The sequence below is a fragment of the Shewanella sp. A32 genome, assembly GCF_029167175.1.
Lineage (GTDB): Bacteria > Pseudomonadota > Gammaproteobacteria > Enterobacterales > Shewanellaceae > Shewanella > Shewanella yunxiaonensis.
In genome coordinates this window covers 57,672-173,014 of record NZ_JARFTS010000006.1, presented here as the reverse complement: position 1 = coordinate 173,014, position 115,343 = coordinate 57,672, and the positions used below count along the sequence as shown (strand labels likewise).

Annotated in this window: 101 protein-coding genes, 1 other RNA gene and 2 riboswitches (2 of these 104 cut by a window edge); of the genes, 37 read left to right on the top strand and 65 right to left on the bottom strand. The window is 49.4% G+C overall.

Translation table 11 applies throughout. The features are described from left to right. On the bottom strand, positions 1-199 hold the beginning of the coding sequence (locus PY479_RS07205) for a DUF3069 domain-containing protein (protein WP_275483342.1). The gene continues 239 nt to the left of window position 1, outside the view; the window shows 199 of its 438 coding nt (coding positions 1-199); the start codon lies at positions 197-199; its stop codon lies beyond the left edge, outside the window. A 125-nt stretch (positions 200-324) separates the two neighbouring features. Here PY479_RS07205 and queG point away from each other — a divergent pair, with 125 nt between their 5' ends. Further along, a complete protein-coding gene (queG, locus tag PY479_RS07200) occupies positions 325-1,497 on the top strand; it encodes a tRNA epoxyqueuosine(34) reductase QueG (protein WP_275483341.1) in 1,173 nt (390 codons plus the stop codon). Positions 1,498-1,508: 11 nt separating this feature from the next. On the opposite strand, the gene PY479_RS07195 is transcribed toward queG, so the two are convergent. Beyond that, the gene (locus tag PY479_RS07195; protein WP_212594184.1) at positions 1,509-1,721 is read right to left on the bottom strand and encodes a dodecin; all 213 of its coding nucleotides are present in this window, start codon (positions 1,719-1,721) and stop codon (positions 1,509-1,511) included. A 127-nt stretch (positions 1,722-1,848) separates the two neighbouring features. Here PY479_RS07195 and PY479_RS07190 point away from each other — a divergent pair, with 127 nt between their 5' ends. After that, positions 1,849-2,175 carry a hypothetical protein gene (locus tag PY479_RS07190; RefSeq protein ID WP_212594185.1) on the top strand — a complete coding sequence of 109 codons (327 nt, stop codon included), beginning with the start codon at positions 1,849-1,851 and terminating at the stop codon, positions 2,173-2,175. A gap of 25 nt (positions 2,176-2,200) precedes the next feature. On the opposite strand, the gene metE is transcribed toward PY479_RS07190, so the two are convergent. Then, entirely contained in the window at positions 2,201-4,468 is a 2,268-nt protein-coding gene (metE, locus tag PY479_RS07185) for a 5-methyltetrahydropteroyltriglutamate--homocysteine S-methyltransferase (RefSeq protein WP_275483340.1), read from the bottom strand. Between the two features lie 153 nt (positions 4,469-4,621). Between metE and PY479_RS07180 the strand changes: the two genes are divergently transcribed. Then, positions 4,622-5,524 carry a LysR family transcriptional regulator gene (locus PY479_RS07180; RefSeq protein WP_275483357.1) on the top strand — a complete coding sequence of 301 codons (903 nt, stop codon included), beginning with the start codon at positions 4,622-4,624 and terminating at the stop codon, positions 5,522-5,524. Positions 5,525-5,540: 16 nt separating this feature from the next. On the opposite strand, the gene PY479_RS07175 is transcribed toward PY479_RS07180, so the two are convergent. The 11 genes from PY479_RS07175 to PY479_RS07125 form a co-directional block, all read right to left on the bottom strand. After that, positions 5,541-6,263 (bottom strand): HDOD domain-containing protein, encoded by a 723-nt coding sequence (locus PY479_RS07175; RefSeq protein WP_212594187.1) that lies wholly within the window; start codon positions 6,261-6,263, stop codon positions 5,541-5,543. A 117-nt stretch (positions 6,264-6,380) separates the two neighbouring features. Beyond that, positions 6,381-7,004 carry a GDSL-type esterase/lipase family protein gene (locus PY479_RS07170; protein WP_275483339.1) on the bottom strand — a complete coding sequence of 208 codons (624 nt, stop codon included), beginning with the start codon at positions 7,002-7,004 and terminating at the stop codon, positions 6,381-6,383. An 80-nt stretch (positions 7,005-7,084) separates the two neighbouring features. Further along, positions 7,085-9,031 (bottom strand): TonB-dependent receptor, encoded by a 1,947-nt coding sequence (locus PY479_RS07165; protein ID WP_275483338.1) that lies wholly within the window; start codon positions 9,029-9,031, stop codon positions 7,085-7,087. Between the two features lie 85 nt (positions 9,032-9,116). Further along, positions 9,117-9,318: riboswitch (cobalamin riboswitch) on the bottom strand. Positions 9,319-9,439: 121 nt separating this feature from the next. Continuing rightward, positions 9,440-9,799 carry a DUF805 domain-containing protein gene (locus PY479_RS07160; RefSeq protein ID WP_212594190.1) on the bottom strand — a complete coding sequence of 120 codons (360 nt, stop codon included), beginning with the start codon at positions 9,797-9,799 and terminating at the stop codon, positions 9,440-9,442. A gap of 214 nt (positions 9,800-10,013) precedes the next feature. Beyond that, a complete protein-coding gene (locus PY479_RS07155) occupies positions 10,014-10,526 on the bottom strand; it encodes a DUF2059 domain-containing protein (protein WP_212594191.1) in 513 nt (170 codons plus the stop codon). Positions 10,527-10,604: 78 nt separating this feature from the next. After that, positions 10,605-12,584, bottom strand: coding sequence for an amylosucrase (locus tag PY479_RS07150; protein ID WP_275483337.1), 1,980 nt, complete (start codon positions 12,582-12,584; stop codon positions 10,605-10,607). Between the two features lie 21 nt (positions 12,585-12,605). Next, positions 12,606-13,517: a PfkB family carbohydrate kinase gene (locus tag PY479_RS07145; protein ID WP_275483336.1), complete on the bottom strand. Its 912-nt coding sequence runs from the start codon at positions 13,515-13,517 to the stop codon at positions 12,606-12,608. Then, the gene (locus PY479_RS07140) at positions 13,510-14,361 is read right to left on the bottom strand and encodes an HAD-IIB family hydrolase (RefSeq protein ID WP_275483334.1); all 852 of its coding nucleotides are present in this window, start codon (positions 14,359-14,361) and stop codon (positions 13,510-13,512) included. Before PY479_RS07140 ends, PY479_RS07145 begins: the two co-directional genes overlap by 8 nt. Next, positions 14,362-16,557 carry an HAD family hydrolase gene (locus PY479_RS07135; RefSeq protein WP_275483333.1) on the bottom strand — a complete coding sequence of 732 codons (2,196 nt, stop codon included), beginning with the start codon at positions 16,555-16,557 and terminating at the stop codon, positions 14,362-14,364. A gap of 447 nt (positions 16,558-17,004) precedes the next feature. Continuing rightward, on the bottom strand, positions 17,005-17,529 hold the full coding sequence (locus PY479_RS07130; protein WP_275483332.1) for a DUF4405 domain-containing protein: 525 nt from the start codon (positions 17,527-17,529) through the stop codon (positions 17,005-17,007). A gap of 145 nt (positions 17,530-17,674) precedes the next feature. Further along, complete coding sequence (locus tag PY479_RS07125) at positions 17,675-18,553, bottom strand: prohibitin family protein (RefSeq protein ID WP_275483331.1); 879 nt, start codon at positions 18,551-18,553, stop codon at positions 17,675-17,677. A 275-nt stretch (positions 18,554-18,828) separates the two neighbouring features. On the opposite strand from PY479_RS07125, the gene PY479_RS07120 reads away from it, so the two are divergent. After that, complete coding sequence (locus PY479_RS07120; RefSeq protein WP_275483330.1) at positions 18,829-19,695, top strand: AraC family transcriptional regulator; 867 nt, start codon at positions 18,829-18,831, stop codon at positions 19,693-19,695. 71 nt (positions 19,696-19,766) lie between these two features. On the opposite strand, the gene PY479_RS07115 is transcribed toward PY479_RS07120, so the two are convergent. After that, a complete protein-coding gene (locus PY479_RS07115; protein WP_275483329.1) occupies positions 19,767-20,006 on the bottom strand; it encodes a DUF3624 domain-containing protein in 240 nt (79 codons plus the stop codon). Positions 20,007-20,332: 326 nt separating this feature from the next. Between PY479_RS07115 and PY479_RS07110 the strand changes: the two genes are divergently transcribed. Continuing rightward, positions 20,333-21,259 carry a 2-dehydropantoate 2-reductase gene (locus PY479_RS07110; protein WP_275483328.1) on the top strand — a complete coding sequence of 309 codons (927 nt, stop codon included), beginning with the start codon at positions 20,333-20,335 and terminating at the stop codon, positions 21,257-21,259. 53 nt (positions 21,260-21,312) lie between these two features. On the opposite strand, the gene PY479_RS07105 is transcribed toward PY479_RS07110, so the two are convergent. Both PY479_RS07105 and PY479_RS07100 read right to left on the bottom strand, forming a co-directional pair. Next, the gene (locus tag PY479_RS07105) at positions 21,313-22,065 is read right to left on the bottom strand and encodes an acyl-CoA dehydratase activase (RefSeq protein ID WP_275483327.1); all 753 of its coding nucleotides are present in this window, start codon (positions 22,063-22,065) and stop codon (positions 21,313-21,315) included. Positions 22,066-22,076: 11 nt separating this feature from the next. Next, the gene (locus PY479_RS07100; protein WP_275483326.1) at positions 22,077-23,354 is read right to left on the bottom strand and encodes a double-cubane-cluster-containing anaerobic reductase; all 1,278 of its coding nucleotides are present in this window, start codon (positions 23,352-23,354) and stop codon (positions 22,077-22,079) included. 691 nt (positions 23,355-24,045) lie between these two features. Here PY479_RS07100 and PY479_RS07095 point away from each other — a divergent pair. Continuing rightward, positions 24,046-25,344, top strand: a complete 1,299-nt coding sequence (locus PY479_RS07095; RefSeq protein WP_212594203.1) for an L-serine ammonia-lyase, iron-sulfur-dependent, subunit alpha — start codon at positions 24,046-24,048, stop codon at positions 25,342-25,344. 3 nt (positions 25,345-25,347) lie between these two features. Here PY479_RS07095 and PY479_RS07090 read toward each other — a convergent pair whose 3' ends face one another. After that, positions 25,348-25,806 (bottom strand): Lrp/AsnC family transcriptional regulator, encoded by a 459-nt coding sequence (locus PY479_RS07090; RefSeq protein WP_212594204.1) that lies wholly within the window; start codon positions 25,804-25,806, stop codon positions 25,348-25,350. A gap of 233 nt (positions 25,807-26,039) precedes the next feature. Here PY479_RS07090 and trxC point away from each other — a divergent pair, with 233 nt between their 5' ends. Both trxC and PY479_RS07080 read left to right on the top strand, forming a co-directional pair. After that, positions 26,040-26,480 carry a thioredoxin TrxC gene (gene trxC / locus PY479_RS07085; RefSeq protein WP_275483325.1) on the top strand — a complete coding sequence of 147 codons (441 nt, stop codon included), beginning with the start codon at positions 26,040-26,042 and terminating at the stop codon, positions 26,478-26,480. 60 nt (positions 26,481-26,540) lie between these two features. Continuing rightward, positions 26,541-27,041: a YbaK/EbsC family protein gene (locus PY479_RS07080; RefSeq protein ID WP_275483324.1), complete on the top strand. Its 501-nt coding sequence runs from the start codon at positions 26,541-26,543 to the stop codon at positions 27,039-27,041. Positions 27,042-27,061: 20 nt separating this feature from the next. On the opposite strand, the gene PY479_RS07075 is transcribed toward PY479_RS07080, so the two are convergent. Then, positions 27,062-27,967, bottom strand: a complete 906-nt coding sequence (locus tag PY479_RS07075) for a LysR family transcriptional regulator (RefSeq protein WP_275483323.1) — start codon at positions 27,965-27,967, stop codon at positions 27,062-27,064. A gap of 106 nt (positions 27,968-28,073) precedes the next feature. Between PY479_RS07075 and PY479_RS07070 the strand changes: the two genes are divergently transcribed. Together PY479_RS07070 and PY479_RS07065 are read left to right on the top strand one after the other, a co-directional pair. Beyond that, positions 28,074-28,472 carry a cupin domain-containing protein gene (locus PY479_RS07070; protein ID WP_212594208.1) on the top strand — a complete coding sequence of 133 codons (399 nt, stop codon included), beginning with the start codon at positions 28,074-28,076 and terminating at the stop codon, positions 28,470-28,472. A gap of 65 nt (positions 28,473-28,537) precedes the next feature. Beyond that, a complete protein-coding gene (locus PY479_RS07065; protein ID WP_275483322.1) occupies positions 28,538-29,293 on the top strand; it encodes a carboxymuconolactone decarboxylase family protein in 756 nt (251 codons plus the stop codon). Between the two features lie 19 nt (positions 29,294-29,312). Here PY479_RS07065 and PY479_RS07060 read toward each other — a convergent pair whose 3' ends face one another. Both PY479_RS07060 and PY479_RS07055 read right to left on the bottom strand, forming a co-directional pair. Next, the gene (locus PY479_RS07060) at positions 29,313-30,500 is read right to left on the bottom strand and encodes a pyridoxal phosphate-dependent aminotransferase (protein WP_212594210.1); all 1,188 of its coding nucleotides are present in this window, start codon (positions 30,498-30,500) and stop codon (positions 29,313-29,315) included. Positions 30,501-30,755: 255 nt separating this feature from the next. After that, positions 30,756-32,864 carry a TonB-dependent siderophore receptor gene (locus PY479_RS07055; RefSeq protein WP_275483321.1) on the bottom strand — a complete coding sequence of 703 codons (2,109 nt, stop codon included), beginning with the start codon at positions 32,862-32,864 and terminating at the stop codon, positions 30,756-30,758. A 374-nt stretch (positions 32,865-33,238) separates the two neighbouring features. Between PY479_RS07055 and PY479_RS07050 the strand changes: the two genes are divergently transcribed. Continuing rightward, complete coding sequence (locus PY479_RS07050) at positions 33,239-34,195, top strand: diguanylate cyclase (protein ID WP_275483320.1); 957 nt, start codon at positions 33,239-33,241, stop codon at positions 34,193-34,195. A gap of 45 nt (positions 34,196-34,240) precedes the next feature. On the opposite strand, the gene PY479_RS07045 is transcribed toward PY479_RS07050, so the two are convergent. Beyond that, positions 34,241-34,930, bottom strand: a complete 690-nt coding sequence (locus PY479_RS07045) for a VIT family protein (RefSeq protein WP_275483319.1) — start codon at positions 34,928-34,930, stop codon at positions 34,241-34,243. Positions 34,931-35,128: 198 nt separating this feature from the next. On the opposite strand from PY479_RS07045, the gene PY479_RS07040 reads away from it, so the two are divergent. Together PY479_RS07040 and PY479_RS07035 are read left to right on the top strand one after the other, a co-directional pair. Continuing rightward, positions 35,129-35,323 (top strand): hypothetical protein, encoded by a 195-nt coding sequence (locus PY479_RS07040; RefSeq protein WP_212594214.1) that lies wholly within the window; start codon positions 35,129-35,131, stop codon positions 35,321-35,323. Positions 35,324-35,666: 343 nt separating this feature from the next. Beyond that, complete coding sequence (locus PY479_RS07035) at positions 35,667-37,481, top strand: sensor domain-containing diguanylate cyclase (protein WP_275483318.1); 1,815 nt, start codon at positions 35,667-35,669, stop codon at positions 37,479-37,481. A gap of 91 nt (positions 37,482-37,572) precedes the next feature. On the opposite strand, the gene PY479_RS07030 is transcribed toward PY479_RS07035, so the two are convergent. Together PY479_RS07030 and PY479_RS07025 are read right to left on the bottom strand one after the other, a co-directional pair. Then, a complete protein-coding gene (locus PY479_RS07030) occupies positions 37,573-37,911 on the bottom strand; it encodes a zinc ribbon domain-containing protein YjdM (RefSeq protein ID WP_212594216.1) in 339 nt (112 codons plus the stop codon). Between the two features lie 322 nt (positions 37,912-38,233). After that, complete coding sequence (locus tag PY479_RS07025; protein WP_275483317.1) at positions 38,234-39,157, bottom strand: carbon-nitrogen hydrolase family protein; 924 nt, start codon at positions 39,155-39,157, stop codon at positions 38,234-38,236. A gap of 85 nt (positions 39,158-39,242) precedes the next feature. Between PY479_RS07025 and PY479_RS07020 the strand changes: the two genes are divergently transcribed. Beyond that, complete coding sequence (locus tag PY479_RS07020) at positions 39,243-40,187, top strand: LysR family transcriptional regulator (RefSeq protein ID WP_275483316.1); 945 nt, start codon at positions 39,243-39,245, stop codon at positions 40,185-40,187. Positions 40,188-40,785: 598 nt separating this feature from the next. Then, positions 40,786-41,517, top strand: coding sequence for a DUF4197 domain-containing protein (locus PY479_RS07015; protein WP_212594219.1), 732 nt, complete (start codon positions 40,786-40,788; stop codon positions 41,515-41,517). Between the two features lie 173 nt (positions 41,518-41,690). Here PY479_RS07015 and gcvP read toward each other — a convergent pair whose 3' ends face one another. The 6 genes from gcvP to PY479_RS06985 form a co-directional block, all read right to left on the bottom strand. After that, positions 41,691-44,579, bottom strand: coding sequence for an aminomethyl-transferring glycine dehydrogenase (gene gcvP, locus PY479_RS07010; RefSeq protein WP_275483315.1), 2,889 nt, complete (start codon positions 44,577-44,579; stop codon positions 41,691-41,693). A 110-nt stretch (positions 44,580-44,689) separates the two neighbouring features. Then, positions 44,690-45,079 (bottom strand): glycine cleavage system protein GcvH, encoded by a 390-nt coding sequence (gcvH, locus tag PY479_RS07005; protein WP_212594221.1) that lies wholly within the window; start codon positions 45,077-45,079, stop codon positions 44,690-44,692. A gap of 23 nt (positions 45,080-45,102) precedes the next feature. Continuing rightward, positions 45,103-46,197: a glycine cleavage system aminomethyltransferase GcvT gene (gcvT, locus tag PY479_RS07000; protein ID WP_275483314.1), complete on the bottom strand. Its 1,095-nt coding sequence runs from the start codon at positions 46,195-46,197 to the stop codon at positions 45,103-45,105. 240 nt (positions 46,198-46,437) lie between these two features. Beyond that, entirely contained in the window at positions 46,438-47,661 is a 1,224-nt protein-coding gene (locus PY479_RS06995) for an FAD-dependent monooxygenase (protein WP_275483356.1), read from the bottom strand. Further along, a complete protein-coding gene (gene ubiH / locus PY479_RS06990) occupies positions 47,661-48,905 on the bottom strand; it encodes a 2-octaprenyl-6-methoxyphenyl hydroxylase (protein ID WP_275483313.1) in 1,245 nt (414 codons plus the stop codon). The genes PY479_RS06995 and ubiH overlap by 1 nt, the downstream gene beginning before the upstream one ends. A 34-nt stretch (positions 48,906-48,939) precedes the next feature. Then, the gene (locus tag PY479_RS06985; protein WP_212594224.1) at positions 48,940-49,515 is read right to left on the bottom strand and encodes a UPF0149 family protein; all 576 of its coding nucleotides are present in this window, start codon (positions 49,513-49,515) and stop codon (positions 48,940-48,942) included. Between the two features lie 226 nt (positions 49,516-49,741). On the opposite strand from PY479_RS06985, the gene zapA reads away from it, so the two are divergent. The 4 genes from zapA to sodC all read left to right on the top strand — a co-directional run bounded on the left by zapA (position 49,742) and on the right by sodC (position 51,589). Continuing rightward, positions 49,742-50,050: a cell division protein ZapA gene (gene zapA / locus PY479_RS06980; RefSeq protein WP_212594225.1), complete on the top strand. Its 309-nt coding sequence runs from the start codon at positions 49,742-49,744 to the stop codon at positions 50,048-50,050. A 32-nt stretch (positions 50,051-50,082) separates the two neighbouring features. Then, a non-coding RNA gene (gene ssrS, locus PY479_RS06975) (6S RNA) lies at positions 50,083-50,265 on the top strand. Positions 50,266-50,281: 16 nt separating this feature from the next. Beyond that, entirely contained in the window at positions 50,282-50,941 is a 660-nt protein-coding gene (locus PY479_RS06970; protein ID WP_275483312.1) for a 5-formyltetrahydrofolate cyclo-ligase, read from the top strand. 120 nt (positions 50,942-51,061) lie between these two features. Further along, a complete protein-coding gene (gene sodC, locus PY479_RS06965) occupies positions 51,062-51,589 on the top strand; it encodes a superoxide dismutase [Cu-Zn] SodC (RefSeq protein WP_275483311.1) in 528 nt (175 codons plus the stop codon). 61 nt (positions 51,590-51,650) lie between these two features. Here sodC and PY479_RS06960 read toward each other — a convergent pair whose 3' ends face one another. Next, positions 51,651-52,601: a DUF808 domain-containing protein gene (locus PY479_RS06960; protein ID WP_275483310.1), complete on the bottom strand. Its 951-nt coding sequence runs from the start codon at positions 52,599-52,601 to the stop codon at positions 51,651-51,653. A gap of 169 nt (positions 52,602-52,770) precedes the next feature. Between PY479_RS06960 and rpiA the strand changes: the two genes are divergently transcribed. Then, complete coding sequence (rpiA, locus tag PY479_RS06955; protein WP_212594229.1) at positions 52,771-53,427, top strand: ribose-5-phosphate isomerase RpiA; 657 nt, start codon at positions 52,771-52,773, stop codon at positions 53,425-53,427. A gap of 85 nt (positions 53,428-53,512) precedes the next feature. Here rpiA and PY479_RS06950 read toward each other — a convergent pair whose 3' ends face one another. The 6 genes from PY479_RS06950 to brnQ form a co-directional block, all read right to left on the bottom strand. Further along, on the bottom strand, positions 53,513-53,824 hold the full coding sequence (locus tag PY479_RS06950; protein ID WP_212594230.1) for a cupin domain-containing protein: 312 nt from the start codon (positions 53,822-53,824) through the stop codon (positions 53,513-53,515). Next, positions 53,821-54,366 (bottom strand): hypothetical protein, encoded by a 546-nt coding sequence (locus PY479_RS06945; RefSeq protein ID WP_212594231.1) that lies wholly within the window; start codon positions 54,364-54,366, stop codon positions 53,821-53,823. Before PY479_RS06945 ends, PY479_RS06950 begins: the two co-directional genes overlap by 4 nt. 206 nt (positions 54,367-54,572) lie before the next feature. Next, a complete protein-coding gene (gene recJ, locus PY479_RS06940; protein WP_275483309.1) occupies positions 54,573-56,297 on the bottom strand; it encodes a single-stranded-DNA-specific exonuclease RecJ in 1,725 nt (574 codons plus the stop codon). An 88-nt stretch (positions 56,298-56,385) separates the two neighbouring features. After that, positions 56,386-57,102: a bifunctional protein-disulfide isomerase/oxidoreductase DsbC gene (dsbC, locus tag PY479_RS06935; protein WP_212594233.1), complete on the bottom strand. Its 717-nt coding sequence runs from the start codon at positions 57,100-57,102 to the stop codon at positions 56,386-56,388. 97 nt (positions 57,103-57,199) lie between these two features. Then, positions 57,200-58,108: a site-specific tyrosine recombinase XerD gene (gene xerD, locus PY479_RS06930; RefSeq protein ID WP_275483308.1), complete on the bottom strand. Its 909-nt coding sequence runs from the start codon at positions 58,106-58,108 to the stop codon at positions 57,200-57,202. Between the two features lie 65 nt (positions 58,109-58,173). Beyond that, positions 58,174-59,568, bottom strand: coding sequence for a branched-chain amino acid transport system II carrier protein (brnQ, locus tag PY479_RS06925; protein WP_275483307.1), 1,395 nt, complete (start codon positions 59,566-59,568; stop codon positions 58,174-58,176). Between the two features lie 396 nt (positions 59,569-59,964). Here brnQ and PY479_RS06920 point away from each other — a divergent pair, with 396 nt between their 5' ends. The 7 genes from PY479_RS06920 to PY479_RS06890 all read left to right on the top strand — a co-directional run bounded on the left by PY479_RS06920 (position 59,965) and on the right by PY479_RS06890 (position 69,919). Continuing rightward, a complete protein-coding gene (locus tag PY479_RS06920) occupies positions 59,965-60,669 on the top strand; it encodes a methyltransferase (RefSeq protein WP_275483306.1) in 705 nt (234 codons plus the stop codon). 81 nt (positions 60,670-60,750) lie between these two features. Then, positions 60,751-61,977 (top strand): ATP-dependent RNA helicase SrmB, encoded by a 1,227-nt coding sequence (gene srmB, locus PY479_RS06915; protein ID WP_212594237.1) that lies wholly within the window; start codon positions 60,751-60,753, stop codon positions 61,975-61,977. Positions 61,978-62,151: 174 nt separating this feature from the next. Continuing rightward, positions 62,152-63,363, top strand: a complete 1,212-nt coding sequence (locus tag PY479_RS06910) for an efflux RND transporter periplasmic adaptor subunit (RefSeq protein WP_275483305.1) — start codon at positions 62,152-62,154, stop codon at positions 63,361-63,363. Further along, the gene (locus PY479_RS06905) at positions 63,363-66,509 is read left to right on the top strand and encodes an efflux RND transporter permease subunit (protein WP_212594239.1); all 3,147 of its coding nucleotides are present in this window, start codon (positions 63,363-63,365) and stop codon (positions 66,507-66,509) included. The genes PY479_RS06910 and PY479_RS06905 overlap by 1 nt, the downstream gene beginning before the upstream one ends. A gap of 56 nt (positions 66,510-66,565) precedes the next feature. Continuing rightward, positions 66,566-66,925 carry a VOC family protein gene (locus PY479_RS06900; protein WP_212594240.1) on the top strand — a complete coding sequence of 120 codons (360 nt, stop codon included), beginning with the start codon at positions 66,566-66,568 and terminating at the stop codon, positions 66,923-66,925. 88 nt (positions 66,926-67,013) lie between these two features. Further along, positions 67,014-67,628, top strand: a complete 615-nt coding sequence (locus tag PY479_RS06895) for a TatD family nuclease-associated radical SAM protein (RefSeq protein ID WP_275483304.1) — start codon at positions 67,014-67,016, stop codon at positions 67,626-67,628. 77 nt (positions 67,629-67,705) lie between these two features. Continuing rightward, positions 67,706-69,919 (top strand): PAS domain-containing protein, encoded by a 2,214-nt coding sequence (locus PY479_RS06890; protein ID WP_275483303.1) that lies wholly within the window; start codon positions 67,706-67,708, stop codon positions 69,917-69,919. A 26-nt stretch (positions 69,920-69,945) separates the two neighbouring features. Here the strand turns inward: PY479_RS06890 and PY479_RS06885 are convergent, their stop codons facing one another. The 8 genes from PY479_RS06885 to PY479_RS06850 form a co-directional block, all read right to left on the bottom strand. Beyond that, positions 69,946-71,406 (bottom strand): hypothetical protein, encoded by a 1,461-nt coding sequence (locus tag PY479_RS06885; RefSeq protein ID WP_275483302.1) that lies wholly within the window; start codon positions 71,404-71,406, stop codon positions 69,946-69,948. 93 nt (positions 71,407-71,499) lie between these two features. Beyond that, positions 71,500-72,000, bottom strand: coding sequence for a hypothetical protein (locus PY479_RS06880; RefSeq protein ID WP_212594242.1), 501 nt, complete (start codon positions 71,998-72,000; stop codon positions 71,500-71,502). Beyond that, positions 71,993-72,466, bottom strand: a complete 474-nt coding sequence (locus tag PY479_RS06875) for a hypothetical protein (protein ID WP_212594243.1) — start codon at positions 72,464-72,466, stop codon at positions 71,993-71,995. The genes PY479_RS06880 and PY479_RS06875 overlap by 8 nt, the downstream gene beginning before the upstream one ends. A 237-nt stretch (positions 72,467-72,703) precedes the next feature. Beyond that, positions 72,704-73,237 (bottom strand): winged helix-turn-helix domain-containing protein, encoded by a 534-nt coding sequence (locus tag PY479_RS06870; protein ID WP_275483301.1) that lies wholly within the window; start codon positions 73,235-73,237, stop codon positions 72,704-72,706. Positions 73,238-73,399: 162 nt separating this feature from the next. Then, a complete protein-coding gene (nhaD, locus tag PY479_RS06865; RefSeq protein ID WP_212594245.1) occupies positions 73,400-74,854 on the bottom strand; it encodes a sodium:proton antiporter NhaD in 1,455 nt (484 codons plus the stop codon). Between the two features lie 224 nt (positions 74,855-75,078). Then, positions 75,079-75,816, bottom strand: coding sequence for a DUF481 domain-containing protein (locus PY479_RS06860; RefSeq protein WP_212594246.1), 738 nt, complete (start codon positions 75,814-75,816; stop codon positions 75,079-75,081). Positions 75,817-76,154: 338 nt separating this feature from the next. Then, positions 76,155-78,311 carry a S46 family peptidase gene (locus PY479_RS06855; RefSeq protein WP_275483300.1) on the bottom strand — a complete coding sequence of 719 codons (2,157 nt, stop codon included), beginning with the start codon at positions 78,309-78,311 and terminating at the stop codon, positions 76,155-76,157. 163 nt (positions 78,312-78,474) lie between these two features. After that, positions 78,475-79,659 carry an aromatic amino acid transport family protein gene (locus tag PY479_RS06850; protein WP_275483299.1) on the bottom strand — a complete coding sequence of 395 codons (1,185 nt, stop codon included), beginning with the start codon at positions 79,657-79,659 and terminating at the stop codon, positions 78,475-78,477. 295 nt (positions 79,660-79,954) lie between these two features. Next, a riboswitch (yybP-ykoY riboswitch) is annotated at positions 79,955-80,052 on the top strand. 85 nt (positions 80,053-80,137) lie between these two features. Between PY479_RS06850 and PY479_RS06845 the strand changes: the two genes are divergently transcribed. Further along, on the top strand, positions 80,138-80,695 hold the full coding sequence (locus tag PY479_RS06845) for a TMEM165/GDT1 family protein (RefSeq protein WP_212596662.1): 558 nt from the start codon (positions 80,138-80,140) through the stop codon (positions 80,693-80,695). A 53-nt stretch (positions 80,696-80,748) separates the two neighbouring features. Here the strand turns inward: PY479_RS06845 and katB are convergent, their stop codons facing one another. The 3 genes from katB to PY479_RS06830 form a co-directional block, all read right to left on the bottom strand. Continuing rightward, the gene (katB, locus tag PY479_RS06840; protein ID WP_275483298.1) at positions 80,749-82,209 is read right to left on the bottom strand and encodes a catalase KatB; all 1,461 of its coding nucleotides are present in this window, start codon (positions 82,207-82,209) and stop codon (positions 80,749-80,751) included. A gap of 309 nt (positions 82,210-82,518) precedes the next feature. Further along, positions 82,519-82,977 (bottom strand): hotdog fold thioesterase, encoded by a 459-nt coding sequence (locus PY479_RS06835; RefSeq protein ID WP_212594250.1) that lies wholly within the window; start codon positions 82,975-82,977, stop codon positions 82,519-82,521. A 47-nt stretch (positions 82,978-83,024) separates the two neighbouring features. Further along, the gene (locus tag PY479_RS06830) at positions 83,025-83,600 is read right to left on the bottom strand and encodes a DUF2238 domain-containing protein (protein WP_275483354.1); all 576 of its coding nucleotides are present in this window, start codon (positions 83,598-83,600) and stop codon (positions 83,025-83,027) included. A gap of 202 nt (positions 83,601-83,802) precedes the next feature. Here PY479_RS06830 and serA point away from each other — a divergent pair, with 202 nt between their 5' ends. The 5 genes from serA to PY479_RS06805 all read left to right on the top strand — a co-directional run bounded on the left by serA (position 83,803) and on the right by PY479_RS06805 (position 90,644). Next, positions 83,803-85,032, top strand: a complete 1,230-nt coding sequence (gene serA, locus PY479_RS06825) for a phosphoglycerate dehydrogenase (RefSeq protein ID WP_275483297.1) — start codon at positions 83,803-83,805, stop codon at positions 85,030-85,032. Positions 85,033-85,143: 111 nt separating this feature from the next. Next, complete coding sequence (gene ygfZ / locus PY479_RS06820; RefSeq protein ID WP_275483296.1) at positions 85,144-86,103, top strand: tRNA-modifying protein YgfZ; 960 nt, start codon at positions 85,144-85,146, stop codon at positions 86,101-86,103. A 233-nt stretch (positions 86,104-86,336) separates the two neighbouring features. Further along, the gene (locus PY479_RS06815; RefSeq protein ID WP_212594253.1) at positions 86,337-87,017 is read left to right on the top strand and encodes an ABC transporter ATP-binding protein; all 681 of its coding nucleotides are present in this window, start codon (positions 86,337-86,339) and stop codon (positions 87,015-87,017) included. Beyond that, positions 87,010-89,538, top strand: coding sequence for an ABC transporter permease (locus tag PY479_RS06810; RefSeq protein ID WP_275483295.1), 2,529 nt, complete (start codon positions 87,010-87,012; stop codon positions 89,536-89,538). The genes PY479_RS06815 and PY479_RS06810 overlap by 8 nt, the downstream gene beginning before the upstream one ends. Continuing rightward, the gene (locus PY479_RS06805) at positions 89,535-90,644 is read left to right on the top strand and encodes a lipocalin-like domain-containing protein (RefSeq protein WP_275483294.1); all 1,110 of its coding nucleotides are present in this window, start codon (positions 89,535-89,537) and stop codon (positions 90,642-90,644) included. The genes PY479_RS06810 and PY479_RS06805 overlap by 4 nt, the downstream gene beginning before the upstream one ends. A 24-nt stretch (positions 90,645-90,668) precedes the next feature. On the opposite strand, the gene PY479_RS06800 is transcribed toward PY479_RS06805, so the two are convergent. The 4 genes from PY479_RS06800 to PY479_RS06785 all read right to left on the bottom strand — a co-directional run bounded on the left by PY479_RS06800 (position 90,669) and on the right by PY479_RS06785 (position 94,981). Next, on the bottom strand, positions 90,669-91,841 hold the full coding sequence (locus PY479_RS06800; protein ID WP_275483293.1) for a serine hydrolase domain-containing protein: 1,173 nt from the start codon (positions 91,839-91,841) through the stop codon (positions 90,669-90,671). Between the two features lie 161 nt (positions 91,842-92,002). After that, positions 92,003-92,878, bottom strand: a complete 876-nt coding sequence (locus tag PY479_RS06795) for an EAL domain-containing protein (RefSeq protein ID WP_275483292.1) — start codon at positions 92,876-92,878, stop codon at positions 92,003-92,005. A 100-nt stretch (positions 92,879-92,978) separates the two neighbouring features. Beyond that, a complete protein-coding gene (locus PY479_RS06790; protein WP_212594258.1) occupies positions 92,979-94,208 on the bottom strand; it encodes an MFS transporter in 1,230 nt (409 codons plus the stop codon). A gap of 170 nt (positions 94,209-94,378) precedes the next feature. Further along, positions 94,379-94,981, bottom strand: a complete 603-nt coding sequence (locus PY479_RS06785) for a hypothetical protein (protein WP_275483291.1) — start codon at positions 94,979-94,981, stop codon at positions 94,379-94,381. A gap of 399 nt (positions 94,982-95,380) precedes the next feature. Here PY479_RS06785 and PY479_RS06780 point away from each other — a divergent pair, with 399 nt between their 5' ends. Further along, positions 95,381-96,751 (top strand): diguanylate cyclase, encoded by a 1,371-nt coding sequence (locus tag PY479_RS06780; protein ID WP_275483290.1) that lies wholly within the window; start codon positions 95,381-95,383, stop codon positions 96,749-96,751. A gap of 169 nt (positions 96,752-96,920) precedes the next feature. Next, complete coding sequence (locus PY479_RS06775) at positions 96,921-98,135, top strand: phospholipase D-like domain-containing protein (protein WP_275483289.1); 1,215 nt, start codon at positions 96,921-96,923, stop codon at positions 98,133-98,135. A gap of 87 nt (positions 98,136-98,222) precedes the next feature. Here PY479_RS06775 and PY479_RS06770 read toward each other — a convergent pair whose 3' ends face one another. From PY479_RS06770 to PY479_RS06760, 3 genes are all read right to left on the bottom strand, one after another. Then, positions 98,223-100,121, bottom strand: coding sequence for a CocE/NonD family hydrolase (locus PY479_RS06770; RefSeq protein WP_275483288.1), 1,899 nt, complete (start codon positions 100,119-100,121; stop codon positions 98,223-98,225). Between the two features lie 206 nt (positions 100,122-100,327). Then, entirely contained in the window at positions 100,328-101,707 is a 1,380-nt protein-coding gene (gene dbpA, locus PY479_RS06765) for an ATP-dependent RNA helicase DbpA (protein WP_275483287.1), read from the bottom strand. Between the two features lie 188 nt (positions 101,708-101,895). Continuing rightward, complete coding sequence (locus PY479_RS06760) at positions 101,896-103,794, bottom strand: CocE/NonD family hydrolase (protein WP_275483286.1); 1,899 nt, start codon at positions 103,792-103,794, stop codon at positions 101,896-101,898. A 365-nt stretch (positions 103,795-104,159) separates the two neighbouring features. On the opposite strand from PY479_RS06760, the gene PY479_RS06755 reads away from it, so the two are divergent. Next, positions 104,160-104,822, top strand: coding sequence for a hypothetical protein (locus PY479_RS06755; RefSeq protein ID WP_275483285.1), 663 nt, complete (start codon positions 104,160-104,162; stop codon positions 104,820-104,822). 46 nt (positions 104,823-104,868) lie between these two features. Here the strand turns inward: PY479_RS06755 and PY479_RS06750 are convergent, their stop codons facing one another. Together PY479_RS06750 and PY479_RS06745 are read right to left on the bottom strand one after the other, a co-directional pair. Further along, positions 104,869-106,134 carry a glycerophosphodiester phosphodiesterase family protein gene (locus tag PY479_RS06750; protein ID WP_275483284.1) on the bottom strand — a complete coding sequence of 422 codons (1,266 nt, stop codon included), beginning with the start codon at positions 106,132-106,134 and terminating at the stop codon, positions 104,869-104,871. Between the two features lie 659 nt (positions 106,135-106,793). Next, positions 106,794-107,775, bottom strand: a protein-coding gene (locus tag PY479_RS06745; RefSeq protein WP_275483283.1) for an IS5 family transposase whose coding sequence is annotated in 2 segments (ribosomal slippage) — positions 106,794-107,303 and positions 107,305-107,775 — 981 coding nt in all. Because the reading frame shifts where the segments join, the coding sequence is not laid out codon by codon here. Positions 107,776-108,010: 235 nt separating this feature from the next. Between PY479_RS06745 and PY479_RS06740 the strand changes: the two genes are divergently transcribed. After that, on the top strand, positions 108,011-109,726 hold the full coding sequence (locus PY479_RS06740) for a glycosyltransferase (RefSeq protein ID WP_275483282.1): 1,716 nt from the start codon (positions 108,011-108,013) through the stop codon (positions 109,724-109,726). A gap of 235 nt (positions 109,727-109,961) precedes the next feature. On the opposite strand, the gene PY479_RS06735 is transcribed toward PY479_RS06740, so the two are convergent. From PY479_RS06735 to PY479_RS06700, 8 genes are all read right to left on the bottom strand, one after another. Further along, a complete protein-coding gene (locus PY479_RS06735) occupies positions 109,962-110,117 on the bottom strand; it encodes a hypothetical protein (protein ID WP_275483281.1) in 156 nt (51 codons plus the stop codon). 164 nt (positions 110,118-110,281) lie between these two features. Then, positions 110,282-111,088, bottom strand: coding sequence for a UDP-2,3-diacylglucosamine diphosphatase (locus PY479_RS06730; protein ID WP_275483280.1), 807 nt, complete (start codon positions 111,086-111,088; stop codon positions 110,282-110,284). Positions 111,089-111,235: 147 nt separating this feature from the next. Then, positions 111,236-111,493, bottom strand: a complete 258-nt coding sequence (locus PY479_RS06725) for a hypothetical protein (protein WP_275483279.1) — start codon at positions 111,491-111,493, stop codon at positions 111,236-111,238. A 44-nt stretch (positions 111,494-111,537) separates the two neighbouring features. Next, positions 111,538-112,755: an NADH:ubiquinone reductase (Na(+)-transporting) subunit F gene (gene nqrF, locus PY479_RS06720; RefSeq protein ID WP_275483278.1), complete on the bottom strand. Its 1,218-nt coding sequence runs from the start codon at positions 112,753-112,755 to the stop codon at positions 111,538-111,540. A gap of 18 nt (positions 112,756-112,773) precedes the next feature. Next, on the bottom strand, positions 112,774-113,382 hold the full coding sequence (gene nqrE, locus PY479_RS06715; RefSeq protein WP_275483277.1) for an NADH:ubiquinone reductase (Na(+)-transporting) subunit E: 609 nt from the start codon (positions 113,380-113,382) through the stop codon (positions 112,774-112,776). Between the two features lie 9 nt (positions 113,383-113,391). Next, positions 113,392-114,012 carry an NADH:ubiquinone reductase (Na(+)-transporting) subunit D gene (locus tag PY479_RS06710; protein WP_212594501.1) on the bottom strand — a complete coding sequence of 207 codons (621 nt, stop codon included), beginning with the start codon at positions 114,010-114,012 and terminating at the stop codon, positions 113,392-113,394. Then, positions 114,009-114,782, bottom strand: coding sequence for a Na(+)-translocating NADH-quinone reductase subunit C (locus PY479_RS06705; RefSeq protein WP_275483276.1), 774 nt, complete (start codon positions 114,780-114,782; stop codon positions 114,009-114,011). Before PY479_RS06705 ends, PY479_RS06710 begins: the two co-directional genes overlap by 4 nt. Continuing rightward, positions 114,769-115,343: the 3' end of an NADH:ubiquinone reductase (Na(+)-transporting) subunit B gene (locus tag PY479_RS06700; protein ID WP_275483275.1), read on the bottom strand. 637 nt of this gene lie beyond the right edge of the window; only the last 575 of its 1,212 coding nucleotides appear in the window; its start codon lies beyond the right edge, outside the window — the gene reads right to left on this strand; its stop codon occupies positions 114,769-114,771. The genes PY479_RS06705 and PY479_RS06700 overlap by 14 nt, the downstream gene beginning before the upstream one ends.

Here is a 115,343-nt window from a genome sequence, read left to right as displayed (position 1 = left end):
GTAGCTTGCTGGCACTGGCTGGCAGATTGGCCCAAGCTTCGGCAAACTGGGCATCACTGTCGGCCAACAGTTCTTCAAACAAACTGTCATAAGCTTCCTTTAAACCAGCAGGCAATTTAGCCATCGGCAATACAGTGGCGCAGATATTTACCGCTGCGGTGTGGGCCTGCTCCCGATAAAGCGCGTCAACTTGGCTCATAAAAACTCCAAAATGCAGAAAATGGGCGGCAGTATAGCACCCACAGCGAGACAAGGCAGCGTCTGACATTAGTCAGTCGCGCTGACTATTGTTATGATCGGACTTTCGGTTCACTCACTTGCGTTATGACAACAGTAAACCCGCCACCAAATGCTCAATGGTTAAGCCAACTCGCTCGGGATATTAAAGCCTGGGGCCAGGCACTGGGATTTGCCCAAGTGGGTATCAGCGATATTGATCTGACTGATGAAGAACCACGGCTGCAACAGTGGTTGGCACAAGGTTGTCATGGCGAAATGCAGTATATGGCACAGCATGGAATGATGCGTGCCAGACCTCAAGAATTGCATCCTGGCACTTTACGGGTGATCTCGGTGCGGATGGATTATCTACCGCCGAACGCTGGCTTTGCCAGCAATCTCAGTGATCCCAATCTGGCTTATATCTCCCGCTATGCAGGGGGCCGCGACTATCATAAGGTGCTGCGCAATCGCTTGAAAAAACTCGGCGAACAAATTGATGAAGCATTAAAACAGGCCGGATTAAGTGACAGTGGTTTTCGCCCTTTTGTTGATTCAGCACCACTACTGGAACGCCCATTGGCCGATAACGCTGGAATTGGCTGGACCGGCAAGCATTCACTGCTGTTAAACCATGATGCGGGCAGCTGGTTTTTCCTTGGTGAGCTATTGATTAATTTGCCATTACCGGTGGATATTCCGCTGACAGACGACTGCGGGAATTGTGTTGCCTGCATCACCAGTTGTCCGACCGGGGCCATTGTTGCCCCCTATACTGTAGATGCTCGTCGTTGTATCTCATATCTGACCATTGAACTGTCAGGTGCCATTCCGACACAACTCCGGCCATTAATCGGCAATCGCATTTACGGTTGCGATGACTGCCAGCTGGTGTGTCCAGTAAATCGTGAGGCCCCGCTGACTCAGGAAGCTGATTTCCACACCCGAGCAGCGCTGCAACAACCAACGTTACTAGCGTTATTTAATTGGGACGAAGCGACATTTCTGAAAAATACTGAAGGCAGTGCTATCCGCCGGATTGGCTATGAACGTTGGCAACGTAACCTTGCTGTTGCGTTAGGTAATGCCCCCGCCAGTGCCGAGATTCTACAAGCATTGCAGCAACGGCTAGGCATTGCCAACGAGCTGCTGGCGGAGCATATACAGTGGGCGCTTGAGCAACAGCAGTTAAAACTCACAGAAAGTGATACCACCATCCAACGAAAAACTGCCCGATTGATACGGGTGATCCGTAAGGGTCTACCACGGGATGCGTGAATCCGGCATGTTTAATTGTCAGCATCCAGCGTAAATCCCACTTTTATCGTCACCTGCCAATGTGCGATCAGTCCCGCTTCCAAATGCCCTCGGGTTTCCGTCACTTCAAACCAACGCAGATTGTGCAATGACTCGGCAGCTGCGGCGATGGCATTTTTGACAGCTTCATCGGAGCTGATGGGTGACGAGCCGGTGAGTTCAATGATCTTATAAACATGACTCATAACATTCTCCTGAGCAGAACAACCTGACCAACTTCTGACTTGAGTATAGTCACAAATAAACCGTGACAGCAGTTGTTAACTTTTTGTATATTTCTCAACAGGATAAATCTGTATGCAGGGAATATGCATGACACAGCAACACTCAGGACTCGGCATTAGTTCGTTTATTGTCAGTCTGGCAGCCGCCATCTTTATCTTCGCAACACTGATCATTGCCGGGAATCTCGCAAACTCCACCCCTGGCGGACTGTCTGAGGACAGCAATGAAGCGATGTTCATTGGCTTTGCCATTATCGGCTTAGTGTTGTTGTCGTTGATCGCTTTAGGACTCGGCATTGCTGGCCTGTTTCAGAAGGACCGGCTTAAAGTATTTCCCATTCTCGGCACCATATTTTCCAGTCTGACAATTTTGGGCACCGTAGCACTTATTTTACTGGGATTGTCGATGACCTAAACAAGGTCACCGACCGCCATTGCCATCAGCCGAGACGCCACCGAAGTTCCCGCGCCGCACTCACCATATTGCGTAACGCCGGTTCCACTTCGTCCCAACTCCGGGTTTTTAGGCCACAGTCCGGGTTGACCCAGAGTTGCCGCAACGGGATGCGCTTCGCCGCTTGCGCCATCAATGCCACTATCTCTTCAACCCCGGGAATATTTGGTGAATGAATATCGTACACACCGGGACCAATTTCGTTCGGATATTCATATACTTCAAACACATCCAGTAACGCCATATGGGAACGTGAGGTTTCGATAGTGATGACATCAGCGTCCAGCGCCGCAATCGCTGCAATGGTATCGTTGAATTCGCTGTAGCACATGTGAGTGTGGATCTGCGTGTCATCACGCGCCACTGAGGCACTGAGCCGGAATGCTGCGACGGCCCAACGCAGGTATTCCGTCCAATCACTTTGTTTAAGTGGCAACCCTTCGCGAAATGCAGGCTCATCAATCTGGATAATACTGATCCCGGCTTGCTGCAGATCAGCGACTTCATCACGAATGGCGAGCCCCAGCTGATAGGCGATAGTTTCCCGAGGTAAATCCTCCCGGACAAACGACCAATGTAGCAGCGTAACCGGGCCGGTCAGCATCCCTTTAACGGGCTTATCCGTAAGACTCTGGGCGTATTCAGCCCACGCCAGTGTCATCGGTGCAGGTCGACTCACATCGCCATAAATCAGTGGTGGTTTGACACAGCGGGAACCATAACTTTGTACCCAACCGTAACGTGTAAAACCAATGCCCTGAAGCTGTTCACCAAAATATTCCACCATGTCATTGCGTTCAGCTTCACCATGAACCAGCACATCCAGTCCCAATTTCAGTTGGCGCTCAATCGTGTCTTTGGTGATCTGTTGCAACAACCGGGTATAGTCTGCAGCAGGAAGCTCGCCGGAGCGCCAGCGATTGCGCAGCTGACGAATTGCCGCCGTTTGCGGGAAAGAACCAATCGTAGTTGTGGGCAATAAAGGCAAACGTAATCGTGCCTGTTGCAGTGGCTGGCGCTGACTAAAATCACGGTGACGATTGAAATCCTGTGCACCCAACGCTGCTAACCTTGCGGCAACGGCGGTATCGGCATCAGCCGCCTGCCTTGTCCGCCGCGCGCGACAGCGCTGAGTAATGACAGCGGCCACTTCGCTGTCTGGCTGCTGCAATAGCAGTTGTAATTCCCGCAGTTCGGTCAATTTCTGCCGGGCAAAGGCTAAGCGGGCTTTCAACGCAGCTGTCAGCTCAGTTTCTACCTCCAGATCTACCGGCGTGTGCAGCAACGAACAGGATGGCGCCAGCCACAAGCGCTCACCCAATTGCTGCGCGTATGGTGCCAGTGTTTGCGCTAACAGATCCAGATCGGCGGCCCAGACATTGCGACCATTGATGACGCCGGCAGACAGTATCTGCTCGCTGCGCAAAGCCGCGGCAAATGGTGCTAGCTGCTCCGGAGCACTCACCAGATCCAGATGCAATCCCGCCACGGGTAATGCCGAAATTAACTGCTGATGATGGGCAATGCTACCATAGTAACTGGCCAGCAACAGTTTTACCGGCGCCGTTTGCAACACCGCATACGCTTGCGCATATGCCTGTTGCCATAGAGGTGATAACTCCAGTGCCAGCGCAGGTTCATCCAATTGCACCCAACTGACACCCAGCTCGGCAAACTGAGTCAACAACTGCTGATAAGCCAGCAGCAACCGGGGCAGCAGTTGCAGCTTATCAAACGGCTCCCCCACAGTTTTGGCAAGATGCAGAAATGTTATCGGCCCGAGCAATACCGGTTTGACCTGATACCCCTGAGCCTGCGCTTCTTTCACTTCATCGAACCACTGTGACCAACAGAGACTAAACTGCTGTTCTGCCGTTAGTTCCGGCACCAGATAGTGGTAATTGGTGTTGAAATACTTGGTCATTTCTGCCGCGGCTGCCGCAGTCCCCGTTGGCGCCCGCCCTCTTGCCACCCGGAACAACGTGTCCAGATCGACCTCACCCTGACGGTGACGCGGCGGGATCACACCTAACGTTGCACTCAATGTCAGTACCTGATCGTAGTAAGCGAAATCACCTACGGGCAATAAATCAAGACCTGCCTCGGACTGCCACTGCCAGTGCGTACGTCGCAGCTCAGCGGCCTGCGCCAACAGCTGTGATTGGCTCAATTCGCCACGCCAGTACTGTTCCAGGGCAAATTTCAATTCGCGGCGACGGCCGATACGGGGAAACCCCAGATTATGTAATGTCATGCTCACACCTCACTCCGTTGGCTGGATAAATGACGCCTCGTTCAGCAATTCAATATAGGCGTCTAGACGTCTGGAAGTTTATTGTGATAGTCTCTGCCCAATCAAACGAAATGGCTTCAACACCAACATGAGCAGGATTCATCCGGGATGAGCATGATAGAACTCAGGCACTTGTGGACATTATTAGCCCTGAAAGAATGCGGTAGTTTAGCGGCGGCGGCCAAAAAGCGATTTGTCACCCAGTCGGCACTGTCACACCAAATTAAAGAATTGGAAACGCGGATCAACTCATCGGTGTTTATTCGCAAGAGCAAACCGCTGGCATTTACTGAAGAAGGCACACGGCTGTTATTGCTGGCTGAGGAAATCTTGCCAAAAGTACAGGAAACCGAAAACTTGCTGAAACAAGGCAGCAACCTGATACAAGGACCTCTGCGTGTCGGTATTGAATGTCACTCCTGTTTCCGTTGGTTAATGCCGGCCATGGAAGCGTTCAAACACAAATATCCGGAAGCCAGACTCGATCTCTCCAGCCGTTACCTGTTTGATTCGCTAAGTGCGCTGGAAAATGATGATTTGGACTTAGTCCTGACCTCGGATCCAGTTGCCAGCCATACCATTGCTTACCAACATCTCTTTGAATTTGAAGTTGACTTGGTCGTTAGCAAGGAGCACCCGTTAGCAAAATTTGATTATGTTTTGCCTCAGCAGTTAGCCAAGCAGCCGATCATCAGCTATCCGGTGCCCCTCGAACGACTAGACTTGTTTCGTTATTTTCTGGAACCCGCCGGCGTGGCACCCGGCCCTCAAAAAACCAGTGACCTCACTAACGTGTTATTACAACGGTTGGCCTGTAACGAAGGCGTCGCCGCCCTGCCCAACTGGTCAATGCGCGAAGCTCACGGCCTGAGTCTGAAAGCGTTAAAACTGGGAAAGGATGGCCTCAAACGGCCACTATTCGGCGCATATCGACGTAATGCTGCCAATAGTAACATGATTGAGCATTGGTTGACGCTGGTCGCTACAGAAGCTGTCGCCCAACAGGACACCCATTGATATTAACATCAACGGGTTACAGTGGATTTAACAGCAAGCCTCGCTGAGCTAAAATGCGTCGCAACACCAATCCTGGAGAGTTAGCATCACGGGTCTGCCGCAGATTATGCGCAATCATGAATTCATGTTGCAGCTCATCATCCAGCCCCAACGCCTCAAATGCGCCCAATGTCAGCGATTTTTGCTGAGTGTCGATCAAACTTTTGATGATACTCAGCGGGAAACACTGTTCCTGCTCGACATTAAGATAGGCAAATGCGGTTAACGCAATGATCTGCCCAAACACACTGAACAGCGCCAACGTCTGAACTTCATCGGCATCAATACTGACCCCCTGCATCTGGTGCAGACTATCTACAGCTTCTGTGGCAATAGATTCGGTCAACCGCCAGTATCCCTGTACCAACTTCCGATAAGGTTGTGGCAGCTCGTCCAACCGCTCTTTCAGATAAAAGGTGAAAGCATACCGATAGATATTGACTTGTCCTAACCGGACCAGAGCATCTTTCAGGCTACGATTGGGGTGCAGTGAAGGTGCTAGCGCGCAATTACTGCGCCACAGCAGGTGGGCGGCCAGAGCGGGATCAGTAGATACGATATCAATGACATTGCGGATATCACCGTCAGCAATAATGGCTTTCTTCAGCGGAACCAAGGTTGCTCGCCGACCGATAACCTGTTCCTCATTGGCGATAATTGCACGGACCTCTGAGAAAACTTGCTGCTCAAGATCTGTCATATATTAATTAACCTGTTCTTATTAGGACTTGCGCCCATTTTTTTTACAAAGGATTTACCCACAAATGCCACCTGAGGGTCAAGCGTAATCGAACGATTTTAGACATGACGCGACAGTTCAGAAAGCACCAGCATGTTTAAGCTTGTTATAGATCTCAGTCGCCAGGCGATGATATCCGGCGGCATTAAGATGTACCGCGTCTGATTTGAGCGATGGCGATGACAGCAACTCACTCAATGCATCATCCATTAACAGGCTATCATGCCGTTTTGCTAACGCCTTGTATAGCGGTGCTGACTGCAACAATACGCTTTTTTGCGGCACGGAAATCAGTAATACAGGAACCGCCATACTTTGTGCATCCAGCATCATCTGTTCCAGATTATCTTCTATCTGCTGCGGTGGCACGCCGCGCAAAATATCGTTACCGCCTTCAAGCAAAATCAGCAAATCCGGCTGCATCTCATTGAGCAATGATGGCAATCTCTTACGCCCTGTGGCCGTCACTTCCCCTGCAATACCAGCATTCACCACTTCGCACCCACACAGTGTAGCCAATTGTGCAGGATAATCCTCATTTGCGGGAGCACCGTTGCCGGCGGTCAAACTATCCCCAAAAGCAAGAATTCGAGCATCCGGTCCCAGATAGGACAACGTAGGGTCTGAGCAGGCACTCAGTCCCAGCAATAACGCTAAAGGAAATAATACTCGTGGTCGCATCAGCATCTCCGTTGCAATCATCGCCTGCCCCGTAACGCCATCATGCGCATAAAAAACCGGGCAATCAAGCCCGGTTCGTATTATCAATGTTAATGCGGTGGTCAGAAATGATAACTGACACTGGCATTAATGTTGCGGCCGTCACCGACGTAATAGCCATTACCCCAACTGCTGTAATAACCCGAGCTGACGTAATCTCGATCAAACAGGTTATCTACCCGTAAACTCGCTTGCCAAGCATTCAGCCGATAATTCAATGCCAGATTCGTCAACCAGTAACTGTCGATACGTTCTCCGTCGTTGGCATCGTCCCCTTCCATGTAACGTTTACCGAGATATTGCCCCTCTAGGTAAACCTGCCAGTTGTTGGTGATATCGACACTGCTAAATACACGCCCGGAATGCTTCGCGACCCAGGATAATTCCTTACCCTCATTAGCCCCTGCGGTAAATTCTGCATCGACATAGTGATACTCAGCCCCCAACTGCCATAGAGTAGCAGGTTGCCAGTTCCAGCTGACGTCTGCACCATAACGGCGCGACTTATCCGCATTGACGTTTGCGCCGATAAACAAGCCACCAGCAGGCTTTTCAGCACTCATGTCGTAAACAATTTCGTCTTCCAGTTTTAACCGATAAAGATTAAGCGCCACTGTCTGTGCGGTATTGTGCCAATCCCACCCGGCTTCAATAGAGGTGCCTTTTTGAGGTTTCAGACCATTCACGCCTGGCGAGGTGTACGCCTGTTCATCCACTTTGGCAAAACGGAAATTCTGATCGGCACGGACAAATACACGTTGCGCTGCGGTTGGCCGATAATTGACGCCGAACTCTAAGGCATGAGCATGCGCATCCAGCACTGTGCCAGCCGGATAAACCGTGGCATCCTGCAGTTCATCCTTCACTTTGGCATAGCGGCCGCCAACCACATAGTCTAACGTTGAGGTCAATGGCACGGTTGCCTGGGCATAAGCACTGGTCATAGTTTGGGTATTACTGCGGTCGGTGCCACTGAGATTAAAATCGGCATCTCCGCGATGTAAATCAGCCCCTAGCACCCATTTAAGCGCGCCTTTTTCAGAAGCGTAATTGGCTAAAAATTTAGGATTAAACTCCAGTAATGAACGGCTATTTTGTCCATAACTGCCGTAGCTAACACTGCTCACCAGAGAATCGCTGTAATTGAGATCGGCCACCATTTGCCAATGTTGATCCAGCTTCTGTTGCAACTGGGCACGCCATGCGTCGGTCATTTCATGGATGTAGTCATTTAACTGATACGCAGATGCCTGTCGTGGATTGGTTTGCAATTCAGCGTCGGACAGTGCACCTGGATTCTGCCGTTTGTTGTCGTAGTAACTCCCTTCCACAAAGAATTCACGAACATCGGTACGGTACTGCAACCGACCAAGTACCGAACCGGTGTTATTGGCATTGTGGTCACGATAGTTATCGCTGCGGTTGTAGTCACCGGATAGGTAATAACGCCAACTGTCACTGAGATTACCCGCGATATCGCCACGACCTTCAGCAGTGTTAAAACTCCCCGCCGCCAAGGATAAATTACCCCCGGCGGCATTTGGCGCCTTAGTGATGATGTTAATCACCCCACCGACCGCCTGATCGCCATACAGCACACCAGCACTGCCAGAAAGGATTTCTACTCGCTCAATCTGACTCAATGGAATGGCGCTGAGACTGGCGGCAGCAATATCCATATTGTTTAAGCGACGACCATCCAACAAGATCAAGGTATTGTTAGCCGCCTGACTGCCACTGAAGCCACGCATTGCGATGGTCGGCCCGGTGTTACTGTCAGATATTTGAATACCGCTGCGACCACGCAGCAGTTCAGTTAATGTGGTAACACCACTTTGCTCAATTTCCGCCGCGTCAATCACCGTCACACTGGCAGCAATATCCATTGGTGTTTCAGCTTGTCGACCAATCACGACAATGGTGTCATCAATTTTTTGGGGTTCGGCGTATGCCACGCCATAGACAGCCATGCTGCAAAGCACGGCCAAGGAAGAACGTTTGAATCCCATTTCCTTAGGCTCCTTAAGGGAACGGGGCAAAATGCCACGGCCAGGCTCTAAGCCATAGCCGCACTTCGCGATATGCCCACCGAAATCAGCGAAATCCCTTCAGGGCCGGTCTCCGGACTTTGGCTATGCAGCGCGTGGCTGCTCAACAAGCGACTTTTATAACGCCTTATCTATGAAGACGCGCCCTTGTCTCACCATTTACCGTTGCGGGGGCAGTGCTGGAATTACACCAGCTTCCCGATTATCCCAGTGCATCAACACCAGGCACCACAGAAGGTTGACAAAAAATTATCCCCCTCGGGATGAGGGGGTGCGGCATTATAGACATCTAGACGTATCAATGTCTAACTCTTAACCGCGATTGAGCATATAAAAAGCAGATACCATGCGACATCTTTTGGCAGCAATTTACTCGATACCCGCAAAATCTGCTTTGGGATTACGTCCATATTCATTATCACCGGGCTCGCTGTCCTGGCAGAGAAACACGAGTAACACAATCCAGCCCACCACGGGAATAAACCACATTAACTGCCACCAGCCACTGCGTCCGGTATCATGTAATCTGCGTGCAGTGACCGCCAGCGATGGCAGCAATAACACCAGACCATAAAGCCCGCCGAGCCATTTTGAATCGTTGCTGATTTCAATTGCAGAAATGATCAGTGAAATCACATTGTAGATCAGCACATACATCCAGAAATCGCGACGACGCGTCCGATCAGTGAAGTCGGCATAGCGACGGATCGGTTCCAAAAAATAATCCATGGTAACTCCTTGTAGTTATGAATACTGGCGGCAAAAAAAATCGCTACATCATCAATAAATATAAGAATATTCAAATAGATGAGTAGTCAAATTTTGTCTCACTTTACCATACTGTAAAATCTTTTAAATGTGTTCATTGGATTTTCACGCACAGTGCTCACTCGTAAAAAAGGCCGCTAACTAGCGACCTTCTGATGACACTGCGTGCTACCGGTTAATGTTCAGCCCTTTTTGCCTTGAGCTTTTCAGCAAACTCTTTTTGCAGGGCCTCGACTTTGGGGAGCAAGGTACCCAAAAAAGATTGTGATACCTGCATACTTTCCTGCATCACCTGCGGCATCTTGGCCACCATTGACCGGCCGCTTTCACTGGCATAAAAGGCCGACATATCGGCGATTTCTTTATCGGTATAGTGTTTGACGTAGATATCGATCAGCGGTTGTTTCAATTTATCCCAACTGAGTTCATCACGCATGATTTTACTGTAGTTATGCGCAAACGCTTCAAACAGTGGCTTCTCATCGTCCTTAAGATCCAACCCATTTTGCATGTTAACCAACAGCTGCTCCATCTGGTCATACATGGCGTTCATGGTGGTATCCATGTGCATTTCCAACAGTAGCTGTTCTACCTGAGCCCGGCGAGCCGATGCATCCGCGTGCACCAACGGCGCCAACAAAAAAGAGGTGCCCAGTAATGCGAATGCTATACACCTTGTCAATTTCATCAATTGTCTCCATGGCCTATTCAAAACTTCCGGCAATCTAGCACAGATTCCATTGGGAGCAGACAAATTCACACAAAATCAGCGTCCCGCAATGCCACGGTACGGACTCAGGACTAACCAGTAAAAGCGAAAACCGCTGAGCACCAGTTGATTTGAAAAAATCGAAGGAGGCCGTTCACTCCACAAATCTTCCAACATAGTGGGGTCGACATAAGCTTCCTGTCGCAGGATCTCCAAGTCGACTCGTTGCGGTTCTGCTGAAAGGTTAGCGATCACCACCACTTTATCTGATGGATTTGTATAGTTGTAACGGACATAAGCAAATACCGCATCATTACCTAAATCTAACAGGTCGCGATTATTGAAGTCGGAAAACGCATCGGTTTGCTGACGCAGACGAATTAATCGCTGCATATCCGCGAAGATGCGATTTTCGATAGTGCCCTGCTGATGACGCAGTTCCATGGTATCCCAGTCAAGAGAAGGACGGTGTAACCAGCGACTGTCGCTGGATTTATCAGTATCACGCTCATAGTTGTAATCATTAAGCGTGCCCACCTCATCACCGTAGTACAGCAACGGGATGCCGCCGAAGGACATGATCAGGCTGTGCAGCATAATGATATGTTTGTGACTGTTACGCACCAGTTGCATGTCACCGGATTCAATTCCCGCCTGCAAGCCCACCAAAGATGCCAACGATCCGGAAATACGCGCATCACCGGTTTTTTCATTTTTGCCAAACGGGCGGCCACGCGCGGAGCTGTGGTCAAATTCACCGGTAAAATAATCCACCAAGAATTTTCGGTGCATGACCGGATTGTAGCCAACGCTGGCTATATCACGATCATCAAAACCGAAGCCAATATCGTCGTGACAACGCAGATAATTCAGCCAGGTCGCACGTTCCAATTTCATTGGCAGGCTCTTAAGACCCTGATTCAGCAATTTGGCATTTTTGGTGGCAACAGTTTCCCATAACAACGCCATAAAGGTGGCGTTGTAGGCGATATCGCACTCCTTGGCGACTACCGCATCTTCGCCAAAGTATTTGATAATTTCTGACGGTGCGACTATCGCTTCGGCGATAAAAATCAGTCCAGGAGCAACCACCTGACAGCAGTCTTTAAACAGTTGCAGCACCTTATGGGCTTCGGCCTCATTCTGGCAGGCCGTGCCGATTTTCTTCCATAAAAAGGCTACCGCATCCAGCCGCAAAATATCGACACCATGGTTGGCCCAATAGAGGATCACGTCCAGCATCTCCATAAATACTTCCGGATTGCTGTAATTGAGATCCCATTGGTACTTGTGAAAGACCGTCATCACCCATTTCTGCGCCTGTTCATTCCAGGTGAAATTGCCCGGATCGGTCTCCGGAAAGATCTCCGGCATCGTTTGCTCAAACATATCCGGGATGGTGCGATCATCAAACATGTAGAAATAGTTCTGGTACTGAGGATCACCCGCAACCGCTTGCTTCACCCACGCATGCTGATCGGAGGTATGGTTAACCACAATATCGAGTGCGATTAGCGATTCCTGCGCATGTAATTTTTCAATAATTTTCTGCAATTGCGCGTTAGTCCCCATGCGAGAATCGACCTTGCGGAAATTACTGACCGCATAGCCGCCATCACTTTTCCCTAAGGGACATTCACAGATAGGTAAGATATGTACCAGGTTGACACCCAACTCGGCAAAGTAATCCACTTTGTCAGATAAATCGCTGAGATTTTTGGCAAAGCCATTGGCATATAACGCCATACCGACCCAGCGTTGATGCAAAAACCAGTTGTGGTCAGCTTCGCGCTGGCGGTCAACCTGTTTTAAGGCGGTGCTACGCTCGATGTAGTTACGCACCATCACTTCCACCAGCTTTCCCAGCTGCAGCTCAAAGTCGCGGCGGTTGCCGTACAAACGCAGAAATAACGAATAAATACCGTAAAAGTTGGCTCCGAGACGACTATAGAAAAACCGCAGATCTTTGGGTTCAATGGCCGGTTTGAGCTCGTCCAATATCCGGTTCAGCAGGGTATGAGAGACCTCTTCATACATAATCTTCCCCTCGTTGCTGGGTTAAATCAGGCCCCAAAGGCATTTGAAATCACGGTAAATGGCGGGATTATCGGAGAGCGCGCCCTGCTGTCCTACGATAAAACCGGCAAATTGTTGTGCCCGTTCCAGCGTGGTACGCCAATCCCACTGATGCAGCATGCCCACCAGCACCACCGCGGCAAAAGCATCGCCAGCGCCCACCGTGTCCACAACGGTGGTTAGCTGTGGCGTCATTTCCGGGGTCACGACTGAGCCTATCTCATCCACCAGAAACGCACCATCGGCACCCAAGGTCACAATCAGGTGCGTAATATTGTTGGTCAAGCGGAAGTTAACTGCCGTTTCGACCAACGCATCGCGGTCTGTCGGCGGCGCAGGCAATTCCGCCAGCAATGCTAACTCATGCTGATTGAGTTTCACGCAATACACGCCATGAACCATGGATTTCAGGCACGCTGGCTCCCACCATGGCTCACGTAAATTCACATCGATAAAGGTCCGTTGCCCGGGGCGGCCGTGCAAACTCTCCAACGCTTCACGACTCGCGCTACAACGAGCCGCCAAGGAGCCGTGATAAAAAAAGTGTTCGCCGGTAATCGTGGGCAATTTTTGTTGGTTGATATGGTCATAGGCGGCATTGAGCACAATATCGTAACTCGGCTCACCAGCGACAATCGCCACATTGACGATCCCGGTATCATGATGTGGGTCGACCTGTATTTGCTGGGTAGTCATGCCCCATTGCTGCATTTTTTGGCAAATATTCTGGCCCAAAGCATCGTCACCAACCGCACTGATCATCACCGGTGCGACGTCAAAGGCTTGCAGATGCCAGGCAACATTAAATGGGGCGCCGCCCAACATGGGGTCATTTTCGGGGAAGCAGTCATAAAGCACTTCGCCAAAGACATAAACAGGTAATAACTCATTCATCGCTTTGCCTCTTCGCAACCAACCAGGCCTTCAGCCCAGGGAAAAAGTGAAACAGTCCTTCAACTATGCCAGCACTGTAGTAGCCGTTAAGCCCCAATTCCGGCAATCCCTGCGCCAGATAAAGGCTGCTGGCGTTACCCTGCGCCTTACCGCCACTTATGGCGCTGGCGACCACTTCTTCGGTGGCATTTTTCACTAATACCGTCCGATAGGGACTTATCAATACATCTAAATCATTACCGCTATCACCGCTAAAAAACACTTGAGGGGGCGTTAACACCAGCGTCTTCGCAAGAAAATCAATCGCTTGCCGCTTTCCAGCTCTGGCAGGCAGAATATCAACTAGCCCCATGTCACTGGTTTCATCAACGCTGCTAATCATCTGTGCGCGTATTGCCAGTTTTTGCAGTTGCTGTTCCAGCAGCACCAGATCCTCAGCCATCGCGGCGGCAGGCACGATTTGATAGCTCAATTTATATTGTTGCTGCTGTTGTTTGGGCTGTAACTGTAAGTTTGGCAACTCACCAATCGCCTGCGCTAAGGTGTGACTATTATGCGTTCCCCAATCTTCGCCGATATAACTTTGCCAGCTCGGCATTGGCCGATAACGTTGACCTTCTCGCTGATAAATCATGCTGCCGACATCAGTGATGGCAACATCCGGCAACGGTAAGTTGTATTCAACAATCGCCTGTTGCATCAATCCCAAATCGCGACCACTGACATAAGCCAGCATCACGCCGGGATACTTTACCGCATCAGCAAACCATCGCCGCGCTTGCGGGGATTCTGGCTGCAAACCATTAGGCAACAAGGTGCGGTCAAGGTCAGTACACAACAGCATTCAGGCATCATCCTCAACAACCGTCACTCCCGGCTGTTCGTCGAAGAAATGATAATGGTCAGTCGCTTCAAGAATGCCCAGCGCATTGGGTTGGGTGGCAAAAAATACGTTTTGTCCGGTGACCGGAGATTCCAGCGCTTCATGGCGACGATTATGCACAACCACTGACAAAGTTTTACCGATAATCATGTCTTCATCGGTGCCCGCACCGGCAGCCACCAGCACTCGCTCCAGTGGGATGCCCCAGATTTGGGCGACATACCGCAGCGCTAATCCTTTGGAAACCCTGGCCGGCGTGATATCCAGGTTTTGCCCTGCCGACACAAAGACATTGACGCTCTGCTCTTCTTGTCTGAGCAATGACACGATTTTTTCTTTAGTGATCCCCCCTTGTTGCGATGGATCGATATGAAAAGAGATCTTGAATTTGCTCTGCTCAGCATCATCCTGTAACTCCAGCCCTGGCACTTTACGCAAAATGCGGCGAATTGCCCGCGGATTCCAATCATGATCGACATGGTCTTCCCAGTCGGTACTCACTTCTAATTCACGGCCATAGTGAATTTGCGAGCCCAAACTGGAGATCAGAATATCGGGTTTAGGAATCCGGTATTTCTTCAGTAACTTAAGTACCGCATCTAAACGTCTGGCGGTGGCAATACCAAAGGCGACCTGCTTACGTTTTTCACGCAGCATCTGACAGAAGTCGCGTAATCCAGTGGGATTACTTAGCAAGGTTTTATCCAGATCTGACACAATCAGCCTGTCGGCAAAGCGTGAAGCATTCATGATTGCTGGGGAGTATTGCTGTGGTTTAAACGCTGCTACTAGCGGTTTAATCTGCTTCAGATAGCTACGGGCATGGGCATCCCAGGAATATTTCAACGCGACATTCTTAATGCCGTTGGCGGAAAACTTGCGCCATAAATCGCCATCAAGCAGCAACTGCTTCATGGCCTTGCCCAGATCATGGGCACTGAGGGGATCTACCAGTAACCCCGCTTCGCAGTTGTCGACAATATCCTGTGGGCCGCCATTCTCAGTGGCAATGAAGGGTAAACCGGTGGCGGCGGATTCCAGCAATGTAAGCCCGAACGGCTCGGTCAGCGCCGGGTTGATAAAAATCCCACAAGAGCGCGCCGCCATCCGGTAAATTGCCGGGACTTCACTGGGCAAGTGCTTTTTCGGCAACGCCAGTTTGCCGTACAGATCATAATAATCGAGCAATACCAAGAGTTCGGTAAGTACCTCTTCGGCACCGTCATTCATTTCGCGGATATCGTCGCGGTTCCCCGCAACGATCACCAGATTGGCCATGGTGCGCAGTTCCGGCGATTCTCCGTAAGCCTGCACTAAGGTGGCAATATTTTTGCGGGGATCAGGTCTTGATAACGCCAGGATCATCGGTTTCTCCGGTTCATCAAGAAACCGCCGAATAGCACTGGCGATCTGCGTTTGGGGCTCACCCAATTCTGGCGGATGGAATTTGCTGAGGTCGGTCCCCGGCGCGATCACCCGCATACTTTCCGGACAGTAATAATCATATAGCTCATATTGAGCTTCGATTTCCTGACGGGTACTGGTGATCACCAGATTGGCATTGGCCAGCACTTGTTCTTCGGCCTCAATGCGGCGACGCATATTGTACTTTTGTTCCACTTCAGACGATGTCATGCCGGAAGCCATCAGCCGCTTGCGTTTATCACGTCCCAAAGAGTGACCAGTGTGAACCAACGGAATACCAGAGAGATGGCTGATTTGCGTTGCTACATAACCCGCATCCGCATAATGACTGTGAATGACGTCAGGCAACCGTTGTTGTTGCTGGAAAAACTGCAGCAGATTGTCTGCAAAGGTATCGAGGTATTCCCAGAGCTTTTCTTTGGCAATGTAGTGATTGGGGCCACATTCAATCCGCACGATCCGCGCACCAGGTTCTTCCAAAGGCTCAGTTTTGTTGCTATAACCGCTATCGAGCCGCTCGTCATCCACCAGCCGAGTGATCAGATCTACGCGGCCAACACCGGGTTGTCTGGCAAGCGCATTAGCGAGGTCCACCACATACTTGGTCTGGCCGCCGGTATCGGCATCACGCCCTAATTCCAGATCGTGGGTACGGATCAGTCCATGAATACTTACCAGCGCAATATATAAGCCACTGACAGGTGCCTGATCACTCTTCGGATTTAGCTGCATAGACGTCTTCTCCGTAAGATGAGTCGATTGCGGTAGCAATCCGGCGTGTTAACCGCTAATGCGGCAACATTTTCTCGACTATCCGCTATCGGCATTTATTCCAAAAAAGTGCTGACGGCGCAGAAAATACTGGCGAACATCAATCACATGGACGTGGGGATTTCTATGTAATGCAACGATAGAAAAATGCGTTACCAGCAGTCCCGTTGACAACAGCTCACAAAATAATCATTTTGAGACGTTTTTTTCACCGTACCATAATCCGAATTGATTACCAAATCTGAAAAAGCCTTTTCAACCGTTCGAAAACACAGCGAATTTAATAGCTCGCGCTCATGATAAATCATCAAAAGCATTAAAAATTTTCAAAATAACTCACTGTTTTTAAGCAATAAAAAAGCGCCCTTATGGTTGAGCGCTCTTTATTCACCAACCCGACCACAGTAATCAGTCTTGATGGTTATCCGTGCTAATTGTGTTGTTATTAACGATATCCAATAGTGCAAAAGGATGCATATTGTTGCTTTTAGCCAACTGTTCCAGATTTTGTGAGGGACTGTCGACTTTGACACCTTCGGCAGTGAGTTTGGCAATCAGCTGTTCTACGGGTTGCTGCTCCAGCATTGCCACAGCCGTGAGAGGTGCTTGTTGCACCACAGCCAGCATCCGTTTTGCTGGATTTCCTTTTGCACCACCAGTACCGGCTGACACAATAAAACTACAGGCAATAACCACCACGGCGGCCACAATCGTATTAGAAAGTTTCTGATTGAAATAGCGTTTAAACGGTGACCAGTGGTTCATCACATGCAATAACATCGCCACGACGAACAGCAACCCTAGCCATTCGTGCATAGATTTGATCAACCCTTCCGATAAATGAAAGAACAATAAGATGCCACTTGATCCCACCACCATAGACACGCCAATGACCAGTGGTGTCGACCAGTGACGAATGCCCATTTTGAACATGTTAGTCTTCCCCGGAAAATTATTGCTGAGATTATTCTGCCACGCCAACTGTAAAGATTGGCTTAATTGGCACGTAAAGAAGGGTAAAACAAAGCGGTGCTTATCATGATGGTTAAGCACCGGCCGTTAACTGGTTCAGATAGGCTTACTTGTTTGTTTCAAAAAATGGCAGCGTGCTGTTCGGCAGCATGGTTGCGGGCAATTTACCATCCCACCTTTCGGCTTTGGTCAGTTCAATCAGGTCTTTATTTTTTGCCAGCGCATCAGCACGACTTTTGATTGCAGCCGCTTCTGCGTCACCTTTTATGCGGATCGCCTCTGCCTCTGCTTTGGCTTTAGCCAATTGTGAATCGGCTTCAGCTTGGGCTTTGGTGACGGCAATCTGCGCACTCACGCGTTCTTTTTCCAGATTTTGTTTTTGCGTCTGTACTTCCACTTCTGCACGCATGCGATCTTCTACCGATTTTTCATAAGCCGAAGAAAAATCGATATTTTCGACCTGCACAGAGGTGATTTCAATCGGCCCATGAACGGAGTCTTTCAATGCCTGATTCACATCCATGACGAATTTAACGCGCTCCTGAACGGCTGAAATGGCAGTGTACTGACCAAAGATATTCTCTATCTGGGTCGGCACCTGACGATCGACCAGGCGGTCCACCATCGCATCGATACTCTTAAACTCGGCATAGACCTCAGCGGCTTTGTCCTCTGGGACACGGAAAGTGACCGAAGCACGAATGGTCGCAGGCTGCTGATCCCGGCTATACGCCTGCAATTTTGGATAGCTAACCGTATGAGTCTGCGTGGAAATTTTCACTATCTTGTCAAATAACGGTAATTTGAAACCCATACCAGGTTCCGCAGTACCAATCACCCTACCGTTACGCAGATGAACGCCTCGCTCCCCCTGATCCACGGTGAACCAGCTACCGTAAGCAATCACCACCAGAACGATAATCACCAACAACGGTACCAGTTTTATGACACTGGCATTAGATGGAGCATTGTATTGAATTGCCATTACTGCTTTCCTTAAGTTCAATCCCTGGGCTTAATTCTTGATGTGGTGGCTGAACAACGACGGAAACCGCCACAAAAACTGGAGTAAATAACGTTAACTTTATGAATTACGATGAGTATTTAGCATATCAACATCGATAACGCGCCGAAAGTTTTACATTTTTCACATCGATGACACAAGCACATTGCAGTAAAACCGATAACTGCGCAATCTCAATCAAGTAAGCAATTCTGCCTTATGACAAACTTGCCGCAGTTTCTGACAAGGGAAGAACAATGAAAGGTGTTAGTGAACGTCATCAGCAAAGTATCCAGCGTGTTTGCGAATATATTCAACAGCATCTGGATGAGGAGCTATCAGCGGAACAGCTGAGTGAAGTTGCCGCCTGTTCCAGATTTCACTTTCACCGGATATTTATGGCGTTTATGGGGTTGAGCACCACGCGCTACATCCAACGAGTAAAACTGCGACGGGCATCTTTTCAACTGGCATTTGAACAGCAAAAGATTATCGATATCGCTATCGAAGCAGGTTTTGGAAGCAGTGAAGCATTCACCCGCGCGTTCAAAAGTAGTTTCCTGCAGACGCCCTCTCAGTTCAGAACACAACCTGACTGGCAACACTGGCATAGCGTGTTGCAGTTACCAATGATTGCCAAAGAGGATTACATCATGGATGTAAAAATTGTGGATTTTCAACCGCGTAATATTGCCTACCTCAGTCATCGCGGTTCACCGCAACGAGTGCTCGACAGCGCTGCGAAATTCATTGCCTGGCGTAAGCAGACGGGGTTGTCACCGGTTGCCTCCAGTGAAACGTATGCCGTGCCCTACAGTGACCCTAACACTGTGGCACCGGAAGATTTTCGCCTGGATATCTGTGGCACAATTCAACAGTCGCAGATACCTGATAACGAATTTGGCGTTATCGCTGGCACGCTGCCGGGCGGTCGCTGCGCAGTCGCACGCCATTACGGTAGTCACGACCACATCGGCGACACGGTATATCGACTGTATCGGGAATGGTTGCCGCAAAGTGGTGAGGAACTCCGGGATTTTCCCTGTTACTTCCACTGGCTCAATTTCGTGCATGAGGTAGATGAAAGCGAGCTCATGACCGATGTTTATCTGCCGCTTAAATAAGTGACTAAAGGGACCACATCCGGTCTCTTTTTTATCCAAATCATGATGCTACATAGCGAAGAAAAATAGGATTAATGTCTTCCCGTCAGTTTACGATAACTCAGCGCTAGTAAGTGCAGCATCAACAGCCCCGTAAAAGTACAACAGAAAAACAGCAGAGCAATCGAGTTAACGGTGCGAGGTGTCTCGTGGTACAACGAATACCACAACGGCCAACAGGTTACCGATAAAATGGTCAACTGCCACATGCAGGTTTTACAACGGCCAAGTTTGCGGCGAAATACCGTACTGAAACACTCTTCACAGGCCATATCCTTGATACCTATGTTTACCCTTTACCGATGATATTACTCATCTCTAAACCGTAAATCTGTGTTTTGCGTCCTTATTCGTCATTCGTTGGTGCACCCCAAATCTAGCGCATAAATTGGCTGGATTACTCAACATTTCCTAGACGGCTATACGGACGTTCAACCTGGATACGGATATCAAGTGAGTCAACATGCGCAGCAAATCTCTACGCTATATCAGCAACTGAGCCAACAACTGGAAAGTTTTAAAGTTTGATATAGAGATCCGAGCCATATACTGCCAGAGTGTGTAACATTGTTGTACGAATCAATAGACAAGGATCCCCATGAAAATCACAGTGATAGGTGCTGGCGGTGTTGGAGGCTACTTTGGTGGCAAATTGGCTGCAGCAGGTGTGGATGTCAGCTTTGTCGCCCGCGGTGCTCACCTGCAAGCAATGCAGCAACATGGCCTGAAAATTAACAGTCCATTGGGCAATATCTGGCTTCCAGAAGTCAAAGCTGTGGCGCATCCCGCAGAGGCAGCCGATGCAGACCTGTTCATTGTGGCGGTCAAGTTATGGGATACAGAAGCTGTCGCCGCCCAATTACAACCGTTGCTCAGCGGCGATGCAGCGGTGTTATCGTTGCAAAATGGCGTGCAGAAGGATGAAATCCTGCAACGCTATATTCCGATGCAAAACATTATCGGCGGTGTCAGTTATATCGCCGCCTCCATTGCCGAACCCGGTGTCATTCATCACGGAGGCAAACTGCAAAAATTGGCTTTTGGTGAATATGACCAAGAAACATCGGCTCGCTGCGAAGCTTTCCAGCACTGTTGTCAGTTAGCGGGCATCGAAACCGAACTCAGCGATGATATTGCACAGCGGATCTGGGAAAAATTTGTCTTTTTAGTCGGACTCTCCGGCACCACTTCACTATTTCGAAATACGATAGGTCCGATTCGCCAGAATAAAGAAAAACGTGATTTTCTGCTGCAAACAATGCAGGAAGTTATCACTGTTGCCAACGCTAAAGGCGTTCCGCTGCACCAAGGCTTTGCCGAGCACCGACTAAAATTCACCGACACCTTGCCCGATGACATGCCGTCATCAATGAAGATAGACCTCGATCGAGGCAAACGCCTGGAACTGCCCTGGCTCAGTGGTGCCGTAGTCGAGATGGCAAACAGTTTGAATATTGCGGTTCCAGCCAATCAGCACATTGTCGATGAGCTGGCCCCTTGGGTGATGGGGGCGGCCAACCACTAAACTTAGGCGGTCTTTAACATAAGACCGCCTCAAACTTATTTAGCGCGAATCACCTACAACCCTGCCGCCAGTAACGCCGCCCCATAAGCGCCGATAAACTGCGGCTGTGGCGGCACCAATACCTGACGCTGTAGCGTTTCTGCCAGAAACTGCACCATGCAGGCATTGTTAGCAACGCCACCAGTGAACACGATATCGCCCTCGGTTGATACTCGGTTAAGCATGGTTTTAACCCGCCTCACCACACTCTGATGCAGACCTCGGGCAATCGCCTGACGGCTCTGTCCGCGCCCAATCAGTGATGTCACCTCAGACTCAGCAAACACGGTACACATGCTGGAGATATTGATATCACTGCTGGCCGCCAGCGCCTGTTCGCTGAACTCGGGCAAACTAAAGCCCAGCGCTTTCGCCATTATCTCCAGGAACTTTCCGGTGCCAGCGGCACAGCGATCATTCATCTCAAACTTTTTCACCTTGCCATTGGGAAACAGGGCTATCGCTTTACTGTCCTGGCCACCGATATCCAGCACGGTTTCAGCCGCTGGGAAACAAGCTCTGGCACCGCAGGCATGTGCCTTAATCTCAGTTACAGTAGTCGCATCGAAAGAGATCTCAAACAGATTACGCCCATAACCTGTCGCCATAATCTGTTGATACTCGACCTCTGCCAGCATCCGTTTCGCCTCAGCCATAGGGTCAAAGCCAGTATCGGCCTGCATCTGCTGCAATAGCTGACCAGCGGCGTCTACCAGCACCAGTTCTATCGACCGCGAACCGATATCAATTCCAGCAAAACTGCTCACCGCAGCCTCCATTATTTCAGCTGTTCAATAAAGGCTTCTACGCGGGTTTTCAGCTGGCCCATGTCTTCCATACTGTAGTCCGTTTCAATACGCAGACAGGGGATGTTCTTCTGCTCCAGCGCTTTCTGTACTGGCATGGACTCCATCAGATACGGGGTACAGAACTGCAAGCCATAATGAATGACCCCGTCTGCCTGATAGGCTTTTGCCATCTGTTCGATATGTTGCAAGCGATCACAGTTAGGGGTGAAGATGGCGCAGTCCACTTGAAAATAACGTTCCACGATAGCGTCCAGCATTTCATCGACGCTATTGCCCGATCCGTCCACCAGATTGCGTACCCCGCGCTCGCCCACGCAAGATTCTTCACCCACAATTACCGCACCGGACGTTTCGATGATGGCAGGTAGTTTCCAGTTTGGCATGGCTTGCGGACAACCGGATACCAGAATACGCGGCAGCTTAGCCGGGAAAGCCCCGGTGTTCTCCTTGATACGTTGTTCCAGTTCATCACAGATCTTGTTCACCGAGGCGGTAAAGCGTTCTGGGTTATCGTAGAAGAACACTTGATTTGCCAGCAGCGCATCAAGGCCAGAGATCGGCGCTGGATCTGCCGCACGTAGCTGATACAAGCGCAGCATGGCGGCACGTTTAGCATTCACCAGTTTGATGGCTGCTTTTAATGATTCCACGGTAACTTTAACGCCGGTCAGCTGTTCTACCGCTTCTTTAAAACGCACATATTCGGCTTTAAGTAAGGCCTTGCCATTGGCCGACTTCACCTGAGGCAAATCCATCACATACAGATTGTTGATAATCTCTTTGAACGACTCGTAAGCTTTCTTTTTGCCATCACAAGTGTTTTCCCCAACCACCATGTCAGTGGTTTCCAGATAAGGGCACACTCGGCCGAGCTTAAAGCCAAAAGCTGATTTAATTAATGCACAGGTATTACGCGGCAGGTATTTCTCCACTTCCTCAGTGGCAAAGTCGGCACCGGTACACAGGCCGATCAAAGTGGCATTGGCGGCCAGCGCGATCTCTTCCGGCACGAAGACACAATAGGAGCCGATGATCTTGCGTCCGGCAGCCTTCTCATCCAACAGTTCCTTTATACGCAGACCGTGGACTTCGCTCATCACAAAGTCAAAATAGCTCATAGCTTGCGGGCGATTATCCTGTGCCATAAAGATCTTCTGATACGCCTCAGACAATAAGCCCAGCAAGGCATCATGTGCCTTGAGATCGAGCCCCAGTTCCGTCCACATTTTTTGATATTGTTCGCTCATGGCACACTCCAATTTGGTGCTAATTGATTGATGTCTGCGATGCCATGCCAGAAAACACTGTGGCGAAGGCACCAAAATAAAATGCCATCTCCGCATGAATTAAGCGCAAACAGCAGGATCCTGGGTAACCGGCGTTAACGGGATTAAGGGGGGAGATTGATACTAAGCAAACACTGAGGCGCTAACTTCAGGCGCAGCCGACCAATACCCCCGCCCCCATGTTGTTAAACATCGGTTCGCAATCGGGCTGGTCCGGCATGCTCTGCAGTTGCTGACGAATGCTGCCACCAGCGCAGGCGGGGCAGATGTGACGAGTCACCACCAATTGAGGTAGTAACCGCTGCCAAAACAAAAGAAGAACGGGTTCTTACGGACACAAAGCTTCCGTCCTACAGAAGCCATATTAGTTTACGTAGCTCTGCCAGCCGGGTTGTTGATGTAGATAAAATTTTTGCCGAATGCTTGCTGAATTATCGCCCGTTGTATTGCAGGTGGTGGGGGTGGTGACATCATGCCCCGATACAGAAAATGAGCCCACACAGCTCAATAAATGAAAATTTATTTTTCAAATTACCCAACTTGAATAGAAATACTTTCTCCTCACTTTCATTTATTACTTAAAAATAGCAAGGTTATTCTCTGCCGTTCACGTTATCTTGATTTCAGCTTAATTACTGGAATCTGCAATAACATGCGTAACGATCTGTGGGACCTGTTTATCAATACTGTAAAGGCCGAAGTAATCCCGGCACTAGGTTGTACTGAGCCTGTTTCTGTGGGCCTGGCGGCAGCAATTGCCCGCGGTAAATTGCAGCAATCACCAGAATCTATCCAGGTTGAAGTCTCGCCCAATCTGATGAAAAACGGCATGGGAGTAAAAGTCCCAGGTACCGGCATGACAGGTCTGGCCATTGCGGCTGCGGCGGGAGCCATGGGCGGCGATGCTGCTGCCGGGCTTGAAGTGTTTCATAGCCTGAGCAGTGACACTCTCGCAAGCGCCAAACAGTTGTTGGCTCAGGGAAATGTAACTGTGGCAGTCGCTAACACCAGCCGGGTATTGTTGGCAAAAGTCACCCTGTTCGCCCAAGGAAAGTGGGTCACGGTCACTATCGCTGATGAACACACCAAAGTGGTGGCAATCGAAGAAAGCGGCATTACCACCTTTATTCGTCAAGTAGATCCAGAAGCAGAACAGACAACTTCCGAAATGCCACGGTTACCCTCACAAACCTCAGTTCAGGATATCTATGAATTTGTTACTCAGGTACCACTGGAACGACTGGCATTTATCGAACAAGCTAAACAGCTGAATGAAGCGCTATCGCAGGAAGGGCTTAATGCCAATTACGGTTTGCAAGTTGGGGCCACGTTAAAACGCCATGTGGCACGAGGTCTGATCAGTGGCGGGCTGCTCACCGATGTGATCAGCCGTTCGGCCGCCGCATCGGATGCGCGCATGGGGGGGGCCATGTTACCCGCAATGAGCAATTCCGGCTCCGGCAACCAGGGCATTGCCGCGACGATGCCCGTAGTGGTTGCCGCTGAATATCTGAAATCGTCTCATGAACAGTTGTTGCGGGCACTGATGTTGTCGCATCTGCTGGCAATTTATATCAAGCACCACCAACACAAATTGTCCGCCTTATGTGCCGTGACCACCGCAGCCATGGGCTCTGCTGCCGGGATCACCTATCTGCTGGGCGGTGATTATCAGCAGATCAGCTATGCTGTCAGCAGTATGATTGGTGATGTGGCTGGAGTGATTTGCGACGGTGCGAAAAATGCCTGTGCCATGAAGGTTTCTTCCTCGGCCGGTGCCGCAGTAAAGTCCAGCTTAATGGCCATTGATAACATTCATGTGACCGGTCAGGAAGGGATTGTGGCTGACGATGTTGAGAGTTCCATTCGCAATCTGTCAGCACTGGCTAACGGCGCCATGAGCCATACCGATCAACAGATCCTCGACATCATGGTGCAAAAAGCACTGTAATCTTCACAACGGCAATGCCGTGGTGTACTTCAGTGGCTCCATGGCAAAAGTCGATGTGACTTTAGAGATACCGGCAACACAGTTGACGAGTTTTTTATAAAACTCGTCAAAGCTTTTCATATCAGCCACCAGCACTTTCATCATGTAATCATATTCACCTGCCATGCGATAGAATTCCATCACTTCAGCAAACTCACTGACGGCATTTACAAAATGCACATACCACTCATGGGAATGATCATTGATTTTCACCATCACAAACGCCGTCAGTTCCAGCCCGACTTTTTCCGGATCTAACAACACGACACGCTTGTTAATCACGCCAGCATCTTCTAGGCGCTTCAGGCGTTTCCAGCACGGCGTGGTGGTTAGATTCACCGCCTCAGCCAGCGCATTCAACGACAGCGTTGCATCCTGTTGTAGCAGTTGCAGCAGCGTTTTATCAGTTTTATCCAGTTCCATCGTGTTATTCCAAAATGGCCGAAGACCTTGTGATGAAAATTTCATTCTTGTGACACAATATAAGAAATAATTTTCTGTTTATCATCATTTAAAGACAAATTTTTGCTTCAACATCAACCATGACGACGCTACGGAAAAATAATCACCGATTCTGTTACTCGCCCCCTTGAAAATACATGCAAAAAATCTCATATAACTGATAGTATTTATTGCTAGCGTGTTATGGAGCTCTCATGACTCAAACAACTGCCGTTCAACTGGTATGCCCACACTGTGAGGTAATCAACCGGATCCCTGCCGACAAACTTAGCGCACAGCCGCTGTGTGGCAAATGCAAAAATGCCCTTATCAGTGCTCATCCAGTGATGGCTACTGACCAAAATTTCCAGCGCTTTATTGACAAAAATGATCTGCCTGTAGTGGTGGATTTCTGGGCGCCGTGGTGTGGTCCTTGTCGTCAGTTTGCGCCGGTATTCACTGATGTTGCTGCCGAAATGGCGACGCAAGCGACCTTTGTCAAACTCGATACACAAGACAATCAGATGACCGCTTCGCGCCTGCAGATCCGTTCTATTCCGACATTGGCGATATACCATCATGGTCGGGAAGTCGCACGCATCTCAGGTGCATTGCCCAAAGGCCAGTTTAAACAATGGTTGCAGCAATATGTGTAAGATGACTCATGTCAGCGGGTATACTGGACTGCTACAGCATAATTCAGTCCCTTAGCATTTATGACTTTGGCAACACAGGATATTTTTCAGCAGCTGCAGCAAACACTGTTGCAGGCAAATGCCCGCTTTCGCGTGGTTGAACACCCTGCCGCAGGTAAGTGTGAACAGGTCGCAGCAATTCGCGGCACCGCGTTGGGACAAGGCGCCAAAGCACTGCTGTGCCATCTCAAAGGTAATGGGGTAAAACAGCATGTATTGGCCGTACTACCTGCTGACTGTCAGGCGGAATTGGCAATACTGGCAACGGCATTCGGGGCACGCAAAGCATCACTGGCAAGTCCGGTGGAGATGCAGCAGTTTACCGGTTGTGTGGCGGGCGCCATTCCGCCCTTTAGTTTTCATCCAGCGCTGATACTTATCGCCGATCCATACTTGTTTCAACGCTATGAGGAAATCGCCTTTAACGCCGGGACGTTGGAACGCTCGATTATCCTTAACGTCGAGGATTACCTGCGTATTGCCGCCCCGCGCCAGCTCAGTTTTATCCGGCGGTCCAGTTAAGTCTGTTGTCGCGCAACTTGTCAGACCGTATTTATCGGCGGATATTTTAACGCATCAATCAGCAACCGAAAGGCCGCCGAATGTTGTTGCCGACTGGGGAAATACAGATGATATCCGGGTTGCAACGGACACCAGTCTTCCAGTACCGCTAGCAATTTACCTTGCTTGATTGCATCGGCTAACGCATCTTCCGGCTGAAAACACAGTCCTGCCCCCGCAAGGGCCGCCTTGGTCACCAGATCGGGCTCATTACAGACGAGCTGTCCCGCCACTCTCACATTCAGTTCGCGGCCGGCTTTTTTAAATTCCCAAGTATATAGGCCGCCTGCTGTCGGCAGCCGTAAATTGATACAGTTATGCTCGGTGAGTTGCTGAGGCGTCAGCGGTTGAGGATGTTCGGCGAAATAGGCAGGCGAACCTGCCACCAGAAAGCGCAGATCCGGGCTGATACGCACCGCCACCATATCTTTCGCCACCTGCTCACCGAGCCGCACCCCGGCATCAAAACCTTCCGCAGCCAAATCCAGCAAGCGCTGTTCGACCGAGATTTCAATCTGCAACTGGGGATGCTGCGATAACAGGCGATTGACCGCGGGTAACAAGATACTTTCTGCGACAAACTTGGTGGCCGTCAGGCGGATGTGCCCGACAATCCGCTCCCGAAACTGGTTAAGGTTATCTAACTGAGTGGCAATCTGCCCAAAGGCTGGCTGCAAAGTACGAATCAGCTGTAATCCAGCCTCTGTCGGCGCAACGCTAAGAGTGGTACGAGTGAGCAGTTGCAGGTTTAGTCGCTGCTCTAAACGCCTCACTGTATGACTAATGGAGGACTGCGACGTTCCTAATCTTGCCGCCGCCTTGGTAAAGCTACGCTCTTCTACCACGGCCAGAAACACCCATAAATCGCCCAGTTCTTCACGCTGCATATATGAATCTCAAATATAAAACCAATATGAATACATCATTTAATTTAAATAATCGGTTTGTCTATGATCGATTGCAAGTGATAACTCGGACGAATAGGAATTGAATATGAAGATCATCAAAAGCGCAGCGTCACCATCCGTTTCCGGGCCAGAGAGCGTGTTCACCGGTCGGGTACGGATTGACAACCATATCACACCGGAGGCTCCGTCCCGACTCAGCTCAGCAATTGTCACCTTTGAACCGGGAGCCCGCACTGCCTGGCATGCTCATGGCACCGGACAGCTGTTATTTGTCACGCAGGGGCTAGGCTGGATCCAAAAAGCCGGAGAGGTGAAACAGGTGATACAGGCCGGAGACACAGTATGGATTGGCGCCAATGAAAAGCACTGGCATGGCGCCAGCGACACTAAGGCAATGACCCATGTTGCGGTTGCGGAAGCCTCAGACACTGAGCCTGCCGCAATCTGGATGGAACTGGTCGCCGATCGAGATTATCTGGGCTAAGTCATGACGTTAAAACCACAATATCGGCAGAGGTCACATTAATGCATGTATTAAAGGGCGTCACGATGGCTACAGGTCTGACGGTAACTGCGGGAGTAACAGCCACAACTACCATCAAGCCGCTTGACTATGACAACACTGTGCTCAGCAAAACCACGCCGACTCTGGCGCATTACACTAATACCCTGGTGAATCAAACACTGTGGAACCGCAACGACCTTTCAAGTCGGGATCGGTCATTAGTGACGGTAGCGGCCTTGGTTGCTATGGGGAAAAGCGAACAGATTTCCGCGCCGGTAACCTATGGATTGCAACACGGACTAACGCCCACAGAACTCAATGAAACATTACTGCAGTTAGCGTTTTATTGTGGCTGGCCCAATGTGTTACCAGCAGTGCGTGTGTTGGAGCGCATTTACCAGCAACGTCAGATAATACCTGCCGCAGACAGTGATGAGAAAAGCCTGATGCTGGACGCGACCGCGGAAGCTGCACGCCTGAAAGTAGTAAATGACACGGTTCGTCCATATGTCCCAGGCTTAGCCGGTGACACTGACCAGATCCTGTTTGGCGAATTATGGCGACGGCCGCAACTGACTCCACGTGACCGCAGTTTGGTGACAATGGCGGCATTACTGGCAATGGGGCAAGCCCAACCGCTCGGTTACCATCTTAATCGGGCGATGGACAACGGTCTGACGGCCAAGGAGGCTGGCGGCATAGTATCGCATCTGGCGTATTACATAGGTTGGCCCCGCGCATTTTCTGCCGTAACCGTCGTACGCGACGTGCAGCAAAAGCGCGCGACCCACAGTAAGTAACTATCGGTTTTCTACCTTTCTATACCGGCTTAATCTGCTTAAGCCGGCGAATCGCCTCTTGTAGATTTTCCATGGAATTAGCGGTAGAAAAACGTACAAACTTGGCGGTATCGGCACTCCCAAAATCTTTGCCCGGAGATACCGCAACCTGACACCGCTTCATCAGTTCAAAGGTGAAATCCCAACTGGAATCTAGCCCCCACGCCTGCATCCAGGCAGAACAATCTGCCCAAGCGTAAAACGCACCATCCGGCATCACGGGAACCGTGAGTCCCAAAGCGTTGAGCTCCGGGACAAACCAGTCGCGACGGCGTCTATATTCTGCGCGCCGCTGTTCATATTCCTCGAGACTCGCAGGCGCAAAGCATTGCAACGCCGCATACTGGGCAATGGCATTGGGGCAGATAAACAAATTCTGCGCAAGCCGTTCAATAATCGGTACCAGCACTTCCGGCACCACCATCCATCCCAGCCGCCAGCCAGTCATGGAAAAGTATTTGGAAAAACTATTGATACTGATGATGCTGTCATCCAGAGATAGCGCCGACATCCCAAACTCATCGTTATAACTGAGGCCAAGATACAGCTCGTCGACGATGGTTACACCATGCTGCGCTTTGACGTACTGATGGATCTGTCGTAATTCGTCCAACGCCACCGACGTCCCAGTCGGATTGGACGGCGACGCGACCAAAATTCCCTGCGTCTGCGCACGCCAGTAATCACGAACTTTTGCCAGACTCAATTGAAACCGTTCCGCCGCAGTCGTCGGGATCATCACCGGAGTGCCACCAGCAGCCATCACGAAATGACGGTTACACGGGTAACAAGGATCTGGCATCAGGATTTCGTCGCCCTCATCCACCAAGGCTGTGCAGGCCAGCTGCAATGCAGCAGAAGCCCCTGCTGTGATCACAATGCGAGAGGCTGGCACATTTAGCCCAAAGCGTTGTTGATACCAGTGACTGACCGCCTCACGTAGCGGGCTAATGCCCAATGCTGGGGTATATTGCGTTTGTGCCTGTTCAATCGCACGGCTGGCCGCTTGCTGCACTAAAGGCGGAGCGGTGAAATCGGGTTCTCCCAGCGTCAGATGGATCATCGGCGGATCATGCGGGCCCTGAGTGGACGCAATGCGGCTCGCCTCTTTGGCGACTTCCATTGCATAAAATGGCGCAATCAGACTGGCCCGGCCTGCGATTTTCATGACTCTACCTCGGTAACACCCTAATACCTCTGACAGTATTTCCACCGTCAGCAGCAACACTAATGAGGCGATATTGAACGGTTAACTGCCACAATACCAGCCTTTAATCGCTGCGAAGCAGCGCGGTGACCAACCGGTTGTGAGATCTATAAAAATCGTGAATGCTTGTTGGCATTACTGCAACCAAGCAAAAAGCGTAATAGCGAGAGAGGCTAAAGAAGGTGCCAGCATTCACTGGCACCGGGGATAAAAAGCTTAGAAACTATAGCGCACGCTAACCTTGTAACTCCGAGGTTCCCCGGGCATGGTCCAGATTGCAGAGTAAGAGCTGGGGTAATAAGCCTCATCAAACAAGTTGGTCACGTTGAACTGCAGTGATAACGCTTCAGACACGGCATAAGTGCCAAACAGATTAACCAGAGTATAAGCTGGTAGCACATAACTCGGATCAATCGTTTCTCCCAGCCGCGAACCGACGTATTGCACTGAAGCCCCAACCGCGGTGTCTTTACCAAACAGCTCGGTATCATGTTTTAAGGTCAGATTGCCACTGTGTTTCGGAATGTTGATCAGGCGACTGCCTTTGGGAATGGTGACACCCCAGTCAGCGTTAATCACATCATTGGCCGTTTTGGCATCGGTGTAAGCGTAAGACAGCCACACGCGGGTGTGTTCCGTCAGATTACCTGCCAACTCAATCTCAATCCCCTGGCTTTCAGCCTCGCCCAGGGTTGCAGAAAATCCTGAGTTAACCGGATCTGCGGTTAGCACATTACTTTTTTCTGCACGGAACAAGGCAACAGAACCGGTGATGAAGGCAGTGTCGAATTTAGTCCCCATTTCATAGGATTTACTCTCTTCCGGTTTAAACGCTACACCGCGGTAATCGGTTCCGGTATTAGGACGAAAACCTTCAGAATAACTACCATAAAAGCTTAGCCAGGGTTGCCACTCATAGACCAAACCGGCGCGGGGACTGAACATATTCTGACTCTGTTCGGTTTCAGTCTGGGTATTATGCTTAACAATAGTCTGTTCAAAACTGTCATAGCGACCACCGACAAGCACTTTCCATTGAGCGGTTAGATCCAGTTGATCTTGTAGGTAAAGGCCGTAACTGTCCTGAGTTTCGGTCTGATCGTACAGCACTGTACCTGCCGGGGCGATTTGACCATAAACTGGGTCGTAGATGTTGATGCTGTAGGTGGCATCTCCGGCAGTTGGGCGAAAACGCTCCCAATACTTATCGAAATGAAAATGGTAACCATCGATACCCATCAACAAATGATGCGTAAAACTGGCAGTATCGACGCTGCCACTTAGTTCCAGACGGCCTGACACATCGGTCGATGAAAAATCCCGGTAGTTATGTTGTCGACTCAGCGTTTCCCCATCGGTGTACAGCAACTGCCGGCTACTGACCAGTTCCGGATCACTGGCATAGCCTTTAAACCCGGTATCCCGATAACTCAGCCCTCCCAACACCTGCCATTTACCCATATCATGCTCAAGTGACAGTTGATGTGCTAAAACATCAATCTGCATCGCACCATCGCTTGCTTCACCTAAAAATCGCGTCACCGGCAACACGTCCGGATCGCCATCAACCGCAACAATACCGCGATCAAACGGCACTTTTTGGTCGACATACTCCAGCTCATAATTAAGACGGGTGTCATCATTGATCAACCACAACACTGACGGGGTTAACACCCGTTTTTCTGAATCGACCGGGTCCCGAAAACTCCCTTTATCTTCATAAGCACCGTTGATTCTGAACGCTAGCGTATCTGTAATTGCATTGGTGTAATCACCTTCCAGACGATAATTATCCCAACGTCCGGCAGAAGCTTGCAGATACCCTTCCTGCTCAAATTTCGGCTTTTTGGTAATGATATTAATCGTACCACCAGGCTCTGAACGCCCATATAAGGCAGAACCCGGACCTTTCATAATTTCAATACTTTCGATATTGGAAGTATCACGGGTGCCACCGAAACCTCGACCAGCGTTATAGCCGTTGACCAGGTAACCTGATGGCACGTTTTCATCACCAATAAAACCACGGACGGCAAAACTGTCCCAGACGCCACCAAAATTGTTCTGCCGACTCACAGAAGCGGATAGATCGAGAGCCTCCATAAAGCTCGTAACGCCGGCATCACTTAGCTGCTCAAAAGATAAGGTTTCAATGCTTTGGGGTTGAGATTTCAGTGGTACATCGCCACGAAAAGGTTGGCGCAGGCTGGTAACTTCCAGGTGTTCAATATCGGCTGACGCATCATCCGCTATGGCCTGCTGGGTCAACCCTAACATAATTGCCAATGGCAGCGCTGCAACATGAAAAATGCCCTTATTAGACATCCAAAGACTCTCCATTTGCGTCCATCCTCAGCAAAGTCATTCCAATCCTGAGAAGACTTTTTAGATGACGCTTAAATGCGTTGATGATGAGCATCTCAATGCCAACAATGCCTTCTGTTGACGTTTGAGCATGTGATTGCGGCGAATAATAACGATAACAATTATCATTTGTAAATAATAAAGATACATTTATCTAACATAAATCACGTAGATAAGCGTCAATCGCGTTAATTTTGCACAACGATATGACGTCAAATACTTTCGTGACGGGCTATGAACAGCACAAGGCAGCTATACAGCTCACTGTCTTCGCTGGCGTTGCTAAGGTATAGTCTTAGGCGTTCAATCCACCTGTAGCCACAAACCTCTCATTTATGAATGACTATCGACAAAAGCTTGAGCAGCTGACACAGGAAAACCGCCGGCTAAAACAGGAAAATAAACGTCTTGAAGAAAGGCTTAATGCCGCGCTGGATGGCACGGGTTTGTGTTTGTGGGAGCAACATGTGCCGACCGGCAAACTCACCATATTCAACATGGAATGGGGGCAGATGTTAGGCTTCAGCCCTCAGGAGCTGGAAGCCACCGTTGATATCTGGAAAAGCAAATTGCATCCGGATGACTACCCGCAAGTAGTCGCCGCCCTGGATGACCATCTAGCAGGGAAAACCAGTTCCTATCAGGTTGTGCACCGCATGCTGCATAAAAATGGCAGTCACAGTTGGGTGTCAGACCGCGGCCGTGTTGTTGAATTTGACGCACAAGGTCAGCCACTGCGGATGATGGGGACTCACATCGATATCACCCAAGAAAAGCGCTATGAACTGGAACTGGCAAAACTTGCCAGCAGTGACCCGCTCACCGGAGTGCTCAACCGTGCCAAACTGGAACAGGAATTCAACCAACTGAATCTGACGCAGCCACAACAGGCAGCCGCAGTGATTTTTATCGATCTGGATGACTTCAAGGCGGTCAACGATCAGTTTGGTCATCGTGCCGGTGATGCGTTGCTGATCAAAGTCGCCCATTGGTTAGCGAGCATGGCACCGCCAAATACCCTGGTCGCACGCATGGGCGGCGATGAGTTCGTGCTGTTGTCTGTTAATGTCTCCCGCGCGGCCATCGAACAGTTTGTCGACGCCTTACTGATACGAGGGCAACAACCGGTCACACTCGAAAACGGCGTGGCACACATCGGTTTTAGTGTGGGAGTATGCGAATTCACCACGCCTTATGTTGGTTTTAATGCCCTGTATACGCTTGCCGACCAGGCGATGTATCAGATTAAGAAAAACGGTAAGCATGGAGTCACCTTCGTCCACGCCAATTAATAGTGAACGTGAATTCACGTCCCACTCAATTGTTATCCCCTTTAACTACACCGACACACCAAACAAATGCCCCACGGCGGCGGTGATCAACATGGCGATAGCTCCCCAAAATGTCACCCTGACACAAGCTCTGAATATTGGAGCGCCACCGGTAACCGCGGCAATACCGCCAAGCACAGCCAAAAAAAACAGCGACGAGATAGCCACCAGATTGATTAGCTGTGACGGTGCTACAAACCAGGCCACTAACAGCGGCAATAGTGCCCCCACGGTAAAAGTCGCTGCCGAGGAAAGTGCCGCCTGAAGCGGTTGTGCTTTACCGTCTTCGGTAATGCCGATTTCATCGCGAGCATGAGCTGCTAGCGCATCATGCGCCATCATCTGCTCGGCGACCTGATAGGCCAGTTCCGGCGTCACGCCCCGGTGCTCATATATTTTCGCCAGTTCTTCTTTTTCAGAGTCAATGTCATCCGCTAATGATTGCCGTTCAAGCTCTAGGTCCGCATTTTCGGTATCCGCTTGCGAACTGACGGAGACATATTCCCCCGCAGCCATTGACATAGCACCGGCGACTAAGCCGGCTAATCCGGCAAGAATGATATCGCTCTGTGTCGTATGAGCGGCCGCGACACCGATGATCAGACTGCTGGTTGAGACAATGCCATCGTTTGCTCCCAATACAGATGCACGTAGCCAGCCGATACGATGGGAGCGATGTTGTTCATGGTGAGTCACACCTATACCTCATGCGTTGTTTGCCTATCTTGGCGATTTAGCCAAATGCCACTTAACTGTAGCACTCAACTATAAAAAAAAGTCTATAGCCAACAGCATATCGCTATGGATCATCGCCGATTTGGCAATCATTACGCTTCCAAGACCAGACTTGACTATGCTTAATATGGCAGCCAGTGAGGAGACGAGGAGGATGTGATGATAGCCGCGGAAATACAGCATAAAATTGACTCAAATAGCGCCCAGATTAAAAGCATTGCCCACCGCATTCATGCGCTGGAAGAGGAACATCTGGCAGAGCCCAGTAATTCAGACTACATAGAGCTGCTGACTCAGCACAAAAAACTTGTCGATGAAAATCGTAGACTGATGGATGAGTTGGCTAACAAGTAATCTGATTTGAGCCGTTTTTAGCGCCGAAATGTCAACTGTTCGAGCCTCGCCGTTCGAACCCGTAAAGCTATTGCGCCGATAAACTTGGCGGGACGTCCGTTCAGCATATTTGGAATGTCCCGTTAATGGCCGGTCTACCTCACAAAGCTTCGACTCGCGAAATCGCGACATTCAAATCTGAGTGACATTCAACTAAACGCAACAAAATTGATAAGCAACTTTCCATCAATTGCAACAATTGGACAGAGTGTTTATGCTTCCTTGGCTAAAGCACTGAGATGCTACCATCAGGGTGTACGGAAACACTTAATCTTCCAACAATTATTATAAATGGTGATGACTTATGTTGTTTACGCGCACCTACCCTCTGCGCTTAGTCATAATACTGCCGTTCTCTTTTTTATTTTTTATTGGTGCGGCGGCATTTTCCGTTATCTCTTATCAGAATAGCCAAACACTGGCGCGTTCCATGGGGCAGAATTTTGCCCGTGAGTTGTCACAGCGTATAGACCAATATGTGAGCAATTTGACTAAGGTGATGCCAGAAATCACTGACGCCAATGCCACGCAGGTACTCAACGGCAATCTTTCTATCGCGCAGCCCCAACAGAACACCCCCTGGTTACTGAGTCAGCTACGCCAGAGTGAACAGCTAAGTTTTGTCAGTATGGCGTTTCCCGACGGACGCTACATTGCAGCCGCTCGGCCCCCCAACAGTCCTGAACATATCGAAATCGCCAGTAATATCTTCAATCCAGAGCATCACCTTATCGGCTATATGCCTGACAGCAGCGATCATCTGGGCCAAGCCATTGAGCAGGTTAAAGTCAGCTATGATCCACGGCAGCGTCCCTTTATGCAGTGCGCTTTGGCTAATCCGCAACTGCCTTGTTGGGGCGAAATCTATCGCTATGTACAAAGTGAGGTGTATGGCATCAGTCTGTCAAAAGCGGTGCTTGATGCACAGGGGAATGTCATTGCCGTGGTGGCGGCAGATATTGCCTTAAACCGGCTTAACCAGTTTATGGAAAAGCTCAACATTGGCTACGGTGGTCTGGCGTTTTTACTGGAGCAGCAGAGCGGCAAGCTGATCGCGTCTTCGAATATTCAGCGCATTCCGGTAAAAGCTGCCGATGGCAACCGCTTCTTGTTGAAACAGCATCCAATCCCATTACTGCGTAATCTGTCGATTTCACAACAAGATAATCTGGTAGATTCACACGTGATTGCCGACGGGAAGCACTACTTATTAGAAGTTAAGCAGATAAAGCTCGGTGAGCAACAAAGCTGGCAATTGGTGGTATTGCTACCCGTCGATCAAATCGCAGCCCCCATCATGCAACAAGTCAAAGTGACACTGTTTATCACGTTGCTGTTATTGCTGTTACTGATCTTTATCGGCGCTCAGCTTGCCCGAAAGATTGCCCGCCCGATTGAAAATATCGCGCAGATCGCCAGTAACAACGAACTGCAGAAACTGACGGAAAATCCCAGTAAACACCACCAGTATGTGGAAGTCAGCCACCTTGCAACCAGTCTGGCTACGCTGGCAAAAGCGCAACTGGATTCAATCCATACACTTGAACAACAAGTATCGAAACGCACCCTTGAATTGCAAAAAGCCAACCAACGGCTGACCACCTTATCTGAGCAAGATGCTTTAACCGGTATTGCCAATCGCCGCGTTTTCGATCGATGCCTTGTCAGTGAATGGCAACAAGCGATTGCTGAAAACAGCCCGTTGAGTGTGATTGTGTGCGATATCGATCATTTTAAATCATTTAACGATTATTACGGGCATCAGGCTGGCGATAAAGCGCTGCAAGCCGTAGCGCAACATCTGCAGGCTCATGTACGACATAGCAGTGACTTACTTGCCAGATATGGCGGTGAAGAATTTGCTTTGATTTTGCCAAATACTGATGCTGCACAGGCAGCGAAAATCGCCGAGAATTTGCGCCAAAGCCTGTTTGCTGCCGCGATTCCGCGAGCAGATCTGGCCCCCTGGGTGATCTCATTGAGTCTGGGTTACGCCAGTACCTATCCGCAAGAGAGTCAGAAAGTCGAAGAACTGGTACGGCGAGCAGATAAACAGTTGTATGTCGCTAAAGCCAACGGGAGAAATCAGGTCCAACCGGCAAGTACCACCATTGTCTAGCTCGTGGCACGTTGCCTTGAGGCACGAGTACACGCGGCACGTTGGCAATGAATGGATATCGACCGGTTAAGCCAGCCGATATCCAGAGTTATCAGGCCTTTTTCACAAACTCGGATTTGAGCTGCATTGCGCCGATACCATCGATCTTGCAATCAATATTATGATCGCCTTCAACCAGCCGGATATTTTTCACTTTAGTGCCCACTTTGACCACCAGTGAGCTGCCTTTCACTTTTAAATCTTTAATCACAGTGACAGTATCACCATCGCTTAACTGCGCACCATTGGCATCCTTGACCACCAGCCCGTCGTCCTGTTCAACCACTTCTCCCGCTATCCATTCATGACCACACTCGGGACACACCAAAGTGCTGCCATCTTCATAGGTATAGCTGGAATTACAACTTGGACAATTTGGTAAATCACTCATTAATCAGTTCTCTATGTCACTGGTAGCTAACAAAAAATAGACACCAACCACTGCTAAAATGGCTACCATTGCAGTATTTTATTTTTTGGCATCATAAAGTTAAGTTAGCATTTTACAATTAATGGTGCAGATTTAGCAAAAGCACATAATAAACACGATTTAGCGCACATAATTCGGCTTATTGAGGCAATGTTTAACAAGTTGATGTGACCACTGCATTATAAATGAGCGCAATGTATTGCCCGAATTCATTATAAAATGGTCGCTAATTTATTGATTAAATACCATTAGCGACCTTTTTCAGACAGTGTTCAGCCGTGGCTCATGATTTTAGGGTTACGCTCTTTTTTGCAGTGACATCCACTTGTAACGAGAACACATCAGGCCGCGCATAGTGCCCCACTACATCAAAATCGTAGCGAGACTTAGTGATTTGCGACATATCAATCTCCACCGACAATAGCCCTTCTTCCCCATACATTGGTCCCGCCAAGATGTTGCCAAGTGGGTCAACAATCATGCTTCCGCCTTTTATAAAGGGACGACTGGGATCCCAGCCCTCAGCAGAGCGGCCGGTTTGCTCTGGTGAACCTTGAACCTGAACGGCACTAATCACAAAACAACGCCCTTCGTGGGCGATATGACGCATACTGCATTGCCAAATTTCACGCTCGTCTACCGTTGGTGCACACCAAATATCAATTCCCTGAGCGTACATTGCCATACGCAATAATGGCATATGGTTTTCCCAGCAAATAGCACTACCAATCTTAGCAAACCCGGTATCCACCGTTGATAACATCGAACCATCGCCTTGCCCCCAAATCAAACGCTCGGTGCCTGTTGGCATGAGTTTACGATGTTTGCCCACTAATCCATGGCTGGGAGTAATATGGAGAGAAGTGCAGTATAAGGTTGACCCTGCTCGCTCAATCACACCGATAACAATAGAACATTGTGTGCGTTGCGAAAGCGCGACGAGTTCATCGGTTTCCTCTCCAGGAACATTGACCGCATTGGCGTAATAACGCTCATAAGCTTCACGCCCGGCATCAAGACGATAACCTAAATATGTCCCAAAGGTTTCGCCCTTAGGATATCCCCCAAGCAATGCTTCCGGCATTACCACAAGTTCTGATTTAGATTGGATAATTTCGTTTTCGTAAGATAGGATCGACTGCAAAGTCTCTTGCTTCCCCGACTCCTTTGCGCCAATCTGCAGTGCTGAAACAATATGTTTAGTCATAGAACGATTCTCGACAGATAGTTGATGTCTGCATAGACTCAGCGATACACGCTGGAGAGGGAATAGCGATTGGTTTCTATCGAGTATGAATAAAAATGATAATGGCCACTTCGACTTAAATCTGCTTAAAGTCTTTGTGGCGCTATACGAAGAAGGCAGTGCCAGCCGCGCAGCGGTGAGGCTCACCGTCACTCAATCTGCGGTCAGTGCTGCACTAAAGAGATTGAGAATAATCTACGATGATCAATTGTTTATCCGTAATAGCCAGGGCCTGCAACCTACCAGCAAAGCACATGCGATTAAACCGATTATCGCGGATTCATTGGATAACTTTGTTTCAACGTTAAATCATTTATCCGATAGCCAACTCAAGTATGCGAACCAATCAATTATGATAGGTTTGTCTGATGATTTTGAATTATTCATCGGTTCGACGCTGGCGGAAAAAATTAAATCCAAGTTTCCACGACTAAAGGTCGTGTTCCGGCAGACCAACAGTCAGAAAGTGGTCAATGCCCTCGTGGAGCGCGAAATCGATATCGCGATCACCTCCACTTACTTACGTTCCTCCGCAATACAAAGCGATCTGATGAAATATGGCAATTATTCATGTCTTATCAGTCGCGATTTCGTGTTCCCGGAAACCGAGAAGACGCTCGACCTTGAAACCTATTTAGCGTCTGACCACGTTCTTGTTTCGGGCGATGGTCTAACAGGCTCTGTCGATGAGTTGCTTTCCAGAAATGGGCAAAAACGCAATGTGGCCATGGCAACCACGCATTTTTCTGCCTTACCATTTTTACTACAAGGCCCCAGAACACTAGCGACGATCCCCAGCCACGCAGCGCAGGCGATCAGTCAGGTGTGCGGATTGGTTAACCTGCCATGCCCGCTCAAGTTTGATGATTATCCTGTCTCAGTCAGCTGGCATAAAATACGTGCCAAAGACAGCCTAATTCTGGAAATCATCACCTTGGTCAAAGAATGCTTTAGTGAGTCGAATTTGCAGCAACATTTTGATGTGAATTGAATTCTTTGACAAAAGCTTGCTAGAACTCAGGCGGCATAAGACAGATTTCAGACGAACAAAATTAGGGGACGAAACTGATAGTGTTAACGAGTCCGGCAGCCGTCATGGTTTTGTGACCGGCACTTTTACGACAACACTCGGCACCACCTCTATGGTTGCATTGAAGGTCGAGAGTCCTGAATTCAGCGATGGTTTTACATTTGTTACAAAGCGAATCGTTTCCACTTGAGGTTAATGTTACTCAGCGGTAAATTATCGGCGCAATTAATCATCTTCTTTCGTATTTCAAATCTAACAGCCTCTTTCGCGGGAATGTATCATGATGCGCGGTAATTATCGTGTAGTCTGGTTCGGTAAAATCTTGGTGCCAAGCCAAAGTGTTATTTATCGACGCCTGCGATTATTAACGACAAAGCGTCCTCTATTCATCAGTAACGCTTGGCACAAGAGTCTTGAAATCACCTGAGTAATCTCTCCTGTAAACAGACGTTTTTAGCGAAATCGCTTGAGTCGTCAACGCTCGTCAAAACTAGCGCTTTCGACGCAACCGCAGATTTTACTGCGGTATTTTTAGTGTTTATTGGGTTATGGGATTTCTATGTTTGGTAAAATTGTGGTGATGTCTTTATCACTAGTTGTCTGCGCCTGTACTTCGATGGTAGATGACTTAGAAAATCGTGTGCAGCAAAAACTTCAGCAAATGCTGGCGGAAAAATTTGCAGAACGGCTAACGGATGGCATTGATGTAGTTGTCAGCGAATTAGCGAAAAGTGGTGGTTATCTCAATGATCCATTAGTACGCATTTTGCTACCGCCCCCGCTAGGGATTATTGCGGGTGTGGCCAGTGAACTTCAGAAAAATCCTGACGCGGATTTATTACAAACGCTGATGAATCAGGCGGCCGAGCATGCGATCCCTGTGGCCGGCCCGATATTAAAAAATCTCATCACCCATATGGATGAACCCACCTTAGAAGGGGTTCTTCATGCTGGTAATCAAGGTGCAAGTCAATACTTGAAACAACATGCGGGTGACATGGTGCAGACAGCGTTATTGCCAGCCATCACAGCAGAACTCAATGCAAATGGCGCAGTAGAACTTTACGGAAAGTTGTTGGACATTAAAAGCAAGGCCGATAGCATTACCGCAACCGCAAACGATGTACAACAGACGCTGGAGACTGCCCAGCAACTGCAAGCAGAGCCTGAAAATATAGCCAAAGAACAACTTGCACAGTATGTCGCTGAGCAGGCTATGGGAGGGATGTTCCGTAAGATTGCTCAGCAGGAACTCAGTATTCGTCAAAATCTACAACAGCCTATGCTGTGATCACACATAGAGCCTGAGCACGCTATGACTTCACCATCGCGAACTTACCGATAGCACATGGCCTGCATTCGAGGTGTGAACGCCGCCGAACTAAAGTTACGCGACAGCCAACATTAAAAAAGCGAGCCATTAGGCTCGCTTTTTCATCAGATAATTACTGATAGCACCGGCTATTACAGGTACTCAGACATAGGAACACAAGCGCAGAACAGATTACGGTCGCCATACACGTCATCAATACGATTAACGGTAGGCCAGAACTTGTTGGCACGCACGGCGTCACATGGGAACACTGCCAGCTCACGGCTGTAAGGCCGTTCATCAAAGGCTGGGTCCATGATATCGGCCAGGGTGTGCGGAGCGTTGTGCAGCGGGTTATTATCCGCTGGCCAGTCACCGGCTGCCACTTTGGCGATTTCGCTACGGATAGCCACCATAGCATCGATAAAGCGATCCAGTTCCACTTTTGATTCGGACTCAGTCGGCTCGATCATCAGGGTGCCAGCTACCGGGAAGCTCATGGTTGGCGCATGGAAACCATAGTCATTCAGACGTTTGGCAATATCCATTTCAGTGACACCGGAAGCTTCCTTGAGAGGACGCAGATCGATGATACATTCGTGTGCCACGCGATCATTACGGCCACGGTACAGCACAGGATAATGCTCAGACAGCTTCTTCGCCAGATAGTTAGCGTTCAGCATGGCATTCTGCGTGGATAACCGCAGTCCTTTAGCACCCAACAGTTTGATGTACATCCAGCTGATGGGCAGGATGCCAGCGCTACCGTATTGAGCGGCCGCAACGGCCCCGTTGTTGTCACTGGCTTTACCCAATTTCACTACGCTGTGACCAGCGACGAACGGTGCCAGATGTGCTTTGACACCGATAGGGCCCATACCTGGACCACCACCGCCATGCGGGATAGCAAATGTCTTATGCAGGTTGAGGTGTGACACGTCAGCACCAATAAATCCGGGTGAGGTAATCCCCACCTGTGCGTTCATATTGGCACCGTCGAGGTACACCTGACCACCGTGCTGATGGATGACATCGCAGATATCGCGAATAGTTTCTTCATACACACCGTGAGTCGATGGGTAAGTGATCATGATGCAGGACAGATTCGCTGCCATATCACTGGCTTTGGCGCGCAGATCATCCATATCCACGTTACCCAATTTGTCACATTCCACGACCACGACCTGCATGCCCGCCATGTGGGCGGATGCGGGGTTGGTACCATGAGCCGACTGTGGGATCAGACACACGTTCCGGTGTGCATCGCCACGAGATTGGTGATAGCGGCGAATTGCCAGCAGACCTGCGTATTCGCCTTGGGCACCCGAGTTTGGCTGCATACATACCGCATCATACCCGGTGATTTCTACCAGCCAGTCACTCAGATTCTGGACCAGTTCATGATAACCCTCGGCCTGATCCTGCGGGCAGAATGGATGCAGGTTAGCAAATTCCGGCCAACTGATCGGTTGCATTTCCACTGCGGCGTTCAGCTTCATGGTGCAAGAACCAAGGGAAATCATCGAATGGTTCAACGCCAGATCTTTGTTTTCCAGGTGCTTGATATAACGCATCATCTCGGTTTCGCTGTGATAGCGATTAAACACCGGGTGACTGAGGATGGCATCATCACGCAGCAGTGCCGCAGGAATCGAGTTGCTGCCAGCTGCCACAATTGCGGCATCTAGTGCGGTGATATCCAGCCCATGAGCCGCACCGAGGATGATATCAAACAGCGTAGCGACATCGGCGCGAGTGGTCGTTTCATCTAGGCTCACACCCAGTGCACCATCAGCGTCGATACGCAGGTTGCTTTGTGCCGCCAGCGCCCGAGCCACAACCGCCTCTTTGTCAGCCACGCGGAAAGTCAGGGTATCGAACCAGGTGTTGTTCAGCAGTGATACGCCTTTCGCTTTCAATCCGGCAGCCAGAATATCGGTCAGACGGTGAATACGGTTAGCGATGGTTTTCAAGCCATCCGGACCATGGTACACAGCGTAAAAAGATGCCATGTTCGCCAGCAGGATCTGTGCAGTACAGATATTGGAATTGGCTTTTTCACGGCGAATATGCTGTTCACGGGTCTGCATCGCCATACGCAATGCTACATTGCCGCGAGTATCTTTGGATACGCCGATGATACGGCCAGGCATAGAGCGTTTGTGTTCGTCTTTAGTGACAAAATACGCGGCGTGTGGACCACCATAACCCATCGGTACACCAAAGCGTTGGGTGTTACCAAAGGCAATATCTGCGCCCATGCTGCCAGGAGACTTCAGCAGTACCAGCGACATAATGTCGGCAGCGACGGTAACGACGGCTTTCTGTTCGTGCAGTTTGGCAAACAGCTCGGTGTAATCACGAATAGCACCCTGTTTGTTGCTGTACTGAAACAGTGCACCAAAAATTTCGTGGTTGACGGCTTCATCAGCCGGGCCGACCAGCACTTCAAAACCAAAACATTCGGCACGGGTTTTCACCACGTCGATAGTCTGTGGAAATACATCATCCGCCACATAGAAGATATTGGCTTTTTTGGCTTTGGACACACGTTTAGCCATTGCCATGGCTTCGGCAGCGGCGGTGGCTTCATCCAGCAGAGAGGCTGATGCCAGATCCAGGCCGGTTAAATCCATCGACAGTTGCTGGAAGTTAAGGATAGCTTCCAGACGACCCTGGGCAATTTCAGGCTGATAAGGCGTGTAAGCGGTGTACCAGCCGGGATTCTCCAGCACATTGCGCTGGATAACTGCCGGTACCTCAGTACCGTAATAGCCCATTCCGATATAACTTTTGAAAACTTTGTTCTTGGCGGCAATCTGCTTGATGGACTCAGTCCCGGTGGCTTCGCCACAGGAGTCATCAAGTGCCAGTTCCCGATTCAGACGAATCGACCCCGGAACTATCTGCGCGGTCAAATCGTCCAGAGACTCGGCACCGACATAATCCAGCATCTGCTGTTGCTGGGTCTCATCGGAGCCAATATGGCGGCGGATAAAGAGATCGTGCTGCTCTAGCTGAGTGAGGGTTTGCTTGGTCATGATTAACCTTAGTTTCTGTAATCGCCGATATGCAGCCGTAGGGTGGCGCTGTATCGGTCTCTTTTTAAAACGCACGAAGCCCTGTTAAAGGGCTTCGTTGACAGCAACGATTATTCTTCGTCGATGACAGCCTGATAGGCTTCTGCGTCCAACAGGTTGTCCAGTTCGGACTCATCTGAAGGCTTAATGCGGAAGAACCAGCCATCACCGTAAGCATCGCTGTTAACCAGTTCAGGGCTGTCTTCCAGCGCTTCGTTAACCGCAATCACTTCACCAGACAGCGGCGCGTAGATGTCAGATGCGGCTTTTACAGATTCAGCCACGGCGCAATCATCTCCGGCGTCCAGGCTGTCACCCACGTCTGGCAGTTCTACAAATACCATATCGCCCAGCAGTTCCTGTGCGTGTTCAGTGATACCGATGGTGTAGCTGCCATCAGCTTCCTGGCGTACCCACTCGTGAGAGGATGTGTACAGTAATTCGTTAGGAATATCGCTCATTCTTATTGTTCCTTTCCCGTGTTTCAGAATGCTTGTTTGCCGTTGCGCACAAAGCTGGGCGCAATCACTTTGACTGCTACGCGTTTCTTGCGCATTTCCACCTCGGCCGACTCCCCGATTGAAGCGGGAACCCGTGCCATTGCAATAGAATAGCCTAATGTGGGCGAGAAGGAACCACTGGTGATCACGCCCTGCAGCTCGTTGCCTTCAGCATCGATGAAGAACACCGGCATGTCGTGACGCAGTACGCCCTTTTCTTCCATCACCAGACCCACCAATTTATCGCTGCCCAGTGCTTTTATAGCCGTCAATGCAGCGCGACCAATAAAGTCACGGTCTGTAGGTTCCCAGGCGATGGTCCAGCCCATATTGGCGGCCAGCGGATTAATGGTTTCGTCCATATCCTGACCGTAAAGATTCATCCCGGCTTCCAGACGCAGAGTATCGCGCGCACCCAGACCACAAGGTGCAACTCCGGCATCCTTCAATGCCTGCCACAATGCTTCGGCTTCACTTTCCGGTACCATGATTTCATAACCAGCTTCACCGGTATAACCGGTGGTGGCGATAAACAGGCTTTCCGCCTGAACGCCAAAGAAAGGTTTCATGCCTTCAACCGCCGATTTTTGGACATCACTGAAAACCGTGGCCGCTTTGGCTTTGGCATTCGGCCCTTGCACGGCAATCATCGCTAGCTGTGGCTGCTCGGTGATGGCAACCGCGAAGGCTTTGGCCTGGGCATTAATCCATGCCAGGTCTTTTTCACGAGTAGCGGAGTTCACCACCACTCGATAATAGGTGTCGCTCAGGTAATAAGTGATCAGGTCATCAATCACCCCGGCCTGTTCGTTCAGCATGCCGCTGTACAAGGCTTTACCAGGTTGTTTCAGTTTGGCCACATCATTGGCCAGCAAATAACGCAAAAGGTCACGGGCACCATTGCCAGTTACGTCTACCACAGTCATGTGGGAAACATCGAACATACCAGCGTCTTTACGAACAGCATGGTGTTCTTCAATCTGGGAACCATAGTGCAGAGGCATGTCCCAACCGTGAAAATCAACCATCTTGGCATTGCTTTCAAGATGCTTGTTAAAGAGTACAGTTTTATTAGCCATTGTTATCCCTTTCTGTCGGGGCCTTCAGGTATTTATCACACCTGACATCAGTTTGAAGTGCCGGAAAAGTATACCCCGCGTAATAAACATGTATACATGGGAAATTTCTAATCCGAAAGTTTCGGATTAGTTTTTTTAATCAAAATGCTGAATTTAATTCACGGTAAATTTGTGGCTGAAAAACAAAAAGCCCGGAAAAATCACGATTTCCGGGCTTTTTTAAGGAGTTACTGAAAAATTTCAGCGGGCGTTATCTACTCGACAAAGCGGTGGTAAGTTGAATTTTTGTCCCATGGCCTGTTGCATGAACACAGTTTTCACAGGAGCAGCACTATTCACGAGGTTAAGACCAATATCGCGCAGCGCCTTCTTAAGTGGATGACTGCCACTGAACAGCTGTTTCAGACCTTCCATCGCGCCAATCATCTGCATGGCATCGGCTTTACGCCAACGCTCCAACGGTCGCAGATTTTCATAAGCACCGATATCTTTCCCCGCGTCATGCAGCTTAGTAATGGTATCGATAATAGCGGCAGCATCGAGGAAACCCAGGTTCACCCCTTGCCCCGCCAACGGGTGAATGGTGTGCGCCGCATCGCCAGCCAGTATGAGTCGATGCCGTGCAAAATGTCGCGAATAACGCATCCGCAGCGGAAAGCTCTGCCGCTCACTGGCAAGTTCACACAGACCCAATTTACCGTCAAAGGCGACGGTCAAGCGTTGACCGAACTGCGCTGGCGTTAACGCCAACAATTCGCTGACTTGCTCGGGCGGCAGTGACCACACAATAGAGCATAAATGTTCATCATAGAGTGGCAAAAACGCCAGCGGGCCAGCGGCTGAGAATACCTGCCGCGCACAATGGCCATGAGGTAATTGGGTCCGGATGGTGGCCACGATGGCATGATGATCATAATCCCAGAAAGTCTGAGGGATCTGGCACTGCTGCCGTACCCAAGAGTTGGCACCATCTGCCGCAACCACTAGCGTGGCCGAGAGACTGTCACCATTTTCTAATGTCAGCCAGGCTTCACGATCGCCAAATGCCAGCCGTTGCAGCCGGGTATTTTCCAGCAGTGTCAGACTGTCTAGCTCAGCGGCGCGCTGTGCCAGGGCATAATGGATGGCATCGTTCTCGATAATAGCACCTAGGCTGTCAGCACTGAGCTGTTCCGCATCAAACTGAATTTGCCCTATGCCATCTTTGTCCCACACTTCCATCTGGCTGTATGGTGCCAGACGCGCGGTCGGCAAGTTACTCCAGGCGCCCAGATGCTCCAGTAATACCCGGCTGGCCTGATTAATGGCACTGACTCGCAACTTAGGCTCGCCATTGACCGCTGTGGCTGCCGAGGCATCTATCACTAACACAGATAATCCATCTTCGGCCAAACCGCACGCGGTCGCCAGCCCCACCATGCCACCACCGACAATAGCAACATCATAGCTTTGAGATTTAAACATCATCGGCTCCTTGCTAAAGCGTTACAGGTATCGCGGCCATGCCACCCCATCGCCCGATGTGCCACCGGCACCTTCAATGGCGGTATCCAGGACAGCAGCCGCAGTCCCAGATTGCGTCCGACCACCAGCGGCCAGTATTGGTTGGAGAAACCACGCACCAGGAATTCGATACTGTTGATAGTCTGTCGCCGATCAGTTTCACGACAGGCCAGATAATCATGAATAACCGATACACTGCCAACATCAGCGTATTGTTGCAGCACTGGTTTCAGCACTGCCAGCAAACCACTGATATCTCGGAGTCCAAGGTTAAAACCCTGACCGGCTATTGGATGCAGCGTCTGCGCCGCATTGCCCAGGTACACGGTGCGATGAAATGCTGGCCGTGACATATAACTCAGTGCCAAGGGGTAACTGTAACGGCTACCGACAGCAGTAAATTGTCCGGCGCGGTTGCCAAATGCCTGCTGCAGCGCCTCGAGAAAGTCGCTATCCGTCAAGGTCAAACGTTCGGTAATGGCAGCTTCTGGCATTGCCCATACCAGCGACAAGCGCGGTTTGCCATTGCTGTCAGCCATCGGCAATAAGGCAATCGGGCCGTGTTCGGTGAAGCGTTCCCAGGCCATGCCCTGATGTGGCCGATTGCTGGCAACATTGGCGATGATGGCACTTTGCCCAAACGCACTGATTTGCTGTGGTTGCTGCTGCAGTTGCCGCACCTTGGAGTTGGCACCATCGGCCGCTACCAGCAACTTACAGTAGAGTTTGTTACCGTTATTCAGTGTCAGCGTATGCCCCTGCACTTCGCTGTCGATACTGGCAAGCTGTGACGGACAAAAAACGGCAATATCGGTTTTCGCCAGCGCGGCAAACAGCACCTGTCCGACGCGTTCCAGTTCAACCACTTCACCCAAGGCATCAAGGTTAAAACTGCTGCTGTTAATTTCGGTCATACCAAAATGCCCACGATCGGACACATGGATATCACGGATAGGAGTACCGAGATTGGCCAGTTTCGGCCAGATGCCCATCTGCTGCAAAGCATGCCGGGAACCATGCGCGACGGCAATGGCGCGGGCATCAAAGCCGGACTGACCTTGCCCAGGTTCATGGGCTTCAATCAAGGCGAGTTTTAGTGGCCGCTGCAGGGTTCGGCTCAAATTGCTCAATGCCAACGCCAACGAGGCGCCCACCATAGCGCCGCCGACAATGGCAATATCAACTTCAGTGGATTGCGGATTCATTCATCCCTCACTGGGCTGCCGCTAGCAGCCAGTATTAATGCAGAATACCTTTGTCCTGAGATTCAGCGTCTGATTGCTGATGTAATACAAATTCGGAATAACACAGGATGGCTGACATGCGTACAAATTCCAGCAACTCCTGGAAGGCCTGCTCACATTCATCATCTTCGCTGACATTAAGATCGACCTGAGTGATTTCGGCTAAATCTTTAATCACCTCACGCACATCTTCGGATGCCTGATTCAGTGCTGGCTGGGCGATGGCAATGCCAGTAAGAAAACTCTGAGTCCACAGAGACAAGGCTTCCAGGCGCGTCGCCAGGGCCTCTTCCTCTTCTGGCAACAGCAGGGTAAACCCAAATTCAGCATCTTGCAGACGATTAACGGTATCCTGCGCTAATTCCTGAATTAACCCGGTCAACTCTTGAGGCAGCGGCTGCCCATCGTTCATCAGCTCGAGTAAGGGCTGATGCCAGTCCTCTGACTGCACAGCGCCGCCACAGATAACACCCACCAGCGCACCGTGGACCTCGACCGGGTGTTGTCCGATCTCCGCACTGTCCAGCGCCGCCTGCAGACTGTCAATTCGCAATGAAGGGGGAGTAGCCATAACCAAATTGTCCAATAGATAAATACCTTGCCATGCTAACAGAACTGCAACTTAGCACCAAGTAGCGTAGGGAAATCTGCGGTCATTGACCGGTTTTGTAACGACTGTTCAGGGAATCAGCAATCGCGCCACAAAGGCAGCAAACTGTAGCCAGGGCAACTTGCACTTTACAGACGAGGCTTATATAGTCCGCCTCAAGAGCCGTCTAAAAGGAAACGTGCGTAACATGAGTAACTGTGCCGTAGATATCGCCCTGTTGGGACGCACATACTCTATCGCCTGCCCGAAAGGACAAGAGCAAGCGTTGCAGGAAGTTGCCCGTAAACTGGAGCAGCAACTGGCACAGATCAAAGCGCGGACACCGACGCTCAGCCGAGAAGATATGGTGTTGATGGCGGCGCTCAACATAGGTCATGAACTCTATGTCGAGCAGCGAAAAAATCAGGATTACATGCAACAGATGGATGAACGCATTCGGCTGTTGCAACACACTCTTGAGCAAGCGCTGGTTGAGCGCAGCAACAGAGAAGACTAAACTAGGATTAAGGGCAAACGCCCACCCGAATTTGCTCCCTGGGGTGTACGATAGTCGGTAATGTCCCTGTGCCGATATTTTTGAAAATAGGGCTACTTTCTTACTGACATTGCGCATGCTCGGCTTGACCGAGAAGCCTTAGGAGGTAACCAGCAGCCCGCCTTGAACTGTTAGGTTCAAGGGCTTACACCGACACCGGCATCGCCGGGGAGCATCCTAAATTTGGCGCCTATGACCCTTTTGCAAGCGGCAACGTCTCCCAACCACCATGCGCAGCGTAATGACCTATGGTCAGCGCGTGATGAGGCTTGCCTGCTGCTCAGACGCCAGATCCGTAAACAGCGCCGCGAACTGTCTGAGGCATTTCAGCAACAAGCCGCTTCCGCTGCGCAAGCGCGACTGGTTGCGCTGTTAGAGCAGTTGCAGGCGACCGGACAAAAAATCAACACCCTATCGCTGTATTTCAGTTGCGATGGTGAACTTAATACCCGCCCATTATTTGAAACTTTATGGCAGCGCGATATCCAGACCTGTTTGCCAGTATTACACCCCTTCACCCCCGGTAATCTGCTGTTTCTGCATTACCACGCCGATTCACCGATGACGTTTAATCGCTTTGGTATTCCCGAGCCTAAGCTGGAAACTCGCAGAATTGTCCTGCCGGCACAATTGGATCTAATCCTTACACCATTGGTGGCGTTTGACGCTCAGGGTAATCGCATGGGCATGGGCGGTGGCTATTATGATCGCACCTTGGCCAATCCGCAGGTAACAGCACTGGCAGTTGGGTACGCCCATGACTGTCAACAAGCAGAAAGCCTGCCGTTAGCCCCATGGGACAAAACGCTCCCGGTCATCATCACGCCTACCCAAACCCTCGACAATCGCTAGTCCACTTTTGATTAATTGCTGAACCGCGTATTTAAGGATAAGCTGAAAAAGTGTCACAGATCACATTTTTGCCTATTATTTGACTGTGATTACATCATTAACCAATGGAGAGGTTTTTTTATGATCAAAAAAGCAATTGTTACCTTCGGTCTGGCATCACTGCTCTGTTCCGCTGCAACGATGGCGGCAGAAGCTGAAGTCAGCGTGTCCCTGCTCTCCGATAAAGGTGACACCCCCTTAGGTACGGTAACCCTGAGCGACTCTGCATATGGACTGGTACTGACACCAAATCTGCACGGACTAACCCCCGGGGTACATGGTTTCCATATTCATGCTAACGGCAGCTGTGGCCCGGCAACCAAAGATGGCAAAACTGTCCTGGGTGGCGCGGCTGGCGGTCACTTTGATCCGGATAAAACCGGTAAACATGGCTATCCATGGACAGACGGCAATCACAAAGGCGATTTACCACCGCTCTTTGTGACCGACGATGGCAATGCAATTGTGCCAGTGCTGGCGCCTCGCTTGAAAGTCGCCGACGTTAAAGGTCATGCGTTGATGATCCACGCGGGTGGAGACAACTTCTCCGACATGCCAAAAGCGTTGGGTGGCGGCGGGGCTCGTATGGCCTGCGGCGTAATCGAGTAACATCGACTGCGCATAAAAAAACGCTGCATTGGCAGCGTTTTTTTATGCGCTATTTGAGGAATTATTTAGCACGAAATTTTGCTCGTATCCGGCTTAGCAAGGTTATCACGATCAACCCTATGGCCCCCGCGATCAGGCCATAGATAATCTGTAGCAGCAATGGCAACAGATGCGACAATAGACTCCCGATGGTGGCAATTTCAGCAGCGGCTTCTGCCAGGTGATGTTCCAATGCCGCCAATGGCGCAATGCCATGAGCCAGGATGCCGCCCCCCACCAAAAACATTGCAATGGTGCCAATAACCGTCAGCAACTTCATCAGCTTTGGTGCGGCACTCACCAAAGTCACACCCACACGCCGTAACAGCGATCTAAAGACTGAATGCCCTTTGCGACGACTGAGATAAAGCCCTACATCATCTAACTTAACAATGGCAGCGACGACCCCATACACTCCCGCCGTCATCACGACCGCAATAACTACCAGCGTCGCCAGTTGGGTAAAAAACACTTTATCGGCCACAATGCCCAGTGTCAGTACGATGATCTCCGCAGACAGCACAAAATCAGTACGGATTGCCCCTTTCACTTTTCGCGCTTCCCATGCCTGCAGATCTTTAATCTGTTCCAGCGCTTTGGCTGCCTTGGCTTCTTCGTCCGCACTGCTTTCAGCCCGATGTGTCAGCTTATGCCAGACCTTTTCAAAGCCCTCAAAGCTTAGAAACAAGCCACCTAGCATCAACAATGGCAAAATTAACCAAGGCACTACGGCACTGATAAGCAGTGCCGCGGGAACCAGAATAGCCTTATTACGCAACGACCCTTTAGCGACAGCCCACACCACGGGTAATTCGCGATCAGCACTAAATCCGGTCACCTGTTGTGCGTTGAGCGCTAAATCATCACTCAGCATCCCAGCGGTTTTCTTGGCAGCAACTTTACTCATCACCGCCACGTCATCAAGAATAGTGGCAATATCATCCAGCAGTGTCAGTAGTGTTGCACCAGCCATGTCAGCTCCCTGTTGGCGTTGTTTTTTATCAAAATAATCAGCTCATGTTACCCAAGGGCGGTTTGCAAATCAGTAAAAATCAGTATTAACGCGCAAAAGCTTCCGCAAAGCCGCGACAGACAGTTTATAATGGCGTCAGCAACATTCCCCTTTCAAATGGACTGTACACATGACCCAAGATGAACTTAAAAAAGCGGTCGGCTGGGCTGCGCTCAAATATGTCGAACCCGACAGCATTGTCGGTGTGGGCACCGGTTCTACCGTTAACCACTTTATCGATGCTCTGGCGACCATGAAAGCTGATATTGAAGGTGCGGTCTCCAGCTCTGAAGCTTCTGCTGCACGTCTGAAAGCGGCTGGTATCCCCGTGTTTGATCTGAATTCTGTCGATTCACTCTCGGTTTATGTCGATGGTGCCGATGAGATCAACGGTCACAACGAAATGATCAAAGGCGGTGGCGCCGCATTGACCCGCGAAAAAATCGTTGCAGCAGTAGCGAAGAAGTTCGTGTGTATTGTCGATGAAAGCAAGCAGGTAGATATTCTAGGTGCGTTCCCATTACCGGTAGAAGTGATCCCTATGGCACGTTCCTATGTGGCGCGTGAACTGGTAAAACTGGGTGGCGATCCGGTATATCGCGAAGGGGTGATCACCGATAACGGTAATGTCATTCTGGATGTGTATAACCTGAAGATCCTTGATCCGAAAACACTGGAAAAGCAGATCAATAATATTGTCGGAGTGGTCACTGTCGGTCTGTTTGCTGCCCGGGGCGCAGACACGGTACTGGTAGGCACACAAAGTGGTGTTGTGACTAAAAACTAACCCACTACACTTTCGCAGCGCATAGCAAAACAGCCACAATTTGTGGCTGTTTTTGTTGCAACACGACACTGATAACGGCGGCTGATTAGCGATAAAACACGGCCAGCCAGACAGTTAACTGTTCAGGCTCAGTCCAGCTAACGCGGTGACGACAATGCGCAGGAATATCCAGACTGTCACCACGGTTGAGAACCACTTCAGTGCCATCTTGATACTGAATGCGTCCAGCCCCTTGCAGCACCAGCACCCATTCATGTTCATCCTGATCGTACCACTGTCCTGTTGGCGTCACTTGCCCCTGTGACAAAATGCGCTCAATCCGTAAATTTGGACGCTGTAATATTGCATCAAACTGTTCGTTCAGCAGTTGCCCAGGGAGCCCGGCAAACAGGTTCACCGCAGCATCTCGGAACTACCAGAGGCCAGATCTGACTTGCTGATATCCATCACCCGATTATCAATCATCGTGATATAGCCGTTATCCGGATCCAGCATTAACTTCACGCTATATTTAAAAGGCCGCGGCTGAGTGTGTTCATCAAATACAACGTCCACATCGCAGTTATATTTGCTGCCTTTAAGCAATTCCTGCTGTAATTTGGCGAAACTTTGCTGGGCCTGAGGAGACAGCTCATATTGATAACGGGCACGTACCTCAGTCGTAAAAATCCAGCTTTTACGGATCGGCAGGATCTCTTTAGAGACCAGCTTCAACGGAAATTCCAGATGTTGTACCCCTTCAGCAGCTCGTACCTGAGCTTTTAATGTGATGTCCTTTAATTTTACGAAATCATCTACCACCAAACGGGCCCGGATCTGACTGGGATCCAGCGCGGCAAAATCCTGTTCATCAAAAGTGGCAAAATGGGTCAGGGTTGAAAAAGGAACGGCGGAACAGCCGGACAATAACAGCACAAACATCACAAGCAAATACTTCATTAACTTTAATCTCCTCGCAACGATCCGTCTTGGGATCGCACGGTCAACTCGCCCCTGAGACAATACACAGGATCTTGCGTGCGTTGTAAAGACGTAAACAAATTATTTACATGTTTTCTGTACTGTGAGGAATTATTGCTGAATTTTGTGGTCTCAGTCCGATTAACACGGTTAAAAAAGCGTCTTTATTGATCCGGATTAAATTTTTACAGCGGTTCCAACTGTTCGACTAACAACTGCAGCGAGATATTGCCCCGAAACTCATTGACATCGAGCTTATAAAGCAAGTGCACATGTTGAATTGTGGCATCAGGCCAGATGTTCAAATCGACATTAAATGCAATTGCATCAGCCATCACCGAACCACACTCAGACTCCAACACCAGCTTGAGGTGTTTTTCGCCCACTAAGCGTTGCTGCAGAATCCGAAAATTACCGTCAAAAGTAGGTTCCGGAAATGCCTGTCCCCAAGGTCCGGCATCGCGCAGTAGCTGGGCAGTATCGAGCGTGAAATACTCAGTTGGTAATTCACCATCCGACCACAATTGCCCTTGCAGATCTTCCGCTGCCAGCAGTTCATGGACGGTAGCATCAAACGCATTGGCAAAATCACTGAACGCATGCTTGGGCAGCGTCATCCCCGCCGCCATCGCGTGACCACCAAATTTGATGATCAAGCCTGGATGACGACTATTGATCAGTTCAAGCAAGTCACGCATATGCAGGCCGTTGATCGATCTCGCCGACCCCTTTATTTCGCTGTCTGAGGCTTCAGCAAACGCGATAACCGGCCGGTGATATCGGTCCTTGATGCGCGAGGCCAGAATGCCGATAACCCCTTGATGCCAATCCGGTTGATAAAGCGCAATCCCCCAGGGCAACTGCTGTTCCGCGAAATCCAGCGTACGTATATATTGCAGTGCTTCTTGTTGCATGCCGGCTTCCAGCTCGCGGCGTTCGGCGTTAAGACCATCCAGTTCAGCAGCCATCCGTCGTGCTTGATACAAGTCGTCACACAATAGCGTTTCTACACCGAGCGCCATGTCATCGAGGCGTCCGGCGGCGTTCAGTCTGGGGCCAACAGCAAAACCAAAATCTGCCGCCACTAATCGTTGTGGCTCGCGCCGAGCCACTTCCAGTAAGGCAGTGATCCCGGGACGACACAGCCCCGCGCGCACGCGTTTTATACCCGCTTCAACCATAATGCGATTATTGGTATCCAGAGCGACCACATCGGCAACAGTCCCCAGAGCGACTAGATCCAACAGTTGTCCAAGATTTGGAATTGCTAGACCGTTTGCGGCGAAATAGTCGCGGCCGCGAAGTTCGGCCCGCAGCGCCGTCATCAGATAGAAGGCCACCCCAACGCCCGCAATCGATTTGGAGGCGAACGTGCAGCCGGGTTGATTAGGGTTAACGATGGCATCGGCATCGGGTAATTGCTGCCCAGGCAGATGATGGTCGGTGATAATCACGGTCATACCGGCTGCTTTTGCCGCGGCTACGCCGTCAATGGATGAAATACCGTTATCCACCGTCACTAGCACTTGTGCGTGCTGACGCGCAGCGACTGCAACGATCTCGGGGCTCAAGCCATAACCATAATCAAAACGATTGGGGATCAGAAAACTGCACCGCTGAGCGCCCATCATACGTAACGCTAATAAACAGACACTGGTAGACGTCGCACCGTCAGCATCGAAATCGCCCACAATCACGACATGTTGCTGTTGTATTATGGCCCCCGCTAACAGCGTTGCCGCCTGCGACAACCCCAGCATGGTTTCGGGGCGTAACATGCGGGTCAGCGTCAACTCACAATCGTCAGCCGCCAGCCCGCGACTGGCGTAAATCTGCTTGAGTAATGGAGGTAAATGGGCGGGTAAATGGCTGTCATCCACCCTCGGACGACGTACAATTTTCTGATTCACTGCGACTTCGCTGTCTTAAAAATGCTGCTGGCACGATAACAAAAAGGCGAGCATTTGGCTCGCCTTTTTGAGGGTATTCGCACGGTTGTTAGTGCATCTCGATACTTTGCAACAACTGCTTTGGCGGCAGGTAACCCGGCACCATAGTACCATCACTGAGGATCATGGATGGGGTGCCATTCACGCCCATCTGCTCGCCCAGTTGATACTGGCTAGCGATATCGGCATCGCATTTGGCAAGCAGCACCTTTTTGCCAACTTCGGCATCATTCATCGCTTGTTTCGGATCTTTAGAACACCATACCGATTCCATCTCATCAGCAACTGCGGAAGGTACGCCCTGACGTGGATAAGCCAGATAGCGGATGGTAATGCCTAAGTCGTTATACTGCTCCATTTGGCTATGCAGCTTACGGCAATAACCACAAGTGACATCAGTAAATACGGTTACCACATGCTTTTCATTCTTGGCTTTGTAAACCAGCATCTTGCTCTCAAACGGCTTCAACATCTCCAACCGTGGGCCAGCCATTGCCGCTTCGGTGAGATCTTCCATGTCGTTGTTCACATCGTAGATATTGCCATGAAACAATTTGCTGCCATCTTCGGTTACGTACAGTACGCCGTGACTGGTAATGGCCTGTAGCAGACCAGGAATGGGTGCCGCTGAAAGTGACTGGATCTTGATCCCCAGCACTTTAGTTAATCGTTGTTTTAATTGCGCGTTCTGATCAGAGGAAGCGGCATGCACTAAGGGCGTAACGGCTAACGCCAAACACAGTGTAAGAGTACGGGTTAACTTCATGGAAATTCCTTGGTTAGGGTCTGCATAACAGCTGATATCAATTCAGACCTGTTCAGAAGTTGAAAGTTACAGCCAAGTGCCTAAGAAAGCAAATCCATTACCCCCGTGGGTGATGCGCAGCATGCAAGGCTTGCAAACGGGCATTGGCTACATGGGTATAAATCTGCGTGGTTGATAGAGAGCTATGCCCTAACAGCAGTTGAACCACCCTTAAATCAGCGCCATGATTGAGTAAATGTGTTGCAAATGCGTGGCGCAGCGTATGAGGAGACAAGGCTTTGCTGATCCCTGCACGCTGTGCATACAATTTAATGCGATACCAGAAGGTTTGACGAGTCATCATGCGCCCCCGACTTGACGGAAACACCACATCACTTTGCCCGTACTCCAGCAGCGCTGGCCGATTTTCACGTAAATAACGCTCCAACTCAGTGATCGCCAGCTCGCCCATTGGTACTAAGCGCTCCTTACCGCCTTTACCGGTGATCCGCACCAGTCCCTGACGTAAACTCATCTGCTCCAGAGTCAGGCCCACCAGTTCACTCACCCGTAATCCGGTGGCATACAGCAACTCCAGCATCGCCTTATCTCGCCCTTCTACGGTATCGGCAGCGTCAGGCTCAGCCAGCAGCGCATCGACATCGGCTTCACTCAGTGTATCCGGTAATTTTCGCGGTAATTTGGGGGAAGCGATCAACGCCAGCGGATCTTCACTGATCAATTGACGCGTCAGCAGAAAGCCATAAAAACGTCTGAGACTACTGAGTAGGCGGGCACTGGAAGTACTGGCGACCCCCTGGTCGAAACGCAAGCCAAGGTAATCTTGAATGGCCTCGCGCCCAACATATGGCAAGGACAGCTGCCGTAGTTGCAGATACTGATCAAAGTGCTGCAGATCGCTGCGATAAGCGCTAAGGGTATTATCACTGAGTCCCTTCACGGACCATAAATCATCCAGAAAAGCTTCAATCAGCGGTTCTGGACGATAGCATTGCGCAAGCGCCATGAATTCATAAATCCTCTATGCAGTAACGGCTTACAGCATAACGCCGCTACCGCACAGATGCCATATCAGGCAGCAATCGGCGCTTTCTTACCGACGAAGAAACAGGCAACCACAACAATCATGGTGGGAACCAGCCATGCCATTCCCTGATCATACAGCGGCATTTTAGAGAGCACCGGCGAGACATTTTCAACGAAATGGACCAATGCGGTAGTCACCGCGCTTTCAGATTTGACATCGAAAGATGCTAATGAGGCCGCGGCGACTTTCAAACCATCAAAAATACCGAAGAACAGCGCGACAGTTAATGCGGCGCGGTGTGCCAGACGAGGATTACGGAACCAATTATGCACAAAGGTTACCAGTACCAGTGCAATCGCCACTGGATACACCATCATCAACACTGGAATACTGATGGAGATTAATTGACTCAGTCCGACGTTAGCCACAACCGCACAGACCACACTCAGCAACACCACCAACATCCGATAGGTCACCCCGGGGATCATCGTGCCGAAAAAATCGGAACAGGCACTGACCAACCCGACCGCAGTGGTCAGGCATGCCAGACTCACTACCGCAGACAGTGCGATAGTACCAGCATAACCAAATTGATGAGTGACGTAGTTCGTCAGGATCTGCCCACCATTCGCAGTACCTTTTGCCAAATCACCCGCGGTAGCCCCCAGAATAAACAGCGAAACGTAGACAAACGCCAATCCTGCGGCGGCAATAAAGGCGGCACGCACCAGATATTTGGTTTGCAATGTGGTGTCATGAATATCTTTTTGTCGAAGCAGATCAATAATTAACACCCCAAACATCAGCGACGCTAAGGTATCCATAGTGTTATAGCCTTCGACAATACCTTTACTCAGCGGATGAGCCAGATAATCACCAGTGGCCTCTGGCATTGGATTACCGATAAAACTGACAACCGACAAAGCCAACGCAATCAGTAGCAGAATGAGGATAGGCGTCAGCACCTTGCCCACACTGTCCATCAATCGCCCCGGGAAAGCGGCCAGCAGCATGACGACGGTGAAAAATCCAGCGGTGAAATAGAGTTGCGCTTTGTTAAGAACCAGCCCGGCAATAGTGATAGTGCTGTCCACATCCGATAGAAATGGCCGTGCGCCAATTTCAAATGCCACCAGACTGGTGCGCGGGGCAGCGAATGCGGGGCCGATAATGATATATATTGCTGAGGCAAATATCGTAGCCGCAGTAGCGGGCAACATATGCATCACCTGCCCTTTCGCCTTCGCAACGGCAATCAGTCCTGCAAGTGGTAAGCCAACTGCCGTGATCAAAAATCCCAGCATGGCGGTGTAACTATGATCCCCCGCCTGATAGCCAGCGAATGGTGGGAAAATCAGGTTACCTGCCCCTAAAAAGAAAGCAAAGGTCATAAAACCTAAGCCCAGGGTATCACCGACGGTCAATTGTTTATCTTGCACAATCTGCCTCTGTACTTATTATATTTTTATTTAACTTTATGATTATAAAGGGTATTACATCAGTTACAGCGAGTATCCATCATGGGTTCAGAAAAATTGTGCAGTATCTGTGCTTGTAGTCATCATCATCTAAAAAGCGACAGCAAATGCCTGATTTCTTCTGTATCTGATGCTGCATTTTTTACCTATAGGTGTTTTCGGCTTCCACTATTACCAAAGCCGACCGATAGGGGCAATAGCAAGCATAGAAAAATCCTCTCAGCAGCTTTACTATTTTTACTCGGTAGTCGCAGCACTTTTCGCTAAAAGCGGCCGATATCTTAGTGAACGCAGGACAAAATTATTCCGCCCACTTACAATGGGGTGCTGCTATTTTTGTGTTTCAGGATATTAATCGTGGGTTTTAGCTTCAAACAATTCCAAGTCGATGACAACGGCTGCGGCATGCCGGTCAGCACGGATGGGGTATTGCTAGGTGCCTGGGCACCATTACAAGCGGCGAGAAATATACTGGATATCGGTGCCGGCAGTGGCTTGTTGAGCCTGATGGCAGCACAGCGCAGTGATGCGGTTATTGATGCGGTAGAACTCGATGCTCAGGCGGCCACTATTTGTCAGGGTAATTTTAGTGCCAGCCGTTGGTGTGATCGCCTGCATCTGTATCAAAGCAGTATTCAACAATTTAACGGTATTGACGGCGGCTACGACCACATTCTGTGTAATCCCCCCTATTTTGAACATGGCCCGAAATCCTCTTCGGTGAGCCGCGCCGCCGCTCGACACACACAGCATCTGAATTTCACCGAACTGGCTCAAGCGATCGCCAGGTTGTTACAACCTGAAGGGGTCGCCAGCCTGATCCTGCCTGTCGCAAGCATCGAATCCCTGAGGCAACAATTACAATCGCAAGGGTTATTGTGCTTACAACAAACGTTAGTGAGTGCTCGTCCCGACAAAAGCCCCAACCGTTGCCTATTGCTCATTGGCTGGCACACAGTCGCCAACCTACCGTTGTCTGGCCCACTATGGATCCGGGAGACAGATGGCCAATATTCTGCAAAGATGCGCCAACTTACCCAGGATTTTTATCTTAAACTCTAATGCTTAAACTTATCTCGCGATGCTATAAAGATCGCTGCTGAGCAGGTATACTGCCGCGCGATAATGACTGAGAGCCCCTGCATGCAATTTGAAGAGTTCGAGTTGGAGCCAGAACTGCTGGCATCCCTGAAAAACATGGGTCATAAAACCCCTACCACAATTCAGCAACTGACTATCCCGGTCGCTATGGAACAGCGGGATCTGTTAGCACATGCGCCTACCGGTACTGGCAAAACCGCCAGTTTCCTGTTGCCAGCGTTGCAACATCTGCTGGACTTCCCTCGGCGCTACCCGGGACAAGCAAGGGTGCTGGTGCTGACCCCAACACGAGAACTGGCAAGTCAGGTACATCGTTATGCCAGCCATTTAGCAACACATGTCGACCTGACCATGGGCATTGTCACCGGTGGTGTTCCTTATGGTCCTCAGGAACAAGCACTGCGTGGCAATATCGACCTGATGGTGGCCACACCTGGGCGTTTGATGGATTACCTCGATAAGGGGCTGTTTAGTGCCACCGAAGTGGAAATTCTGATCATTGACGAAGCCGACCGTATGTTGGATATGGGCTTTGCCCAAGTGGTCAAATCCATCGTGATTGAGGCACAGAAACGTAAACAGACCATGCTGTTTTCTGCCACGCTGGAAGGTAATGGCGTACGCAACTTTGCTAACGAATTGCTAGAAGACCCGGCGGTTATTGAAGCCGAACCACCGCGCAGCGAAAAAGCCAAAATTCATCAGTGGCTTCATCTGGCAGATGATAAAGATCATAAATTTGCGTTGCTGTGTCATATCTTACGGCGCGAAGAGGTTTCCCGGGCGATTGTCTTTGCCAAAACCCGTGAAATCGTTGCCAGCCTTGAAGGCCAGCTGTTGCAGGCGGGCATTCCGGCGGCCTTTATGCGTGGTGATATGGAACAGAAAAAGCGCTTTCAGGCGCTGGGGCGCTTTACCAAGGGTGAAGTCAAAGTGTTGTTGGCGACCGATGTTGCCGCACGCGGCATCGATGTAGAAGGTATCACCCATGTGATCAATTACGATATGCCACGCACCGCCGATATTTATGTGCATCGCATCGGACGTACTGGCCGTGCGGGTAATAAAGGCACCGCTATCTCGTTGGTGGAAGCCCACGATATGCTGATCGTCAGTAAGATCGAGCGCTATACCGAACAGAAGCTGAAACGTCGCGTCATTGATGAGCTGCGTCCTAAGCACAAAGAAGCCAAAATACCCGTTAAGAAGAAGCCGCAGAAGGCCGATAAGAAAAAAGCTAATAAAAACAAAGAAAAAATTAGCAAATGATAATATAACAAGAACGAAAGGAACCTTAAGGTTCCTTTTTTCCAGGATGGCACTTACTTGTCACTATGCTGTTAGTTTTTGACACATTTTTTTTACAAAAACTCATTTATAGGTTGTAGTGACTCTGGTAATTTAGGCCGCAGATCTCGCTGCCGGTATGGACAGAAAAAGCGTATGAATATCTTTTTAAGAAGAGTACTCCCTCCCGTCATTATCGTAGTGGTTGCCGTATTGGTGGTGGGTGTTTTGCTAGCCACTAAGAAAACGCCGCCGCAAAAACCGGAAGAAAAGCCGATACCCGTTGTGGATGTGCAAACAGTGAAGCCACAAACCATGTCACTGTCGCTGGCTTCCTACGGTACCGTTAATCCTAAATATAAAACCCAACTGGTCAGCGAAGTAAAAGGTCGAATTGTCACTATCGCACCGAGTTTTGTCGCGGGCGGCATGGTGAGAGCCGGTGATGAACTAGCGGTAATCGAACCTTTTGATTATCAAGCTGATTTACGTCAAGCAGAAGCGACACTGGCGCAGAATAAAGCGGCGCTGGACGAAGAGATTGCCCGCGGGAAAGTGGCCAAAGTGGATTTTGCAGATTTCAAAGGTGTGCCACCGGATCTGGGGTTGCGCGTACCGCAGCTGAAAGAAGCTCAGGCCAATGTCAAATATGCGCAAGCAGCGGTAGATCGCGCCAAGCGCAATCTGGAACGCACAGTGATCCGTGCTCCATTTGACGGGTTAGTCCGCAGTCGCAATGTAGATTTGGGTCAGTATGTATCCGTAGGTACCGAGCTCGGCGAACTCTATGACACCGCGATTGCTGAAGTTAGGTTGCCGCTGGCCAATAAAGATCTGGCCTATCTGGAATCTATCGATCATCCATTCACAGAGGTGACGCTCAGCACCCAACTCGGCGGTAAAAACATTAACTGGCGCGCCACCATCGTGCGCAGCGAAGGGGTTATTGATCCCGATAACCGCATGGTGTACCTGGTGGCGGAAGTAAAAGATCCTTATTTAAGACAATATCGCGCTCCTGGGCAGTTGCCACTGAAATTCGGAAGTTTCGTCGATGCAGCAATTCAGGGACGTACCGTTGAAGATGTAGTGAAACTGCCCAGCTATCTGGTGCGCAATAATTTGGTAGCCGTCATCGGCCCAGATAACAAGGTGGAAATGCGCAAAGTGACTGTGGTACGCACCGACCTCGATTCCGTCTATATCAAGGATGGTCTCAAGGATGGTGAGCGGGTATCACTGACAACCCTCAATAACATGAGTACCGGACAGCTAGTCAAAGTCGCCGGTGATGAAAACAAAGGTTCGTCCCATCAACCGCAAGATGCTGAAGACGCACAGCGTTTGGCGAAAGCTGGGGAACGCTGATGGAAAAAGAAACTGGAATCATTGCCTGGTTTGCGCGTAATAATGTCGCGGCAAACCTGCTGATGTGGATACTGATCATCAGTGGTCTGGTGTCCGCATTTACAATCAATAAAGAAGTGTTTCCCACTTTTGATCTGAATTACCTGCGAATTTCGGTGGCCTATCCTGGTGCAGCACCTCAGGAAATTGAAGAAGGGATCACCATTAAGATTGAAGAAGCACTGCGGGATGTCCCGGGGATCAAAAAGATCACCTCGGTTGCCGGCGATGGCGTCGGTAACGTCACCATTGAAGTGCAGGACGGCTACGATCCGAAAGACGTACTGGACGAAGCTAAACTGCGCGTAGATGCAATCTCAACCTTTCCTGCCGCCATCGAAAAGCCCAACATTTACCGCATTCGCCCTGAAAACAACGTTATCTGGGTTTCGGTATATGGCGACCTTGATCCGCATGAAATGAAAGAACTCGCGAAAACCATCCGCGATGAAATCACCAACCTGCCAGCAGTAACGCAAGCCAAGGTAACCGGTGTGCGTAACTATGAAATCGGCATTGAAGTTTCTGAAGACAAGATGCGTGAATACGGTCTGACCTTCACTGAAGTCGCCCAAGCCGTGCAGAATTCCTCGCTGGATTTGCCAGGTGGTGCGATTCGTGCGGAAGACGGCGACATTTTGCTACGTACCAAGGGACAAGCCTACACCGCTGACGATTTTGCCAAAATTGTGGTCAAAACTCGCGCCGACGGCAGTCGTATTATGTTACCCATGGTGGCACAAATCAAAGATGGCTTTGAGGAGCGCCTGGATTACACCCGTTTTGACCGCAAGCCAGCGGCCATTATTGAAGTGACCAGTATTGACGAACAGAACGCGATTGCTATCGCCGATCAGGTGAAGGCTTATGTGGCTAAACGCAAGGCAACGCTGCCCGCAGGGGCCCAACTGGATTATTGGGGCGACCTGACCCACTACCTTAAAGGTCGTCTTAGCATGATGTTATCGAACATGCTATACGGTGGTTTGCTGGTGTTTATCATTCTGGCGTTGTTCCTCGATATCAAACTAGCGTTCTGGGTCATGATGGGGTTGCCGGTGTGCTTCCTCGGGTCGCTGGCACTAATGCCGTTGGAACCGTTTAATCTGTCCATCAACATGCTCACGCTATTCGCCTTTATCCTAGTGCTTGGGATTGTGGTGGATGATGCGATCGTTATCGGCGAAAGCGCCCATACCGAAGTGGAAGAGCACGGTTTCTCAGTAGATAACGTGATCCGTGGGGCCAAGAAAGTCGCGATGCCGGCCACCTTTGGCGTGTTAACCACCATTGCGGCCTTTATCCCAATGCTGATGGTGCCCGGGCCGATGGGCATTATCTGGATCTCTATCGGTCTGATCGTGACCTTGTGTCTGAGTTTCTCACTGATTGAATCCAAGTTCATTTTGCCAGCACATTTGGCACATATGAAACAAAGCCACAGCAAACCCGGCTGGATGGGACGATTCCGGCAGGCGTTTAACAGTCGTGTACAGCATTTCATTAATCACAGCTACCGTAACTTTATGGAGCGGATGATCCCACACCGTTACAGCGTGGTCGCGGTGTTTATTGGAATTCTGCTGATCTCTATCGCCATGGTATACACCGGCAAAGTACGCTGGGTTTTCTTTCCGGATATCCCTTCCGACTTTATTCAGGTTCAACTGGAAATGGATGAAGGCAGTTCAGAAGCTAACACGCTGAAAGTGACCCAACAGGTGGAAGACGCGCTGTATGCCATGAACGACAAAATGGAAAAGGAGCTGGGCTATCCGGTGGTGAATCACAGCTTCATCAATATGGACAGTCGTACCTCAGCCTTCATCTTTGCCGAACTCACTAAAGCGGAAGACCGTGCCGTAGATGGCGTCGCGATTGCAGATGCCTGGCGGGCACAGTTGCCGGATCTGGTCGCGGTGAAGAACCTCAATATCAATGCCAGCACCAACGGTAGCAGCGGTGATATCTCGTTCCGACTGATCTCTTCAAATTTGCAGGAATTGTCTGCGGCGGCGGCTGACTTAAAACAAAAGTTGGGGACCTATGAAGGGATCTACGATATTACTGACAATTTCTCTTCCGGTAGCCACGAGATCCGTCTGAAAATCCGCCCAGAAGCGGAAGCCCTAGGCTTAACGTTGTCAGATCTGGCTCGGCAGGTACGTTACGGTTTCTATGGGTATGAAGCACAGCGTATTCTGCGAAATAAGGAAGAAGTGAAAGTAATGGTGCGTTACCCGCAAGACCAGCGACGCACCGTGGGTTATCTGGAAAACATGCTGATCCGCACCGCTAATGGTAACTCGGTACCATTCAGCAGTGTCGCATCTATCGATATTGGCGAGTCCTATAATGCGATTACCCGCGTCAACGGACGTCGCGCAATCACCATCACCGCCAATGCCAATAAGCAAAAAGTGGAGCCAGCGAAGGTTGTCAGTGAAATCCAGGAAAAATTCCTGCCTGAGTTGCAGAAGAAATATCCTGACATTTCCACCACCCTCGATGGTGCCAGTCAGGATGAACAGGATGCGGTTGTCGGTTTAGTAAAAGGCTTTATCTTTGCCATCTTTACCATCTATGCCTTAATGGCAGTTCCGCTGCGGTCCTATAGTCAACCGCTCATCATTATGTCAGTGATCCCGTTTGGTATGATTGGTGCGCTGTTCGGGCACTTAATCCTGGGGTTATCAATGAGCGTGCTAAGTTTGTGCGGTATTGTGGCGTTAGCGGGGGTAGTGGTGAACGACTCATTGATCCTGGTGGACTTTGTCAACCGCGCCCGGGAAGAGGGACATTCCACCCTCAAAGCGGCCATCAACTCCGGTTGTGAGCGTTTCCGGGCAATCATCCTGACCTCGCTGACCACCTTTGTTGGCTTAGTACCAATTATTATGGAAAAGAGCCTGCAGGCTAAAATCGTGATACCCATGGCGGTGTCACTGGCATTCGGTATTCTGTTCTCCACCGTAGTGACGCTCATTCTGGTGCCGATGCTCTATATTATTCTTGAGGACTTTAAACGAATCTTCCGTCGCTTCTTTGTATGGTGGTGGAAACCCCAGGATAAAACTCAGCAGCAGACGACTGAACAAAAATCCTGAGTAAAATGCCAGTCCTTGTGACTGGCATTTTTTTCGTCGTTATCTGGAGAGACACCATGCCTGCACATGAGAAACTTAACTATCTTGAATTTCCCGCTGTCGCACCTGATGCTACCAAAGCATTTTTTGCTGCCGTTTTCGGCTGGCGTTTTGTTGACTATGGGCCGGATTACACTGCATTTGAAGGCGCGGGCATGGATGGTGGGTTTTATCGCGCGCCCCTGGCATCAACCACCGATAAAGGTGCGGTACTGCCGGTTTTCTACAGTAGCGATATTCTCGCGACTCAGGCCAAAATTGAAGCGTCTGGCGGCAAAGTGATTAAGCCGCTGTTCTCGTTTCCTGGCGGTTATCGGTTTCATTTTCTGGAACCCAGCGGTAACGAATTTGCGGTGTGGTCAGAAACAGCTGACTAACAGCACTAAGCAATTTTCTGATCTGCATGACATTACCTGCGGCGTCACTGGGCTAAACTGCCAACATTGCTTTTTATGATGTAACGTTATGACCAATCAGACCAGTGCTGCCACCCTCGTGTATGACATTCACGACAGCCGCTACCTGAACATTACAGGACGCTGCACGTTGCGCTGTCGTTTCTGCCCCAAAAATAATGGCAGTAAGCAAGTTCACCAGTATCAACTGGCACTCGATCATCAACCAACCGCTGACGAAATTATCCCGTTACTTGGTGATGTCCATCAGTATGCAGAGTACGTTTTTTGCGGCTACGGTGAACCCACCCTCAATCTGGCAACATTGCTGACTGTAGCAACTGAGATCAAACAGCGTGGCGGCAGAGTACGCGTCAATACCGATGGTCTGGGCAATCTGTTTCATCGCCGTAATATTCTGCCGGAACTCAGTCAGTGTGTGGATGCCTTATCCGTGTCACTTAATGCACAAAATGAACAACTTTACTTGCAACATTGTATGCCTAAACTAAAAGGCAGCTGGCAGGCAGTAAATGACTTTATTCGCTTGGCCCCACAGTACATTGCCGACGTACAGGTGTCGGCAATTGATGGCTTGGAAGGCGTGGATATCGCCGCCTGCCGAGCGATTGTCGATGCTGCTGGTTGTGGTTTTAAACACCGGCACCTGGGTCTGGTGGGCTGATACGCTAAGCAGGACTGGCTGTTAACTTTTTTCGTGTTAACATACCCTTCAATTACAGTCGCAGTCCAAGTAGTTTGATGTTGAAAAAAAGCCCCGCTTCTACGGACACACGGTTACTGTTCCATCTCCGAGGAGTCCACTGGTCCCGCCAACGGTTACTGGCAATAGCCAGCCAGCTGAGCATGCTGGTCATCACCGTATTTCTGATCACCAATGTGTTGATCACATTAGGCGAACGTCAGGTGCAGAAAGAATGGGCAGTGCAGCGATACAGCGAGCTACAGACGATTGGCACATTGCTGGCCGATAAAATCTCATTTCAGCAATTTCGTACACAGATGTTTTCCCGTGCTGAACCACTTAAGCACTTTCTCAATAGCCCCGGCCATCAGGAAGAACAGCATCTGCTTCAAAGCTGGCAAAGCCTGAAAAGCAATATCCCAGAACTGATGGATATTGCCTTGTATGACGCTAACGGTAAATTCCGTCTGGCCAGCAGTGGTAATTTCAGTAACACACCGCTCTCAAAAGCCTTGCTCGATAGCACGCAGAGTATGGGCGGGGATGATATCTATACCTCTAATGTAGAGTTTGCGCCGGTAGATGACCGACTTGAACCCTATGTCATGCAGATGGCGTGGTTGGAAAATGCAGATCAGAGCGTTCGGGGTTACCTGGTCACCTACAACTCGCTGAGTCAGATGTTGCAATCGATCAAACCCGCGTTTTCCAGTAACGATTCACCCATGTTGTTGCTCGACAATCAGGGACAACTCTATGCAGGCGCCTCCAATCTGGACCCCTTACCGGGTATCCCGGATACCCTTGGTAGTAGCCTGCGGCAAAGTTATCCATTGTTGTGGCGTGATCTAGCAAACAATAATTTTGGCGAGTTTCATGGGGCTTTGGCATCGTTTGTCTATTTGAAAATTTCATTAGCCTCCGCCAGCCAACATGACGCCGACTACCTGCTACTGTCGTATATTCGCAATGAAGACATCAGTGAACGTTTTGCACAATGGCGTAATATTCTGCTCGTCACCTCGGTGATAGTGACGCTACTGGCGGCGCTGACCATCTTACTTATCCATCTGTTCCGATTGGAACAACGAGCTCGGTTGGGCAGCATTCGCCTCGCCGATGGACTGTTCCGTGCCGATTACGGCTGTTTGCTGATCAATGACTCGGGCCGCATAGTGTGTGCCAACGACACTGCTGCCACCATTTTGAAACAGCGCCAGCAAGATATTGAGAATCGGAGTCTGCAAAAATTATTGGAGCAGGAGCAACAATGGTATGACGATGTGCGGCATCAGTTGCAACAAAACAAGGTATGGCAAGGCGAAGTGCAATTGCAGGCGCTGGATAACATGGTGTTGCATTTCAATATCCGCATTATCGGTCAAGGCAGCGATGGCTATGCGCTCATCTCCTTTGAGGATATCAGTGAGCTCAAACAGGTGCGGCAGGACGCTTTTCTCAATCAACTGCTGAGTGACTCAGCGGTAGCCACTGCGCTGCTGACCCCTAAAGGCAATTTAGTTCGGGTCAATGAAGCTTTTGACCAGATGCTGCAACTGGATGGTAATCTCGAACATACACTCACAGAATTGCTGCAGAACGACTTGGATAAGCAATGGCCGCGCATTATGCAGTCAGTTGCCACACATGGTTTATGGCAAGGGCAGATCCTTTGCCAAGATAAACGACCCGGGTGTTTACAGGCAACCCTCAAGAGTTACCAGGACAGTGATGGCGAACTGAGTTATCTGATCTGTACGCTGGAGCGCGCGAGCAACATCCGTGAACTTCCCGGGCCTAAAATCCCTCATCGCATCAAAGTGATGCCTGAGCCGGATGATTTGGACAACTTTTTTAACGCCATGTCGCCACAGGAACAGCAACATAGCTGTCTGATGGTGCTGGATATCAGTCCGGAAGCGTTATTGAGTCATATGAGCGAAATTGAATCGCTGGAAACTCGCCAGCAACAGGTGGAAACGCAAGTACTGGCGGACTTACCGCGGGGTTACCAGATAGCCAACCTACAACTCGGTAAAATTGCGGTGTTATTACCCAATACGGATGCCACTGCCAGTCACCATTTTGCGGCTCAAGTACTGGAAAACCTTGGACAACATGGTCTTGCGAATGGCGTTTGTATTGGCATCGCCGCTTATGTGGCAGGACAATCGCTACAGCAGTTTCTCAAAAATGCTGAAGTGGCGCTCAAGCGCGCCAAACAAAGCGGCGAACGCAATATCTGTCAGGCGTTTACCCGCCAGGCATAAACGCAAACGGGGACGAAACCAGCCGGCTAACTCAGCTCTCGTGGCGTTGTGCTGTCATCCAGCCGGGTGGTTGCCGCTGGCAGCGTCGCTTCGTCCACTAGCTCATCAATTATCGGCAAAGTATCGGGGATCTCGCTCATACTCAAATCGACAATCTGCGACCAATTCATCGTGATTTTAAAACGCGCGTATTGTGGCGGCTGCTTTTCCTTACGGCACACCACGACCAGATTTATCTGATAACGCCGCTCGACCGCTTCAGACGAAATCGTGCCGTCCTGCTCGGAATAAATCTTATCTTTACCGCGTTCCAGATAGCGGGCAAACGGCACCAGACTGAACACCACCTGCTCTTGTATGGTGTTATAACCCGAGAGGAAATCCGTATCTTCCACTTTGGTGCTGATACCATAATGCAGAATTTCTGCTTCGACTTTATTCTGGCTGTGACGTTGCCGCAAAATCTCTTGTACCGCCTCAGGGAGATCTTTCTGGCGCATAAATTCGAGCCAGACCAGCTGACGTGCAATCAAGTTCTGCGTGGTGGTGTCACGCAAGATTCGGCTCCAGCGTGGGCGACCGCGCTGCACATAACGCCACATGGCATTACGAACATCATCCTTGAAAATTTCACGGGCGCCGTAGATTAAGGCCAATACCAGTACCATCACCATGGTCACACCGTTAAATACGCCTTGAGCCTTAATAATTAACGATGACACCACCAACATCACCAAGGCAGTTGCCACCCCCGTTGTCAGCTTCTTCAAGCCAACACCTAAGGGTTTTAACTCCTCTTTAAGCACAACCCCCTGCTGGATTAAGCGTCTGAGCAACAGCATCTTGTTAGCGATGCGGTTAGGCTCTTTCATGGTTTGTGACGAGTTGTATTTGTGGTTTTCGCGGTGATGTTGCTCCATGTGACACAAAGACAATACCTTGTCACGGATGTGCTGATACTGCTCATCTTGGGCAGCATCAGCCAACAGCTTCAGCAATTGCTGCTGGCAAAACCATGACAGATAATTATCCGCATTTTCAAAGTAATGCTTCCATTTCGTATCCGCCGGAGCATTGCGTCGGAAACGCCGCAGTAAGGTGGCACAATGGACCGTCAGTTCGTTGAGATCCCGATAAAACTGCTGCACATCCTGTTGGCGAGAAAGCTCTTTAGCATCGTTTTCCATCGCCACCACAAATTGGTAGGCGAACAGATTCATATACAAGCGATATTCTTCCAGCGTGCGCTTTTTCTGACTGATGAAGCGAGATTGCACCAGCGGCAGATGCAGCCCTTCTGAATAATAGGAGCGTCGTCCTAACACAGCACTGAAGTAATATTCCTCTTCATTCAGACTCTGCGGGCCAATACCCATCTCTTTGGGCAATGAAAAGTACAGATCAAGCTTACGCCGTTCACCGACCCCTAACAGATGGCTGAATTTGATCGAAAGTTGTTCTTCCTGCTTGATGCGTAATTTGGACACGCTGGATTATTTCCCCACAAAATGCTTAGGAATCATTATGCTAGTTTAACAAGACTGGAAGAGAATAGCGGGTTTAGCGCGCGATAGGAAGGATCATTGTTGCAGGCGACAAGCGTAAACCCCATTACCGGGCTGAACTCTGATGGCGGCAAAATGCTGCTTATCGTCTGCATCCAGCACTTCTAAGGTCATCTTGTGGACTGCGTGCTTTTTAAGATTAACATCGGTGATATATGACAGGAATCGCATGTGCTCCGGAGTCGGTCCGTCACCCTGCTGTTCTTGTTTGTCATTGACCGCAATCTGGTAGTTCACCCCGGCGGCACCTCTGGTAATCTGTCCGCGCAGCAGGACACTGCCAGCAGGTGAACCATTGGTGTTGAAGTAGCGATAGTTGATCAGCGCATCGTGCCCAGTTGCCTGTAAATCTAACAACAGAAAATATTTGCTCTGTTGTTGCTCATCATGGTCATAAAGTTCAGAACTGCAATTGAGCAGCAATTGCCGCGCTTTATGTTGGCCACTATAAAAGCCGTTAGCGACAGCAACCAATGCTATTAACGCCAGCAGCAGCCAAGGCCAGGCTTTAGTCACAGAGATGAACCTCTTCAAGCCACTGTTGATTGATAAATCCCATCTGCCGGCCACTATCTCCGGCTTTGATGTTGCGTAATATCAACCGACCATTACGTTCCCCTTTGAGGGTAATGTTCAATATCTTCTTTTCCAGCGATATTGACAGGTAAACCTGTTCCCATGACGATTTATGGCACTGCATCAGCGCTGCGGAAACCGTATCTGCAGCCGACTGCAACAGGTGGTTATTCACTCTGGAATCGGCAAACTGCAACAGCATAATCGATTGTCCGGACGTCAGGGTTACAGTCTGCTGAGCCAACGGCAAGACCGCATCGCTCACCGGAAACTTCTTGATGAAATAGACACTAATACTGAGCATCAGCAACAGCAACACAACCACCATCACCAAACGTGGTGCCGGATTGATTTGCTCGCGCAGCATATATTTGTTCGGCTGCGACTGTGACAGTGAATTAAGCATAAATTTCTGATTCGTTTCCATTAGCAACACAATGTTCTGGCAAAGGCACCCGATAAAGGTTTTTGCCATTGGCGATCAGTATAGGCAGTGATAACTACTGGTACTGTGATCGTCGTAACCTCAAATGATGGATTTTAGTGATCAATTTGCGAAATAGTGATCCACGCCAAAGCTTGGAAATTTATGTTGACTGGCACTAGCTTTAGCAGAAGTTGTGAGCCTCGAGACGCGCTGAATTTATTGATTTAGCGCTGATAATAAGTGGCATTGATGATCGCTATGTGCAAATAACAGCAGCATGGCGTCCTGCAACTCAGTGCCGGAATGCAGCCATAACGCAGAAGTCTGCGGCCACCATAATGGCAATTGCACCGGCAACTGATGCCAAAGCATCGTGACTGCCAGCAAAGTGACCAAAATGATAGTGCAGTAATGATTCCAAGAAATGGGTAACCCACCAAACCAGCTAGCACGAAGCTGAGTCTTGACATGTTGATGCAAAATAAATCCTTCACTCGCGACCTTTTGCAGCAACACCCCACGGACATCATCCAGCTTTTGTTGCAAGCGTTGGATACTGCGATCCAGCAGCTGCTCATTAGGATGCCCCAGTATTTGCAACAACTGAAACCTGGACACGACTTTATCCCGTTGCTGGATCAGTTCAGCCAAAATACGCCGTTCAGCAACACTCAGCCGTTTATGAACATCCCCCACTAATGCCTGCAGTTCACCTAATTGTGCCGAATACCAATAATTACCGAGTTGCATAAATCACCTGCCAATATCATTGCAGTGATTATAAAGAGCAACGGCGCCGAAACTGAGAGATCCAGCACGGCGCCGCAGACTTTGACTGAGAAGCGTGATCCTCTTCTCAGGCTTTCGAGCAGTATGAAATACTGTCGAAATATTTTTCAAACAATTAGTTAACTAAAACAAACCACTGTTGAGCAGGCGATGCACCACGATACTGGCGATATAGCCTAAAGCAATGGCTGGGGTCCAACGCAGATGCGAACCAAAGGTATAAATACCGCGCGCTTGTCCCATCAAGGCCACGCCAGCAGCACTACCGATAGATAACAAACTACCACCAACACCGGCGGTCATGGTGACCAGCAACCATTGGCCGACTGACATATCCGGGTTCATGGTCAATACCGCAAACATCACAGGAATGTTATCTACCACTGAAGACAGCACACCAATAGCAACGTTGGCATAAGTTGGGTTCCAGTGGCCATACAGAGTCTCAGAAACGCTTGCCAGATAACCGATAAAGCCCAGACCGCCCACACACATGATCACACCATAGAAGAACAGCAAAGTGTCCCACTCGGCGCGAGCAATACGGGAAAACACATCAAATGGCACCAGTTCACCGACATTTGCCAGACGCTTGGTATCATGTTCAGCTTCCGCTTCTTTACGAATGCGTGCGACAGCCTTATCGAAGTTACGACGCAGATAGAAGCCAAAGCACTGTAACAGCCCCAGACCTGTCATCATACCGAGAACTGGTGGCATCCCCATGAAGGAGTGAGCACACACCGCCAAGAAGATAGTAAACAGGAACAACAGCACTATGCGGCGAGCACCGGGTTTCATGTGTACTTTTTCAACCACTACATCGCTGGTATGGTTAGAAATAAAGAAGCTCATGATCGCTGCAGGTACAACGAAGTTAACCAACGCCGGAATAAACAGATCGAAGAACTGAGAAAACTGTACAACCCCTTTCTGCCAAACCATCAGCGTGGTGATATCACCGAATGGACTAAATGCACCGCCGGCGTTAGCACCAACGACAATGTTGATACAGGCGACGGTGATAAAGCGCTTATCATCACCCGCCATTTTCATTACCACAGCACACATCAGCAATGCAGTGGTCAGGTTGTCAGCAATAGGTGAAATGAAGAATGCCAGGAATCCAGTGATCCAGAACACCTGTCTTAGCGTAAAACCTTTGCTCACCATCCAGGCGCGCAAACCATCGAACAATCGCCGTTCTTCCATAGCGTTGATATAGGTCATCGCCGCCAATAAGAACAGGAATAGCTCGGCATATTCCATCAAATCATCTCTGAACGCGGTTTCTGCAATATCAGGCATACCGTGTTGAGTATAGATAAAACCGATCACACCCCAGATCAAACCCGCCGCCACAATCACTGGCTTGGATTTTCTGATGTGTAATTTTTCCTCCATCATGACCATCAGATAAGCGAGGACAAACATCGCGATCGCGAAATAGCCTACGCCGGAGTGGGTCAGTGATAACTGTGCCTCAGCTTCAGTACCTGCCAAAACGGCGGGAGAAACCATGGCCAGCAAGCACGCCAGAACGACTGCAGGTCCTCGGTACATATGCTTCAACTTCATTTTTATCTCTCATTATGGGATAGGATTTATTATTAGAAACTACCATCGTCCCGGATCGGCACAGCTCATTAGACTGCAACTTCTGGTGACTCGGCATAGCAGATAATCTGTGATCCAGCCACGCGATCAACTGTTTTTTGTGGTCACAATCCCATGCTGAGACCAAGATCACAAAGGCACCATCAGGTGCCTTTGAGTTGATCACAGAATAAGCAGCCAGAAACTCAGAATGAGTACAGCAACGTCATGTTGGTTTCGGTGTCAGTGCTTTTCTTATCATCTAGCGGATCACTGTTATAACGGACTATCACTGCAAATTTCATTGCCAATGAGCCGATGATATTGGCGGTAATGGAGGTTTCCGAACGGGCATTCAGTTTATCACCATAATCAGCTACAAACATCTGCTTAAATTTAGAAGTTTTACTGATTTCCACTTCGTAATTCAGTACGCCGTGGGCAACCCAACTACTATCAGAGGTATAACCTAGGTCCTGTTGCTGCTCGCTATCTAACCGCTGGTATTGATAACCTGGACCAATCTCACCATCAAGAAAACTACCGCTGCCCTGGAAAATACGATAACCATAACCAGCTGCGGTGTTGAAGGTGTAATCGTATCCCGTAAACGGATCGACTTCATAGCTGCCAGTCGCAAACATATAACTGCGGCCATCGAACTTGTAATTTCCCTGAGCACTACCAACATAACGTTTAGCAGTCACAACATTAGTGTCTTCTTTATAAAGGCCTTCAAGTACATACTGATTTTCCCACTTCCCAAGTTCCTGTTTTAAGGCCAAACGGCCTTTTATTGAAGTGGTGTCAGTGTTACCTGTGGTTAATGTCGCTCCCATCTCGGCCTCACCGGCAAATGTGGCGTCACCTTTCACAAAGTCAGATGCCGCATAAGCGGAAGGGGCAAAGGCAACCAACGCTGCCATCCCAAGCAGTGATTTCATATACTTCTCCAATCGCACTCAATTTGTCAATTTCGGCGATACTTTAACATTTATTCGTAAAAACTGTGAAACAAGTTACATTTGTTTACCTTTTGTGGCACAAAAGTCAGCTAAAAACTGCTTTATGTATATTAAAAATATCTTTTAGATACCTGTAGTTGCTTCATCCATATATCGCTGTATGACCACTTGGAATAAAACTCAGATAAAAACCACCATCTAACGCATATTCTAAAGCGATGAGTGCTGGTAAATGGTTAACGGTAATGGAGTAATAAAGTAACAAGCCCCAGCAATCAGACTTGCCAGGGCTTGAGCGATGCAGCGGAAGCATGTGATCAGTGAGTGATCACCATTTCATCCAATAGATTATCGGCATGGTCAAGATACTTCATCACCCACAGCATATAGCGGCTATCCACATGAATTGAGCGGTTGATATTATCGTCATAATTCCAGTCACCGATAATGCTCTCGTATACCCCGTCAAACAGCAGCCCCACCAGCTCTGCCCGACCATTCAGTGTCGGCGAACCAGAGTTCCCCCCAGTGGTGTCCACTGTTGACAGGAAGTTAACGGGCACTGAATCCAATGACTTGACATAGAAATCCCCGTAGGCTTTGTCTTTGATCAGCTTCAGCTCTGCCTTGGGCGCATCAAACGGTTCAATTCCGGTGTCTTTCTGGGTAATTCCCTGCAAGCGGGTAAACGGCGTGGCATACAGACCATCTTTAGGAGAATAACCCTTCACGTTACCGTAGGTAACCCGCAAACTGGAATTAGCATCGGCATATACAGGTTTGCCCTGGCTCTGATAGTAGGCGATGATCGCCGCCATATATTGTGGCCGTACTTTCATCAGTTCCCCGTCCAACTGTTTGTTGGTGTCACGCAGTTGCTTATTAGTGTCATACATGGCCACCGCAAAGCGGATCATCGGATCTTTAGACTGTTCAAACGCAGCCACGGACTTGTCCATCCAGCCCAATCTGACACGCTTATCAGCCAATGTTGTCGCCGCGTACATTTGGTCCAATTGCTGTTGTAGTTGTTGCAGATCCAGTTTGTCCTGAATACCGAAGAACTTATCCAGCGCGGGTAAACGGTCAGCCGCAGGTAACGCAGCATAGCGTTTCAATAGTTCCAGGGTCATTGCCTTATCCACTGTTGCCGCATAACGCCGATCAATGCGTTCGAGCCCAGAGGTGAAACGATTCATATCACGCTGTTGGAACCCAGGTTCCCGTTGCATATCCGGCAACTGTTTTTCATGGGCCAAACGCAGCAAACGTTCGGCGGTCGGTAACATGGTGGTATAGCCAAGGTAACCGAGGATCAGATCCCGCTGTTGATGTTGCTGTCCCTGCTGCACCAGCGTATCCAGTTGATGGAGCACTTGGCCATACAGCTGCTCACGTTGTTTATCTGCCGCCAACCACTGCTGCAGCTGCTGCTCCTGCGCTTTTTTGTCATGCAGCATCGAAGACTTGCCATAAAACTCTATCATGGAGGTAAAGTTTTTGGCGTAGTTTGCCAATCCCGCCAGCATGCTTTCGTACTTGATCCGTGCTTCACTACCTTCTGCGGCAGTATCGCGGATGATGTTGATCAGTGTTTCTCGCAGTGCTTTGGCGGCTGGATAGTAGTACTCAAACTGGTTCTGTACTTCTTCCGCGGTACGATAACGATTGGTACGCCCTGGATAACCGGCCACCATGACAAAGTCTCCATCAGCAACGCCTTTAGCCGAAACTTTCAGGAAACTCTTTGGCTGATAAGGCACGTTATCCAGGCTGAAATCCGCCGGTTTGCCATCCTTGCCAACATAAGCGCGGTAGAAGGAAAAATCACCGGTGTGACGTGGCCACATCCAGTTATCAACATCACCACCATATTTACCCACGCTGAGCGCTGGGTTATACACCAGCCGCACATCACGAATCTCCAGCTGTTTCACCAGATAATATTCCAGCCCGCCATGAAAACTGTATACCTGACAGCGGTAACCGGCAGCCTGCTCACAATCGGCAACCAGACTCTTCTCAGCCATCTCAACCGCAGTGTAAAAGTCGGCCCCAGTCAACTTGGCGGTATGCTGATTGACTTTATCCGTCACATTCGTCACCGCCTCAGTAACATAAACGCGAGAACCAGGCGCGGCGGGGAGTTCTTCTTTCAGCGAATGAGCCAGAAAGCCATTCTGCAACAAGTTTTTTTCCGGAGTGGAATTGTATTGAATCGAGCCGTAGGCACAGTGGTGGTTAGTCACGACCAAGCCTTTGGGCGACACAAAAGACGCAGTACAGCCGCCAAGGCTAATCACCGCATTCATTGGGAATTCTGTCAGTTTTGAAATGGACTTAGGATCAATCTCCAATCCTTTAGCTTTCAATTGCTCTGCCATTGCCGGTAACTGGTCGGGCTGCCACATTCCTTCATCTGCGAGTGCAGTAAAGCTGGCAATCACGGTGCCAGCGAGAATTAGTTTTCTCATTAATTTCAGTTCCTTTGGAAAATTTGATCACTACCCAGGCAAATCACAGACAATAAAAAAGCCGGGCCTGGCCCGACTTTAACAAAAACACAACAGTACAACAGCAGTCTGACAAACTCGCTTACAAGGCTGTCACTGAGGAAAAATCCCCTTACAAATATCCTCAGAGTGCCGCGTATAACTGCGCCACAATAATGATCACACCGAGCAAGCTAAGCAACCATAGTGCGGGCTTACCGCCACCCACCTGATAACCTTCCTTGTCACAGCTACGTTGTTTCAAGACAATCAGTACCGGCAAGAACACCGTAATCACTACCAGAGGAATTGCGGCGAAGCCTAACAGTGAGATAAATCCTGGTGCATATAATGCGACAACCAAAGGCGGAATAAAGGTCAACAACCAGGTTTGTAAACGACCGCTGAACGTATTTCGGGCACGGATCAGTTCCGCATTAAAATCAAACAGACTTAAGGTTACACCGAGGAATGAAGTAATCAGCGCCAGATCCGCAAACAATCCAATAATCTTACCAATCACAGGTTGTGCAGAAATCTCCTGCAATGCGCTGATCATTTTTGCCAGCGAACCGTTGAAACTAGCAATAGCATCACCACCAACGGTGCCAAATGTCACCAATAACCACAGCACATAGCAGAACAGTGGCAACGTTGAACCAATCAGCAACACTTTACGTAATGAAGGGACATCACCTTTCAGATAACCGACTAAGGTTGCAATACAGACATGGAAGCCAAATGAGGTAAACATCACCGGTATGGCACTCAGCCAAACGCCCGTCATCGAATCAGTGGCGGCCTTTGCAGCTAAACTGCTGTAACTCACTTCCGGCATCAAGAATACCAGTACTAGTACCAATGCGATGATCATGGCCGAGAACAGTGCCCGAGACACCTTATCGACCCAATGCACCCCCAGCGCAGCGAAACCGCCCAGGAATACCGTAAACAATAACACTGAGGAATGACTGCTCAGTTGCAAACCAAACCAGGCATCAGCTTTTTTACTTAACAGATCAGCACCACCACTGAGGTAAGCGGCAGTCAGTGCAAACAGCAAGCTGAGAAACGATAGACTTTGCACCACCTGACCGGCGCGACCGAGAGATTTACCGGTTATCGTGTGCAGGTTGTCACCAACACCAGAATGCAAGTTCACTTCCAGCATCAATAACGCGATAAAGGCAGACATGGCCCATATCACTAGCATCAGGAATATCGCAGGGATAAGGCCCATTGCGGCAGTTGCCATAGGTAAGGCCAGCATACCGGCACCAATCGCGGTACCGGCGACGATCGCAATCGATCCAATTATTTTAAGATTCACGGAATAGGTCCTGTCTTTAATTGTTATTTTTTTACTAATTGTTATTTTTTAGCGGCCGGATTTTCCATTGTAGGGAGCGGGTACAGTCAGCAAGATGCGAACAGCATTTACGGATGTGCTTCCGAAAAATCGACACAGATTTGACATTATCAGAGCAATTTGCTGCAAGCAAGAACTGATTTAGCCTTAAAATCGTAAAAAATATTGTCATTTATGCAAACAATCTGCAATTTTGATTTTGTTACCGAGAATTTAAGGGTTGTTAAGCATAGCGTTCTGGATATAATGGTCGCCTCTCTAGTTCTTGGGGGAGTAGCCGACCTGTTAATTACAGGGGCATTCATCAACAGACTTGGCCATATGCCATGGTGAATGCAGCAAGCCTGACTTGCCTGGCAAGACCTGAGCACAGCGCACCATTTAACAGGGGTGAATGGCGTGTTGTGCCCGGTTAAAGGTCACCCCTGAGGATCTCATCTTGGAAGCGCTGTTCACTTCTGCTCTTACTGTCTCTGTTGCTGAAATTGGTGACAAAACCCAGTTATTGGCATTGCTATTAGCCGCAAGATTTAAAAACAAAACGGCCATTATCAGCGGTATTCTGTTGTCAACACTGGCCAACCACTTTATGGCCGCGTGGTTGGGTCATTGGGCTATCGCGTGGTTAACACCAGAAGTCGCTCGTTATCTGATTGCATTCAGTTTCTTCGCCATCGCCTTATGGATATTAGTGCCGGACAAAGCCGACGATGAAGATAGCCGTTTCTATCGATATGGTCCATTTTTAGCAACCTTCGTGCTGTTCTTCCTGGCCGAGATGGGTGATAAAACCCAGATTGCCACAGTAGTGCTGGCAGCTAAGTTCCACAATCTGCCATTAGTGGTAGTAGGGACCACGTTGGGAATATTGTTAGCCAATGTGCCCGTAGTGCTCGCAGGCTCCTTTGGTGGCAGCAAGCTGCCGGTTAAGCTGATCCACCGAGTCTGTGCGGTGCTATTCTTGCTGCTGGGGATTGTCACCTTAGTCTGGCATTGATCGGCTAATGAGCTAAAAAGCCCGAAATTCGGGCTTTTTAGTATTAACGAAGCTTAAAGCTCCAGTTGCCGACGAATCCGTTCGCCATAATCGGCATCAGCTTTGGTGAAGTGTTCCACCATCTGTTGTTGTACATCATGGCTCACCTGACTCAGGGTACCACAGATGTTGCTGACTAAACGTGCCTTTTCTTCCTCGCTGAATAACCGATATAGATTGCCTGCCTGGGTATAGTCGTCTTGATCATAACGACTGTAGCGACTGACCTCGCCTTCCAAACGCAACGGCGGTTCTTTGAACATCTCGGCATCAATCAAACCATTCACTGTAGAATTAGGCCCATAGTTTGGGCTGGCGTCGGCGCCAGTTTGGCTATGATGATACGGGCACTGAGTTCCCGCCATCGCCCCCGCACGCTGGTGATGATTGGCCGCTGCCGCATGCGGGCAGTTCACGGGCAGCTGATTGTAGTTAGCGCCGACCCGATAACGTTGGGCATCGGCATACGCAAACAACCGCGCTTGGAGCATTTTGTCCGGTGAGGCGCCAATACCAGGCACCAGATTACTTGGTGCCAATGCCGCTTGTTCGACTTCTGCAAAGTAGTTTTGCGGTAAGCGATTCAGTTCCAATATGCCCACCTCCATCAGCGGGTAATCCTTGTGCGGCCAAACTTTGGTCAGATCAAATGGATTAATATGGTAATGATTCGCATCGGCCTCAGGCATTATCTGCACCTGTAATTTCCAACGCGGGAAATGACGATCAGTGATTGCGGCCACCATATCTCGCTGCGCATGATCCGGGTCGATACCCTTTACAGTCGCGGCCTGGGCCTCGGTCAGATTGGCAATGCCCTGCTCACTCTTAAAATGGAATTTCACCCAGAAACGCTCACCCTGACCATTCCAGAAGGAAAAGGTGTGTGAACCATAGCCATGCATGTGCCGATAGTTGGCGGGGATACCGCGATCAGACATCAATATCGTTACCTGATGCATTGACTCTGGGTTCAATGCCCAGAAATCCCACATTGCTTGCGGATCTTTCAGGTTGGTCTGAGGGTTGCGTTTTTGTGTATGAATAAAGTCGGGAAATTTAATACCGTCCCGTAAAAAGAAGGTCGGCGTGTTGTTACCGACGATATCGTGGTTACCGCGAGCTGTATAAAAACGTACAGCAAAGCCTCGCGGGTCACGCTCGGCATCTGCCGACCCCATCTCCCCACCCACGGTCGAGAAACGCGCGAATACTTCCGTTTGTTTACCAACACCATTGAAATGATCGGCAATCGTATAACGGCTCAGATCATTGGTCAGGGTAAAAGTGCCGTAAACACCGGTGCCTTTGGCATGCACTACCCGCTCCGGAATACGTTCACGATTGAAATGAGCCAGTTTTTCAATTAAATGAAAATCTTGTAACAACAGTGGGCCGCGTTCACCAGCAGACAGTGAATTCTGATCATCTGCTACGGGGGCACCATTCTGGCTGGTAATGAAATGCTGTGTCATCTTGTGCTCCTTACGATTTTTTCTGGTTTAACCAAAGTTCGATCAAATCAACGATTGTGGCCATGTTGCACTCCTTAAACGACGTTAATGGGCATCGCGGCGTTGAGAAGATAATAGAGAACCCAGCAAAACCAATAAAACGATTAAAACTGATTATCACAATTCATTTACTGAATTAAATTTGAAACAGCACGACTTAACCGATGTTCATAATTGTAGAAGTCACGGCCATCAGTGACGGTGAAAAATCTCGACACACTGAAATGAAGAAAGCAGCCTGCGGCTGCTTTCTGGTAGGCAATGGTGGCGTTAGCCCGCGTTTTTGGTATCGGGGCGTTTAACAACGGCGGCGGTCATCCGTGAAATACAGGTGAGTTCATCCGCACTATTAAAGATTTTCACTTCCCAGACGGAAGTGCGCTTACCTAAATGAATTGGACGGGCAATAGCCTTGAGTTCGCCATTACGCGCAGCCCGAATATGATTGGCATTGATCTCCTGCCCGACACAGAAATAGTGTTCAAAATCCACCGCAAAATTGGCGGCATAACTGGCGACGGTTTCGGCCAACACCACATTTGCGCCACCATGCACCATACCGATAGGATTATGAATCGCCGGCGATGCGGGCATGGTTGCTACCAGATAATCATCGCCAATCTCGGTCACTTTGATGCCCAAAGTCTGCATTAGCGTGCCTTTGCCCCCCTGTCCCAGATCCAGACGGGCACAGTCATCAAGGGTGATCTCTCTGAACCAGATACTCATAGCTTAATAGTTCCTGTTGTCATACTGCCGGACAGTGTAACGCCTGATTACTTGGCAGATATAGCCAATTCGGCTAATTGACGATCATGCAGCTTGGATAAGCTGAGCACGGCACAAATCGCGCCAATCAGCGCAAACAGCATATCTGACTGTGTATCCCAGACATATCCCTGAGTACCAAGGAATGCTTCAGCGCCATCATTGGTTAACACCGCCACCCACCATTCCACCAACTCATAAAATGCCGACAGCGCCAAAGCAAAACAGCAGCACAGAAAATTACACCAGCGACCTCGCGGTAACACCTGTTTACGCAGCAGCAACTCGCGGGCAATCATCGCCGGAATAAATCCCTGCGCGAAATGGCCTAACTTGTCATAGTTATTGCGTCCCCAACTAAACCAGTCAGATAACCAGTCGAATAACGGCACCTGGGCATAGGTGTAATGGGCACCGACAAACAGCACACAACAGTGCAGCAGGATCAGCACTGATAATAAGCTTGTTAAGGGAAATACTCGCCGGCACCACAGCAGGATAGGAACCGCTAGCAGTGCCGGAGCGGCTTCCATCCACCAGGTAAAGCCATCATGAGGCTGCCATGCAGACCACGACAGCACCATTGCATAAAACACTAGCCAGATCAGCGGATTTTTCAATTTTCGCCTCAACTTGCAAATTGTTCATGAACAAAAATAAACACTTCAGCCATCCGGACCTCCACATGTGCAAAAAAAGGTGCTAACGTGATCCGATAGCTTGGGGAAGCTTATCACACTACACTTTGTTCACTAGCAGATACACGACTGAAGGGGTACCGATATCATGGCGAAAGTTTCGCTGGACAAGGATAAAATCAAAATCCTGTTGTTGGAAGGCGTTCATCAATCAGCATTAGATGTGCTGAAAAATTCCGGATATAACAATATCGAATTTCATAAAGGCTCCCTATCCGGAGATGAACTGATTGAAGCCATCAAAGATGCCCATTTTGTCGGTATTCGTTCCCGCACACACCTGACCAAGGAAGTGTTGGATCACGCCGAAAAACTGGTCGGTATCGGCTGTTTCTGTATTGGTACCAACCAAGTTGATCTGAAAGCGGCTGAACTGCTGGGCATTCCAGTATTCAATGCCCCATTCTCCAATACCCGCAGTGTTGCAGAGCTGGTGATTGGCGAAATTATCATGTTGATGCGTGGCATCCCACAACGTAACGCTTCGGCACATAAAGGTGGCTGGATTAAAAGCGCCAAGGGCAGTTACGAAGTTCGTGGCAAAACCCTCGGGGTTATCGGTTATGGTCACATCGGGACTCAGCTTGGCATTCTGGCCGAAACGCTCGGTATGCGTGTGATTTTCTACGATATTGAAGACAAACTGCCACTGGGTAACGCCCATCAGCTGCGCTTTATGAACGAGCTGTTAGCACAGGCAGATGTGGTGAGTTTGCATGTTCCAGAAACCCCACAAACCAAACTGATGTTCGGTGCTGCGCAAATTGAAGCGATGCGTCCAGGAAGTTTCCTGATCAACGCATCTCGCGGCACTGTGGTGGATATCGATGCGTTGGCTGCAGCGCTGGAATCCAAACATCTGGCCGGTGCTGCTATCGACGTATTCCCGGTAGAACCTAAGTCCAATGACGATGAGTTCCAGACCCCATTGCGTGGTTTTGACAATGTGATTCTGACCCCTCACGTGGGTGGCAGTACTGAAGAAGCACAGGAAAATATCGGTATTGAAGTGGCCGGTAAGCTGGCGAAGTACTCAGACAACGGCTCTACCGTGACCGCCGTGAACTTCCCGGAAGTGTCGCTGCCACAACAGCATGGCACCTCACGTTTGCTGCATATTCACCGCAACCGTCCTGGTATTCTGCTGAAAATCAACCAGTCATTCTCTGAAAAAGGCATCAACATTGGTGGCCAGTATCTGCAAACTACCGCCGATATCGGTTACGTGGTGATGGAAGTTCATACCGATCAGGCAACTGAAGCCTTGGAAGAACTGAAAAACATTGAAGGCACTATCCGTACCCGTTTGCTGTACTGATATGTGAAGCAAGTAAATGTTTCGCAGGGCGCCTTCTTGGCGCCCTGTTTATTTGCGATAGATCCGTTACAATCGAAGCACTTTTGCTGTTGTTAATCTCAGGATGATCCTATGAGTCTTACTGATCCCCAACTCACCTGGGCACCGGATGCCCAGCTACCAGAACTGCTGATTTCACCGCTCTCCCATCTGGGCCTGATCCAGGTCACGGGTGAACAGAATCGCAGTTTTATTCATGGCCAGATTACTGCCGATGTTAATGCGCTTAGCGCCGATGACTGGTGCTGGGGCGCCCATTGTGATCCCAAAGGTAAAATGCTGTCGGCATTTCGTTTGTTTGCAGTTGCCGATGCTCTGATGCTCTTAATGCCCAAAGACACTGTAGCCAGTGACCTGCCGGAGTTTCGCAAATATGCGGTATTCAGCAAAGCCGAACTCAATGATGTTGCTGCAACTTGGACAATACTCGGTGTCGCCGGCAGTGCGGCTGCGGACTGGATTAAAGGTCATTTTCCGGCATTCAGCACTGACCACAAACTGATTGCGCTTGAACAAGGCGCGGTACTGAATGATGGTGAGCGGTTCTTAATTGTATTACCGACCGCAGTTGCCTCAACGTTAGTAGAAGGTGAAGCCTTATATCATCACAGTGCCTGGCAAGCTTTAGAGATATTAGCCGGGTATCCTGCACTTTCTGCAGCACATCAGGCGCAATTCGTGCCGCAAATGTGCAACCTGCAAGCACTTAACGGCATCAGTTTTACCAAGGGCTGTTACATGGGGCAGGAAACTGTCGCGCGCATGAAATATCGCGGGGGTAATAAACGGGCAATGTACATTTTGAACGGCACCGCCGACATTGAAGTCACGGCAGAATCTACGCTGGAACTGGCGTTGGAGGATGGCTTCCGTCCTCAGGGCACTATTGTGGAAGCGGTACAGATTGATGGTCAACTCTTGCTGACAGCCGTTCTGCCAAATGATACCGAACGTGATGCTAAGTTCCGTATTGCCGAAGCGCCACAGAGTCAGCTCTCGATAGTGCCGTTGCCCTACACTTTAGAAGAGTAATCGACGTAGAGGGCACCGCTGGGTGCCTTCTGTTTTTTGCACCGGCTATGATGCTGATGCAGTCAAGCGATGATGGGCGGGTCATACTGCCATCAACATTTAAAAAGCCCATTGCCTTAAGTGGCCGCTAGCCCAAAGACGTTTTTATCGTACCTTGATTCACTTAACTGTTTGCGCTACAGCAGATAAACTGATCTGCATCAGGTGCTATTTCGCAAATACAAGGACTGAAAATGCCGCAATCCCACCAGCAGTCATTGGTTCAACTATCGCAAATCAGCAAAGGATTTAATGACGGCGATCAGTATCATCTGGTGTTGGACTGCCTCGACTTAATCATCCAGCAGGCAGAAACCGTGGCACTCACCGGTCCTAGCGGCAGTGGCAAGAGCACTTTGCTGAATATTATTGGCGGTTTTGAATACCCAGACACTGGCGAACTCCAGCTTCAGGGCGCCGATTGCCGTAAGTGGCATGATCCGCAATGGAGCCGTTTCCGCCGTCAGCATCTGGGGGTGGTATTCCAACAGTTCAATCTGCTGACCCCACTGAATGTCCGCGATAATATTCTGTTCCCGTTATCGCTGCTCGGGCAAAAATGGAATGACTGGTGCGATTACCTGCTACAGAAACTCGCCATCACTGAACTGGCACAGCGGCCAATCGAGCAGTTGTCCGGCGGTCAGCAGCAGCGGGTTGCCATTGCTCGAGCACTGGCACATCGTCCGGCATTGTTATTAGCGGATGAACCGACCGGCAATCTTGATGCTGAAGCCGCTGAGGAAGTGATGCAGCTGTTGTGTAAACTCGCCGCTGATGCTGGCACGGCGATTCTGATGGTGACGCACAGTGACAGTGCTGCCGCCCATATGCAACGGCGCTGGCATCTGCAACAGGGGAAAGTCCATGAGTGATTGGCGTCTGGGCTGGCAAGCGCTGCGGGTGTATTTAGCGCACTATCGCCAAGCCCCGCTGCAAGCGGGCGCTATTCTACTGGGTGTTGTGCTGGCAGTAACGTTGCTGATCGGGGTCAAAGCCACCAATGATAACGCCATTCACAGTTATCAGGACGCCGGCGAAGCATTAGCTCAGCAAGCGGCGCTCTTTATCAGTGCCTCTGGCCGCGGGGCCAGTGTTGATGAACAACTCTATTTCCGCTTAAAAAAACTCGGGCTACATGCTTTGCCGGTAGTGAGTGGCACGCTCGAAGATGCTCAAGGCCGTAAATGGCAGATTGATGGCAGTGATATCGTCGCAGCCTTACACAGTTTTCAGCAACAAGCGCCGGGATTTGAAGCGCAACTACCACTGGTCTCAATGCTGGCCGGTGAACCTTTGATACTCGCTAGCAAAACACAGGCGCAGTCGATGGGGGTTAATGACGCTTCCGACGCGTATTTCACGCTCGCAGGTCAGCAGCTAAAGGTCGATGTTTTACCTGACAGTGCCAATCTGGGGAACCGCTTATATCTGGATATTTCGGTTGCACAGTCGCTGTTGCAACTGCCCGGGCGTTTAAGTTACATCGCCTTATTTGGCGATGCAGCCCAATTAAAGCAGCAGTTAGCGCAAAGCGGGCTGCCGTTGGCGGGCTTGCAAATTACCGAACAGGATCAGGGCAAAGCGCTGACCGATCTCACCCGCAGTTTTCATCTGAATCTTAATGCCATGGGGATGCTGGCGTTTCTGGTGGGCTTATTCATCGCCTATAACGGTGTGCGCTACAGTCTGATGAAGCGCCAACGGCTGCTGTTACAACTATTACAACAGGGCCTCAGCCGCCGAGCCCTCATGCTGTCTCTGCTGCTCGAGTTGTTGCTGTTGGTGGCCATCGGTTCGTTTGTGGGTTTTTTACTGGCACTGCAACTCAGCCATTGGCTGCAACCTATGGTAGCCGTCACGCTGGAACAACTTTATGGTGCCACCCTGTTGCCCGGTAACTGGCAATGGGCCTGGCTGGCAGAGGGCGCAGGACTGACACTGATTGCGGCCCTGTTGGCCTGTGTGCCGTTATACCGACAACTGTGTCAGCGCAGTATTGCTCAGGGCACGCAACGCTTTGCCCAGCAGGAACATCATCGGCGCATTCACCGACGGCTATTTGCGCTAGGGATGCTACTACTGCTGCTGACAGCAGCACTCTACCCTTTCAGCCGCGCACATGGACAAAGTCTGGCATTAATGGGGCTGCTTACTATCGCCATGCCGCTGTTACTGCCACAGGTGTTGCAAACCAGCCTCAGCCTGTTGACGCCTTGGGTGCCAGCCGGGCTGCCGCGTTATGCGATTGCGGAAACTCGCGAACTCACGGCGCCACTAGCGCTGGCAATGATGGCGTTACTGTTGGCATTATGCGCCAACATCGCTATGAATACTCTGGTTGGTAGCTTCGATCGAACCCTGCGCAGCTGGCTCAATACCCGACTGCATGCCGATTTGTATATTAGGCCCGGTAACAATGAGATGTCAGCATTACAGCAATATCTCGACACCAATGCGCCTAAATTACCGCGTTACTATCAGTGGCAAGCGCCATTTTATGTGGCAAATGGCACTGAAGTGCAGTCAATTAACCTGTTGAGTCGCGACCCGACCTCAATTGCAGAAACTACCGTGTTTAAACAACCTGATCAGTTGGCAAAGCAACGCCTGGCGGTACAACAGGTGTTGGCGGGCCAAGGCATCTTTATCAGTGAGCCATTGGCACTGAAACTGACAGTCCAGACGGGAGATAATGTGCGTTTATGCCAGGATAACCGCTGCCAACACCCTCACATGACCCAAATTGCGGGGGTCTATTTCGATTACGGCAATCCCAGAGGCGAGGCGTTGGCAGCACCAACGCTATGGCAACAGCTGCAGTTACCCGCACAACCTTATAGTCTGGCCATCGGAGGCATCACTGCGGGGCAGGCAGCCATTGATAAACTCGGTGAGCAGATAGGAAATACGCTGGGACTCAACCCGGCACAGATATACAGCCAGCAAAAAATTCGCACACAAGCCCTGAAGGTATTTAACAAGACCTTTAGTATCACCTTAGTGCTGAATACCCTGACATTGCTGGTCGCGGCAATCGGGTTATTCAGCGCCGTATTAATGCTGACCCAATCAAGGCAAGCACCGCTGGCAATCTTGCGCAGTCTTGGCGTACCGCAAAAGCAGCTGTGGCTGATGCTGCTAGCCCAGATCCTGCTGGCGGTGTTCATCACCTGTCTCATGGCCCTGCCGTTAGGTGCCATCCTCGGCTATCTGCTGATCCATAAAGTGACGTTGCAAGCCTTCGGCTGGACCATCATGCAACACTGGGACTGGCTGGCTTATGGACGCGTTGTTGGCCTGTCATTAGGATGTTGTCTGCTGGCGGTGTTGCTGCCGCTTTACTGGCAAAGTCGGCGCTCAATGGTGTCAGCACTGCAGCAGGAGGTACTATGAAACGGCATCACCTGTTTGGGCTGTTACCGCTGTTACTGTTAACCGCCTGCACTCCCGCGGAAAAATCAGCCTCGATGGGACAGATATTAGGCCGAGCTGATACTGGCTTTGCCCAAGTATTGCCGGGCAAGAATTTTGCGTTTCCAGAGGATCATTTAGCGCATCCGAAGTTTCGTCAAGAATGGTGGTATCTCACCGCGAACCTGCACACCGCTGATGGAACGCCACTAGGATTACAGTGGACCCAGTTTCGCATAGCGCTGTCAGCCGCCGCCCCGGCAAGTTCCTCGCCCTGGGCCAGCAATCAATTGTATATGGCACACGCCGCACTGACGTTTAAGCAACAGCATCTCACCGCTGAACGTTGGGGTCGAGGCACTCACGGTGAGCAAGCGCCCGCACAGGTATCAGGACCGCCGTTATCGGTGCGACTGGATGACTGGCAATGGCAGGCACAGGCAGGATCAGACAATCCCAACCACGGACTACTCCCTGCGACCCTCTCGGTGGCCGATGCCCAATTTGCCTACAACCTGCAACTGTCAGCCAACGCGCCGTTGGTATTGCAAGGTGATCACGGCTACAGTCGCAAAAGTGCTGATGGTAAAGTCGCGTCCTATTACTACAGTCAGCCGTTTATCAATGTTGATGGTACAGTGCTGCATCAGGGACGTTGGCAACATGTCAGTGGTATCGCCTGGTTAGATCGTGAATGGAGTTCTGAGTTTCTCAGTCGCCAACAACAGGGTTGGGACTGGTTTGCGCTGCACCTTAACGACGGCTCTGCCCTGATGCTGTTTCAGCTAAGGGGAACGGATAAAAGTGACAAGGCGTTTTATAGCGGTAAACGTATGTTTCCAGATGGTCGTAGTCACTCACTAAGCGCCAAGGATATTCGCATGCAAGCCACTGCCTGGCAGCAGACCACCAGCGGTCGCTATCCGGTAAGCTGGCATCTGTCATTGCCAACGGAACAACTGGAACTCGACATTACCCCGCTCAATCGCAACGCAGTAATGCCGTTATCGGTATCCTACTGGGAAGGCCCCATCAGCATCAGCGGCAGTCAACAGGGCGCGGGTTATCTGGAACTGACCGGCTATTGAGTTTCACGGTCAGCATCAAGCCATTCACATCGGGCGACGAGTTGCCATATGTTCGCGCTGGTGATAATAACTCAAGGTTTGCAGCGCCAGCAGAAAGACATCTGCACTGTTATCACCATCAACATTCTTGACGACGGTGACCGCGCGATGATGTTCAGTACATAAGATAGTCATGGTAATGCCGCCCATACTACCGCCTGAGTGCATCACGGCATGAGGCATCGCGTCCATCAGCGCTAACGCCTGGGTATCATTCTTATATTGTTTGCGCTGCCGATAATCATCAAAACCGATAAACCAGCCAATGCCAACATTCACCGGCTTACCATCGTTGAGACGCGCCTTGGTCAGCATCAACTTACTAACCTTTGGCTTCAGGTAATGACCATCAATCTGCGCCACCGCAAAACGCGAAACATCTGCGGCACTGGCAATAATGCCGCCGCCCGCCCATTTGTAACTATGGTCAGTTTGTGGCGAATTGATCAGCTTACCATCGCGCACGCTGTACGGCCGGACGCGATTGGGAATAATCTGCGATTGCTCATCAAACGCGGTGTCATTAAGGCGCAATGGCGTAAACACTTCATCTTGCATAATCTGCTGGAAATTTCGTTTTCCATCAGCCCGTTCCATTGCCGCACTGATCAGCGTCCAGCCCAAAGTGGAATAGCTAAAAGCCGTTCCCGGGACGAATAGCAATGGATCATCTTTGAATAAGGCCAGACTGGCGCTGACCGAGGGAAAATGCTCGTTGAGCAGAAATTCATTAGCGCCTTCCTTGTAGTGGCGCACGCCTGCCGTATGGGACGCCAGTTGCCGCAGGGTAATCACAGGTTTGTCGTTGGGCCAGGCTGTCACATAGTCAGTCACCGGTTTATCCAGGTTGATTTTTCCTGCCTGATACAAACGCATTAATCCGGCAGCGGTCATCACCTTGGCAACACTGCCAATCCGCAGTTTATCTTCAGCACGCATCGGTAATCGATTTTCCACATCAGCAAAGCCGTACCCCTGAGCCCACTGCACGCCGTTGGCATCTGCCACCGCCACACTGATGCCAGGCACAGTATCAGCTGTCACTGCTTGGCGATACAGCGCATCCAGTTTTGGCGGAATCGGCTCACCGAAAACAGAGAAGCTCAGTGCGACTAACGTTAGCGGTAATAAAACGGCACGAAAACAATAGAATGGCATTTCAACAGGCTCACTAACAACGGATAAGCAGTCAAGATACTGCTAAAGACGATGAATTTCCAAATGACTAACGCCAAACATTTACGCAATACTTTGTCATCAACCTGTTTCCCAATACTGTCATCATCGAGACAGAAACGGTCCGCTTAATCGGCTTGGGGTTAACTGGTAACGCTGATTTTTCTGCATTCACCATACTGCTGCAAATAGGCCATAAACTGGCGGGCTGGCATCGGGCGACCAAGATAATAGCCTTGTACTTCATCACACCGGTATTGCGCCAATAACGCCATAGCTTCCGCAGTCTCAACCCCCTCGGCAATGGTTTTCAGCCCCAGTCCTTTGGCGACTTGCACGATAGCCCTTACGATAGCCGCATCATCTTCGTCTTCGGTAATATCCCGCACAAATGACTGATCAATTTTTAATTTATCAACTGCAAAGCTTTTGAGATATTGCAGACTGGAATATCCGGTACCAAAATCATCAATGGTGAAAGCAAAGCCTTTTTGCTTGAGCCGCTTTACCGTTGCCAGCACGCTCTCAGTGTTATGAAGCATGATGGATTCCGTCAGCTCTAACTCTAGCATTTGCGGGGTGATACCAGCGCTGGCAACCGCATCACTAACCGCCTGCTCGATATTACCGCGAGCGAACTGCAATGCAGACAAGTTAACCGCCACCACCGGGTTACTCATGCCGGAATCTCGCCAACGGGCGACCTCGCGACAAGCCTCCTGCAATACCCAGTTACCGATTGGCACGATCAAACCAGAAGCCTCTGCGACCGGAATAAAGCTGGCAGGAGAAACCATTCCCAACTCTGGATGAAACCAGCGAATTAACGCTTCGGCTCCCACTATCTTGCCGGTGGTCATTTCCAACTGTGGTTGATAAAACAGTTGAAACTGGTTCAGCTCCAGCGCTTTACGTAAACCCACACGGATATTCAGCTGTTCGGTCGCTGCATAGTTCATCTCTTCGTTGAAGAAACGATAGGTATCGCGTCCTTCAGACTTGGCGCGATACATTGCCATATCCGCCTTTTTCAATAGCGTCTCAAAGTCACCACCATCAGACCAACGAGATATATGCAAAGCATAAAAAACGGGGGCGATAATTGCCCCCCGTTTTCCCCTATTCTTTTAATCGTTGTCGGTTTCGCACCTGAGGGAACATCACCATCCACGCGGCCACGACCACTAACGTGCCAATCCCCCCAATGACCGTTGCACCTACCGCCCCCACTAATGCCGCTAACACCCCAGATTCAAATTCTCCGAGTTGGTTAGAGGTGTTAATGAAAATTGAGTTAACCGCGGTAACTCGTCCACGCATCTCATCAGGGGTTTCTAATTGCACTAGCGCGCCACGGATCACCATACTGACCATGTCAAAGGCACCCAGTGCGGCCAATGCCACTAGCGACAGCCATATATTAGTTGATAACGCAAACACCAATGTTGCCAGACCAAAACCCGCAACGGCACCAAACATGGTCATTCCCACCCGGCGCTGCAACGTATGCCGAGCTAACCAGAATGACATCAACAAGGCGCCGACTGCGGGAGCAGCCCGCAGCAAACCCAGCCCCCAGGGGCCTGTATGCAGAATATCGCGGGCAAAAACCGGCAATAATGCCGTGGCACCACCTAACAATACCGCAAACAGATCGAGCGAAATCACACCAAGAATTACCGGCCGCGCCCGAATAAAACTCACGCCTGCAAACAGCGTGTTCAAGGTCATGGGTTGGCGCACCGATGGCAGATAATGGTATTGCAGTTTCAGCAGCACGGACAACGACGTCAGATACAGCAATGCCGAAAGACCATAAGTTAACACCGGGCCACCAATATATAACAACCCGCCCAACGCTGGTCCGGCAATGCTTGCCATCTGCATTCCTGACGCATCCAATGCCAGTGCTCTTGGTAATAAGCTTTCAGGGACTAACGATGGCACCATGGATTTTAACGCCGGGAACTCAAACGCCTTAAAAGCGCCGATAACAAACACCAGTGACAGGATGAGTCCCTCACTCAGGAATCCTTGCCAACTGCCTATCACCAGCAGCAATAGTGCTAACCACTGGCAAGTCTGTGTCACCAACACAATTTTGCGACGCGGAAACTGGTCAGCAACATGGCCGGCTGGCAGCGCCAATAAAACTGATGGCACAAACTGCGCCAGGCCAATCAACCCTAAATCCAACGGATCGCGTGTAATATCGTAAACCTGCCAACCGACGGCTACCGATAACACCTGAAATCCAAAAGATGATGCTAATCGTGCACACCAATAACGCATAAAGGCGGGATATGCCCGCAGTGACTGCAACGCATCCGCGGTAGTGGGAGTACTCATAAGGGAAATTAATGAAATGCTTATAGAGGATTGATGCTACCACAGGGGCAATTTAAGGTGCCAGCAACAAGCACAATAAACCGCCAAAGTTAGCGGATCGGCATGATGCTTGGAACGCCATCCGCTAACGGCGGATATACAGCTGATGGCACTCCATAGGTTAACGCATCTTAACGACCATCTTCTGGTGACAAGGTTCGTTTACTAATGTCGGCGGCTGATTTCTGTTGCCACTGTAACCAGTATTCTTGCTGTTTGGCTTTTACACTCGTTTTATTGGCGTCATACCAAGCTTGAGCCGCAGGGGACAATTCCACCAGCTTGGTACTGCGCTTCCAGTCAGCAAAATCTTTACTGTCCAGTTTGTACTCGGCATCGGCACCGGCCTTAACCGGCCACATTGAAAAGCGGGCTTTCCATAAGCCCATACGCGGCGTGATGATACTGTAATAGGTTTTTCCCGCTGCCAGCTGTGCTTCCATAAAGTCCGCCGCTTCCGAGACCACCATAAACACATGCTGACCCGGATTCACCAGATACGCCAGTTTGGTGCCGTTATCCAGAATGCCGATAAACATTGGCTCACCATCACTGACATCGTATACCGAAGAACTGATTGCACTGCCAACAAAGGAATCGCGCATAAAGACGACCTGTGCTTTGCCAGAAGGCGCTGGATTGACATCGACTTGATTGGTCGCGGTCATTGGAACAGACGCACAGCCTGCAACTAACAAGCAGCAAAACATGAGAACAAGCTTAATTTTGTTCATTGATGTTCCTTAAATGCCGAATATCTGAATGCCATTAATAAAATATGGCGGACGCCAGCAGCCCGGCCCTATTTCATCAGGCGGATGGGCGATAATCTTGAGGGTTACCGCACAGCTCGATTATCACCTGAGTAATATTTTAGTTGGTGCGCCACAAATTCATCATAAATACCGAACAGCCGAGCTTTATTAGCAATCATTAACCGACCCATTCAGTTGTCCTTAACTGTCACAACAATAGGAAAAATCATCATAAATTTAGACAATTAAAGTTATTGGTTGTGGAAATGGGCAGGATGTTACTGCATTATGTCCGGGTAACGGCATTCACTAATGTCGCGACCGATAAGCGTGTCACCAAACGTCGCGACCGGCAGTAACCCGACTAACAGGTATGCTATGTCCTCTCAGATGAGTCAAAAAGAAAAGCTGTTCTTTTTACTTTTCACTCTGGTGTTTTTTTGCTTATCCGTGCTGATTGTCAATACTGTCACGCAGGTCTTTGTCGCCAAAGAAATCAACTATAAAAAGGAAGAAATTAAAGGCCATCTGGCACTGGTTCGTTCCAATATTGAAGCGATTATTTTCAAAGATACCTATCTTGCCGATAGTCTCGCCACCGTTGTGACGCTTGATCCCGCCTTCGCCATTAAAAACTGGTCGATGATTGCAGGTAAATTAGTGCAAAAGGCCCAATATGTGCGCAACGTTGGTCTGGCACCAGATAATATCATCAGTCACATCTATCCCGTCGCCGGTAATGAATCGGCTATTGGCTTTGATTTTCGAACTAAACCTGAGCAACTTAAAACCGTGCTACTCGCCAAGGAGCTTCAGGGAGTTTATATCGCCGGGCCGCTGGAGTTAGTGCAAGGCGGCGTTGCCATTATCGCCAGGTATCCGATTTTCTCTGATTATCCGACCAATCTGGACTATTGGGGTACTGTCAGTGTCGTTATCGACTATGACAAGCTATTAGATAAATCGGGGATTAAATATTTTAAAGGCGCCAGTATTTCGCTACGAAAACATGCTGAAAATCTCACGAATGCTGGCAAGATTTTTTACGGTGACGCAGATAATTTTAAGCAACCGGATGTTGAATATCCTATCAACCTGCCTAATGGTAAATGGGAATTAGGCGCCAAAGTCGATATGAAAAGCATAGGAAATATGATGCTGACCCAGCGCATACTCAACAGCCTGGGTGGACTTACCGCAATTCTGGCTTATATATCGATCATCTTGCTGTATCGTAACTACAAATATGCCCATACCGCCGCATTACACGACGAACTTACCCACCTGCCAAACCGCCGTTTTATGATGAATCTGTTAGGCCGAACAGTGACCAAAGGCGATGATAAAGCATTGTTCACGCTATTAAATGTGGATCTGAATGACTTTAAACGTGTCAATGATGAACTTGGTCATGAAGCGGGTGATGAATTGCTGCGCCATGTGGCGCGCCAGCTCAAGGAGCATGTCCGCGCTACCGATATTGTTGCCCGTATCGGCGGCGATGAATTTATTGTAATCCTTGAAGGTATTACCGATGAAGCCATGGCGGCACACGTTATCCAGAAGCTCCGCTATCAAGTAGAAGCCAGTGCCTTAACTTGGGCAGGCAAGCAACTACACCCATCGCTCAGTATTGGCAGAGCCATCTACGCAGGGCAAAAAATCACGGTGAAACAACTGTTGTCCGAGGCGGACCAGGCAATGTATGCCGAAAAACAGAAACGCAAACACGCAGACTGGGTAATCTAGCCGTTTTTTCTGACAGCATGGTTGCGAGCGCTAGCGTCTTCAGAAACTGCCGCTAATTTTTTAATGCCTTGATTTAAAAGCCTCTGAAATACTCTGTCACAAAGACAACGCTAATTTTCTGAAAGCTGTCATTATAATGAGTGACGAAATTTTCCCGTTTGGAGTCTCAATGCATTTCCGTCTGCTCTGTATTTCGCTGCTGGGCTTGTCCCTCAATGCTCAAGCTGCCTTTTCAATTCCTGGCTTTGAGCTGGTCCAAACTGCACCGGTAGAAACGACCCTCAGCAACTCGGACTTAGCCGATCCGGTTACGGTTTGGTGTCAGCAATTCGATGCTGCTAAAAATACGATTGATATCGCTCAGTTCTACGTCACCAGTGAGCCGGGCGAGCCCCTGGAACCGGTGCTTAAGCACTTACGGCAGGCCGGTGAGCGCGGTGTCAAAATTCGCTTTTTAATGGACCTGCACGGTGTACGTATGTCCAATGAACCGACGCTGGCAGCCATCAAAAGCATCCCAAATCTGACTTTTCAATTGATTGATTTCGGTAAAATCGGCGGTGGCATTGTGCACGCCAAATATATCGTGGTGGATGGCAAAAGCGCCTTTGTTGGTAGCCAGAACTTCGATTGGCGGGCCCTGAAACATATCCACGAAACCGGACTGCTGATCACTGATAGTAAAATTGCTGCGCAGGTGCAAGCCATCTTTAATGTTGACTGGCAAGCACAGCAACTATTAGCCGAGGGCAAAGCCGTACCGGTATTGAATCATCAGGTAGTGGCAGCCGACGAATCTCAGAGCGCCTATCTGGTAGCCAGCCCGAACGCCTATAATCCAGCCGGTGTTGGTGACTCCGAGAGTGAACTGCCCAAGCTACTGGCCAAAGCTGAGCACGAAGTTTATATCACGGTGATGACCTATGCTCCGCTGTCCTACAGCTACAAAAAGCCTGCGCCTTATTATGCGGTTATCGATGATGCCATCCGGGCAGCGGCTCAGCGCGGTGTCAAAATTCACCTGATGATTTCCGCCTGGAATACCGGCAAGCCTTACATCGATTATCTTAAAAGCCTACAGGTACTGCCCAACATCGACGTTAAAGTCGTCACTATTCCGGAAGCCAAGCAGGGCTTCATTCCCTTTGCTCGTACCTTGCACAGTAAAACCATGGAAATTGACGGCAAGATTGCCTGGATAGGCACCAGTAACTGGGAAGGTGGCTATATGAATAACTCGCGCAATCTGGAGCTGGTGTTACAAAATCCGGCGATGGCAAACCGCCTGCAACAGCTGCAACTTCAGCTGTGGAACAGCGTCTATGCTGCACCGTTGGATATTAATAAAGAATATCCCAAACCCCATCCCGCCAGCGCCAACTAAACTTGCTAGACAAAAAAAGCCGCTGAAACTCAGCGGCTTTTTGGTGGAAATAAGTGTCAACTTATTTTAGGACTAGACCCAAAACCATTACTTGGCAATCGGCAGCTCAATGTTAGAGGAGTGGAACACACTCATCGTCGCCTTTTGATAATCGCCTTTCTTGGCAAAGAAGATGTTATCAACATAGGTTTGTGGGTTACGGTCATACAGCGGGAACAAGCTTGATTGTACCTGCACCATGATCTTATGCCCTGGCAGGAACACATGGTCGACGTTAGGCAAACCAAAGTGATAATGCTCTACCTTGCCTGGCGTTAACGCTTCAGGCTTGTCAAAACCTTTGACATAACGGCCGCGGAAAATCTCAATGCCAATCGGCAGTTCAAAACCGGTCATTTCCTGTCCGACATATCCCTGAGATGCACCTTCCGAGGTGGTATTGGGATAAACGTCCACCAACTTCACTACCCAGTCAGCATCTGTGCCAGAGGTCGCGGCAAACAGGTTCACCATCGGTGCGCCCATAATGTGTACTGGTTTATCGAGTACATCGCTGGTGTATACCAGCACATCTGGACGACTAGAAACAAAGCGTTGATCATGCACCAACCAAGGTTTCCACTGGTGAGAATCACTCATATTGATCGGTCGAGGAATAAACGGTACCGGTTTCGCAGGATCAGACACATAATCATCATGGGCATTTTCATTAGCCGCAGGTTTGAATGACAGTCCCATGTTGTCGGTCATATAGATCTTTTCTGCTTTACCCATTGGCCATTTGGGTGACACATTCCAATGATTTTCACCGGTGGCATAGGTCAGCACTGGCGGCGTTTTTGGATCAGGCGCGCCTTTCAGGTAATGGTCGAAAAACGGCTTCATATACTTCACGCGGAACTCGTGTGCGGTATCACCAGTAAAGGTCAGTGCCCCGAGTTTGTAACCATAATGGTTGACGCCGGAATGCCGCCAAGGACCGATGACCAGCGACACCATGTTATTATGTTTATCCTTAGGCTCAATGGCGTTATAAACCGCTGGCGCACCATAGGAATCTTCCTGATCCCATTGTCCTACCACCAACATGGTGGGGACTTTTAGCGGCTCTTTCGCCATGATCTTATCAACCGCCTGCAGTGACCAGAAATCGGTATAAGCAGGATTTTCGGTCATCTTGCGAATGAACGGATAATTTTCAAAGCCCCACTTTTTCAGGTAATCACCGGTTGAGCCAGCCTCCAGAAAACGACTGTAGTCATCACCGGCACCCACCGCAATGCCACCACTTTCAGCTTTGGCGGTACCCTGCATGACGGTATAACCGATATTCACATTACGAAACGCGCCATTGTGGAACCAGTCATCGCCCATCCAGCCATCGACCATCGGGCTTTGCGGTACTGCGGCTTTCAGTGCTGGATGTGGGTGGATCTCTGCCATCAAGGTGGTGAATCCCAGATATGAAGAACCCACAATACCCACCTTGCCATTCGACTCAGGCACATGTTTTACCAGCCAGTCGATGGTGTCATAAGCGTCGGTAGACTCATCGATACCAGTATCATTCTGTGGGCCCGCCAACGGACGGTTTGTGACATATTCCCCTTCGGAATTGTGCATCCCGCGGATGTCCTGATAGACGCGGATATAGTTATCCTCAACAAACTCCACATCCATCACCGGCACGATATCTCTGATATGCTGACTGCCGGTACGTTCCGCATCGCCCTTGGCGTCGTAGGGACTACGGCTCAGCAGGATTGGCGCATTCGTGGTGCCCTTTTTCATTAGGATCACGGTATACAATTTAGTGCCATCGCGCATCGGCACCATTTCAACCCGTTTGATAAAGTCAGCTTCTGGCCGGATTTTTTGATAGCTGGCAACACCATCAGGTGTCATCGGCGTCACAGCGTCAGCCGCATATGCTGCTGGTAGCACGGCAGTTGCTGCCAGTGCCAACATCAGTGGATGTAGTTTCATTGATTGCCTCGATATTTTTATTAGATTTTAAGGACGTGAAACACGCCGCTTTTTCTTACATTAACGCGATAGCGCTGACTCAGCAAAAGACAAAATGTTACATGAAGTGAACCCCGAGAGCTTCACAACTCTCGGAGCAATAACATTTTGGAAAATCAGCTACAAATGGCAGATTTATCGGTGAACATGCGAGCACACAGCTTGTATCACAATACCCATGCACGGAAAGATTTTCCTTTTAGCTTGCCTTTGGATAACTTCGCCGCGGCGGCTTTAGCTAAGTTGCGGGTGACCGCCACATAAGACCAGATATCATGCACCTGAATTTTGCCGACATCGTTACCACTAATGTCGTTACCCGCCGTCAGCGCGCCCAGAATATCGCCGGGACGCAGCTTATGCTTCTTGCCCCCGTCGATACGGACACAGCTCATGGTGGCAGTTAACGGTGTGGTATTACTGACTTCCGGTAACTCCGCAAAAGTCAGCTCACCATATCGGTCTTCTAACAGTGCCAGCCGCATACCATCATTGGCAGCAACCAGACTCAGCGCCATGCCTTTAGCACCCGCCCGCCCAGTACGCCCAATGCGATGCACATGCGCTTCTTGCTCAAATGCCAACTGATAGTTGATCACCAAATCCAGCGCATCGATATCCAAGCCACGAGCGGCGACATCGGTGGCTACCAACACCACGGCACTTTTCAGCGCAAATGCGACAAGCGCCTGGTCACGTTGACGTTGATCCAAGTCGCCATGCAGTGCCACGGCATCAAAACCTTTACCTAATAAGAAATCGGCAACGTCCTGAGTTTCCTGCTTAGTATTGCAAAACACCACGGCACTTTGCGGCCGATGTTGCAGTAATAATTGGTATACCGCCAGCTTACGCTCAGCCACATTTGCAATGCGATAAAACCGCTGCTGGATCTGATTGTCATCGGTAGCATCTTCGACCTTAACTTCCAGCGGTTGCTGCAATGTTTGCTTGGCTAATGCCACAATGGCCTCAGGGAAAGTGGCACTGAACAACAGATTTTGTCGACGTTTGGGCAAGTAACTGCGGATCTGGTCTAAGGCTTCAGTAAAGCCCATTTCCAACATACGGTCAGCTTCATCCAGCACCCACTGTTTTACTTCCTCGAGATTTAAGCGCCGCTGTTGCAGATGCTCCAGCACCCGTCCGGGCGTTCCAACGATAATATGGGCACCGTGTTCCAGAGAACCAATTTGCGGGCCGATTGGGGTGCCGCCGCACAAGGTCAGGATCTTAATATTGTGAATACCACGGGCGAATTTACGCAGTTCACTCGCCACTTGGTCCGCCAGTTCGCGGGTAGGACACAACACTAGCGATTGCACCCGGAAACGGCTGACATCCAACTGCTGTAAGATCCCCAAACCAAAAGCACAGGTTTTACCGGAGCCGGTTTTCGCCTGCGCCAGCAAATCCCGGCCTTGTAAAATGGCGGGCAAACTGCGCGCCTGAATGGGCGTCATTTGTGCAAACCCCAAGTCGGCCATGGTGGCAATCAGTGAGGGATTAAGGGGTAAAGAGGCAAAATCGGTGGCAATGGTGGTCAAAGTAGATCCTGATGAAAGCTAAATAGAGTGAATAGTAATTGCTGCGGCTATTGTAACAGCATTTGCCCGATATTCCTGTTACGCCGACAAAAGATGTGCTAATGGTTTAGGGTTAAAAATAGCAAGGCGCCCCTTAGGAACGCCTTTTTACCACAGTTAACATCAAGCGATGGTGGTACTTAACGGCTTTACTCCGCCACAGGTAATTCAATGTTGGAGGAGTGGAACACGCTCATCGTCGCCTTCTGGTAATCGGCCTTCTGGGCATAAAAGATATTGTCGACAAAGGTCTGCGGGTTACGGTCATACAGCGGGAACAGCGTTGACTGTACCTGTACCATGATCTTATGACCCGGCAGGAATACATGATCCACATTCGGCAAGCCAAAATGATAGTGCTCAACTTTGCCCGGGGTTAACGGTGCGGGTTTATCAAAGCCGTTAACATAGCGACCGCGGAAGATTTCGATCCCCACCGGCAATTCAAAACCGGTCATCTCCTGTCCGACATATCCCTGAGATGCGCCTTCAGAAGTGGTATTGGGATAAACATCCACCAGCTTCACCACCCAGTCAGCATCAGTACCAGAAGTCGCGGCAAACAGGTTCACCATCGGCGCGCCCATAATATGTACCGGCTTATCCAGCGCATCACTGGTGTACACCAGCACATCTGGACGACTGGAAACAAAGCGTTGGTCATGCACTAACCAGGGCCGCCACTGAGCAGGATCATTCAGATTTATCGGACGCGGCACAAATGGCACCGGCTTAGCGGGATCAGACACATAATCATCGTGCGCCTTATCGTTACCGTTTGCGGTAAATGACAGGCCCATATTGTCTGTCATGTAGATTTTTTGCGGTTTACCCATTGGCCATTTGGGTGACACATCCCAGTGATTGGCACCGGTCGCGTAGGTCAACACTGGCGGTGTTTTTGGATCAGGCGCGCCTTTGAGGTAATGGTCGAAAAACGGCTTCATATACTTCACGCGAAACTCGTGCGCGGTATCGCCAGTAAAGGTCAGTGCACCAAGTTTGTAACCATAATGATTGACGCCGGAATGCCGCCAAGGACCGATGACCAGCGACACCATATCATTGTGTTTATCCTTAGGCTCAATGGCGTTATAAACGGCTGGCGCACCATAAGAATCTTCCTGATCCCATTGACCGACGACCAACATGGTGGGCACTTTTAACGGCTGTTTAGCCATAATCTTGTCAACCGCTTGCAATGACCAGAAATCGGTATAGGCAGGATTTTCAGTAAATTTGCGGATCATCGGGTAGTGGTCAAAGCCCCACTTTTTCAGGTAATCACCGGTTGACCCGGCTTCCAGAAACCGGCTGTAATCATCCGCAGCACCAACGGCAGTCCCATCACTTTCCGCTTTCGCGGTACTTTGCACTACCGCGTAGTTGATAACGGCGTTACGAAATGCGCCATTATGAAACCAGTCATCCCCCATCCAACCGTCAACCATCGGGCTCTGTGGCACCGCCGCTTTCAACGCCGGATGTGGGTTAATCTCTGCCATCAAGGTGGTGAATCCCAAATATGAAGATCCAATAATGCCCACCTTACCATTCGACTCTTTAACGTTGTTCACTAGCCAATCAATGGCATCATAGGCATCGGTAGATTCATCAATACCGGTGCTATTTAATGGGCCAGACAATGGACGATTGCCAATGAAGACACCTTCCGACTTATGCACACCCCGCAAATCCTGATAAACGCGGATGTAATTGTCTTCCACGTAATCCACGTCCATTACCGGTACGCTCTCGCTGAGCTTCTGACTGCTGGCTCGCATAGCGCTGGCTTCTGCATTGTAAGGCGTCCGACTCAATAAAATGGGCGCATTGTTAGTGCCCTTTTTCATCAGGATCACAGTGTACAGTTTGGTCCCATCACGCATCGGTACCATCGCCACCCGCTTAATAAAATCGGCTTCTGGACGAATTTTTTCGTAACTGGCTACGCCATCAGGCGTCATTGGCGTGACGTTATCTGCAACAGCAACAGCTGGGAAAAGTAAGGTAGCGGCCAGAGCCAGCCACAAAGTATTCGGTTTCATAGTGTTCTCGTTTTTTATGATTTTAGGGGTCAACGCAACTGCGATAGCAACGCCATAACGCACTGAAAAGTGTGAATACCATATACCGGTTATTTCAACTCACAAAAACAAAAATGTTACATATGGTTAACGGTTAACAATCACTGAGGTAATTCTGAAAAGCATCAGCGAATTTTTACTGTTTGTTTTTAAAACGGCCTTACTAACTGTCTATTAGCGTTAAATAGGCATGGGCATAATCTGCGACATCTGGCGAAACCTAGGGTGAAATCACCTTGGCTTGAGTTTCAATACCTCAATGTGTACAACAGAATGTGCAGCATGGAATCTGTATGAATTAACGGATGTTAACAAAAGGAATTGGTATGAATAACAAAATATTATTGTGGATTTTGGCGATTTTAGTCGTGGCTCAGGGGATTTATCTGGTCGTTAATCATACACGGCACGACAGCAACGCAAGTATACAACCACCAACAGCAACGCCTGTTGCAAACCGCCAGTCGGCGACTACTGCCAATCTGCCACCAATCACAGCCACACCAGCGTTAGGCCAGCAACATAGCCTACAATTGACTGTTGCTTCTCAACCCGAACCACAACCTGAAATGATGAGTATTGAAACTGCTGGGGTGATTGATGCTAAACAACTCCAAATGGTATTGGCATCTGAAGATTTCCATGAGCTCACCGCCAGCCATGCTAATGCTAACAATAAGAGCCTTGAAACCGGCACTTTTGAAAGCCAGCTCAATGCTTATCTGACTCATTCCCCTGTCAGCAATCAGTTGAGCGATTATCAAATCGGCTGTGATGACCGTATCTGTTGGGGCTATATGCGCGCCAGCGACCGAGGCTCTCTGGAAAAGGCTTTAAAGCAATTTGCTGCCGAAGCGCCATTACACAGTGCCGGTTACTTCACAGCATATGAAGTTGACCAAGCCGATGGCGAATTTGAATATCGCTTTTCTTTTAATGCTGACCCACACATTACGTCCATAAAAGTAGAAAAGTCTCATAGCCGTTGAGTTATACAGCGGTTAAAACAATGGCTGTAGTGCGTCACCTTAAGCGCTATAGCCCCATGCAGTTGGCGTAATAGGTCACCGTCCCGGGCCAGTCAGCAAAAATTGCACTTACGCCGACTTGCTTTGCCAAAACATCAAGCAGCACCATCATGTCACCATCATGGTTAATCGCGTTGCTGATGGTCTGATAATACCAACCGCCGCCATTCGCTAATGGACCCGAACGTTCAAAGCTCCAGGCAATAATTTTCAAACCTGCCTTTTTCGCTTCTATCGCATAACGACTAGGTACAATTTTTTTGGCGTCATTCAACGTAACCAGCATCCACATCGCCGGAGCTATGGTGGTAACACCTTGCCGTTTCAATTCTGCCATGGTCCATTTCCAGGTCCGAGGCTGCATCGGGTCAAAATCAGGGCTGTTGGTACCCTCATCCAAAAAAATGGCCTGTTTCCCAAAATCCGGATCCTGCTTTAGCCAGTACAACAGATCATCCAGACTGAATGACTGTGGCAACAACTGTTGAGTTGGAATGCCGGCGACGCGGTAGGCATCCACCAATTTTTGCGCGTAATCCTGCTGCGTCATACCATCAAAAGGCATCGGCACCATCGGCTTTTTCAATTCTGGCGATTGTTTTACGCCCAATTTTTTAAAAAGTACGATGGAGTCCTGCAAAGTCATCAAGGTGCCGGTCTGCGCGTAAAGATCAGTACGCCATGACGGCGTTCCCTTAACATACTCTTCTGCAGTTTGTGCCTTGGGGTTAAAACCGTCCATCTTGCCTTTCAACTGTTTAAACTGCGCCAATGTGATGTCTGACGTACAGCAAACGGCAGCAGCGGGAGCGCCTATTGTGCTGTTAGCCGGCGTAAATGGCTGCGAGCACTGCTTGGCGATATCGGAGTGCAACAGAATGTCGGTGGTATTGGCGAGATCGCACTGACTGTGACGACACACCAGCGCTTTATCTTTGGTGAAGGTGACATCGCACTCTAAAGTGCCCGCCCCCATTCGTGCACCAGCGAGATAACCTTCTTTGGTGTGTTCCGGAAATTGTAATGGAGCGCCACGGTGCGAAATGACAAAGTTACTGCGATAAAACGGTCCAGTACTACATTGTTCCAGCTGACGTTTAAGCTCGCTGGCAGCCATATCATCCACCAGATAAAAAGGCCGAACGCCAACTTGCGCCGCGATTCTTGATTCAGCTGTAGTTTGGGTGGATGCAGGAGTGACGCCAGCGCACCCAACCAGAAGTAAACAGGATAATGTACCCAGCATTCCACACTTCACTGATAACTTCGTCATTATCAACTCATTGTTTTCTTAGTTCTTATTCGAATTGCCAGCTTACAAAGCTTTGATAATAATTTCGACAGTTTTTACAACAGGAAGAAATTGCACAAGGTTTATCATGCGCTAGGACGGGGTAATGCAGAGAAGTTGATGAGTGAGATTCACTCCGGTTAACTCCTCACCTGACGGTTGAATTGGCAGATTGAATTGCTATTGGGACAATTCCTTGTTAGAGATCGGCGCAATAAAGTGTCATCTCAGATTACCTAATGTATGGCATATACCGCTCGTCAGCTGACTAACAAGCAATCAATTACCTCTCAGATCGCTATCTGAAACGATTAACTTCAGATGACAAAAACTGAACTTCGTCTTCTGACGATGTTCTCCCTAAAATGCCATTTCGATAAGAGAAACGTCCATAACGTTCGACGATTGAAGCATGACCACTCGCAATATGATGAATGATAGCCGCGTCATCTGCTAATTTCTTAAACATTTCAACACTTTTACGCTGTACATCTAAGGAACTTGCGATTAAGTCAGTACGCTGAGGTTTAAATCCGCCGAAATTTCTTCCTCTACTTTTTCCGCACAGATTTTCCCGTCTTTGGCAAAAAACCAGCTGTTTTACCCCACTTTTAGCCAGTTTTCTGGCTTACTACCGGATTTTAGGTAGTCTTCGGCTCATAGCGTAACATCTGGTCCACTCTGACGATGTTGGCTAACGCAAATAACATCGCCAGATGATTATCGTTTTTCACCAAGCCTTTATAGCGAGCTTTCACAAAGCCGAACTGACACTTAATGATGCGGAACGGATGTTCTACCTTGGCTCTAATGCTAGCCTTCAAGTATTCGGTTCTGATGAGCACTTTATTGAGCCGTGGATGTTGCTTGAGGGTTCTGACTTTGCCCGGACGTTCTGCGATTAGCCAATCAACCTTCTTATCTGCAAGCGCCTCGCGCTTTTCTGCGCTTTGATAACCGGCATCGGCTGACACAAATTGTTCTTCACCGTGCAGCAAATTTTCCAGCTGATTTAAATCATGCTCATTCGCTGACGTGGTCACCAAGCTGTGGGTTAAGCCACTTTTGGCATCGACGCCGATATGTGCCTTCATCCCAAAGTGCCATTGGTTGCCTTTCTTGATTTGGTGCATATCGCCGTCACGTTGGTTTTTGCTTATTTTTGGTTGAGCTCGGCGCTTCGATAATCGTTGCATCAACTAACGTGCCTTGCGTCATCATGACACCGTATTCACTAAGCCATTGGTTAATGGTACTGAGTATCTTGCGGGCCAGCTTATGCTGCTCCAACAGATGGCGAAAATTCATGATGATCGTGCGGTCAGGCACGGCGCTATCTAAGGATAGATGTGCAAACAAGCGCATTGATGCAATTTCATAGAGGGCATCTTCCATGGCACCATCACTTAAGTTGTACCAGTGCTGCATGCAGTGGATAAACAACATGGTTTCCAATAGATAAGGACGGCGGCCATTGCCGGCTTTAGGGTAAACAGGTTCGATAACCGCAAAGAGTTTTGCCCAAGGAAGAATCGCATCCATCCGAGACAGGAAGATTTCCTTGCGGGTCTGACGGCGTTTAATGGAGAATTCGCTATCGGCAAATGTGAGTTGATGTTCCATGAGCTGACCTGTTCCTTGGCAAACTGGATGAGTACAGGATCTCACATCAGGGACTTATTCGCACCATCCCTAAAGCTTGGTAGAGCTACGCTAGAAAGCAGGTGCGTCCACCACATCAAATCCTCAGACGATAATTAATTCTGTTAATCCATTATAGCATTTGACTTTATATCAATATTCATATATGAAGTTAAATTTTAAAAAACAGAAATTATTAACTATACGGACACTATAGATGAATGGCATGGAATCTTATCTAAATTCACTAATGGCCCTCGAAATTAAGTCTAATGGAAATAATGAGGCTTTAGATAAAATTGACAATCTTTATAGGGAACTACTTTTAAAGTCAAAATACAATTGGATGCTGCTTTTAAACTACAACTGCTTTAGAATTAGAAATATATCAAGGCTTAGTTTTTTTAGACCTAGAATTTTAGTGGGCTCAATGAACTACTCCCATTTTCCTAATTTTCATACATATGATTTATTAAAAATTGCTGATGTCGTTTCATTAAGCTATAGCGATGAAAATAGGATAGATAGAGTTAAATGGAATGTTTTCGAAGATTCAATTTTCGAAATTATCTCTAGGTTGCCCGATGGTTTTATTCCAGATTTATTTTTCGATAATCAGATCGATGGCAATCATTTTATTCCTCTAAAGCTAGAGCAGGCTCCCTTTGCTACAGTATGCTCTTTGTGTCACATGGCTAAGTCAGATGTCATTTCATCAGCTGCGAAGTTATTTGATGTAGTTATCCCACTTTCAACTGAGTTTAATACATTTGTCAAGAGGAATAGTAATTCTCATGTAGTTAATTTACCATTTGGTGCTAATTGGGGCTCTTTTCACCATATTATTAATACAGTTGAAAAGGAGAAGGATATTGATGTTTCTATTACTTTTCAGCCAACAACAAATAGACGAAAAAATGTTTACAAATTAGTTCATGACTTCCAAAATAAATACGGAACTGAATATAATATATATATGGCGACCGATAGAATTGATAAGAATGAATATTTTGAAATTCTATCACGAAGTAAAATATCAATTAATGTTGTAGAAATACATGGGCCATATAATTATAGAACTTGTGAAATAATTAATTCTGGGGCGCTTTTGTTTCAGTATGGTAATTTAATACCTGGTTGCGAAACTCGATTGGAAAACTACTTTACTAATGGAGAACAATACATCGAGTTTGATGATTTTAACTTTGAAGATAATATTTTAAGATTATTAAAAAATCCCGATAAAATAAATGAGATAACTTATGCAGCAAAACAGTTGTTAGAAAACGATTATTCATATTCGAAAATATACTCTAAGATGTTGGGTGAAATATCAAAATTGACTATTGATGGTTCAGGTAGATTATCGGAAAAAGAAGCGGAGTTTTATTTGGCCAAGTTTTATTGGTCGTACGGTGATGATTTTAAATCGTCCGAATATGGTATATTATTTTTTAGGGGAAGTAGTGAGTTTTTGCCATCTAAAATGTTTATGTCCAATGCATTGGCTCTGTCGGTTAGGTGCTTTGATAGTTTTAAAGAAGAAGATTTAACTAAGGTTTTAGGTATAAGCTTTTATTGCGGCAAGAAGTCAAATTTCAGATTGGAGTTGATAAATTATATATATAATCAAACTGATAAAGATTTCGTTGCTAGATGGAATTATTTGATTGCATTAAATAGTATCGGTGTTTTTGATGGTGATATTTTTTCAGCATTGAGAGCCGAAGTTAATTATTTTGTAGATTTAAACATCTCTACTTTTAAACTCGTGAATATGCATCTTGGTAAAGATTGTTGTATTGGTTACAGTTTTCACTACGCCGATTTTCAAGAGGATTTAATGGTGGATGGGCTTAATGAAAATAAAATAGAATGTGTGTATATCAAGCACATGAACATCATTTTAAATGATATCGCCAAACAACTGTAAAAAAATTGACACTTATATAGTGTTGATCTGTGTGAGGGAAATGAGATGGATTCCCTTCTTTCGATTAGCCTATATATATCTAATCTTGGCACATTGATGCCGATAGTGGGGTAATTCTTCCCATTCCCCTAGGGAATCTGCGATTAAGTCAGTACGCTGAGGTTTAAATCCGCCAAAATTTCATTCGCGATTTATTCAGCTAAAGATTTCACGCCTTTGTCCAAAAACAGCAGTTTTACCCCACTTTTAGCCAGTTTTTGGCACAATTTGGACATTGGTAAAACCAGACGTCGCCATAACGACTATTAGTCATATCAAGACCTAAAAATACGCCGTTACGTTCACAATCCCAAAGTCTGGGCTGCATGCATTCACATTCATCAATTGACATAAACTTATCCTGAGCCCCGATTTAAGGAAACAATCGTCACTCTGTCGCATTGCTAAATTTTGGTCAATCGTGGATTGCTAGCGTTAAGCTGGTAGATGGTGATGAGCAACACGATATACGCCAAAGGCTTTTCCCCTTGGCGGCAATCTGATGGCATTTAAATGCTACCCGGTAACTGCCGTCTCTTGTGGCACCAAGCGTGATAGTGGCTTTTCCACTTCACTATAATGGCATAACTCCAAGCGACCATCACGGTGTTCCAATACTGCGGTGCAGTTCTCTACCCAGTCGCCGGTATTGATATAAAGCCGTCCTTCTCGGTATTGCAGTTCTGGATGATGAATATGCCCGCAAACCACACCATTGACGCCATGAGCGAAGGCGCTTTGCAGCGCGGCTTCGCGAAAACGCTGCATTGCTGTTTCTGCCTTGGTAGAGCACTGTTTTAAAGTACGTGCCACCGACTGATACGGCAAACCCAACAGTCGCCGTCCGGCGTTCCACAGTCGGTTGAGGAACAGCACTAAATCGTAAGCATTATCACCGAGCCAGGCATCAAAGCGGCTGGCGCATAATTCCCGGTCAAATTCATCACCATGGATCAACAGTAATTTGCCGTGAGATGGACTGTCGTAGATAAACTCGCGATGGACTTCTATCTGGTCCACCGCACCACCATCAAAACGGCGCATGGTGACATCGTGATTTCCCGGTACATAAATCACTCGAGTCCCCTGGCGCGCTTTGTCCACTAATAACTGAAACACTTGTTGGTGTGTGTTAGGCCAATACCAACGCCGGTTAAGTGCCTGCATATCAACAACATCGCCGACGAGAAACAGAAAATCGCTTTGATGTTGTTTGAGAAAGGTCAACAGATACTCGGCGCGACAATGCTTTTCGCCAAGGTGAAGATCCGATAGCCAGATAGCCCGGCAATAGCGGCTGGTTGAAGTTGCTGCTGAGGTCATGGTTAGGTTCCTGTACCTGACGGAAATTCAACAGCTGCAGATTAGCTAGCAGGTTTGACGCAATGGTTACCACAACTTGATGATTTTATGACAAGGACTCAGGTAAAAGGCCGTGAACCAAGGTCACGGCCTTAACGACAACGGGGGTTATGCTACCTGTTGTGCTTGCTGCAACAGCGCTTTTTTCGCCGCATTACGCTTGGCAACCCAAGTGGTAAGCAGTGGCACCGTCAGCGCCGTCAGAATGGTTGATGCCGCCACTTGCGTGGTTGCAATGGCAGTTTTGGGGAGATCCGTCTGACGCTCCTGCAATATATCCTGCAACAGGAACACTACAATAAATCGCGTGTCGCCAAGCGGCTGAATGTGGATCGAACCTCCATCAATCGTTGGCTGAATGAACAATAAAGCTGAATCGACAAGGTGCGTTCGCCGATTTTTATGCGACGCTAACCGCCGAAGTCATCCAGCAGGATGTTGTCACGCTCGACACCGAGGCTTTCCAACATGGAGATCACCGAGCTGTTCATAATGGGTGGGCCACACATGTAATACTCGCAATCTTCCGGCGCCTTGTGCTGTTTGAGAAAGTTTTCATACACCACGTTATGAATAAAGCCGGTATAACCGTGCCAGTGATCTTCTGGCAACGGTTCCGACAAGGCGATGTGCCATTCAAAGTTCGGATGAGCGCGTGCCAGTTCATCGAACTCCTCCTGATAAAACACTTCACGCAGCGAGCGGGCGCCATACCAGAAGGTCATCTTGCGTTGGGTCTGCCGGGTTTTCAGCTGGTCGAAAATGTGCGAGCGCATTGGTGCCATCCCGGCACCACCACCGATAAACACCATTTCTGCTTTGGTATCTTTGACAAAGAACTCTCCAAACGGCCCGGAAATCGTCACACTGTCACCCGGTTTCAGATTAAAAATGTAGGAAGACATCTGTCCTGGCGGAATATGTGGTTTAGGCGGCGTGGCAATTCGCACATTCAACATAATGCGGCCCTTTTCTGCCGGGTAGTTCGCCATGGAATAAGCTCGCATCAGCGGTGTATTTACCTTGGACACCAGCTCAAACAGATCATGCTTTTGCCACTCATCACGATACTTTGCATCTATATCAAAATCGCAGTAATGCACTTCATGAGCCGGGGCTTCAATCTGGATATAGCCGCCCGCTTTGAAGTTCACCTCTTCGCCTTCGGGTAGTTTCAGCAATAACTCTTTGATATAGGTTGCGGTATTGCGATTAGACAGTACCTGACATTGCCATTTGCGTACCCCAAAGATCTCTTCTTCCAACTCCAGTTCCATATCGTTTTTCACGGCGACCTGACACGCCAGTCGGCACCCCGCTTTAGCGTCTTTTTTGCTGATATGCTCCATCTCTGTCGGCAGAATATCGCCACCACCGGATTTGATAATCACCCGGCACTGACCACAGGTGCCACCACCGCCACAGGCAGATGGTACAAAAATCTCTTTGGATGCCAGTGCGGCCAACAGCTTACCGCCAGCAGCCACCGTGACGCTTTTGCTGGCATCATCATTAATGGTCAAATGCACATCGCCACTTTGTACCAGACGACTTTTGGCAAACAGGATCAACGCCACCAGCAAACACACCACCAAGGTAAACATGCCGATGCCAATTAACATTTCCATCTGAATGCTCCTTCGTGGTTACAGGGTGATACCCGCAAAGGCCATAAAGCCCAATGCCATCAAGCCAGTGGTGATAAAGGTAATGCCGATACCTTGCAGATTCTTCGGTATCGCGTTGAATTTCAGTCGCTCACGGATCCCCGCCAGTAGCACAATGGCCAGCGCCCAGCCACAGCCCGCGCCGACACTAAACACAATCGATTCGCCAAAGTTGTAATCACGGTTGGACATAAAAATCACCCCGGCGAAAATGGCGCAGTTTACCGTCAGCAGCGGCAGAAAAATCCCCAAGGTCTGGTACAGCGCCGGGACATAACGATCCAGCACCATTTCGAGGATCTGCACCAATGCCGCAATCACCCCGATAAAGGTGATCAGTTGCAGATAGCTCAAGTCCAAATTGGGTAATCCGGCCCAAGCCAGCGCCCCCGGTTTCAACACATAGCTGTAAATCAGCTGATTCACCGGCACCGCCAGCAGCATCACCACAATCACCGCGATACCAAGGCCAAATGCCGTCGACACCTTTTTCGACACCGCCAGAAAAGTACACATACCGAGAAAGAACGATAGCGCCATGTTGTCGATGAAGGTCGCCTGAATAAACAGATTGAGATAGTGTTCCATGACGCCTCCTTAACGCTGCCGGTTGCGGGCGATATTGATCAGCCAGATGATCACGCCGATCAGGAAAAATGCACTCGGAGGCAACTTAAACATCTCGTTGGGCAGATACCAGCCACCATTTGCCACGGTTTGCAGCAGTGTTTTACCAAACAGGGTGCCCGCGCTCAGCAGTTCGCGGACAAATGCTACCGATAACAGAATAAAGCCATAACCGGCAGCGTTGCCCAGGGCATCCAGCACCGCCAGATGCGGCGGTTCTTTCATGGCGAAGGCTTCGGCGCGCCCCATCACAATGCAGTTGGTGATGATCAGTCCGACAAACACCGACAGCTGCTTTGACAGCTCTGGCGCCAAATCTTGCAGCACCATATCCACGACGATCACCAACGAGGCGATAATGGTCATCTGTGCAATGATGCGCACACTGTTGGGAATCAGGTGGCGGATCAGCGAAATAAACAGGTTGGAGCAGACCACCACAAAGGTCACGGCTAATGTCATCACCAAGGCCGTCTGCATGGAGTTACTTACCGCCAGTGCCGAACAAACGCCCAATACCTGCATGGCCACGGGGTTGTTGGCAAACACCGGCTGCCACAGCAATTCACGCGTCGTTAATGTTGCACTCATTTCGCGGCCTCCATCGCTTTTAGTTTGGCAAGCAGCGGCGTAAAACCTTCGTCACCAAACCAGAAACTGATCATATTCTGCACCCCTGCACCAGTGCGGGTGGCACCACTGACGCCATCTATCCCATTGAGATCGCCCGCCTTAGCGCCGCCTTTAACAATTTTCAGCGCTAGCTTTCCGTTTGCATCAAATAGCTGTTTACCATGCCATTTTTGACGCCAATCCTGGTGGTTAATGAAATCGCCGATACCCGGCGTTTCGCCATGTTCATAGAAGACGACCGCCTCGACGGTATTGAGATCCGGCGTGAGACCAATAAAACCATAGATAATTGACCACAAACCTTTTCCGTAAATCGGTAGCACCCAGCTCTGTAGCTTTCCTTGCGCATCATCCACCCGAAAGATGCGGATCTGATTGGCGCGGGTCTTGATGCGGGCGATGTCTTTGGCAATCTTGCTGGAACTCTGCGGATTGATCGCGGCCATACGCTCGTCATAATCCAGCAAGTCATCTTGGGGTAACCGCTGTCCATCGGCCAAGGTCACTAACATGGGGATCACCCGCGAACCAAACAATGTTTTAAAGTTGCTGTTATCACTCGGAATGTCGGCGGCCAGCAGCACATTCTGCATCAGCTCATTGCGCTGCTTTGCCAGCTTGCGCTCTTTCAATACACCGGCGGTGCCCGTGATCATAAAGGAGCACAGCAGACACAGGACGATGGTGAACAGGAAGGTTCCGGCGACACTGTCTTTATTGAAGGCCATTGCGCTTGATCCTCCGTCTGATGTTAAACCGTGCCACCAGCGAGTCCATCAGCGGCGCCCACAAGTTGGCGAACAAAATCGCCAGCATTATGCCCTCCGGCATTTTGACGTTGGCGATCCGAATCACCACCGTCATGGCGCCGACCAAGATACCAAACAGCAGTTTGCCGGGACGGGTATAGGCGGTGGTCACCGGATCGGTGGCCATAAACATCATCCCCAACGCAAAACCACCGGTGACCAGATGCCAGGTCCAAGGCATCGCCGTCCAGGCACTGCGACTGTTACCGAAGTAGTTGAACAGCAAGGTGGAGACAATCATCCCCAGCATCACCCCGGCCACAATGCGCCAATCCGCCAGCCGAGTCAGCAGCAGTAAACCGCCGCCCAACAAAATGGCTAAGGTGCTGGTTTCGCCGATAGCGCCCACCTCGAAGCCGAGAAATGCCTGCCACCAACTTGCATCGCTGAACGCCTGATACCAAGCATAATCGGTGAAATGCAGCTTATTCGCTGCCACCTGCGCCAGTGTGGTCGCGCCGCTATAACCATCAACCGCCA

Bases quoted from the DNA above. Each gene is read 5' to 3' on its own strand.
- queG (WP_275483341.1), top strand. From the start codon at position 325: ATGACAACAGTAAACCCGCCACCAAATGCTCAATGGTTAAGCCAACTC.
- PY479_RS07195 (WP_212594184.1), bottom strand. From the start codon at position 1,721: ATGAGTCATGTTTATAAGATCATTGAACTCACCGGCTCGTCACCCATC.
- PY479_RS07190 (WP_212594185.1), top strand. From the start codon at position 1,849: ATGACACAGCAACACTCAGGACTCGGCATTAGTTCGTTTATTGTCAGT.
- metE (WP_275483340.1), bottom strand. From the start codon at position 4,468: ATGACATTACATAATCTGGGGTTTCCCCGTATCGGCCGTCGCCGCGAA.
- PY479_RS07180 (WP_275483357.1), top strand. From the start codon at position 4,622: ATGATAGAACTCAGGCACTTGTGGACATTATTAGCCCTGAAAGAATGC.
- PY479_RS07175 (WP_212594187.1), bottom strand. From the start codon at position 6,263: ATGACAGATCTTGAGCAGCAAGTTTTCTCAGAGGTCCGTGCAATTATC.
- PY479_RS07170 (WP_275483339.1), bottom strand. From the start codon at position 7,004: ATGATTGCAACGGAGATGCTGATGCGACCACGAGTATTATTTCCTTTA.
- PY479_RS07165 (WP_275483338.1), bottom strand. From the start codon at position 9,031: ATGGGATTCAAACGTTCTTCCTTGGCCGTGCTTTGCAGCATGGCTGTC.
- PY479_RS07160 (WP_212594190.1), bottom strand. From the start codon at position 9,799: ATGGATTATTTTTTGGAACCGATCCGTCGCTATGCCGACTTCACTGAT.
- PY479_RS07155 (WP_212594191.1), bottom strand. From the start codon at position 10,526: ATGAAATTGACAAGGTGTATAGCATTCGCATTACTGGGCACCTCTTTT.
- PY479_RS07150 (WP_275483337.1), bottom strand. From the start codon at position 12,584: ATGTATGAAGAGGTCTCTCATACCCTGCTGAACCGGATATTGGACGAG.
- PY479_RS07145 (WP_275483336.1), bottom strand. From the start codon at position 13,517: ATGAATGAGTTATTACCTGTTTATGTCTTTGGCGAAGTGCTTTATGAC.
- PY479_RS07140 (WP_275483334.1), bottom strand. From the start codon at position 14,361: ATGCTGTTGTGTACTGACCTTGACCGCACCTTGTTGCCTAATGGTTTG.
- PY479_RS07135 (WP_275483333.1), bottom strand. From the start codon at position 16,557: ATGCAGCTAAATCCGAAGAGTGATCAGGCACCTGTCAGTGGCTTATAT.
- PY479_RS07130 (WP_275483332.1), bottom strand. From the start codon at position 17,529: ATGTTCAAAATGGGCATTCGTCACTGGTCGACACCACTGGTCATTGGC.
- PY479_RS07125 (WP_275483331.1), bottom strand. From the start codon at position 18,553: ATGGCAATTCAATACAATGCTCCATCTAATGCCAGTGTCATAAAACTG.
- PY479_RS07120 (WP_275483330.1), top strand. From the start codon at position 18,829: ATGAAAGGTGTTAGTGAACGTCATCAGCAAAGTATCCAGCGTGTTTGC.
- PY479_RS07115 (WP_275483329.1), bottom strand. From the start codon at position 20,006: ATGGCCTGTGAAGAGTGTTTCAGTACGGTATTTCGCCGCAAACTTGGC.
- PY479_RS07110 (WP_275483328.1), top strand. From the start codon at position 20,333: ATGAAAATCACAGTGATAGGTGCTGGCGGTGTTGGAGGCTACTTTGGT.
- PY479_RS07100 (WP_275483326.1), bottom strand. From the start codon at position 23,354: ATGAGCGAACAATATCAAAAAATGTGGACGGAACTGGGGCTCGATCTC.
- PY479_RS07095 (WP_212594203.1), top strand. From the start codon at position 24,046: ATGCGTAACGATCTGTGGGACCTGTTTATCAATACTGTAAAGGCCGAA.
- PY479_RS07090 (WP_212594204.1), bottom strand. From the start codon at position 25,806: ATGGAACTGGATAAAACTGATAAAACGCTGCTGCAACTGCTACAACAG.
- trxC (WP_275483325.1), top strand. From the start codon at position 26,040: ATGACTCAAACAACTGCCGTTCAACTGGTATGCCCACACTGTGAGGTA.
- PY479_RS07080 (WP_275483324.1), top strand. From the start codon at position 26,541: ATGACTTTGGCAACACAGGATATTTTTCAGCAGCTGCAGCAAACACTG.
- PY479_RS07075 (WP_275483323.1), bottom strand. From the start codon at position 27,967: ATGCAGCGTGAAGAACTGGGCGATTTATGGGTGTTTCTGGCCGTGGTA.
- PY479_RS07070 (WP_212594208.1), top strand. From the start codon at position 28,074: ATGAAGATCATCAAAAGCGCAGCGTCACCATCCGTTTCCGGGCCAGAG.
- PY479_RS07065 (WP_275483322.1), top strand. From the start codon at position 28,538: ATGGCTACAGGTCTGACGGTAACTGCGGGAGTAACAGCCACAACTACC.
- PY479_RS07060 (WP_212594210.1), bottom strand. From the start codon at position 30,500: ATGAAAATCGCAGGCCGGGCCAGTCTGATTGCGCCATTTTATGCAATG.
- PY479_RS07055 (WP_275483321.1), bottom strand. From the start codon at position 32,864: ATGTCTAATAAGGGCATTTTTCATGTTGCAGCGCTGCCATTGGCAATT.
- PY479_RS07050 (WP_275483320.1), top strand. From the start codon at position 33,239: ATGAATGACTATCGACAAAAGCTTGAGCAGCTGACACAGGAAAACCGC.
- PY479_RS07040 (WP_212594214.1), top strand. From the start codon at position 35,129: ATGATAGCCGCGGAAATACAGCATAAAATTGACTCAAATAGCGCCCAG.
- PY479_RS07035 (WP_275483318.1), top strand. From the start codon at position 35,667: ATGTTGTTTACGCGCACCTACCCTCTGCGCTTAGTCATAATACTGCCG.
- PY479_RS07030 (WP_212594216.1), bottom strand. From the start codon at position 37,911: ATGAGTGATTTACCAAATTGTCCAAGTTGTAATTCCAGCTATACCTAT.
- PY479_RS07025 (WP_275483317.1), bottom strand. From the start codon at position 39,157: ATGACTAAACATATTGTTTCAGCACTGCAGATTGGCGCAAAGGAGTCG.
- PY479_RS07020 (WP_275483316.1), top strand. From the start codon at position 39,243: ATGAATAAAAATGATAATGGCCACTTCGACTTAAATCTGCTTAAAGTC.
- PY479_RS07015 (WP_212594219.1), top strand. From the start codon at position 40,786: ATGTTTGGTAAAATTGTGGTGATGTCTTTATCACTAGTTGTCTGCGCC.
- gcvP (WP_275483315.1), bottom strand. From the start codon at position 44,579: ATGACCAAGCAAACCCTCACTCAGCTAGAGCAGCACGATCTCTTTATC.
- gcvH (WP_212594221.1), bottom strand. From the start codon at position 45,079: ATGAGCGATATTCCTAACGAATTACTGTACACATCCTCTCACGAGTGG.
- gcvT (WP_275483314.1), bottom strand. From the start codon at position 46,197: ATGGCTAATAAAACTGTACTCTTTAACAAGCATCTTGAAAGCAATGCC.
- PY479_RS06995 (WP_275483356.1), bottom strand. From the start codon at position 47,661: ATGTTTAAATCTCAAAGCTATGATGTTGCTATTGTCGGTGGTGGCATG.
- ubiH (WP_275483313.1), bottom strand. From the start codon at position 48,905: ATGAATCCGCAATCCACTGAAGTTGATATTGCCATTGTCGGCGGCGCT.
- PY479_RS06985 (WP_212594224.1), bottom strand. From the start codon at position 49,515: ATGGCTACTCCCCCTTCATTGCGAATTGACAGTCTGCAGGCGGCGCTG.
- zapA (WP_212594225.1), top strand. From the start codon at position 49,742: ATGAGTAACTGTGCCGTAGATATCGCCCTGTTGGGACGCACATACTCT.
- PY479_RS06970 (WP_275483312.1), top strand. From the start codon at position 50,282: ATGACCCTTTTGCAAGCGGCAACGTCTCCCAACCACCATGCGCAGCGT.
- sodC (WP_275483311.1), top strand. From the start codon at position 51,062: ATGATCAAAAAAGCAATTGTTACCTTCGGTCTGGCATCACTGCTCTGT.
- PY479_RS06960 (WP_275483310.1), bottom strand. From the start codon at position 52,601: ATGGCTGGTGCAACACTACTGACACTGCTGGATGATATTGCCACTATT.
- rpiA (WP_212594229.1), top strand. From the start codon at position 52,771: ATGACCCAAGATGAACTTAAAAAAGCGGTCGGCTGGGCTGCGCTCAAA.
- PY479_RS06945 (WP_212594231.1), bottom strand. From the start codon at position 54,366: ATGAAGTATTTGCTTGTGATGTTTGTGCTGTTATTGTCCGGCTGTTCC.
- dsbC (WP_212594233.1), bottom strand. From the start codon at position 57,102: ATGAAGTTAACCCGTACTCTTACACTGTGTTTGGCGTTAGCCGTTACG.
- xerD (WP_275483308.1), bottom strand. From the start codon at position 58,108: ATGGCGCTTGCGCAATGCTATCGTCCAGAACCGCTGATTGAAGCTTTT.
- srmB (WP_212594237.1), top strand. From the start codon at position 60,751: ATGCAATTTGAAGAGTTCGAGTTGGAGCCAGAACTGCTGGCATCCCTG.
- PY479_RS06910 (WP_275483305.1), top strand. From the start codon at position 62,152: ATGAATATCTTTTTAAGAAGAGTACTCCCTCCCGTCATTATCGTAGTG.
- PY479_RS06905 (WP_212594239.1), top strand. From the start codon at position 63,363: ATGGAAAAAGAAACTGGAATCATTGCCTGGTTTGCGCGTAATAATGTC.
- PY479_RS06900 (WP_212594240.1), top strand. From the start codon at position 66,566: ATGCCTGCACATGAGAAACTTAACTATCTTGAATTTCCCGCTGTCGCA.
- PY479_RS06895 (WP_275483304.1), top strand. From the start codon at position 67,014: ATGACCAATCAGACCAGTGCTGCCACCCTCGTGTATGACATTCACGAC.
- PY479_RS06890 (WP_275483303.1), top strand. From the start codon at position 67,706: ATGTTGAAAAAAAGCCCCGCTTCTACGGACACACGGTTACTGTTCCAT.
- PY479_RS06875 (WP_212594243.1), bottom strand. From the start codon at position 72,466: ATGCTTAATTCACTGTCACAGTCGCAGCCGAACAAATATATGCTGCGC.
- PY479_RS06870 (WP_275483301.1), bottom strand. From the start codon at position 73,237: ATGCAACTCGGTAATTATTGGTATTCGGCACAATTAGGTGAACTGCAG.
- nhaD (WP_212594245.1), bottom strand. From the start codon at position 74,854: ATGAAGTTGAAGCATATGTACCGAGGACCTGCAGTCGTTCTGGCGTGC.
- PY479_RS06860 (WP_212594246.1), bottom strand. From the start codon at position 75,816: ATGAAATCACTGCTTGGGATGGCAGCGTTGGTTGCCTTTGCCCCTTCC.
- PY479_RS06855 (WP_275483300.1), bottom strand. From the start codon at position 78,311: ATGAGAAAACTAATTCTCGCTGGCACCGTGATTGCCAGCTTTACTGCA.
- katB (WP_275483298.1), bottom strand. From the start codon at position 82,209: ATGACACAGCATTTCATTACCAGCCAGAATGGTGCCCCCGTAGCAGAT.
- PY479_RS06835 (WP_212594250.1), bottom strand. From the start codon at position 82,977: ATGAGTATCTGGTTCAGAGAGATCACCCTTGATGACTGTGCCCGTCTG.
- PY479_RS06830 (WP_275483354.1), bottom strand. From the start codon at position 83,600: ATGGTGCTGTCGTGGTCTGCATGGCAGCCTCATGATGGCTTTACCTGG.
- serA (WP_275483297.1), top strand. From the start codon at position 83,803: ATGGCGAAAGTTTCGCTGGACAAGGATAAAATCAAAATCCTGTTGTTG.
- ygfZ (WP_275483296.1), top strand. From the start codon at position 85,144: ATGAGTCTTACTGATCCCCAACTCACCTGGGCACCGGATGCCCAGCTA.
- PY479_RS06815 (WP_212594253.1), top strand. From the start codon at position 86,337: ATGCCGCAATCCCACCAGCAGTCATTGGTTCAACTATCGCAAATCAGC.
- PY479_RS06810 (WP_275483295.1), top strand. From the start codon at position 87,010: ATGAGTGATTGGCGTCTGGGCTGGCAAGCGCTGCGGGTGTATTTAGCG.
- PY479_RS06805 (WP_275483294.1), top strand. From the start codon at position 89,535: ATGAAACGGCATCACCTGTTTGGGCTGTTACCGCTGTTACTGTTAACC.
- PY479_RS06800 (WP_275483293.1), bottom strand. From the start codon at position 91,841: ATGCCATTCTATTGTTTTCGTGCCGTTTTATTACCGCTAACGTTAGTC.
- PY479_RS06795 (WP_275483292.1), bottom strand. From the start codon at position 92,878: ATGGCAATGTATCGCGCCAAGTCTGAAGGACGCGATACCTATCGTTTC.
- PY479_RS06790 (WP_212594258.1), bottom strand. From the start codon at position 94,208: ATGAGTACTCCCACTACCGCGGATGCGTTGCAGTCACTGCGGGCATAT.
- PY479_RS06785 (WP_275483291.1), bottom strand. From the start codon at position 94,981: ATGAACAAAATTAAGCTTGTTCTCATGTTTTGCTGCTTGTTAGTTGCA.
- PY479_RS06780 (WP_275483290.1), top strand. From the start codon at position 95,381: ATGTCCTCTCAGATGAGTCAAAAAGAAAAGCTGTTCTTTTTACTTTTC.
- PY479_RS06775 (WP_275483289.1), top strand. From the start codon at position 96,921: ATGCATTTCCGTCTGCTCTGTATTTCGCTGCTGGGCTTGTCCCTCAAT.
- PY479_RS06770 (WP_275483288.1), bottom strand. From the start codon at position 100,121: ATGAAACTACATCCACTGATGTTGGCACTGGCAGCAACTGCCGTGCTA.
- PY479_RS06760 (WP_275483286.1), bottom strand. From the start codon at position 103,794: ATGAAACCGAATACTTTGTGGCTGGCTCTGGCCGCTACCTTACTTTTC.
- PY479_RS06755 (WP_275483285.1), top strand. From the start codon at position 104,160: ATGAATAACAAAATATTATTGTGGATTTTGGCGATTTTAGTCGTGGCT.
- PY479_RS06750 (WP_275483284.1), bottom strand. From the start codon at position 106,134: ATGACGAAGTTATCAGTGAAGTGTGGAATGCTGGGTACATTATCCTGT.
- PY479_RS06740 (WP_275483282.1), top strand. From the start codon at position 108,011: ATGAATGGCATGGAATCTTATCTAAATTCACTAATGGCCCTCGAAATT.
- PY479_RS06735 (WP_275483281.1), bottom strand. From the start codon at position 110,117: ATGTCAATTGATGAATGTGAATGCATGCAGCCCAGACTTTGGGATTGT.
- PY479_RS06730 (WP_275483280.1), bottom strand. From the start codon at position 111,088: ATGACCTCAGCAGCAACTTCAACCAGCCGCTATTGCCGGGCTATCTGG.
- nqrF (WP_275483278.1), bottom strand. From the start codon at position 112,755: ATGGAAATGTTAATTGGCATCGGCATGTTTACCTTGGTGGTGTGTTTG.
- nqrE (WP_275483277.1), bottom strand. From the start codon at position 113,382: ATGGAACACTATCTCAATCTGTTTATTCAGGCGACCTTCATCGACAAC.
- PY479_RS06710 (WP_212594501.1), bottom strand. From the start codon at position 114,012: ATGAGTGCAACATTAACGACGCGTGAATTGCTGTGGCAGCCGGTGTTT.
- PY479_RS06705 (WP_275483276.1), bottom strand. From the start codon at position 114,782: ATGGCCTTCAATAAAGACAGTGTCGCCGGAACCTTCCTGTTCACCATC.